The organism is Rickettsiales bacterium (assembly GCA_025210695.1).
GTDB lineage: Bacteria > Pseudomonadota > Alphaproteobacteria > Rickettsiales > CANDYO01 > CANDYO01.
Genome location: JAOARE010000008.1, coordinates 1 through 115,343 on the forward strand (window position 1 = coordinate 1; position 115,343 = coordinate 115,343).

Consider the following 115,343-nt stretch of genomic DNA (forward strand, 5'->3'; position numbering starts at 1 on the left):
ATGTTAGAATGGCCCAAAGCCTCAAAAAGAAAGGCTACAAAGTTCAAATACTTTGTACTGATGGTTACGAAAGTTATGGTTACTATAAATTAGCCAAACGGCACGTAGTTAGTAAAGCCGCAACATCATTAGTAGAGTCTAAAAACTCATTAATAAGGTTAAATCTTGCTAGATTCAATAGAAAGACGCGCAGATTTTCAAAAGCATTCGATATGATTTTTATTTCCTTGATTATTTTAATTTATAAATCTGAAGCATTAGGTATCCTTGTTTAGCATAGCCCGTTTCAAATAAAATTTGGCTTGTATCTTTTATGGACTTTGATATAGGATATTTTGATGAGGATGCTTGTAGAGTTGAACTTCTTGATAACCCCTTCAAGGCAAAACTGTTACCCATGTCCCAAGAATAAAATGTAACCTATGTCTCCAGAACGGACCCTAATGGTAGTGGTGCCGGATGTCGGATTCGAACTGACGACCGACCGCTTACAAGGCGGTTGCTCTACCACTGAGCTAATCCGGCTTCAGAGGAATATCCATATTATAAAACTTTCAGAAAGAATCAAGAGAAAAATCTATCAAAGTTGAAAATTATTCTATGGCTTCTTATATCTATAATAGTAAAATATTAATTAACTATAAGGATTAGGAGAAATATCATGAATCTTGATAAATTTACAGAAAGAGCAAAAACTATAATACTGGCAGCGCAAAACTATGCTTTAAGCGCTAATAACCAACAATTATCCAGCTTACATATTCTTAAAGCTCTGCTTGAAGATGAGGAAGGATTAAGCATAAGGCTACTACAAAACTGCAACGCAAACACAACATCAATAGCTAAAGAAACAAAGCAAGAATTAGATAAACTACCAAAAATTCAAACCTCTTCAGCTGCAGATCAATTATATCTAGCTACAGATAGCGCCAAGCTTCTTGAAGAAGCTAAATCTATTGCCAAAAAGATACAAGATCAATTTATTGCCACAGAAATATTGTTATTAGCAATTGCTAACCTTAAAGATATTCCAGCTGGAAATATCCTATATAATGCACAAGTCAATAAAAAGGATTTAGAAAGCTCCATCACCAAGTTAAGACAAGGACGTAATGTAAATAGTAGCAATGCCGAAGATAGTTACGAAGCATTGAAAAAATATGCCAAGGATATTACTGAACTTGCACGACAAGGGGATCTAGACCCAATAATTGGCAGAGACGAAGAAATTCGCCGTACTATTCAAGTATTATCACGAAGAATCAAAAACAACCCTGTATTAATTGGTGAGCCTGGGGTTGGTAAAACTGCAATTATAGAAGGGATTGCCCAAAGAATGGTGGAAGGAGATGTTCCTGAGAGCCTTAGAAATTGCAGATTAATCAGTCTAGACCTGGGAGCATTAATTGCTGGAGCAAAATTCAGAGGAGAGTTTGAAGAACGACTAAAATCGGTATTAACCGAAGTTGCTGCAGCAACAGGCGATATTATTTTATTTATTGATGAATTACATATGTTAGTTGGGGCTGGAGCATCTGAAGGCTCAATGGATGCTTCTAATTTATTAAAACCTGCGTTATCTAGAGGAGAATTGCATTGCGTTGGTGCCACTACTTTAGATGAGTATCGCAAACATATAGAAAAAGATGCCGCTTTGGCCAGACGTTTTCAATCAGTTTATATTTCTGAACCCACCGCTGAAGACACGATTGCTATTCTTCGAGGAGTTAAAGAAAAATATGAAGTGCATCACGGAATAAAGATTACTGATAGCGCCATTGTAGCAGCAGCAACTTTATCCGACAGATATATAACTGACAGATTCCTTCCAGATAAAGCTATTGATCTTATAGATGAAGCAGCTAGTAAACTCCGCATGGAAGTGGATAGCAAACCAGAATCTATTGATAAATTAGATCGAGAAATTATCATTTTAAAAATTGAAGCAGAAGCCTTGAAGAAAGAAAACAACAAAGCTTCTCAAGACCGCCTTGAAAAAATAAAAGAACAGTTAGCTTCTTTAGAAGAAAAGTCTCTGGATCTTACCAGTCAATGGAGTGCTGAGAAATTAAAAATAACTAATTCTCAAAAAGTTAAAGAACAATTAGAACAAGCTAAGCAAGAATTAGAAATTGCAAAAAGAGACGGAGATCTAGCCAAGGCTGGAGAACTAACTTATAGCTTAATTCCTGAATTAACTAGCAAACTTGAGGAGAGCGAATCAAGCAAACATAATAAAATTGTTAAGGAAGAGATAACCGAACAAGATATTGGACAAATAGTTGCCAGAACTACAGGTATTCCTATTAATAAAATTATGGGAAGCGAAATAGAAAAACTTCTTCATATGGAAAAAGATCTAGCCAAAATAGTTATAGGGCAAGAAGAAGCTCTAAATGCTGTGAGTGATGCTATAAGAAGAGCTAGAGCGGGAATTCAAGATAGCAACCGTCCACTTGGATCTTTCCTATTTCTAGGACCAACTGGTGTTGGAAAAACTGAACTTACCAAATCCTTAACTAAGTTTTTATTTGACGATTCTCATGCAATGCTCAGATTTGATATGTCTGAATATATGGAAAAACATGCTGTGGCAAGATTAATTGGCGCCCCTCCTGGCTATGTTGGATATGAAGAAGGAGGCACATTAACTGAAGCAGTAAGAAGACGTCCATATCAAGTGATATTATTCGATGAAATCGAGAAAGCTCATCCAGATGTCTTTAACATATTGCTTCAAGTTCTAGACGAGGGAAGATTAACTGATAGCCGCGGGGTAGTGGTTGATTTTAAAAACACCGTAATTATCCTCACTTCTAATTTAGGCTCTGAAAATTTAACTTTAGCCACAGAAGAAAATTTTAATGAAGCCAAACTGGAAGTAATGGAAGTTGTAAAAAAAGCTTTCAGACCTGAATTCTTAAATCGCCTTGATGAAATCATTGTTTTTCATAAATTGGCTCTTAAACATATTAGCAAAATTGTTGAAATTCAGATTAATAATTTAGAAAAAACATTAGCAAAGCATAATATTCACTTAGAGTTAAATGAAAAATCTAAAAACTGGCTAAGCAATAATGGATATGACCCCACTTATGGAGCAAGGCCTTTAAAACGCTTAATTCAAAGAGAAATTCAAAATCCATTAGCAAAACTGTTAATAGCAGGAGAGGTAAAAGATGGAGATAAAATATCAATTACTCTAGATGGAGATAAATTAAAGTTTTGTTGATATATCGTATAATACTTTTATTCATAACTTTATTTACCATTAATATAGCTTCTGCAGAAGAGCTAAAAACTATTTCTGCAGAAGGACTTATATCCCAAAATCCTTCCTTCGAACGCAAAGAAATAGTGAATTTTATTATTCATCAATTTGATGATAAAAAAGACCAAAAAATCAGCCAAAAAGAAATAGATAAATTATGGAATAATAAGCAAGCAAAAGAAGCCTTCATGGCCACCAGATTCCAAATAATAGATCAACAGCTTTATGCAGATAGTTTTGAACTGGTTCATCAACGCTTCAAGGCTTTAAGAAAATTCTTACAGCAACTTATTAGAAAATATAAAATTAACGATGTTGATTTTATTGTTTACACCTCGGATGAAATTAGAGGACCTCAAGAATTAAAGGAAATGACTTTAAGCTTTCCAGCCTTCATGATGTCAAAGGATTTAAGCGCTCCTTATGAAAGAGACAAGTTATTGATCCCAGATTCTTTTGTCATAACAGATAACTGGTATAACCTAACCAACCAAATTAAACAAACCAATTTAAATAGCCCTTGGGATCAAAAAATCAATAAAATATTCTGGAGGGGGGCAACCTCAGGAGCCGCTAAAACTCCATATACTATAGATAATTTTGATAAATTGCCTCGTTTAACTTTAGTTATGCTATCTAAGTCATATCCTGATTTAATAGATGCAAAATTTTCTTCTTATGACAGAGAAGTATTTACCAAAAACACTAAGAAAATAGAGTCCTTTATTAAAGACGATCTCCACCAACTTAATGAAGTTGATCATTTAGAATATAAATATTTAATCTCTATTGATGGCAATAACTGTGCTTGGAGGAGAGTGCCTTGGATTATGCTTTCTAATTCTGTTCTAATAAAACAAGAAACTAGTAAAATTCAATGGTTTTATCCTGCTATTAAACCTTATTTTCATTATGTTCCTGTTAAGGAAAACCTATCTAATATATTTTCCCAATTCCAATGGATGAAGCAGCATGATTTAGAATCAAAAATAATATCTCTTAATGCAACTAATTTTGTTGAAAATAATTTAATGCTAGAAGATATTGAGGCTCATATGGTATTAATTCTTAATGAATACCATAAATTACACATGGGAGAAAAAATTAAAGCAACTCTTCCACCATATAACCAAGAACCATCAATGAGTCATTTGCTTTATAGTTTATTTACAAGAATAAAGAATCAACTTATTTGGTGGATAGAATCTTTTTTTTAAAACTTATCTATAAAACACTAGACTTACATCTTTTAAAATAGCTATTATTAGTTCTAGTAATCAAAGCAAAAAACAAAGTCTTATTTGATGTATCGTATAATTTTTTTATTTATAACTCTATTTAGCTATAGCATATCCTCAGCAACAGAGCTAAAGGATATCTCTGCTAAAGAATTTATAGCCCAAAATCCTTCTTTAGAGCGCAAAGAAATAGTGGATTTTATTATTCATCAATTTGATGATAAGAAACCCCAAAAAATCACTCAAGAACAAATAGATATTTTATGGAATAATCTAGAGGCAAGAGAAAAATTTATTATTTCTAGGTTCCAAATAATAGATCAGAAACTTTATGCAGACAGCCATGATCCCGTTTATAAACACTTCAACTCATTAAAGAATTTTCTACAAAAACTTACTAAGAAATACAGAATAGAAGATGTTGACTTTATTGTTTATACAGTGGATGAAATTAAAGCACCAGATCATCTAAAAAAAGAAACTTTAAAATTTCCAGCCTTTATGATGTCAAAAGATTTGGATGACCCTTATGAAAAAGATAAACTGTTAATGCCAGACACTTTGGTCCTTATAGATTACTGGAATGAACTAATTTCTCAAATCCAGCAAGCCAACTTAAGTAATCCTTGGGATAAAAAAATTGAAAAAGTCTTTTGGAGAGGGGCAACAACAGGAGCTGCCAGTACTAAATATTCTATGGAAAATTTTGCTAAATTACCCCGTTTAACTCTGGTTATGTTATCAAAATCATATCCTAATCTAATAGATGCAAAATTTGCTTCTTATCATAGAAGAGTATTCACTAAAAATAGCAAGAAAATAATGACCTTAATCAAAGATGATCTTCAAACCGCAGAGGAAGTGGATCATTTAAAGTATAAATATTTAATCTCTATTGATGGCAACACTTGCGCTTGGAGAAGAGTTCCTTGGGTTTTGTTGTCTAATTCTCTTCTAGTAAAACAAGAAACTAATAAAATTGAATGGTTTTATTCTGCTATAAAACCTTATGTACATTACGTTCCTGTTGATGAAAGACTGATGGATATAATCCCTCAAATAAAATGGATAAAAGATCACGATAGAGAAGCTAAACAAATCTCAGAAAATGCAACCAATTTTATTAAGAATGACTTAATGCCAGAAGATATTGAAGCTCATATGGTATTAATTCTTAATGAATATCACAAATTACACCAAAATGAGAAAATTGTTGCAACTCTTCCTTCCCAAAATAAAGAACCATCAATGTTAGATTTATTTTATACTTTATTTATACGAACAAAAAATCAACTTATTTGGTGGTTAGAATCTTTTTTTTAAAACTTATCTATAAAACACTAGACTTACATCTTTTAAAGTAGCTATCATTAATTCTAGTAATTAAAAAAAACGAAGTCTTATTTGATGTATCGTATAATTTTCTTATTTCTAACTTTACTCACTATTAATATTGCTTCTGCAAAGGATCTAAAAGATATTTCTGCTAAAGAATTCATAGCCGAAAATCCTTCCCCTGAGCGCATAGCAATAATAGATTTTCTTATGCATCAATTTGATGATAAAAAAGACCAAAAAATCACTCAGGCTCAATTAGATTATATCTGGAGCAATGAAGAAAATCGTAATAAATTTATGATGTATAGATTCCAGATTATTGATCAAAAACTCTATGCTGATAGTTATGATCGCACAGTTGCAGATTTTCGAGCTTTTTCAAAATATTTTCAAAATTTAGTTAAAAATTATAAAATTCAAGATATAGACTTTATCCTTTATAGGATTGATAGAATTCCAACCAATCTAAATAATGATTCTGAAAAAGAAACAGCAATGTTTCCTGCTATTATTATGTCTAAAAATCTTAATTCCCCCTATGAAAAAGATAAAATACTAATACCAGACAATTTTATTGCTAATAAAGGATGGAAAAATCTTACTAAAAAGATAATTGAAGCAAATACTGATAGCCCCTGGGAAGACAAAATAGAAAAGATTTTCTGGAGAGGCTCCACAAGCAATGGTACATATAGCATAAATAACTTTAGTAAATTACCCCGCCTAACATTATCAATGCTTTCAAAACTCTATCCTGATTTAATAGATGCTAAATTTTCTAAAATCACCCAGCAATTTCCTAGAAGTTCTGATGGAAAGAAAATGAAACAAACCTTAAGAACCTTATGGAATGAATCACCTCAAGAAGTAAAAGAAGTTGATCATTTAAAATACAAATATCTAATATCTATCGATGGAAATACTTGTGCATGGTCTAGAGTTCCCTGGATTATGCTTTCAAACTCTGTGCTTTTAAAACAAGAAACAGATAATATGGAATGGTTCTATCCGGCCATGCTGCCATATATCCACTATGTTCCTGTAAATACAGAATTAACAAATATCTTTTCTCAGCTTGAATGGATGAAAACACATGATGAAGAGTTAAAACAAATCTCAAAGAATGCTACTAATTTTGCTGCAAATAATCTAATGTCTGAACATGTTGAAGCACATATGGCATTGGTCCTTAATAAATATCATGACTTTCATAAAAATGAGAAACTTTCTCCAAGCATACCAACATTTGATGACATGATGTCTTTATGGATACTAATTCGTGTATTAAAGCGTTTAGTCAAAGATAAATTTTTACTCTGGAAAGATACACTTGAATATGATTTAATGGGGCTTTCTTTAGGAGATAATTTATGGTAATGCGCCCAAGAAGATTAAGATATAACCCAATAATTCGTGATTTAGTTCGAGAAACAAACTTAACTATCAATGATTTGGTAGCCGCGGTATTTGTTGTTCATGGAGATAACAAAAAAAATCCAATAGAATCTATGCCTGGTTTTTTTCAATATAGTGTTGATAGATTAGAAGAGGAAATTCAAGAAATTTTATCTTTAGAAATTAAAGCGATAATGCTCTTTGGAATTCCTCAAAATAAAGACCCGCAAGGAAGTGATTCTTACAGCGATGATGGTATTGTTCAACAAGCTATTAGAAAAATAAAATCCATAGCCCCTAATTTATTAATCATGTCTGACATTTGTCTTTGTCAATTTACTCCTTTAGGACATTGTGGAATTGTTCATGAGAACAATGAAGATATATGCATAGAAAATGATCCAAGCCTTGAAATTATTGCAAAACAAGCAGTTAGCCATGCTAAAGCTGGCGCAGATGTTTTAGCCCCTTCTGGAATGTTAGATAAAGTGGTGGAAACTATGCGGGAAGCTCTAGATAAAGCAGGATTTGATAAAGTGCTTATCTTAAGCCATAGCATTAAATATAGATCTGCTATGTATGGCCCATTTGGAGGCGCAACTGATGGAGCCGCAAAAAAGGGAGATCGCAGAAGCTATCAAATGGATCCAGCCAATAGCGATGAAACCTTAAAAGAAGCAATGCTGGATATTGAAGAAGGCGTTGATATATTAATGATAAAACCAGCTCATACTTATTTGGATATAATTTATAAAGTAAAACAGGCCTATCCTTATATGCCTCTGGCAGCCTATCACCCAAGCGGTGAATATATGATGCTAAAAGCTGCAATAAATATTGGCGCTCTTGAAGAAGAGCGCAGCGTGATGGAAGTTATCACTTCAATTAAAAGGGCTGGCGCTAATTTTATCGTCACCTATTTTGCAAAAGATATAGCTAGGTGGCTAAAATAGTCACCCCTCATATTCTGTAAGATAACCTATCACTTCTCCAGCAACTACTGCTGCTCCCACAACAACCACTGCCTGAAAAACACCGCTAGCAGGAGCGTTTTCTTTTATAAAACATTTCATAGATTCTGTTGTTACTAACGGACTCCCTGCTTCTACTATTCCACTTGCTATGTCAGTAATTTTACCTGCAATAGTTGATATAATTTCTGTTTGCATAATTACCTCTTTTTTTAAGATATATCCTGTAATACAATAATAATCTCCAATTATATATAATCAATATGATAAGTACCTGAATCTCCACAAATGACATTCAAATCATCGATAATTCCATCCGGTTGTGCCTCTAAACATGTACTAATTTTATTAAAGTATGCTTGATAAGTATCAATATTATATCCAGAAAACTCCATCCATTCTGAAACAATATTCATTATCTCCAATACTGTGCCATGCTCAGCTACAAAATTCTTTTCATAATTTCTTACTGCATTAAGAGCAAGGTCAGCTTGATTATTATGTTCTAATATATACTTTATAGGATTGTCACTATATGCTTTCCATTCTTTTGCTATTTCAGCCCACATACAAGTGGAATCACCGTTGAGTTCACCCCATATACTTGGACCAGCTTTTATCAAACTTTTTGCTATTAAGGATTTCCCTGAATTGAAAGCAATAGAAAGAGCTGAATATCCTTTATTTGTCTGTAAATCTATATTTGCTCCGCCCTTAATTAAAGATTCTACAATTGTTATATTACCTCTTGCTGAAGCAAAAATAAGAGCTGAATATCCATCCTGATCCTGTAAATCTAGGTTTGCTCCGCCCTTAATTAAAGCTTCTACAACTGCTGCACGACCGTATGATGAAGCAAGAGTAAGAGCTGTATCCTCATCTTTATTCTGTAAATCTATATCCGCTCCACTCTTAATTAAAGATTCTACAACTGCTGCATGACCTTTAGATGAAGCAAGAGTAAGAGCCGTATCTCCATTCTCATTCTGCCAATCTATATTGGCTCCGTTCATAATCAAGGATTCTACAGCTATTGCATCACCTATAGACGAAGCAAACATGAGAGCTGAATATCCATAATTATTCAGCAAATCTAGTTTTGCTCCGCCCTTAATTAAAGAATCTACAACTGTTGTATGACCTTTTGATGAAGCAAACATGAGAGCTGAATATCCATAATTTGTCTGCAAATCTATATCCGCTCCACTCTTAATTAAATATTCTACAATTGCTGCACAACCGTATGAAGAAGCAAGAGTAAGAGCTGTATCTCCTCCATTTGTCTTTAAATCTATATCCGCTCCACTCTTAATTAAAAATTCTACAATTGCTGTATGACCGTGTGAAGAAGCAAGAGTAAGAGCTGAATATCCATATAGACCTAGCAAATCTATATCCGCTCCACTCTTAATTAAAAATTCTACAATTGCTGTATGACCATTTGATGAAGCAATAGTAAGCGCTGTTTTTCCATATAGACCCTGCAAATCTATATTTGCTCCGCCCTTAACTAAAGATTCTACAGCCGTTGCATCACCTATAGACGAAGCAAGAGTAAGAGCTGAATATCCATAATTATTCAGTAAATCTATATTTGCTCCGCCCTTAATTAAAGAATCTACAATTGTTGTATGACCTTTAGATGAAGCAAGAGTAAGAGCTGTATCCTCATCTTTATTCTGTAAATCTATATCCGCTCCGCCCTTAATTAAAGAATCTACAATTGTTGTATAATCATTTGATGAAGCAAGAGTAAGAGCCGTATTTCCATATTGATCCTGGAGGTTTATATTCGCTCCGACCTTAATTAATGATTCTACAATTGCTGTATGACCTTTAGATGAAGCAGCAGTAAGAGCTGTTCCATATAGACCCTGCCAATCTATATTGGCTCCACCTTTAATTAAAGATTCTACAATTGCTGTATGACCTTTAGATGAAGCAAGAATAAGCGCTGTTCTTCCATATAGACCCTGCAAATCTATATTTGCTCCGCCCTTAATTAAAGATTCTACAGCTATTGCATCACCTTCAAATGAAGCAAGAGTAAGAGCTGTGCTCCCATTATTTGTCTGCAAATCTACATTTGCTCCACCTTTAATTAAAGATTCTACAATTGCTGTATGACCTTTAGATGAAGCAAGAGTAAGAGCCGTATTTCCATTCTGATCCTGCCAATCTATATTGGCTCCGTTCATAATCAAGGATTCTACAGCTATTGCATCACCTTCAAATGAAGCAAGAGTAAGAGCTATATTTTTACATTCAGTCCGTTGGGATTGTGTATTTTCTATATGATCCATCTTTTTTACTCCTCTTTTTTTACTATTAAGCACTCTTAATTTATTAGTTTGTAATTTCTAGAAGTATACCATATAAGTTAATTTTTTACAACTACTTTAGCAAAAAATTATTAATTATTTAATATATAGTAGTTAATTGCTGGTTGTTAAATTGCTAATTTGTCAACAATCAATCCTAGATCTATTTTTAAGCTTGTTTAGGAGTTTTTTCTCAATGCCCAAATATCCTTATATGAGTTATCAATAGTTCTCTTGCCAAAAAGCGGTTAATTATGTATCTTATCTCAAGATATTTATTTGATGATTAAGATAATGCAGAGCGATTCATTTCAAGATATAATTCTTCAATTACAAAAATTCTGGGCAGACCAAGGCTGCTCTATATTACAGCCCTATGATAGTGAAGTTGGAGCTGGCACTCTTCACCCAATGACCTCACTTAGAGCACTGGGTCCTAAGCCTATGAAGATTGCTTATGTCCAAAATTCTAGAAGACCTAAAGATAGTCGTTATGGAGAAAATCCTAACCGTTTATCTCATTATTATCAGTTTCAAGCATTGCTAAAGCCTGCTCCAGATAATATTCAAGAGCTGTGCCTAAACAGCCTTGCTGCTATTGGAATTGACCATACCAAACATGATATAAGATTTGTTGAAGATGACTGGGAAAACCCAACAATTGGAGCTTGGGGACTTGGATGGGAAATGTGGTGTGACGGAATGGAAGTTATTCAATTCACCTATATGCAACAAGTTGGGGAAATTGAATGCGAATTAGTTTCTGCTGAATTAACTTATGGACTAGAGCGTTTAGCCATGTATGTGCAAGATGTTGAACATTTTACCAAAATTCGCTGGAACAATCCAAAGAACCCTGCAGATCAAATCTATTATGGCGATTTATTTCTCCAACAGGAAAAAGAATTATCTGCCTATTCTTTGGAACATGCAAATGTTGAGGTATTGCTCCGCACCTTCATGGATGCTGAGTCTGAATGTAAAAATTTACTAGAAAAGAATCTACCCTTAGCAGCATATCATCAAGCACTAACCGCTTGTCATCATTTTAACTTACTCGATGCAAGAGGAGCATTAAACGTAACCGAAAGGGCGTCATATATGGCAAAAGTTAGAAGCCTGACAAAAGAATGTTGTTTAAAATGGATGGAGAGTCAATAAAATATGTCAACAACCGAATTATTACTTGAGCTCTTCTCAGAAGAAATCCCTGCAAGAATGCAAATAAAAGCAGCTCAGCAAATACTACAAACTTTAGAAAAAGAAATAAAGGATTTAGGCTTAAGCTATAGCAATGCCAAATATTTTGTCACTCCGAGACGTGTGACACTTCATATTGATGGAGTCCCAAAAGAATTACCAGAGAGAGTTATTGAAAGAAAAGGCCCTAAACCAGATGCAAAAGCAGAAGCCATTGCAGGATTCTTAAAATCAGTTGGATTGCGACTAGAAGATTTATCAGTGAAAGATGGATTTTATTACGCAAAGAAAATAGAATCTGCAAAGCCTGCTGATTCTTCTCTACAAGCTGCAATTGAACAAATGCTAATATCTTTTACTTGGCCTAAATCTATGCGCATTGGCGAGGGTAGAAATAGATGGGTGCGCCCTTTACGCAATATCTTATGTTTATTCTCCGGGAAAGTTCTTCCTGTGGAATTTGCACATTTAACTGCAAATAATCATTGTTTTGCTCATAGATTTATGGCCGCAGATAAAACTTTTGAAGTTAATTCTTTTACAGAATATCAAAATATAATGAGAGAAAATTTTGTTGTTTTATCTAGCAATAAAAGACGCGAAATTATAATTTCTGAAGCTGAAAGACTGGCTAAAAATATATCTCTAAAAGTAGCTCTAGATGAAAATTTACTTAATGAAGTTGTTGGCCTAGTTGAATATCCTAATGTTTTACTTGGAAAAATGGAAAAGCAATTTACAGAACTTCCTAAAGAAGTTTTAGTGAGTGCAATGAAAACTCATCAGAGATATTTTTATCTTGAAGATAAAAACGGAAAAATTGCTCCTTATTTTATATTTGTAGCTAATGTGAAACATGAAAGCGATGATCTAATTATTAGAGGAAATGAAAAAGTTTTAAAAGCAAGGCTTGCTGATGCTCAGTTTTTCTGGGAACAAGACTTAAAACATCCGTCTAGTCAAAACTTAGCAAAACTTGCTAAAATGACTTTCCACAGCAAACTTGGCTCAATGTTTGACAAAACTAATAGAATTATAGAATTAGCAGAATTTATTGCTACTAGATTACAACTCTCTGATTTAGAGTCTGTAAAAAAAGTGGCCCTGCTTGCTAAAACTGATCTAGTTAGCGAAATGGTTGGAGAATTCCCTGAATTGCAAGGAATTATGGGGAAATATTATGCAAAAGCATCAGGTGAATCAGAAGAAATCAGCACTGCCATTGCTGAACATTATCGCCCTGTAGACACTAACGACATAGGAGATACTTCTTATTTAGCTGCGATTATTGCCATAGCAGATAAATTAGACACTATTACTGGAATGTGGTTGGTGGGAGAGAAGCCTACCAGCTCTAAAGACCCCTTTGCTCTGCGCAGAGCAGCTTTAGGAATTATAAAACTAATTCGTTATCATAAAATGAATCTATCATTATCTGAGCTAATAAATAAAACAATTGAGTTATATAAACTTAAATCAGATAATGCTCAGCAAACAGAAATTGTCTTATTTTTCCATGACCGCTTGAAATATTATTTAAAGGCTAAAAATTTCCGTCATGATTTGATAATGGCCTCCATAGGAGAAGATAGCGACAATATCTGCAGCGCTATAACCAAACTAACTAATTTACAACAATTCATAAATAGCCCCAAATCCCAAGAATTGATATTTGCTATCAAAAGAATATTAAATATAATATCTAATGCAAAAATAGATATTACTCTAGAGGTAAACGAAGATTTACTAGCAGCACCTGAGCTAAAATTATACAAAAGTTTTAAAGAAATAGGCAAGGTTAGCAAGGCTGAGGATTTGGTAAGCTTGGTTCCTGATATTGATCTATTCTTTGAAGAAGTTATGGTAAACGATCAGGACCTAAAGTTAAAACAAAACAGATTAAATTTGCTAAATAACATTGGACAATTAAGTTATAAAATTGCTGATTTTAGCAAAATAGATGGCTAAACAAACGAGAATAACATGGAAAAACTAGTATATAAATTTGGAATAAAAAGCAATGAAGGTAGCAGCAAAATGAAGGATTTGCTTGGTGGCAAAGGTGCCAATCTAGCAGAAATGTGCCATCTTGGGATTGCTGTTCCTCCTGGATTTACTATAACTACCGAAGTTTGCAAAGCTTATTATGCAGGAAATAAAATACTCCCTAAAAATCTAACAACCCAAGTAGAGTCGGCACTTAAAGAAATAGAAGGATTCCTGGGGCGCAATTTTGGCGATGCTAAAAACCCGCTATTGGTTTCTGTGCGTTCTGGAGCAAAATTATCAATGCCTGGAATGATGGATACTATTTTAAATTTAGGTTTAAATGACGAAACAGTTCTTGGTTTAGCATCTGCAAGCAATAATCCATCCTTTGCTTACGATAGTTATCGTAGATTCATTCAAATGTATTCAAATGTAGTGTTAAATTTGGATCCTTATTTATTTGAAGAAGTTATTGAGTGGAAGAAAAGAGATACTAAAGCAATAAATGACACAGATTTATCAACAGAAGATCTAATAGATATTATCGCTAACTTTAAAGAAATTGTTAAAAATGAAACTGGCAATGATTTCCCACAAGATGTGCAAGTTCAATTATGGTCTGCTATTAATGCAGTATTCGATTCTTGGATGTGCAACCGTGCCATAACTTATCGTAAACTTAACAATATTGATTCCAACTTAGGCACAGCTGTGAACATCCAATCAATGGTTTTTGGTAACACCGGGAATGAATCTGCCACAGGAGTATTATTCTCTCGCAACCCCACCAATGGAGACAATAATATTTACGGAGAATATTTAATTAACGCCCAGGGTGAAGATGTGGTTGCCGGCACTCGTACTCCACAAAACGTTAGCATCTTAGGAAAAGAACAAACCAAGTCAGATCTTCCATCAATGGAAGAAACAATGCCTAAATTATATCAAGATCTTCAAGCCACTTGCAAAAAATTAGAGAAACATTATAAAGATATGCAAGATGTTGAATTTACTATTGAGAATGGTAAATTATGGATTCTACAAACTAGATCTGGCAAGCGCACAGCCAAAGCTGATATTGTTATTGCTGTAGATTTAGTTAAAGAAGGAGTGATTAGCAAAGAAGATGCAATTGCAAGAATAGACATAAATAATATTGATAAACTGCTTCATCCTACAATAGATGAACAAGTAAAATATAATGTAATTGCCAAGGGGCTCCCAGCTTCCCCTGGTGCTGCAATGGGTAAAGTGGTGTTTTCTTCAGAAAAAGCAGAAGAATTAGCTCTCCAACATAAAGTTATTTTAGTTCGTGTGGAAACCAGCCCTGAAGATATCAACGGTATGCACGCTGCCCAAGGCATTCTAACTAGCCGTGGAGGGATGACCTCCCACGCAGCAGTGGTGGCAAGAGGCATGGGAAAACCTTGTGTTTGTGGCGCTAAAGATCTTAATATTGACTATAAAAATAATAGCTTTACTACAAATGGAGTAACCGTAAAAGAAGGAGATATAATCTCTTTAAATGGCAATGCTGGAGAAGTAATTCTGGGTGAAGTTACTATGACAAAACCTGAGTTATTTGAAGAATTTAATCAAATTATTACTTGGTCTAACCAAATACGAAATTTAAAAATTCGGACTAATGCTGAAACTAAAACAGACAGTGAAACAGCTAGAAATTTTGGCGCAGAAGGTATTGGTTTATGTAGAACTGAACATATGTTCTTTGAAGCTGACCGTATTAATTCTATGCGTGAAATGATTCTATCTACCGATCTTAAACAACGTCGTCAGGCTTTAAACAAATTACTGCCAATGCAAACAAAGGATTTTATTGATATCTTCAATGTAATGCATGGCCTTCCTGTTACTATTCGTTTTTTAGATCCTCCTTTGCATGAGTTTCTTCCACATAACGAACAAGACATGAAAGAATTAGCTAAAGCAATGAGTCTTTCATTTGAGCAAGTAAAAAGCCGCTCCAACCAATTAAAAGAACATAATCCTATGCTTGGGCATCGTGGATGTAGACTTGGCATAACCTATCCTGAAATCTATGAAATGCAGGCTAGAGCAGTATTTGAAGCTATGGTTGCTGTTAATAATGAAAATCTAGGAAGTGCTATCGCTGAAATAATGATACCTTTAATTTTTAACGTCGAAGAATTTAACATTATGAAAAAAATAGTGGATGATGTGGCGCAAGAAATAGAAAAAAAACACAATGTCTCTCTTAAATATGAAGTTGGAACAATGATTGAACTGCCAAAAGCAGCCCTAAAGGCCGGAAATATCGCAGCTTCTGCTGGATTTTTTAGTTTTGGTACTAATGATTTAACGCAAACAGCCTTAGGTATCTCGCGTGATGATGCTGCAATATTCTTAAATGAGTATAAAGAAAAAGGCGTTATAAAAACTGATCCATTTGCATCTATAGACCAAGATGGAGTGGGTGAATTATTAACTATTGCCATTGAACGTGGCAGAAGAACTAAACCAAATTTAAAAATTGGAATATGTGGAGAACATGGGGGAGACCCAGCATCAATCAAATTCTTCCATGATATAGGATTAGATTATGTTTCTTGTTCACCATTTAGGGTTCCAGTGGCAATTATTGCGGCTGCCAAAGCAAAATTAGGAAAATAATTATGAAAAAAATTTTAAAATTAACGCTTATAACGCTAATCTCAATTATATGTTTGTTTGCTATTTACAGAACTTTTATAAAAAATAATGACCTAACCGTATACGGTATAATTAAATACGCTGACGGCATAGGTAGGCAACCAATAGATTTAATGAATATGTTAAGTGAAGAGGATATTAGCATTAATTTCATAGGTCATACTGAATCTAAACAGGATATTGGTAAAGTAGCAAAAAATGTATTAAGAAATTATAACTTTAAGATAGGTCATATTTTTATTAATGAATTACCACTAAACCATTATAACAAAACAAAATATAAATTCCAAAAGTCTATCTATAGATTTCTTGCAAAAATAAATGGACTTAGTAGATCAGAGCAAATCTGGCTAGCTTATTCAATGTTTGAATCAGATTCAATTACTCTTTCATGGGTAGATGAACTAAATAAAAACTATGACGCAGTGGTTGTTCCCGATTCGAACTTAGTTGCTGTTTATGAAAATTCAGGAGTAAAAATTCCAATATTTGTGGTACCGCTAAGCGTAGATTTTGGTGATTCATTAGAACAGCCTATAAAAACAAAGGCTAACCCTATATTTACTTTTGCTAATTTTAGTAGTATTGAAAATAGGAAAAATACATTAAAAACAATCAAAGCGTTCCATCAAGCATTCAAAAAAAGAGAGGACGTGAAATTATTAATTAGCGCTAGAAAAGAAGAAAAAGAAGAATATGACCGCTCTATTAAATATATTATAGAAAATAACCTAAGCAATGTTGATCTTCATGTTTCAAATAAACATAAAGATTTATATAATCAATATTTTAATTTAGTTGATTGTTATATATCCCTTTCTAAAGGAGAAGGGTTTTCCGTGCAACCTCGTGAAGCTATGGCCAAAGGAATTCCTGTAATTGTTAGTAATGCTTTAGCTCAAAAAACTATTGCTGACTCTGGGTTCGTAAAATCTGTACCAGCAAATATAAAACGCCCAGCTTTTTATAATAGTAATAGCATTATGATAGGAAGGAATTTTGATGTAGATACAACTGATACTGCAAATGCAATGCTGGATGTTTATAATAATTATCAAAAATACCTAGACTTAGCCCCTAAATCACGCGAATGGGTTAAGCAATACAGCTATGATAATATAAAACCATTATTCATAAGTTTAGTTAATCCAAAGGAGATAATCCTTGGAGAAAAAAATGAAGTAACTAGTAAATATATTGAAACCAACTCTAAACTGCTGTATTTAAAGTATAAAAATATAATGAAAGAACGGGAGTAATAAAGATAAAATATTAAATGTATTCTGGTTTTACCTCAGCTCAAGAGCCAATATATTTAGAAGTAGAGCCAAGAATGACCTCTCTTAGAGGAAAGGGGGATGTTATCTCCTGGCAAGAAAGGGTTAGGCTTTGGCACAGGTAAATAAGCATTATCAGCAGTTATGGCAGCAAGTGGAGTTGAGGTTTTAGCAACAGACCTTGATTTTAACGACCAAAAGGCACAGTTATGGACTGGCACCCAGCATTCTTCGAAAGTTGAGCAATTAAATGAAAAAAGGATCTACCCTCAAAAAACCTTCTTAGAACTAGCAAAATACCAACCACTAGACATGAATAACATTCCAGAAGATTTAAAAAACCTTGATTTTACTTGTTCTTATTGCGCCTTTGAACACCTTATAAGTATTGAGAATGGTTTAAAATTTGTAGAAAATAGCTTAAAAACTTTAAAACCTGGCGGAGTGGCAGTATATACAGCAGAATATAATATATCTTCTAATGAAGATACTATAGACAATCAGGACACCGTATTATTTCGCAAACATGACATAGAAAAATTAGTCTCTCGTTTGCGTAATTTAGGATATGAAATTTCTGTTAATTATAACCCAGGAAGTGGAAAATTAGATCAACATATAACTATCCCCCTATAGCAAGGATAACCATTTAAACCCTGCAATTGGTGAATATACTACTACCTCTATTGGATTAATCATTTATAAACCCACTGATTTTATTGATCCTAATGAAGTTTACTATAAAAAACTATTAAAGAAAATGCTAGTTAAACTAAAAAAATGATAAATTAACTTAAGACTATGTTGAAACAAATTCATAATAATTATAGAATGTATATCTATAATTATAACTGCAATAGCTGTAAATAAATATAATGAAAAAAATTCTGACACTATTGTTGGTTATATTATCGTTTAGCAATTTAACATTTGCAACAGAACTAGAAACTATCAGCCCTAAAAGTTTTCTGGATAAAAACCCATCTTCCGAACGCAAAGCAATTGTAGACTTTATTGTAAATCAATTCTCACACAAATATGCATCTGGGATCTCTCCATTAGAAATAGAAAACCTTTGGACTGATATAATGAAGGAAAATATGCTTCTTATCGCCAGATTCCAGATTGTAAATCAGAAACTTTATGCCTCATCTACTGATCTAAATAATGACCGCTTTAAAGAATTAATATATTATTTTAATAAAATTATAAAGGATTATAAAATAGCAGATGTCGACTTTATCTTTTACTTAGGAGACAGCGCTTTATTTAAAGAAAACTTAAAAGAAAATTTATTGAGCATTCCTGGGTTTCTTTTTTCAAAAAATGTAACCTCTGACACTGAAAGAAATATGTTTTTATTTCCTGACTTATATATGATTGAAGATCAGTGGCAAAATATTATCTTTGAAATAGAAAAAGCAAATAATATATATCCTTGGAACAAGAAAGTTAGCAAGCTCTTCTGGAGAGGGGGAAGCACAGGAAACGAAGGGATTAGATATAATACAAATAATATTGATAAATTACCGCGCTTAAATTTGGTTATTTTATCAAAACTCTATCCAAACCTAATAAACGCTAAATTTAGTAATTATGCTCAATTTTCTAATGATCAATCAGGTGAAGATCTAAAAGATATATTAGAGATATTATTCAAGGAAGGTCCTGAGAGTGTCCCAGAGGAAGAACATTTAAAGTATAAATATCTTATCTCCATTGATGGTAATACTTGCGCTTGGAGGCGAGTGCCATGGATCATGCTTTCTAATTCTGTGTTGGTAAAGCAAGAAACCTCTAAAATTGAGTGGTTTTACTCAGCTATGAAACCCTATGTTCACTATATTCCTATCAATAAAAATTTAACTAATATATTCCCACAGCTTGAGTGGATGAAAAATAATGATACGGAATTAGTGAAAATTTCACAAAATGCAACTAACTTCGTGAAAAACAATCTAATGCCTGAACATATAGACAGTCATGCTGTATTGATATTAAATGAATATTCTAAACTACATAAAGGAGCAAAAATAATTGCAACGTTACCTTCTTCAGAAACAATCCTAGAAGAATTAAAAATTACAAAGAAAGAAGCTAAGAAGTCAAAAGGTTACTTTAAAGCTTGGAAAGACAAACTGAAAAAAATATGGCAATGATTTTATGTTAAGGAAATTACTATTCACAATATGCATTATTTTTCTTCTCTTCATAGGATATAGAACTTTCATAAAAAACAATGATGTAACAATTTATGGAGTTATCAATCAAGCGGATAGTATAGGCCGTCAGCCCCTAGACCTTATCAACATGCTTAGTGGTGAAGTTGATATGAACTTCATTGGTAAAATAATATCCACCCGTGACTTAAATGCCAATGCCAAATCTGTATTACGCAATTTTAATTTTAAAATTGGCCATATATTCTTCTATGAATATGTATTTAATGTCTGGGGAGAGGAAGACTATAAGTTTAATAGAACAAAATATAAATTATTATCTAAAATCAATGGACTTGATAAATCTGAGCAGATCTGGATTGCTTACTCTATGTTTGAGTCAGATAAGATTAGTTCCTTCTGGGTGGAAGAATTAAATAAAAACTATGATCTAGTAGTATTGCCGGATTCAAATTTAGTACCAATATATGAAAAGTCAGGTGTTAAAATTCCAATCTTTGTTGCCCCTCTTGCAGTAAACTATGGTGATGCTATAACCCAACCTTTAAAAAGCGAAGCACATCCTATTTTCACCTTTGCAGATTTCTCAGCAATGATAGACCGTAAAAACACGGTAAAATTACTCCAAGCCTTTAAACAAGCTTTCGGTAATAGAAAAGATGTGCGCCTGCTTCTAAGTTCACGCATGAGTGAAGACCTGCACCGCCAAAAAATTATTGATTATATAGTTAATAACCAAATGAATAATGTAGATTATGATATATCTATAAAAAATACAGATACTTATAATAAACTTTTTGATCAAGTGGATTGCTATATCTCTTTATCTAAAGGAGAAGGTTTTTCTGTTCAACCACGTGAAGCTATGGCTAGAGGAATTCCTGTTATTGTAAGTACTGCATTAGCTCAAAAAACAATAGCCGATTCAGGTTTTACAAAAGCAGTAAATGCCAATATAGAAAAACCTGCTTTTTATTATGATGGCCAAGCAATGATAGGACAGAATTTTGATGTGGACGTTAATGAAGCAGCAAATGCAATGTTGGATGTTTACAACAACTATCAAGAATATTTAAAATATTCAGCAGAAGCTAGGAAATGGGCTGAACAATATACTTATGATAATATAAGGGCATTATATTTAAATTTAGTTAAGCCTAAAAAGATATTCCTGGGCAAAGAAAACAAGGTAACCAAAGATTACTTGGAAACCAATTCTAAAGAGTTATATCATAAATATAACAACATGTTCTTAAAAAAATAGTTGTATTATAGGTCACAAGCTGCAATTATTTTAATTGTATATCTATATAGCTAATATATAATGAATTTATCAGAATATTATCTTCATAAAATGAAGTGTAATTTACTGGGGATTTAAAACTAATTACTAAAAAATTTGGAGTTAATATATTATGAAAAAACTACTTGCGATTATGTGCACCTTATTATTCCTTTCTGCCTGCCAAAGTTCAATGGATGATTCTGCTGGAGGAAGCTGGTTAGACGGAGATAGATCTTCTACCGTGGGTGACCAAACTGACTCAGTTAATGTTGTGTATTTTATGTTTGATAGTTCAGCACTAAGTGATGGAGCTAAGGCAAAATTAAGGGAACAAGCTGAAGAGTGGAAATCTTGTACTAATCAACCTGTTTTAGTTGTTGAAGGACATTGCGATAAAGTAGGTGACAGTGACTACAACTTAGCATTAGGTGAAAGAAGAGCTTATGCTGCTAAAAGAGAATTAGAAAAGAACGGCATTCCTTCTAACATGATTGAAACTATTTCTTATGGTAAAGAAAGACCAGCAGTTATGGATGACGATGCATTAAACCGTAGATCAGTTACCATTGCTATTAAAAACTAATAATTATATAACTTAAAAAACCCTGGTGCATCCAGGGTTTTTATTATCGATTAAATAAACTCATGCAAGAAACAAAGATTACACTTCCAGAAATAAAGCTAGTTGGCATCAAAAAAATTAGAACGATCAATGAAGCTGAATTTGATCCTAAAACAGCACAAATTCTTCCTACAATCCAAAAATATTTTCAAGAGAATTATCCAAACAAAATAAAACATCGTAAAAACCCTGGACGAACATTTGCTATTTATTTTGAATATGAGAATGATTATAAAGGAAAATATAGTTATTTTATTGGGGAAGAAGTGACTGAATTTACCGATAACAATAATTTAGAACAATATACGATCCCTGACCAAACCTATAATAGATTCACTACTGAATCTGGAGAAATGGCAAATGTAATTGTTAAAGCGTGGCAAGAAATTTGGCAAATGGATGACTCTAATAGAAACTATATAGCAGATTTTGAAATTTACGATCAAAGAGCGCAAGATCCTAAAAATGCAATTGTAGATATATACATTGGTGTAAAAAACTAACCCTATAATTTTTCTCTATAAAATCTATAGCATTACCGCTATTTTCTTGAAAAAAATATAATTTATATTATAAATGATGATAGATATATCAGAGGGAAATTTATGTTCAGCGTTAATCAAATTCGTAGTGTTTTCTTAGACTATTTTAGCAGAAATGGCCATAGCATTGTACCATCATCATCATTAGTTCCACATAATGACCCTACCCTGATGTTTACCAATTCTGGGATGGTTCCATTCAAAAATGTTTTTACTGGAGAAGAAAAACGTCCATATACTCGTGCAACAACATCCCAAAAATCAGTGCGTGCTGGTGGAAAACACAATGATTTAGATAATGTAGGATTCACCGCAAGGCATCATACTTTCTTTGAAATGCTAGGTAATTTTTCCTTTGGAGACTATTTTAAAGAAGAAGCTATCTATTTTGCTTGGCAATGCTTAACTAAGGAGTTTTTACTACCTAAAGATAAATTATATGTCACTGTGTATTATACAGATGAAGAGGCAACAAAATTATGGAAAAAAATCTCTGGCCTAAGTGATGATAGAATTATTAAAATCAGCACCAGTGATAATTTCTGGTCAATGGGCGACACTGGCCCTTGCGGTCCTTGTTCTGAAATTTTCTTTGACCATGGAGATAAAGTTCCAGGTGGATTGCCAGGAACACCTGAAGAAGATGGCGATAGATACATTGAAATTTGGAACATGGTGTTCATGCAATATGAGCAATTAGCAAATGGCACTAGAAAAAATTTACCTCAGCAAAGTATTGATACGGGCATGGGCTTAGAGAGAATTGCCGCAGTGATGCAAAATCTTCATAACAATTATGAAATTGATTTATTTGTTAGTTTAATTAATGCTACTTGCGATATTGTTAAAGTGAAACCTGAAGGAAAAAATCTTATTTCTTACAGGGTGATAGCTGATCATCTTCGTTCTTCTGCATTTTTACTTGCTGATGGAGTGATGCCTTCTAATGAAGGAAGGGGATATGTATTGCGTAGAATTATGCGCAGAGCAATGCGTCATATTCATCAATTAGGATATAAAGAACCATTAATGCATCAATTACTTCCATCTCTTATCATTGAAATGGGACAAGCTTATCCAGAATTAGTTCGTGCACAGAGCTTAATTCAAGACGTATTACTTCAAGAAGAAATTAGGTTCAAACAAACTTTAGATAAAGGATTGAAGCTTCTTGATGAAGAACTAATCCATTTATCAAAAAATCAGAATCTAAAAGGAGATGTGGCTTTTAAGCTTTATGATACTTATGGATTCCCTCTTGATTTAACTCAAGATATTTTAAAATCTAAAGAAATTAAAGTTGATGTAGATGGATTTAATAGCTGCATGCAAGAACAAAAGACAAGAGCAAGAGCAGCATGGGCAGGATCTGGTGAACAAGCAACTTCTGAAATTTGGTTTGATCTGCAGCAAAAACATGGAGCAACCGAATTCTTAGGTTATGAGGCTGTTCAAGCAGAAGCTATAGTGCTGGCAGTAATGGAAGATAAAAATGGCCAACAACTTGTTATCACCAATCAAACTCCATTTTATGGAGAGTCAGGTGGTCAAATGGGAGATAGAGGCGTTATCGTCAACTCTAAAAATGAAGAATTTAAAGTTACGGACACTAAAAAATTCTTAGGAAAAATTCATGCTCACTCTATTGAAAAAGGCACCTTCAAAGAAGGTGATAAAGTGACCTTAAAAATTGATACAGAATACCGCAACAATTTACGTAAACACCACTCTGCAACCCATTTACTTCATCTAGCCTTGCGCCAAGTTCTTGGTGACCATCTAACCCAGAAAGGATCCTTAGTTGCCTTTGATAGATTACGCTTTGACTTTAGTCATAACAAGGCAATGTCCTTAGATGAAATATCTCAAGTGGAATCCATTGTTAATAAAATGATTAGAGATAATAGTGAAGCTAATACTCAATTAATGTCTACTGAAGAGGCAATTAATTCTGGAGCTATGGCTTTATTTGGTGAGAAATATGACGACGAAGTGAGAGTGGTGTCTATGGGACCATCAATAGAACTATGTGGTGGAACTCACGTTAAGCGTACTGGTGACATTGGTCTTCTTAAAATAATTTCCGAAGGAGCTATTGCTGCAGGAATTCGTAGGGTGGAAGCAGTTTGTGGAGAATTTGCTTTAAATTATATGAACTCCCAAGAGCAAAAACTAAATGCATTATCAGGAATCTTAAAAACTCCAAAAGCTGAAATACCTGAAAAAGTGACTGCCTTACTTAAAGATAAAAAATCACTGGAAGATGAGTTAACCCAAGCAAAAAAGAAGTTATTACTGCTGGATCCTAATATGAAAACCAGCAAATTTGGAGCAATCACTTTAATTGAAAAATTCACTAATGGAGTGGATGCTAAAGATTTACGTAATTTTGTTGAACATATGACTCAAGAAAATGCTAATTCTATAATAGCAGCGGGTTCTCAATTAAATGGCAAAACTTCTCTAATAATTGGAGTCCATAAGGATTTAACTTCAAAATTTGATGCAGCTGAATTAACTCGCACAGTAAATGAGTTGGCAGGAGGAAAAGGTGGTGGGGGCAGGAAGGAACTTGCCCAAGCTGGAGGATTTGACTTTAATAAAGTTGAAGAGATTAGTAGATATATAAAAGAAGTTTTGAGCAAATAATTGTCTCTTTATAAAAAGAACCCATCCAGATATGCGATCTCTCCATTGACATTTACTTAGAAATATGTTAATAATTATTAATATATAATCTTATGAGTATAAAAAATGTTAGAGTCAGTATATTACATTCCAATAGATAATATATACAAAGGAGAAAAATCTCATGTATATAGAAATGTTGACCGTAAATGTCTGGACCAAAAGTTAAAGTCTTTTGATATTGATAGTGAACCTACCTACAAAAGATCAGAAACAGTTGTTGCATTTAATATTTATGATAAACTTGTTTACAAAACCAACACTATCGAAGCTCATCAAATATCAAGACTAGACATAAATGCGCCTACAGAAACGCTTATATATTACGAAGCATCTGAAGAAGCTTTAGAATCCTGTCAAACCCTGAAGAATCTTTAGACCATGCTCAGATATCTATCACTCTTACAGCTCTAATAGGAACTTTATTAGGAGTTATGGTATATTATAGACATATGCCTGCTACTGATAATAACAATGGGATTCTCTTAGAACCACCTGCTGCTAGTAATAACATTCTTCCCGATAATAACTATGAGACTCTCTTAGAACAAGATGATCTTAATATTGTTTTAACAGGGGTAGTAAGCCTTGTCCCCTCAGAGAATCATTTATACGGAGCAGCAGCAGCATAGATTAAAAACTTTCAAATAATTACTCTACTGACAGATTTATATGGTGCTTTGGATATTTAATTTTAGTAATATTAAATATATCAAATAAGCTTTGTACTTATTATTTTATATTAGATATAGATCTAAAAAGTCTTCTAGAACCTAATAATTACTATCCAGACTACAGTTTTCAGGTTACACTGCAATATTCGGAAACTTTTAAAGAGTTTATATGAGCGATCAAAATAACATCCATGTTGTAAGTAGAGCTATTATTCTTGACCAAGAACATATCTTATTATGCAAAACCATTAACCGCCCTAATAATTTTTACTTTCTTCCAGGTGGTCATATTGAACATGGTGAATCGGCTAAAGAAGCACTTCTTAGAGAATTGCTTGAAGAAACTGGAGATATCTTTAAGGTGGAAAATTTCTTAGGATGTTTTGAGCATATTTCCAACCCTGAAAATAAAGGTATTCATGATCACGAATATAATTTTATATTCAAAGCAGAATCTGATCATTTTCAATTTGGTAAATTTATAACCCAACTTGAAGAAAATATAGAATTACTATGGATACCACTAAATAAAATAAATGAAACAGACTTTCGACCTGAAACTTTGAAGAAAAATATTTTAAAGTTGATAGTCAAAAATGATACTATTAATACAAATATTCTATAACATCTATAAAAATAAAAAATTGATATGAACAATCAAAATAATATCCATGTGTTAAGTAGAGCAGTTATCATCGACCAAAATCATATTCTGCTTTGTAAAACCACTAACCTTTCTAAAAACTTCTATTTTCTTCCAGGAGGACATATTGAGCATGGAGAATCTGCCAAGGAAGCACTTCTTAGAGAATTACTTGAAGAAACTGGAGCTGAATGTGATATAAACAGATTCTTGGGATGCCTAGAATATAGCTTTGAACCTGGTCATAGTAGCATATGCCATAACCATGAATATAACTTAGTTTTTGAAGTTACATCAAATTATTTAAAAAGAAACATCAACATCCCTAAACTTGAGAATCACATAGAATTATTATGGATACCACTAAATAAAATAAATAAAATAGATTTTAGAGCTGAGCCTTTAAAAGAATTAATTCCCAGATGGCTTTCTGAAAAAAACAATGTTTTTGAAAGTGTTATGATTTAAAAAATCAGCAATAATAGTTAAATCCAGAAACTTTTAAGCAAATAGTTACCTGTTCTCCAAGATTCATACATTAGGCATAATATTTTTCTCTTGACATTTACTCGTAAAATTATTAACAATTATTAGTATTATTATGGAGTTGCTAAATGTCAGAATTAGTATGTTATGTAGCGATAGACGATGTATTTAAAAAAGGCGAAAAATCCCACGTCTATAAAAATATTAATGAGAAATGCTTATCTCAGGAATCAAAGCGCATAAGCGGAGATGGACCAAGTGATAAAAAATCAGGTCTAGTAGTAGGCTTTAACCATTATGATAAACTCGTCTATAAAATGCACATAGAAAAACTTGAACCTAGACAATATTCTGAATGCGATGGTCCGAATGCAACTAGAGGAATGTTTCATTATTATGAAACCTCTGAAGAAATTTTAAAGTCTTGTAAAAACAACGAACATGCAATCGTTGGTCCTATGACAACAAGTGCTCCAATCACTTCTGATAAGATAATGGCTGATCCAATCAATTCTGGTAAGATAATGGCTGATCCAATCAATTCTGAAACATTCGATACAGATGTATTACTTGGAGTTAAAACATCATCTGCTTCATCATTATCTGAAAAATTTATTGCGGTTAATGAATCTGCTTGTGTCTCAGAGGAGGGATTTATTTCCAGCGATATAATTTCCTATTATAATACATGGTATCTATTACCCTCATTTATTATTACTACTATTGGAGTGAGTATTGACATATATTACAATTCTCTCATCCCTGAAATTAATAATGAGATTCCACAAAATAATCTTGGCGGTTTAATAGAATTAGCACCAGCGGCATAGATTATGCGTATTTAATACTTATCTCTCTAATCTTGGAATATTTACGGAAGTAAGTTAAGAGTTTAAAACTTTCTTGCCAAAGAGATAAATAATTAGTACACAGATAGGTGTAGTCAGGTTATAATAAAGTTTTTAAATCTTGAAGGAATCATTTTGCGTAAATTTATTATATGGTGTTTTTGGATAGCTGTTAATTTTGGAATCATCGGCATTATTGCTGTTGGTTACTTATTTTATATTAACTCACAAGATCTACCAAGCTATGAGCAATTAGAAAAATATGAACCTCCCATTGTTACCAGATTTTATGCCACAGATGGTAAATTGTTAGAAGAATACGCAAAAGAGCATCGTATATTCCTGCCTATAAATTCCATTCCTCCAACACTCCGTCAGGCTTTCATCTCCGCTGAAGATCAGAATTTCTATAGTCATCCTGGTGTGGATTTCATGGGGATATTACGAGCAGCTATTAAAAATGCTATAGCAATGGCACAAGGGAGAAAAGAATTAGTAGGTGGATCCACCATTACCCAACAGGTGGTAAAAAACTTTCTATTAACAAATGAAAAATCAATCAATCGTAAGATAAAAGAAGCCATTTTAGCTTTTAGAATTTCTAAAGCTTTATCTAAAGACAAAATACTTGAGCTTTATTTAAATGAAATTTTCTTAGGATCCAGATCTTACGGCGTTGCATCTGCTGCTTTAAATTATTTCAATAAATCAGTCAATGAGCTAAGCATTGAAGAATCTGCATTATTAGCATCCTTGCCTCAGGCTCCAAGCCGCTATAACCCACGCACTCATATGGAAGAAGTGCTAGACAGGCGCAACTGGGTGATAAAAAGAATGTATGATGAAGATTATATTTCAGAGGATGAAGCCAGAGAGGCTCTCTCCAAACCAATAACATTGGCTAACCGTGATAGAGATGAAGTGGCAACGGCAGACTTTTTTGCTGAAACTGTGAGGCAAAAAATTGCCCAAATGTATGGAAAAGAATCTTTATATGAAGGTGGATTAATGGTACGTACTAGCCTTGATCCAAAGTTAGAAAAAATTGCTGAAAAAGCCTTACGTAATGGACTGATAAGATATGACCAAAAATATGGCTATAGAGGAGCAATAGCTAGGATAGATATTAAAGAAAATTGGGCTAAAAAACTAGCTTCAATAAATCCAGCAAAAATGGATATTAAGCCTTGGCGCTATGCAGTTATTTTAAAACTAACAGAAACTTCTGCTAAAGTTGGATTTGCTAACGGCAAAAAAGGATCTATCAATATAGCTCTAAGTAAATGGGCTTTAAAAGGCAGAAAGCTAACTTCAATGTTTAAACCAGGTGATGTAATAACTTTAGACGATAAAAATGCAATTCAGCAAATTCCAAGAATAAATGGCTCACTAGTTGCTATGGATCCTCACACCGGAAGAGTTCTAGCCTTAGTCGGTGGATATAGCTTTGATAACAGTAAATTTAATAGGGCAACCCAAGCTTTTCGTCAACCTGGATCTTCCTTTAAGCCTTTTGTTTATTTGGCAGCTTTAGAAGCTGGATTTACTCCTTCAAGTATATTTTTAGATACTCCTATTGAAATGGAACAAGGCCCAGGATTACCACTATGGAAACCTCAGAATTTTTATCATGATTTTTTAGGACCTTTAACGTTAAGAAGAGGACTGGAGCTATCTCGTAATACCATCACAGTTAGAATTGCTGAAGCTGTGGGCATTGGAAATATAGTGGAAATTGCAAAAAGATTTGGAATCAATAAAGATCCACAACCATATTACTCTATGGCATTAGGAGCACTAGAAACCACGGTATTGCAACTGACTAATGCCTATGCTGTTATCGCTAATGGTGGGCGCAAAGTTACCCCCACTTTGATTGACAAAATTCAAGACCGCCATGGAAAATTAATCTTTAGCAATGACAAAAGAATATGCGTTGATTGCAACGAAATAAATGGTACTATTCCTTTTATTCAAAATAATAATCCTTATGTTACAGATCCAAGGTCTGCATATCAATTAACTTCCATTTTAGAAGGCGTGGTTCTTCATACAAGAACTGGCTTACCTATAAGACAATTAGGGCGTACCATTGCTGGAAAAACGGGAACATCTAATGGCCCTAAAGATACATGGTTTATTGGCTTCACTCCTGATTTAGTAGTGGGAGTATTTGTTGGTTATGACAATGCAACCAAAATGGGAACTAAGGAATCTGGGGCAACAGCTGCACAGCCTATTTTTGTTGAATTCATGAAAGAAGCATTAGCAGACCAAGCAGATAAATCATTTAAAATACCTGATGGTATAAAATTAGTTAGAACTGATTATATGAGTGGAGAGCCTTCAATGAAATACGGAGGAACAATCTATGAAGCATTCAAACGAAAAAATTATCAAAGCCCTATAGAAATTCAAAAAGCTGTTGTTGATGATTCAAGTCTTGCAATAGAAGAACCACAAAAAAAGGATGATGACGATGAACCAGAAGTTTTCAGTTTAGATGAAATTCAAGATGATGGAATTTACTAATGGCTAGAAAAACCATCGCTCTATTTGGAAGCACTGGTTCTATTGGTGAGAACACAGTTGAAATACTTAAAAAAAAACCTGAAAATTTTGAGCTCAAAGTTTTAACCGCTCATAATAATGTAGAACTTCTAGCTAAACAAGCTTTAGAGCTCAACCCCCAATATGTTCATCTTGGAGACTCTAGCAAAATAGAACAACTAAAATCTTTACTAAAAAATACTAATATTGAGATTATAACTAACTCCATTGATGAAATAGCAAAAATTAAAGTTGATTTAACCGTAATGTCTATTGTTGGATCAGCTGCTATATTACCAACTATTAATGCAATAAAATCTGGTAATGATATAGCTTTAGCTAATAAGGAATGTTTAGTTTGCGCAGGACATATTATTATGAGCCTTGCTAAAAAGCATAATGTAAATATTATTCCTATTGATTCAGAACATAGTGGATTATTTCAAGTTTTTGACTCTAACAGAGCACATCTAATTAAAGACATCACTTTAACGGCTTCTGGAGGACCTTTTAGAGAGTATCCATTAGAGCAAATGAAATTAATTACTAAGACCCAAGCACTAAAACATCCAAACTGGATTATGGGAGCAAAAATTACCATCGATAGCGCAACTTTAGTGAATAAAGCCTTAGAGGTTATTGAAGCTTATCATCTTTTTCCTATAAAGCCTAAGCAAATAAAAATAATTGTTCATCCTGAATCGATCATTCATGCAATAGCAAATTATCAAGATGGATCAATGCTTGCTCAAATGAGCGCAGCTAATATGCAGATCCCAATCTCATATGCTTTGTTTTACCCAGAACGGGCAATACTTAATGAATTTAATAGTTTTGATCTAACCAAAATTGGGCATTTAAATTTTTATAAACCAGAACCAGAAAAATTTAAGTCTCTACAGCTCTTAGAGTCAGTACTTGCAAACATTGACACTAACGCATCTTTAATCTTTAATATTGCAAATGAAATTGCAGTTGATGCATTCTTAAAAGATAAAATAGGATTTCTTCAAATAACCCAAGTCACTGAATTTGCATTAGAAAAAATAGATTTTAAAACATTAAACACATTGGAAGAAATTTTAGAGTCTATGGAAATGGTAAAACAATTATCTGCAGAATACATAAAATCAATTCATTAAATAATAGTTCTTTACCCTATATCTCTTCTACTAGAAATAATATCATAAGCAATTGTTAAAACTCTCTCCGCCGATAAATCTGCACACTCACAGACAATACTAAAATTTTCATCAGCATCTTTAAACCACTTAGTAGCCTGACGGCGCCAACGACGATATCTAGCATTTGAAGGCGGAAGCTTTAAGTCACCTAAAGCCTGGATAATTACAGCTCTCCACATAGATACTTCACTTCTAAAATTATTTTCATCTAAATCATTTAAATATAATTGTTCAATTTCTATAGATTCTTGGTTAAACATCTTACTTATATATCAACTTAGTTAGCATATTAATATTATATATCGTATATCAATACGTTTGTCAAGTTCCTTTCGTACTATATTACGCTTTTATTTTAAAAACACCTGTGTTATCCTACGAATATGGAGTTAGACAAAGAAATTATTGACCATCAAAGAAACACCTTTAAAGAGTTTATGCAACAGCAAAACCTTACCCCATCCTCCTGGGCAAAGAAGGCTGGGGTAACTGAAGCAACAATCCGCCATTATTTAAGTGGAAGAAGCCAATCTCTAACTAGTCTTGTTCTAGAAAAATTAGCAAATAGCGCAGGAGTTTCTGTTAGCGAAATAATAGGAGGAAAGAAGTTTGTTTATAAAAATGTTGAACTGCAGGATATAACTCTCAATAGACCCCTAATGCTTCAAACTCTTATTGATGTTGAAGAGTTCATTAATAACTCTGATCTTACAATAGACGCGAAAGAAAAAGCTCACATCACTATGGCCTGGTATGACCTTGCACAAATACTAAAAAAAGAAAAAAGAGATGACTCCTCTGAATCTTACCTTGAAGAACTAATAAATAAAACAAATTAGAATCCATCTGCAATCATCCTCATCAAAGCAATCGGATTATCTGTAAACACTCCGTATGCATTAAGCTTATTTGCTTCTTCATATTATTACTCCTAAATCTTCAGATAAAACTTTCCTAATTGATCTATTCTTTTTATCTTTCCACTCTTTAGTAAGAACATCATAATTAAAATATCCAGCATTACTAACAGGAGAAGATAGCCAAATCTGCTGAGTTGGAGAATGTTGATTAATTACGTAATCTCCTTTGCTGGTATAAATATAGAGTACATCGCTTATAAGATCGAAATCTTCATCAAATTCAGCTTCCTCTAAGGCATCATAGATAAAGTTAATTTCTTCCCCAGCTAATTTAGTAAATTGTGAATATTCCATGACCATATGTTTTATATCTCCTAATAGCTATATTTATATTTAATCAATTTTTATTTTGCAAGATACATTATTAGGTTATATATAATATATAATAACTTATACTGATATAAAGTTGTAAGGAGAAATAGATAAATATTATGTATGTTGGAACTAGTAACGCTATGAAAGTGACAATTGTCCCATCTTACCAAGATGACTTATCATCAAACCATGATTTTTTTTGGGAATACCTAGTTTCTGTTGAAAACACTAGTAATTCTGTGGTACAACTAGTTGGTAGATATTGGCAAATTATTGGTGCCGATGGCACTACCCAAGAAGTTATAGGGGATACTATAGTTGGAGAACGCCCTATTTTAAAACCAGGTGAAGCCTTTGAATATAAAAGCTTAGCTAACTTAAAAACATCCTCTGGAATAATGAAGGGTCATTACAAAATGCTAGCTAATGGAAAAATACTTGATATTGAAATCCCTAGTTTCTCATTAGATAACCCTTATGAAATAATAAGCATTAATTAAACTGATAGATAGGTAAAACTTATGGATAAAAATAAAGCTCTTGATACTGCTCTAAGTCAAATTGAAAAAGCTTATGGAAAAGGATCAATATGGAAACTAGGGCAACGCCCAAAAGTTGAAATAGAAGCAATTTCAACTGGATCAATAGGACTAGATTTAGCTTTAGGAATAGGTGGCTTACCAAAAGGAAGAGTTATTGAAATATTTGGCCCTGAAAGCTCAGGTAAAACAACTTTAACATTACAAGTTATAGCTGAAGCTCAAAAGAAAGGCGGCACTTGCGCATTCGTTGATGCAGAGCATGCCTTAGACCCAATTTACGCTAAAAAACTAGGTGTAAACATAGATGAGCTGGTGTTATCACAACCAGACACAGGAGAACAAGCTCTAGAAATAGCTGACACTTTAGTGCGCTCTGGTGCCGTGGATGTATTGGTTGTAGATAGTGTGGCGGCATTAGTTCCAAAAGCTGAAATAGAAGGAGAAATGGGTGACTCTCATATGGGCCTTCAAGCAAGGTTAATGAGCCAAGCTCTACGTAAATTAACTGGGTCAATGTCTAAAACTAATTGTATGGTTATTTTCATTAATCAAATTAGAATGAAAATTGGAGTAATGTTCGGCAGTCCTGAAACCACTACAGGTGGAAATGCTTTAAAATTTTATGCATCAGTTAGAATGGATATCAGAAGAACTGGGTCTATAAAAGATAAAGATGAAGTTATTGGTAACCAAACCAAGGTAAAAGTAGTAAAGAACAAAGTCTCTCCCCCTTTTAAAATTGCTGAATTTGATATTATGTATGGAGAGGGAATTTCTAAAAGAGGTGAGTTAATTGACCTAGGAGTTAAAGCAGATATTGTTGAAAAGTCTGGTTCTTGGTATTCATATAACAATGAAAGAATGGGCCAAGGACGCGAGAATTGTAAGTTATTCTTAGAACAGAATCCTAGCATTGCTGATGAAATAGAACAAAAGCTACGCAAGCTAGCGGAGAATGCTGCTGATGGATTTATTGATGAGCTTACAACAATTGGTGAAGAAATAAAATAAGGCAATGATATGCCTAAATTAGTTCGTAATATATCCGCTCCATATGATGCAAAATTTTTGTTTGATTTAGTAGCGGATATAGAATCTTATCCTGAATTCCTTCCCTGGTGCGTGGCCGCTAGAATTAATGATCGTAAAAATAATATAATTTATGCAGAATTAGTCATTAAGTATAAACTATTTCGCAGCTCATATGTCTCTAAAGTTACCCTAATACCAAACAAAGAAATTGTGGTGGAACTAGCTGATGGGCCTTTTAAAAATTTACAGAATCATTGGAAATTTACTCCAAACGCAAACGGCGTGGACGCAGAGTTTATGCTGGATTTCACTCTAAAATCTAAAATATTGAATAACATAATAAGTAATGAGTTTGATTATTATTCTAATAAACTTATAGATGCCTTTTTAAAAAGAGCTGCTTTAATTCACAAAGAAACTTCCAATAGTTGATCATACACTCAAGACTATAATAGAATTATTCTATATTTGAATTCCGATTTAAGTTTAAATTAATGATCAAGATCCTATTACTAGTCAGCAGTATCCATGTTGGAGATTTAAACCAAGGCGACGCCATAGTTAAAGCATTATCTAACAAATCTAAAATCGAAACACTAAGCATAGATGCAAATCAATCTCAAGAGGATGCCAGGGAAGAATATTTAGCTAAATTAAAAACAATTCCTGAAAACGATAAATATATTACCATAGCTGTGGGCGAAAAGGGCATGGAACTTTTTAAATATCTTTCTGATACTAACTCTATTAACAATAAAAAGAGTTACAATTGCTTAGTTATCCATCAATATTTCAATATATTTCCAAAATTAAAACTAAATCACCTTATTATTCCAGAAGCTGTAGTAGACACCCCAGATAAAAAGAGAGTTATTAATAGTTTTCCTAAACATACTCTGGTTTTTGCTTCTCTAGGAAACAATCTTTCCAAAAAAGAATTAAAACTTGCCTATGATAATTGGAAAGATCCAAATAAACCTTCATTAGACAAAGACTATATTATTATTATGATGCCTGGAGATGCTCCAGACTCTTCTAATAAAATGCATTATTTTACTAAAGAATCAGCAAAAGAACTTTTTAACAATATTTATAAATTATGGGTAGACCAAGGAAAGAAACATAAGATTATTATTCAAAATGGTCCACGCACTGGGAAATACTCACCAGAAACCGCTAAAATAATTGCAAATCATGAATATAAATTAGGAGATGATCCATCCACTGCTATAGATGATGTGAGTAGATATTTTGTCCAATTATTTCAAGAAATGGATTATTCATTCTTTAATTTTGCTATTGAAATTAATGGAAAGAACCGTAGAGCTATTTCTTTTTATAATCCATTACTATATCTTGCTATGCAAAATAACAATATTTTTATTATACCTGGGGCCTCAGTATCTTCAATAGGGCAAGTACCTTTATATTTGCCATCAAACAGAGTAATCTTATTTAAACCATCCTCTATGAATGATTCTCATAATGCTATATTTAATCTAGCATTTAAACATAATTATTTATCATATTTTTCTTCTAATGGAGAGATCATTACTCCAAAAGTGATAACTAAGCGCAGTGATGATGATGTTTCTTTAGTGGCTAAAGAGATCTTAATTGGGGTTTATAATCATTAAGATTTAATACTTTGTTAATCTTATATTGTTATTTTATAGAGATTAAATAGCTTACTTTTTTGGAGATATATGCCTATATTCATGTCTAACTTAGATAAAGCAAAAGCTTTATTTGAAAAAGGAGATTACATAACAGCCTTATCTTTATTTAAACAAGAAACTTCTCAATATGAGTCCTTGTTCTACCTAGGAACAATGGCAGAAAAAGGCTTAGGATGTAGCAAAAATTTAAAAGAAGCTGCCAAATATTATCATAAAGCATATAACCAAGGTAAAATATTGCACGCAGGAATTGCCCTTGCTAAACTTGAGCAGAAACAAGGAAAAAATGTCTTAGAAATCTACACAGAAATTGCAAATATTGATGAAAAAATAGACCCTATATTAAAAGCTGATGCTAAATATAATCTAGCTCTAATCCAATCTAATCAATATATTGATGCTAAAAAATTATATGATGAATCTATTAGAATTTATAGGACACATGCTCCATATTCTGCAAAACTATCCCAAGCTCTATATAATAAAGGACAATTAGAATTAAAAAGGGCAGAAACACTAAAGGCCAAGTCTGTCACTTCAGACTCAAAATTAGCAAATGCATTTATACAAAAAGCTAAATATATTTTCCAAGAAGCTGCTGACCTTGGACATAGACCTAGCGCAGCATCTGTTTTAAATATAGAGGCTAACATATTATTTAAAGATGGCAAAGAAGCCGAAGCCTTAAATCAATGTGACCGGGCTTTATCTATTGATCCATCAAATAATGAAAGTAAATTTACTAAAGCTGCAATTATTTATAAAACAACCCAAGGAAATTCTTCAAATATTACTGATGTTCAAGATAAATATGACCAAGCATTAGTCATTCTTAGAGAAATACCTTGCCATGATCCAAAAGATAAATCTTATTTATTACGCAAAACTCTACAGGATAAATTAAATAACGAAATTTCTTTAAGCATATGTCAAAATGCAAAAGAAGCTTTAAATGAAGTTTCTGGAGAAATGTCTCTCTCTATTGATGAATTAGAACCGCAAATATCTTTATCACTGAATAAAGAAAACTCCTTTGCAAATCAAATATTATTTAGTGATGTAAAAAGGATTGGTAAACATATAGCTCAAGAAATTCTAGTAGAAAATCTGCCTTATTTAGAGGAGATTCGCACAAGTAAAACAGCCCCCTCCAGTATAGATTCTGATCCCAAAAATACTTTACATAAAAAAGTAAGGAACATTCTAGAAAATGTAAATACACAACCATATTTTGCTTCTAAAGAAGATCAACAACGAATAGCTAAAAGAAGAAATTTTAGAAATGCTGTTCAAAGCAGATTACAAGAATTCTATACACTTTGCCAAGCCGTTCAAAATGAAGAAGAAAACATTGCAACTATATTACAAGATGATAGTAGTTATAAAACTTGGACTCTTTATGCAAAAGACCAAATTGAACTCACCACACCTTATATTGAAAATATAGCCCAAAGCCCCCTTGTTTCTTTTTATCCATCTGCAGGAGGAATCATAGCTGCAGCAAGCCCCATCATGAAACCTATGATAAATAGAAGGTTACTTGATAAAATTTTTAGCAAATTTGGAGCAAAAGACGAATTTGACCAAAATAATTTACTAAAAAAATCAGCCCGTATTTTTTGTAAAAAAATGAACACAAACCAAAATATAGATGAATATTCATTTGCAATTGCCGATCAATTAGCAAAAAAATATGCTACACAACTTGATGAAATTCCTGAAGACTCCTTAGAGAATTTTGCATATGTTGCTGTTAAAAAAATGTTTAATCAAATACATAACCAAACAAAAAGAGAACAAATCTATCCTAAAATTATAAGTGATTATTTAAGTGATGATAACAAAGACACTGTCTCTTTTTTTGTGGACGCTGTAGCTAATAAAAAAAATAGAGATAAATTTACATCCAGCATGGAAGCCATTTCTAAATCTGGACAACGATATAAAATAGATAAAACTTTTGATAAAGCACCTTCCCTATCTCCTGATAAAAATGAACGAATCACCTCTTTAATGGAAAGACAAAACTCAGATCAAATAAACCATGATATTTATCAATCTCAAAAAGAGACTTATCTTAAAGAGCAACAACATAGTAAAAAAATGGTAAGAATCTATTCAATTGTAAGTGCTGTCACAATGGCTGGATTAATTGTTAGCTCTGTTTTCTTAGGCCCCTTAGGAATTCCTATAGCTGCCACCTGTATAGCTGGATTATTTGCTCTACAAAAAAACCTGGTCAAAAATATAAATGCCAAAGCAAACTTAGCTGCTTTGGAAACTTCTCCTTCTTCCATAGAATTATCTTCTTCTCCTATAGAATTAGAAAGAAATAAAGTAATTTCTTTAAGTAAACAAAAAAAAATAGAAGGTAAATTTGTTGAAAGATTTGCTAATAAATCTAGACCTAGCCTTACATCCTTAAGGAATAAAACACCAACAAAAAACATAGAGAGGACTAGAACGTAATATAACTCTATTCTTGACTACTTTTCATATAATGATAGCCTTTAAGAAGTTATAATTTATAGGATATGTTAATGTTTGATCTTGATCCGGTGTTACTTGCTCGAATCCAATTTGCATTCACTGTAAGCTTTCATATAATTTTTCCAGCTTTTACTATTGGATTAGCTAGCTTCCTTAGCGTATTAGAATGGCGCTGGTTAAAAACAAATGATAAAAGATTTTATGATCTCTATAAATTCTGGGTTAAAATTTTTGCAGTAGCTTTTGGAATGGGAGTGGTTTCAGGAGTGGTGATGTCCTACCAATTTGGCACTAATTGGTCTGTTTTTTCAGATCAAACAGCAAATGTATTAGGCCCGCTTCTTGGATTTGAAGTGTTAACAGCCTTTTTTCTTGAATCTTCCTTTCTTGGAATCATGCTATTTGGTTGGGGAAGAGTAAGCCCCAAAATGCATTTTGCTTCTACTTTAATTGTCGCTATTGGCACTTTAACATCAGCATTCTGGATTTTATCTGCTAATAGCTGGATGCAAACCCCTCAAGGGTTTATAATGGCAGAAGATGGTAGACTTATGCCAACAAATTGGCTGGAAATTATCTTCAACCCATCTTTTCCATATCGCTTCTTTCACATGGTAACAGCTGCATATTTGACTACAGCTTTTGTAGTGGGAGGAGTTGGAGCCTTATATATTCTAACCAAACGCCATGTACCGCAAGCGAAAGTTATGCTAGGCATGGCTGCCATTATGGCAATTATTGTTGCGCCTATTCAATTTTTCATAGGTGACGAACATGGAAAAAACACTATGCAACATCAGCCAGAAAAAGTTGCTGCAATGGAAGGAAATTGGGACAAAACTACCAATGTGCCTCTATATCTTTTTGGCTGGCCAGATCAAGAAGAGGAAGTTACTAAATATGGGATTACAATCCCTGGAGGCGCAAGTTTAATTCTGACCCATGATATAAATGGTGAAGTACCAAATCTTAAATCTTTTCCTCCAGAAAATCTTCCTCCCGTGGCATGGGTGTTTTGGTCTTTTAGAGTTATGGTAGGAATTGGTATATTAATGATATTTACAGGAATATTTAGCGCTATTGAATATTTCCGTGGCAAACTATTCCAAAACCCTTGGCTTCATAGATTGTGGGTTATGATGATTCCTTCCGGATTTATAGCTATACTTGCTGGTTGGTTTGTAACTGAAATAGGAAGACAACCCTTTACAGTATATGGGGTTATTAGAACAATGAAATCTGTTTCTCCTGCAATTATTGGCGATCAAGTGGCGTGGTCCTTATTATCTTTTGTTGTGATGTATACCTTTGTATTTGGAGCTGGCAGCTATTACATTGTGAAGTTAATAAAAAAAGGTATACCTAAAAATGCAAAACAAAATTTATCTAATAACCATGATTTAGCTTCGGTGATAAAAGCTAAAGGAGAATTATAATGTTTAATTTTTCCTCTTATATTGATCTTCCACTAATCTGGGGGGTAATTATTGCAACAGCAATTTTTCTCTATGTATTACTAGATGGCTTTGACCTGGGAGTTGGAATATTATTTCCATTCGCTCCATCAGATAAATGTCGTGATCGTATGATGAACTCAATTGCTCCTTTTTGGGATGGCAATGAAACATGGTTAGTTCTGGGAGGAGGAGGTTTATTTGCTGCCTTTCCTTTAGCCTATTCTATTCTTATGCCAGCATTTTATATGCCCATTATAATGATGCTACTTGGACTAATAATGCGTGGAGTAGCTTTTGAATTCCGCTTCAAATCAGAACCACATCAACGCTATCTATGGGATTATGCCTTCCATTACGGGTCCTTAGCGGCAGCTTTTTGCCAAGGTATGATTCTTGGAGCCTTTATACAAGGTGTTGAAGTTGATGGTAGGAATTTCTCTGGAGGTCCTTTTGATTGGGCAAGCGGTTTTAGCATTATGACCGGCATTGCAGTGGTGTTTGGTTATGCGCTTTTAGGATCCACTTGGCTTGTTATGAAATCTGAAGATATAACTCAAGAATGGTCGCGTAAAGTTGCTTCTTATGTTCTTAGTTTCGTTGGTATTTTTATGGTATTGGTAAGCATTGCGGTACCATTTATAGAAGAGCAGATCAAAGATTTTTGGTTTAGCACTCCAAATATTTATTATTTATTTCCTATTCCTTTAATAACCGCCGCTTTATTTATAATAATATGGCGTGATCTTCATGGCAAAAAACATGAATATCGTCCTTTCTTAGCAAGTATTGGAATTTTTCTGATGGGATATTTAGGACTTGGGTTAAGTATTTTTCCATGGATTATTCCATTTAGTTATAACATTTGGGATGCCGCAGCTTCTGGTCCAGGACTGTCACTAATGTTAGTTGGAGTTATTCCCCTATTGCCAGTAATTCTAGGCTATACAGGATATTGTTATTATATCTTTAGAGGAAAGTCTAGCCATGAACACATGTATTAAATTAGTAAATGAGAAGCTTAAGAACCACCCTAAGCTCAAGCAGTGGCTCTGGTTTATAACCCTATGGTGTGGAGGTCTATCTACAGTATTGGTGCTTTCTCAATTAGTAAAATTCATGATGCGAGGAGCTATATAGGTTAATTTACTATTTACCACGTCCAGAACTTTCTTGTGATTTACTTTCAGTAGCTCTTTCAGAAAATGATGATCCTTTAGCTTTAGCTCTCTCTAGAAACTTTGCTTTTAAATCTTTCTCTAAACTTCCTTTTCCATGAATTTTTTCATATCTCTTAGCTAACTCTCTAAATTCAACATCTCCAAAAGGATCTTCTCTTAACGTAGGAAGTATCAATGGATTTCCGTTATTTACCCTATCTCTAAGAAACTCTAAGTTCTCTTGTCTATGTGGAGGCATTTTCTCAAGAGGTTTTGTTCTTGAATGGTTATTTACTAGTCCTGCTTTTCTCCATCCATCAACCCTTTTTCTCATTACTTGATCATGATCAACCTCACCTTGATTCTCAAGTACCACTTCATCTCCGTAAAGAGCTGTAGGTAGCTTTAATTTTATAGGTTCTTTTTTTGACATAAAATTATCCTTCGTTTTATATAAAAAGCTTTCTTACTAAACCAAACAATTATAGTTAGATATAAAATAACTATTTACTACCACGTCCAGAATTTCCCCGTAATTCACGGCTTTCAGCGGCTCTTTCAGAAAATGATGAACCTTTAGATTTTTTTCCATATTTCTCTGGGAATTTTTCTTTTAAAGCCTCCTTAAGACTTTCTTTGCCATGGATTTTTTCATATCTAATAGTTAAAGCATTAGTCTCTATTTTTCTTGCTTCTTCAGGTGAAGATGGCGCCTTAAATGTAGGCACCATGTACATTTTTCCATCATTAACTTCATCTCTAAGAAATTGTAATACATCTCCAACAGCTGCTCTATTCTCATTCCTACAAGAAATCATTCTAGGTTTATCAGTAAGACCCGTATCGATTGGTTTTTGCTTCTTTGGCATATCTTCTCTCCTTATAATTAAACATCCCCAGCCATAAGTTAATTATAAGTTTACACCTCGCTGATCTTTTTATCAAATAAATAATAATAGCCCTATCAAGAAAACTATTATATAGTCTAACAATGCCTAAACTATTTAAATAAACTTGAGTATAATGAACGATTTTACTAAACCAGATGCAATTATTAGAATTGAAAATATTTCTAAGCAATTCAAAACAAATGATTACAAAACTGTTGATAACATAAGCTTAGATATATTAAGAGGCGAGTCATTCTCATTACTTGGCCCTTCTGGATGTGGTAAAACCACTCTAATGAGAATTATCGCTGGATTTGAAACTCCAGATAGCGGTAGAGTATTTATTGATGGGGTTGATATGACCGATACCCCTCCATATAAAAGACCTGTTAATATGATGTTTCAATCTTACGCATTATTTCCTCATATGAATATTTGGCAAAACGTTGCCTTTGGTTTGGAGCAAGAAAAATTACCTCGCAAAGAAATTGAAACAAGAGTTGATGAAGCTCTAGGAATGGTTGGAATGTCCAATTTCTCTCATCGTAAACCATGGCAGATTTCAGGTGGACAACAGCAAAGAGTAGCGTTAGCTAGAAGTATTGTAAAAAGACCTAAAGTATTGCTCCTTGACGAACCTTTAGGAGCACTAGATCGTCAAACCAGTGAAAAAACTCAAGTAGAACTAACTAATATTCAAAAAATCCTGGGGATCTCTTTCCTAGTTGTAACCCATGACCAAGATGAAGCTATGTCTATGTCTGATCGTATGGCAGTTATGAAAGAAGGAAAACTTCAGCAAATAGGGGCTCCTAGAGAAATATATGATTACCCCAACTCTAGGTTTGTGGCTAACTTTGTTGGATCAATTAATGTTTTTCATGGATATATAAGCGACAATACCAAAAAGAATCGCCTTGTTATTAATAGCGATCAAATATCTTCACCAATCTTAGTTAATTCTTATGAACAGCTAAATATAGGCACAGAAGTATGGGTGGCAGTTCGCCCAGAAGAAATGGAGATTTTTAGTGAACCAGAAGATGACTCACACAACCACGCAGAGGGAGAAATTGTTGACGTTGCCTTCTTTGGAAGCCAAATTGTTTACCATGTTGCTCTACCAAGCAATAAAATAATTCATGTGAGCGTGCCAACTTCAGCAAGGGCTAAAAACCCTTTGATAGATTATGGTAATATGGCTTATATCTCTTGGGATAAAACTGATGGAGTATTGCTAAAGTCATGAATATTGGAATTTTTGACCGCTACCGTACATTAATTATAGTTCCTCCCTTGTTGTGGGTAGGATTATTTATTGTTGTTGCATTGATATTACTTCTGGTAATTAGTTTTAGCGAACCTGAATTTGGAATTACACCTTATAAATCCTTTTTACAACTTAAAGATGGTAAATTGGAGATAAGCCCCTTTTTTGAAGGGTATAAAGTTTTATTCCAAGATTCTTTTTACCTAAAGGCTCTAGCTAACTCTATAAAACTTGCTCTAATTTCTACAATATTTACATTTCTGTTGGCATATCCAATGGCCTATGTAATGTATAGAGCCACCCCTAAACAGCGTCTATTATTACTAATTCTAACTATCGCTCCATTCTGGACTGCTTTATTGATAAGGATCTATGGATGGATAATAATTCTAAAACCTCAGGGATTATTAAATGATTTTCTACTGTGGATTAGAATAATTGATGAACCTTTAAATCTACTTAATACTCAAACAGCTGTTGTTATAGGAATTGTTTATACTTATCTTCCCTTTATGATACTCCCGATTTATTCTTCGTTATTAAAAATAAAAGAAAATATATTAGAGGCAGCTGCAGATCTAGGATCTAAACCATTATCCATTTTTTGGAAAATAACTTTTCCACTATCTATTCCAGGAGTGGTTGTGGGAATTGTATTAGTATTCATTCCTGCAGTTGGTGAATTTGTTATTCCAGATTTATTAGGTGGCGCTAAAGTTATTACAGTTGGAAAATTATTATGGACTGAATTTTTTATGAACCGTGACTGGCCAATGGCGGCAGCAATCACCATTTTAATGGTATTAATTGTGCTTATACCTATTAAAATACTTCATTATTTTTATGGAGATAAATGATGCGTTGTAACTTCACTAATCTAGCCACAGTTTTTGGATTCTTATTCCTCTATATTCCTATTATAATACTGATAGTGTTCTCCTTTAATAGTTCAAGCATTATCAACGTATGGCAAGAATTCTCTTTCACTTGGTATAGAAAATTATGGCAAGATGAAGAAATTATCGCCGCTTTTTTCACTAGTTTTAAAGTAGCATCCCTCTCAGCCACAGGAGCAGTTATAATTGGAACTTTAATAGGATTAGCCTTACAAAGAATTAGCGCTTTTAAAGGAAAATCAATCTTCTCAATATTACTGCCAATTCCGTTAGTGGTTCCAGAAGTAGTTGCTGGATTTGCTATTTCTTTAGTGTTTTTATCCTTAAATAAATTAATTGGAATTCCTCATAAATTTGGCTTAGAAACTGTAGTTATAGCACATATGGTTATTGGAGTAACTTATGTTGCCCTAATGGTTCAAGCAAAATTGGTTGAACTGGACCCATCTTTTGAAGAGGCAGCTCTTGATCTTGGAGCCCCTCCTATTAAAGTATTCTTTTTAGTTACTGTACCTTTAATTGTACCTGCATTAATTTCTGGCTGGCTACTATGCTTTACTATTTCTCTAGATGATCTAATTATTGCTAGCTTTACATCAGGAGCTGGAGTAACTACTCTCCCAATGTTAATTTATTCAAGAATACGCTTCGGGATAAGCCCCGTTATAAATGCATTAGCTACTATGATTATTTTAATGATGGTCCTATTTACAGTGCTTGCTTTATCAATTAACCTAACTAAAAAAATAAAATATAATAGGAAGTAACTAAAATAAACCTTCCCAACGTTTAATCTTATCACAATTGATATCGAATAAGTCTAATACGCGACAAACTGTGTGGTTTACTATGTCATCTATGTTTTGAGGGTTCTGATAAAATGCTGGCACTGGAGGATAGATTATTCCTCCATTTTCTGCGATCATCGTCATGTTACGCAAGTGCGCTAAATGAAGTGGAGTTTCACGGAGCATTAATACTAATTTTTTTCTTTCTTTTAAAATAACATCAGCAGATCTAGTAATTAAGTTATCACAATAAGAATGTGCAATGGCAGACATTGTTTTTATAGAGCAAGGCGCAATGATCATACCATCAGTTCTAAAAGAACCACTGGACATACAAGCACCTATATTTTCAATACTATATGAAAAATCAGCAAGAGATTTAATATCAGATACTTTATACTTAGTTTCGCTCTTGATGGTAATATTAGCTGATTTACTAATGATCAAGTGTACCTGAACATTTTTTGTTTCCTTTAATATTTCTAACAACCTAACACCAAAAATTACCCCAGAAGCACCAGTTATTGCTACTATCAACTTCATCTATTATATCCTATTTAATTTTATGTAAATAATAACATTATCAACGAATATATTCTAGGTTAATTTCGAGGCTATAATTTTGGAGTCTTATATAAATGATTGCTTGATTTCAGTAAACTTGCAATTTCACTATCAATATTACCACCAGATAAAATTACTAAAATTCTTTGTCTGGTATTCTGAGTTTTTAACCAATTAAAAGCAGAAGCCATTGCTACAGCCGCAGTGGGCTCACAAGGAATATCTAACAATTCATGTAACCAAACGGACCAATATAGAATATCTTCCTCACTGACTTCTATAAATCCGTTTAGTCTTTGTAAATAATTAAAAGTGCGCTGCGATACTTGCAAACTACGCAGACCATCAGCCATAGTTTGCGGGGATTCTTTAAAACCAACAATCTTACCTAACTTATAAGACCTTGCTGCATCATTAGCAATCTCAGGCTCAGCTCCATAAATTTTACAAACTCTATCAGCTGCCCTGCTCCCAAGATAAACTCCTGATAATAATGCTCCTCCTCCACAAGCTGCAAATATTGCATCAGGAGTATAATTCAAATCTTCTAAAGCTTCATAAGTTAAAGTGGAAGCCCCTTCAAGAACTAGATCATTATCTGAGGGGTGGAGAAAATAGCAACCAGATTCCTCTCCTGAAATTCTGGCATTCTTTTCAGCTTCCGCTCTAGTTTCAGTGATTATTAGATTTGATCCTAGAGCTTTAATCGCCTCTCTTTTAGAGAAAGACGCTGAATTATGCATATAAATCTCGGTTGGAATATTTACAACTTCTGAGCCAGCCCAAGCAAGAGCCTTAGCGTGATTCCCTGAACTATAAGCTGTTATTCTATTTAACTCTTTCTTCTGTTCGTTTAAAGATAAGAGGGTATTTAAAACTCCACGTATTTTAAAGGCACCTGTAACTTGAGCTCCTTCCGCCTTAAACATAATATCATGGCCTAACATTTTATTTAGTCTTTCGCTAATAACCAAGGGAGTTCGCTTAATAACGGGAGTTATTCTGTGATGAGCTCTAACTATTTGTTCTTTTGTAATCATTTTGATTTTTTCTCTTTTACCTTGGCTTTTGTCTGATTTTTTTTCTTTTTCTCTTTGACCTTGGTTTTTATTTGATTTTTTTTCTTTTTATCCTTCAGATTAACAGTAGTTTTTACTTTTTTCTGAGCATTATTTTTGTCGACCTTGTTTTTAACTTTAGTTTTAGAAGTATTTATTTGTTTCTTTGTTTTATTTTTTTGTTTTTCTTTTTTTATTTTATTTTTGGAAGAATCCTTTATACCTGATTTAGAAAAAGCATTATCCAACAAAGAAGTCATTAACGTATCTCTTTCCTTAGCAGTATTACCTCCCATCACTATACCAACTAAGTGTTTTCCTTCTTTTTGGGCAGTAGTGGCTATATTAAAACCAGAAGCATTAATAAAACCTGTCTTTAATCCCGTAGCGCCCTTATAGTTCTTAAGAACGTTGTTGTGGCTTTTATATGTTTTACCATTAAAAGTAAAACTAGTCACGGAAAACCACGAAAAGAACTGAGGAAAATCTTTTTTCAAGGCGATGGCCAATTTTGCTAAATCGCGAGCAGTAGATTTTTGTGCTTTATTGGGCCAACCAGATGCATTACGATAGGTAGTATTCTTCATCTTAAGCTTCTTAGCTTGTCTATTCATCATTTCAACAAACTTTGCTTCTGTTCCGGCAATTGCTTCAGCTAACACCACTGCAGTATCATTACTAGAATGAACAATAAGACCTAAAATAGCTTTCCTTACAGGAATGTATCCTCCTGGTTTTAAATTAAGATTGGTTCTCGGCATTGCTGCAGCTTTTTTTGATATCAATAACTTCTTATCAAGAGACAACCTACCTTCATCTATTTCTTTAAAAACCAAATAAAGAGTCATCATTTTTACTAATGATGCTGGATATCGAACTTCTTTATCATTACTAGAATACAATATTCTTCCATCGTGCATATCCGCTATAATACTAGCTTTTCTAGAATTTTTAGAGATTTTAGGTATAGGCGTTGCTGCTATAGAAAAATCTGCAAAGAAAAAACAAGTCAATACAATGATATTAATAAAGAGTTTTTTCATTCGTTATTTTTCTATATTTAGATAATAATCTGCAAGGCTTTAACAATAATATCTTTATCACCAATAATACTAACAACCTTATATTGGCTGGTTACCCCTTGACTGATAGAAATATTATTTCTTCCCATACTTAAGCGTTCTGATAATAATTTTATTACAACTTTATTAGCTTGTCCATTTTCTGGTAGCGATGTGACATAAATTTTTAAATTACCATCTAATATTTTACCAATCCTAGTTCTAGAAGCATTAGGAGTTACCTTAATATGTAATAAAACTCCTTGAGGAAAAAATTTTATAGGAAGGTCATTAGCAGATAACATCTTTCAAATTTTTATAATTAAGATTATTTGGAGGACTATATTGAACAAGAGTACAATTATCTATATCTAAAAAAGGAAGACCAAGAGCGTCTTGTATTGCCCAACAAATACCACCATGAGCCACAATTAACACCGGTCCTGGCAATTCAAGAGCTTGATTTATTCCCCTTATAACTCTTTCTTTAAATTTTATGAAAGATTCTGCCCCTTCAATATATTTCCCTTTTCTCCAATCATTCACCCAGAATTTTCCTTTACTAGGTTTTCCTTCCATAACTCCCCAAGAACTTTCTCTTAAATCATCAATTACCGTTATAGGTTTTAATATTTTCTGATTAAGAACCTGAGCCGTAGTTCTAGCTCTCATTAAAGGACTTGTAGCAATAGATGCATAAGAAATATCCTGCAAAGAATCCGCCATTTGATAAGCCTGTTTAAATCCGTTCTCATTTAAAGGAATATTTTTACCTCCCATAAAAACATTTCTTTTATTCCAATCTGTTTCTCCATGTCTAAGTAAATAAAAGGATTTAGAAAAAGAACTCATATTCTACACCACAAATAAATTAAAATTAATAAAATTGAACCTATGTATACTAGCTTATTTAAACAGTAAATCAATCAATTCATTTATATACTTATATTGCTTATTCAAAAGCAATGAGCTATTCTAGCTATCCTAAATTATGGAGTAATTTTATAATGCTTTCATGTGTTAATATTGGACTTGAGATAGATAACAAAGAGATTTTTTCTAATATAAGTTTCTCACTTCTGCCTAATTCTATTTATATTCTGAAAGGGGGAAATGGAGCTGGAAAAACCAGCCTATTAAAAATTATGGCTGGCTTATCTAGAAATTATAACGGAAATCTTTTATGGAACAACAGGCCAATAAATTATGAAGAATATTATAAGAAATGTATTGGTTATTTAGGCCATGAAGATGCTATTAAATTAGATTTATCGGTCATTGATAATTTAGCTCTATGGGCAGATTTAAAAGGCAATCATTTATTAGTTCCTCCAGCAATTGGCCAATTTAAATTAGGAGAAGTGATCAATACTAAATGCAAAGATTTATCTAAAGGATGGCAAAAAAGAGTTGCTCTGGCTAGAATGATTATAGGTAGTGGTAAATTATGGTTACTTGATGAGCCAGAAGCTAATCTTGACAAAGAAGGTCGTGAATTATTGTTAAAACTCCTGCAAGTTAAGATATCCTCTGGGGGAATGGCCATCATTGCTTCACATAATTTAGATTATTATAAAAAAATTCCAGTTATTAATATAAATGATTTTAAACATGATTAGTCAATTAATACATCTCTCCATATTTGAACTAAAAAAGAATCTTATTAAGAGCAAGTCATGGCTTAGTAATGCAATGTTCTTGCTCGTAAATATATCTATTTTCCCATTTACTATGAATTTAGACTCTACTAATGTTTTAGATCAATTTTTTCTTTCAGTAATAATGACTAGTATGCTGTTAGGAATAGTTTTAATCACTAGTCATATTTTTGATGAAGATGCAAAGGACGGAAGCTTAGACCAATATTTAGTATTTGGAGTCCCTTTTTATGTTGTTTTTTTAAGTAAAATGATAATGGCTAGCATTGAGTTTATTTTGATAATGACCATAATCTTACCAATTGCTGCTTTATTTTATTCAATCGACTTTAATATAATATGGAAAATTTGGTTGGCTATTGTTTTATCTATCCCTTTGCTATCTAGCATAAGTGTTTTTGGAGCTATGCTAACAATAAATCTGCATAAAAACAGTGCTGTAGCAATATTATTAACTTTTCCTTTACTCGTTTCAACTTTAATTATTTTAAGCCTTTCTGCTGGAAGGATTATAACAACGTCAAATTTTATAGAAGCTCTACCATATTTAGAAATGAATATAGGACTAACTTTATTACTCATCCCCCCACTTTGTTGGCTCTCTAAATATTTACGCTAAGACTTGGACTTCTTTTTAACACCTACTAACTTAACTTCTTTAGTTACCTCTTGCACTTCATAGCTTGTTTCTGTTGAAAAATAAGTTAAAAATACTGCTGCTAATACTATAGCTGCGATAATGGTGGTCCTACTAGATTTAATCTTCATAATAAATCATCTCCAATTGATAATATTTAGCCTTGAGTATATGCAAAATCTTCATAAGATCCAAGAACAAAGATAAAACATTAGTCTTTATCAAGAAATCATAATATATTGATATTCTATGTAAGTTTTTAAGATCTATTTTATGTCTCTAATCATCCAAGTACTCTTACCAAATTTGGATCCTTTGGATTATATTGTTCCAAATAATTTAGAACTCCGTTTAGGTGATTTAGTAATAGTGCCTTTTCGTAGCAAAAGAACATTAGGAATGGTGTGGAAAGCAAATCATATAAGTGATGTGCCATTAGAAAAACTTAAACCCGTTGAAAAAAAGCTACCTTTTAATATTCCTGATATCTACCTGGAGTTTATTCAATGGATAGCAGATTATTATTTATTCAGTTTAGGTCATGTTTTTAAAATGCTTCTTCCTTCTCAAATATCTACCTGGATGCTCAAGGAGAAGCCACATAAATCAGCTATAAACACCCCTCCATTAGAATATATTCAACCAGAATTTAACCCGGAACAGATTCAGGCTATTGAGCAAATTAATAAGTTTATTGAGGATAAAAAGTACAATATTATTCTAGATGGCGTTACCGGATCTGGTAAAACAGAAATTTACTTAACGGCTATTGATAAAGCTATAAAAAAAGCTAATGGTCAAGCACTTATTATGTTGCCAGAAATTGCTCTTACCTCCCAAATTACGAATAGAATAACTAAACGATTTGGATCACCTCCTTATATTTGGCATTCTAATATAACAGAAAAACAAAGACGAAATAGCTTTATGGCCATAATGGATGGAACAGCTAAAATTATAATAGGAGCTAGAAGCGCATTATTCTTACCATATAAAAACTTATCAATGGTTATTGTTGATGAAGAACATGAACAAAGTTATAAGCAAGAAGATGGCGTCACTTATCAAGCCAGAGACATGGCAATTATGCGAGCCAAACTAGGTAATATCCCTATAATCTTAGCATCTGCCTCTCCTTCACTTGAAACTATTCATAATGTTTCTCTAGGAAAGCTCAATTTAGTTACTTTAACAGGACGTTATAATGATAATTCTATGCCTAAAGTTCATGTCATCGACATGAAAAAAGAACGCAAAAAAAATTATTTCATCGCCCCCAGATTAGTCAAAGCCCTAAAAGAAAATTTTGCTAAAAATCAACAATCACTATTATTTTTAAATCGCAAAGGATATTCTCCAGCAATGATTTGTAGTGATTGTGGATATAGAATATGCTGCCATGCGTGTTCAACAGGAATGGTTTACCATAAATCTCAAAAGAAACTAAAATGCCATCAATGCGGGTATGTATCTGCTTTACCTAAAACTTGTTCTCATTGTTCTAAAGAAGAAAGTTTTGTAGCATGTGGTCCTGGAATTGAAAGACTAGCCGAAGAAGTTAGCGAATTAATACCAAACGCAAAAGTTACTACTCTAACACAAGATAACTGCAACAACTCTAAGCAAGCAGAAACTCTCCTTAATTCTATAACCAATAAAGAATATGATATTATCTTAGGAACTCAAATTATTGCCAAAGGACATCATTTTCCATCTCTTACTGTTGTAGGAATTATTGATGCAGACTCAGGAATGATGGGTGGGGATCTTAGAGCTGCTGAAAAAACCTATCAATTATTACAACAAGTTGGAGGTAGAGCCGGAAGAGAAATTTGCAATAGTCAAATTTTTATTCAAACGTATAATCCTGAACATCCTCTAATTTTAGCAATATCTAACTATAATAGAGTAAAATTTATTGAAGAAGAAATGAAAACTAGAGAGGCTATTAACATGCCACCTTTTGGTCGTTTAGCTTCTGTTATTTTATCTAGTAACCAAGAACAAAAATTAGCAGATTTTTCTAAGGAACTGGTTAAACTAGCCCCCATTAGCAAACAGATTTTAGTTTTAGGACCAGCTCCAGCTTTAATCTATAAACTTAGAGGAAAATTTCGTTATAGAATATTGATCAAAACTAAGCGTAATATTAATATCCAGAGATTCTTCACCGCCTGGTTAGAAGGAATTAAAATTCCTAATCATATCCATTTAAAAATAGATATAGACCCATATTATTTTCTATAAAAATTTCTAAATTGACAATCTTTAGTTAATAAGCTATTGTTATTAAGCAATTATGTATAATACTTTCAAAGTGATTTAATATGACAAAAACTCTCTTAAAACTATTTATAACTTCCATACTAGCCTTTAATTTTAGTGCTTCTGCTGAAATAGTTCTAAACTCAGCCATTCGAAATAATCCTCCATTTTATGTCATTAATAATAGTCAAATATCAGGAATAGAATATGAACTAACAAAGGTTATTTTTAATAAAGCTGGTATAACTGTAAAATACGATGCAGAAAATCCAGCATTCTGGAAAGAAATTCTAACCCAAATAGAATCAGGAGAAAAAGATTTTGTAGGAGGAGCCACAGATACTAAAGAAAGAGAAAACTGGGCTCTATTTAGTAAAACTTATAGACTAGATTCAGAATCTGTTGTTACTAATAATTCTAAGTCAAACTCTTTTACCAATGCTGCAGAATTTATTGAATTTATTAAAATGAACAAAAATCTCAAGATAGGGCTAGTAGATGGAGTTGTTTATAACTCTCAAGAAATAAATGACCTTATTAAAAACCCTGGTTCTACAATTCTAGTTATAAAAAGCTCACATGAACAGATAGTTGAATTACTAAACAATAATATGGTTGATTATATTGTAATTGACACATTGCTAGCTAATCAAGAGTTAGCTAAGATAGGTGCAAAAAATAATAACTTTAATGTTATAGATATCAACTCAACAATGCCTCTACACTTTATGTTTAGTAAAAAAACAGTAAATCAAGATATTGTTGATAAAGTTAACATAGCAATAGATGAGTCTGCCAAAGAAATTAAAAGCATTATGAAAAAACATCATGCATATTAAAAATATCCTTGATAGAACACACAAATAATCCCATATTATATGGTGTTATTTTAAGTTAGGATATTATTTATGAAAACAGAAACAGAAAACTTGATCTCCCAAATTACTAACACTATAGATCTTCTGCGGAGGTCTCTTTGACTATGAAAATGCATTTGTTAGACTGCAAGAATTAGAGGAATTAAGTAACGATCCTAATTTATGGAATAAACCCAAAAAGGCACAAAGACTTCTTCAAGAAAAAACTTATTTATCAGACAGTCTTAATCAATATAAAAACCTTCAACAAAAATTTTATGATCTAGTTGAATTAATCAATTTAGCAGAAGAAGAAAAAAACTCCTCCCTAATTGAAGAAATTGAAAATGAACTTATTACCCTTTCTGAAACCGTGAAAAACTTAGAAATAGAATGTCTCTTCTCAGGAGAAGCCGATAATAAAGAATGCTTTCTTGAAATACATGCAGGAGCTGGTGGAACAGAAAGTCATGACTGGGCACAAATGCTTCTTAGAATGTATTTAAGATGGTCTGAAAGACATAAATTTAAAATAGAATATGTTGATCAAGTTGCCGGAGAAGAAGCTGGAATAAAATCCGTAACAATAAAAATTTACGGAAAAAATGCTTATGGATATTGTAAATCAGAAAGTGGAGTTCATCGTCTAGTACGCCTTTCGCCATTTAACGCGGCAGGAAAAAGGCAAACTAGTTTTGCCAGTGTTTTTGCTTTTCCTGTATTGACTGATGATATTAATGTTGAAGTCAATGAAAAAGATTTAAGAATAGACACCTACCGTGCATCTGGTGCAGGCGGACAACATGTTAACACTACAGATAGCGCAGTAAGAATAACTCACATACCAAGCTCAATTGTTGTACAATGTCAAAGTGATCGATCACAACATAAAAATAAAGCAGAAGCAATGTCTATGCTAAAAGCACGTCTATATGAAGTAGAGTTACGCAGCAGACAAGAAAAAGTGGATCAACTAAACAAAGAAAAAACTGAAATCGGCTGGGGACATCAAATTAGATCTTATGTATTACATCCATACCAAATGGTAAAAGATCTGCGTACTGAATATGAAACAAGCAATACCGGAGCTGTATTAGATGGAAAGTTAGATGAATTCATGCTGGCTTACTTAAAATCAATGGCAACAAGAAAAATATAAAAATCCCTAGCAAAATCAACCTTTGCTAGGGAAAAAATTGTAGGACTACTTCTTAGCTGGAGCTTTAGAAGATGCTTCTGGAGCCTTTAAAGCAATGGTACTAATTTTCTTATCTATTCCTGCAATTACCTGGCTAGTTATATCTGATTTAGGATCAACATATATTAACAATTCAGCTGGAAATACTTGCGTGTATTGTCCTTCTTTAGCGACAACATTAACTACTTCCATCGCAACAGTATTAAATTCATTTAATGCAGCTTGTTGCATTTGCTCCATATCACTTGCTTCTTGTTGCATTTGAGTGCGTGAATCATTAAATTTATTATTAAATTCAGCTTCTTTTTTAGCAAATGCTTCTTTACTTAACACAGATTTTTGTTTATCTAATTCAGCTTTCTTAGTATCAAAATCTTTTTGTAATTTTGTCACTTTATCTTGAAATGTTTTTTGTAATTTCATTAACTGATCAGCTATTGACTTACCTGCTTTTGTTTCCATTCTAATCTTATCAGTATTAATAACTGCTATATGATTACTATTATCTGCAGCTACAGATATTCTACTGATTGCTAAAACTATTAATATTGAAACGACTATTTTTTTTAACATATTTTTCTCCTTAAAATGCAGTACTAAATGTGATATCGAATTTCTTTTCTCTATCGTAAGATTCTTTGCTCATCGGCACAGAATAATGAATTCTTATTGGCCCCATAGGACTAGTAAACCCTATCCCCATACCATATGAAGAACGTAAACTACTACTATCCCAGATTTCATCTTTTTTATCAACATCTACTTTATATAAATTACCAACATCTACAAAAGCAGCTCCAAATAATCCCATTTCCTTACCAAACCCTAAAGGAAACCTAACCTCAGATGTTCCACTATAATAACGATTTCCCCCTAGTGAATTCAAGTCATCTTTATCTCTGGGACCAACCCCTGCATAGTTAAAACCTCGAAGACTACCTCCTCCTCCTAAAAAGAACCTATCATTTATGCGCACATCTTGCCCTTCTAATCCATTAATTATACCACCTTCGGCTCCTAATATTAAGATTACATCATCATTAACAATAGGATGATAATATCTTGTTTTAGCAGTATGCCTTAAGAACTTTATATCTCCACCAACCCCGGCAAAGTCCTGACTTAAGCTTATAAAATATCCATCTGTAGGACTAGTATTAGAATCAAGTCTATTATAAAACAGAGATTGTCCTATCGAAGAAGTATTTTTTTTCCCTACCTGATCCTTGATTAAGTCTGAAGCATCATCTGGTACATTAGAAATTTTATTGTGAGAAAAGCGATAAAAAAATTGGTGACTTAAATATTCGGTCAAATTATACCCTATTCTAAACTTTACTCCTTCTGATTGATTATCATAACTTCTGTAGTGACTGCTATCTCTACCAACAGTACTGCTGAATATATCAAACCCTCCAGAAAGAGGCATATCAAATAGATACGGCTCTGTGAAAGACATATCAGCATTAAAACGATTCTCAGCTTTCATAAAGGCTAAATCTAATTGCTGTCCATTACCTAATAAGTTAGGCTCACTAAAGCCTATTCTTGCTAAAGGACCATCAGTGGTAGAATATCCCCCTGCAAAGTTCAAACTAGCCGTAGATTTTTCTTGCACCTTAAGATTCAGGTCCACTTTATCCGGTTCACTTGTGCGAGCAGTTTCTATGTTTGACTTCTCAAAAAAATCTAGATTATTAATGCGCTGCTCAGAACGAGTGATTTTGGTTGCATTATAAGGATCACCTTCTGCCAAACGAAACTCTCTACGAATAACTTTATCAGCAGTTCTAACGTTACCTTTTATATTAATCTTATCAATATAAACTCTTTTACTTTCACCAATAAAATAGGTAATATTAACCAATCTCTTATCCTGATCGAGCCACACTTGAGGATCGACGTCAACAAAAGCATAGCCTTGATCATTAATCCTCTTTATCAATAAATCAACAGATTTTTCTACTTTTTTTACATCATATGTATCTTTTTCTTTAGTAGTAATCTCTGATTTTAGTTCGTTTAAATTAATATCCTTATCTTTTAGCTCTGACTTAATATCAATTTTACCAAAATCATACCTCTCTCCTTCATCCACAGTAATAGTAATATAAAAACGCTCCTTTTTCTCGGAGACATTGGTTATAATTGAAATTATTTTAAAATCAGCATAACCTCTAGATTGATAGAATCTCGTGAGTAACTCTCTATCATATTCAAGCCTTGCCGGATTAAATAAATCACTGCTTGATAAGAAATAATACCAATGAGTTTCTTTACTAGACAATTCTGTTCTAAGTCTATAATCACTATACTCTTTATTACCAACAAATATAATTTTTTCTATTTTGGCTACCGGACCTTCTTCAATTTTATATACCAGATTTACTCTGTTATGCGGCAAAACGATAATCTGTGGAATAACTTTAGCTGAGAATCGGCCATTCTTATGATATAAATCTATAATACGATTCACATCTTCCTGAACCTTAGCTTTTGTATAAACTGCTCTAGGTTTAAGAATAATTTCAGCTTCAAGATCTTTACTTTTTAGTTTCGAATTTCCTTCAAAAACTATTAAATTTATCTTAGGATTCTCAATTACTTTTACTATAAGGTTATTTCCCTTTACAGATATCTCAACCTTTTTAAACATATTACTTGAATAAAGCTTCTTAATAGACTTATCTAAATCTTCACTATTAAAACTAATTCCAGGATGGATGTCTAAATAGGATTTTATGGTATCACCTTCAATCCTTTCATTACCTTGAATTATAATCTTATCAACTGTTTCACCATAGGCAAAAACAGACAAGAATAAAGAAACTATAAAAATAATATTCCTACAAAACATCATTATCCTACTTTAACAAAGAGCTTAAATCATTCAACGACACAAATATAGTTAACATTAGTAATAGAATTATTCCTATTTGGAAACCATAATTTTGTATTTTACCTGCAATTTTTTTACCAAAACTAGCTTCTACTAGATAGATTAATAAATGACCACCATCTAAAACAGGAATTGGAAATAAATTTATTAGACCCAAATTAATAGATAATAATGCCATAAACCATAACAAAGACTTAATTCCTGCTTCCATAGATTTAGCAGAATATTGCGCAATTTTAATAGGCCCTCCTAATTCTTTGCTACTTCTTGCTCCAGTAACTATCTGTCCCATGGCTTTAAGAGTCATCACTGAAAGATTATAACACTCTAATATAGCTAGTTTTGTTGCAGCAAATATATTCTGCTCTTCTATCTTAATATCAGTTGTAATAATACCTAATTTATAACTTATTACCTCATTATCTAAAGCATCCTTCTCTATTGTTTTCTGGGGAGTAACAGTTTTATAGATTTCTTGTCCACTTACTTTAATATAAACATCTTCACTTAAATTTAGAGCCATAATGTTCTTTATATCATCGAAGCTATTTACTCTATTTCCATTAATTTCTTCTATTACATCGCCAGGATAAATTCCAGCTTTGCTAGCTGGACTATTTTCAATAACCTCTGTAATCTTGGTAGTGACATTTGGATATCCATATATAAAAAAGAAAAAAGTAAAGACTATTGCTGAAAAAAGATAATTAGCCGCAGGACCTGCAGCAACAATAGCAGATTTCTCTTTTAAAGATTTACAAGAAAAAGCCATCTTTTTTTCTGAGCTCGAGAATCCCTTAATTAAATCTCCATCTTCTTGGCTAGCTGAGTTTTTATCACCAAACATTTTGATATATCCCCCCATAGGGATTAAACAAAACTTCCAACGTGTTCCATGTTTATCATTAAATCCAAGCAACTCTTTACCAAATCCTATCGAAAACACCTCCACCTTAACTCCAGCTCTTCTTGCCACCCAGAAATGTCCAAATTCATGAACAAAAACAATAATCGTTAGCACTAAAACAAAAGATAAAATATTAAATAATAATGTTGATATTAATTCCATGATAATTCCTATTTTTTACAACCAATCTCTTTAACAAATAAATTCATTTCAAACTTTTAAGAAAAGTTATTGAACAATTATAAAATTCTGATAATATACATTTTCTCTTAATGGGGCGTAGCCAAGCGGTAAGGCAACGGGTTTTGATCCCGTCATGCGGAGGTTCGATCCCTCCCGCCCCAGCCAGAGTTCAAGCCTTCACCACTTTATTTCCACCTTGTTTCTTTGCCATATATAAAGCTTTATCTGCTTTATTTATTAAATCTTCTAATGAATCATCAGGCGCAATACTTGCTACTCCAACACTCACCTTGCATTCTTTTTCTATAGATTTACAAATTCTATCTCCCACTATAAGAGAGCCTTCAATAGAGCTATCGTGCAGCATAATGATAAACTCATCGCCACCAAAACGGGCTAGCACATCATTATTTCGAATAGAATGTTTAAATATTTCCGCCACTTTCTTTAAATATTCATCCCCTTTTAAATGGCCTTGCGAATCATTAATCTTTTTAAAGTTATCTATATCAATCATTGCAATAGAAAAGTGAGCTCTAGATTTTATAGCCTCCTGACAACAAGTATAAAAATAATCCTTGTTATATAATCCAGTCAATGTATCAATATTTATATCACTTGAATTTTTGTTATTAAATTTATTAATAGCAACTTGAATTCTAATTTCTAATTCTCCTTTATTAAAAGGATATATAAGATAATCATCAACTCTTGATTTTAAAATCAGCTCTGCATCTTTTATAAAAGCTATAACTGGAACATTTCTATTTTGAGAATTTAGTATCTCTAAATCACTTTCTTGAAAAAGATCTAATAAAATAATTTCCTCACCTTCTTTTACTAGGCTATATTTAGATGAGAGATCAATTTCTAACTTGCTTAAAAGTTTAATCCTAGTCATAAGATCCAACTATCTTTATTTCCCATTCTAGCATCACTCCAGAATTTTCAAACACCCGTTTTCTAACAGTTTCTCCTAATTCTTCAATTTCTTTAGCCGTTGCATTACCAACATTAATAAAGAAATTACAATGCTTCTGGGAGACCATAGCATCTCCTATGCGAAGCCCCCTACATCCGGCCTGATCTATTAATTGCCAAGCCTTATGTCCTGAAGGGTTTTTAAAGCTACTACCACTAGTTTTAGTTCTAATAGGTTGGGACTCTTCTCTTTGTTGCTGAATGTTTTGAATTTTTCCTTTTATTGTAGCGTGATTTCCAGGGTTGACTTTTAACAAGGCTCTAATAAAAATTAAATTATTCTCCAAAGAACTTGATCTATATTTAAATCCACATTCTTCTTTAGTTAGAGTAATTAAATTACCCTTAGAATCTAATGCTTCTAATTTTATTAAATGATCAGCAATTTCTTGACCATAAGCTCCAGCATTCATAGCTAAAGCTCCGCCTATTACACCAGGGACCCCACTTAAAAACTCTAAACCCTCAAGATTGTTTTCCAAACAATATTGACTTACATTAACATCTAATGCTCCAGCACCAACAACAAGCTCATTACCTTCATGAGTTATATTTGTGAATTCTTTACCTAAACGAATTACGACTCCTCTAATACCTCCATCTCTTACTAAAAGATTGGATCCCACTCCCAAAACCATATAGGGTATATTAGGAGATTTTTCTTGTAAGAAATAAATTAAATCTTCAATATCTGCCGGCTTAAATAGAATATCAGCAGGTCCCCCAACTCTAAACCACGTAACATTTGATAGCTCAAATGCTTTACGATAACTTCCTCTAACTTTTGGCATGCCATCTATCATCAAAAAACCTTAATCTAAATCTTTTAACTCTAGTATAACAGGTACATGATCAGATGGAAGCTCCATACCACGCGCTTCCCTTAAAATATATCCCGATTTGATATACTTTTCCAATGGCTTTGTAACCCAAATATGGTCTAATCTACGACCTCTATCAGATTTTGCCCAATCACGATTACGATAACTCCACCAACTATATAATTTTTCAGAATCTGGAGTGAACCTACGAATAGCATCATGCCAATTTAATGATTGATACAAATTCTCCATTTTTTCTAATTCAATAGGAGTATGGCTAACTTCCTTGAGAAGTTGTTTATGAGACCATACGTCATTCTCACGTGGAGCAATATTTAAATCTCCAAGTATAATCAACTTATCTGCTGGATCTCTGTTTTCTTTAAACCACTTTGTAGTTTCATCCATAAATTTTAATTTATGAGCAAATTTTGGATTGCTATTAGGATCTGGAATATCCCCTCCCGCCGGTATATAAAAATTATGAATTTCTATTCCATTATATGGTCTCACAGCGATGTGCCGATGCTCTTTCTTTTCAATAACATTTAATGAAAAACTAGTTTGTAGTGGTTTTTTTGACAAGGTAGCCACTCCGTTATAGCCTTTACCCCCATATAATTCTATATGCTTAAAACCAAGGTCCTTAATATATTTAAAGGGAAATTCATTATTTGTTACCTTTGTTTCCTGCAAACATAAAATATCTGGCTTTTCTTGAATAACAAACTTCTCTATGTTATTCAAACGCATGCGAACAGAATTTACATTCCAAGTGGCTATTCTCATATAGTTACTAATTTTTGTATAGATTGATAATCAGGGAAATTCTTTATATCTCCCAAAACTGAAATTGTACTTAACTTTTTACTGCTAAAAATTCTTTTCGCCATATCATGAAGATCTTCTGTAGTAATTGAAGTATAACCTTGCCAAATTTCCTCCCTGGGAATATACCGTCCATGACAAGAATAATTACCCGCCATTATACTAACCCAATTATCTACTGTTTCTCTGCTCATATATAGTGAAGATTTCACCTGAGACAAGCATCTATCAATTTCTTCTTGGGTAATGGTATGAGTAAGCTTAATTATCTCCTCAGATAACAAACTTAAGGCTTCCTCTATTTTATCACTAGATGTACTAAGTGATGCTCCAAAAACTCCAGAATCTGAGAAATAATGACAAAAACTACCAACCGAATAAACCAAACCTCTTTTTTCTCTAATTTCTTGAAAAAGCCTTGAAGAAATACTACCGCCCCAAATATTAGCTAACATCTCTAGTTTATAATATTCATCTGAATGTATGCTTAAACCTTCATATCCAACCACTAAATGAAACTGCGATAACTTAGTGTCATGTTTAAAATTATATCCACCTGTGTATTTAGCGCCCTCTACTTCTATTAAATTACAGCCTGGAAATGGAGTAAATTTTTCTAAAACTAAATTCAACAATTCTTGGTGAGTTAAATTTCCTGATGCTGCAATAATAATCTTGGGAGCAATATAATGACTTCTAGTAAAATCAATAATTTGTTGTTTGGTAAAATTAAGGATGTTCTCTTTAGACCCTAAAATACTTCTTCCAACCGCTTGACCTGCAAAAGATGTTTCAGAAAAACTCTCAAAAACCACTTCCTCTGGCGTATCTTCAACTTGAGCTAATTCTTGCAATACAACATTTCTCTCTTTTTCTATCTCTTCTTCATTATATACAGAGTTAAACATAATATCAGAAAGAACGTCTATGGTAAGAGGTAAAAATTCTTTAAGAACCTTTGCTGAATACACTGTATTCTCTTTAGATGTATAGGCATTTAAATAACCTCCTATAGCATCAAATTCTTCAGCTATTTCCTTTGCGCTTCTTTTTGAAGTACCCTTAAAATTCATATGTTCTATAAAATGAGCAATACCATTTAGATTAATTGACTCATTTCTACTACCAACCTTGACCCATATTTCTATAGCCACAGAAGACACATTATTATTTTCTAAACTTAAAACTGTCAGCCCATCAGGCAAAATAGTTTTTTCATGTTGTTGATCTAAAGATTTTTTGCTATAAGTCAAAGTTTAATAATCCTAAGTTTTATGAGTAGCCATATAATATGCACACAATCGACAATCCTTTTCAACAAAATTCTGTTACTTACTGTCTAGAACTGCAAATTAAATTTGCTTATTTACAGTTTTTTCTACAATTTTTTGAAACATTAAGCGAAACTATTGTATATTTCGAAGATGATTACACTAAGAATATTGATAGCAAACCTGAAGATATATGGAGAATTCAAGTCTATTTAGATAAAAAACCTAATCTTAAAGTTATAGAAGCTAAAACCACAAAAATTGCTTTAGAACATAAAATACCTCCCCCCTGTCTAGAAGTTAAAAAAATTAATGATAAAGACTGGGTGAGTGAAGTACAAAAAACTTTTATACCTATTCAGTCTGGTTTATTCTTTATTCATCATTCAAATTATGATGAAGAAATACCAGAAGGACAAATTGCTATAGAAATTAATGCAGGTAGAGCATTCGGCACTGGAGAGCATGAAACCACGAGCAATTGCTTAAAAGCCTTATCTAATTTAAAAGAAAATAAATATATCAACTGTTTAGATATGGGATGCGGATCTGGAATATTAGCAATTGCAATGGCAAAATTATGGCCCTACCAAATTACAGCTGTGGACGTAGATGAACAAGCCATTAATGTAGCTCTAGAGAATTTTCATTTAAATGGCACTGGATTTATTACTGCAGAACAAAGCGATGGATATAAATCAAAATTCGTTAGCAGAAATGCCCCATATCAATTAATCACAGCAAATATACTTGCTAACCCTTTAATAGAAATGGCACATGATGCTTATGTTCACCTTCAAGAGGGAGGAATTCTAATCCTAGCAGGATTTCTAAATGACCAAATAAAAAACGTTCTAAAAGCCCATAAAAAACAAGGATTTAACTTAGTACAAACAATTTCTGATAAAAATTGGCCTATATTAATACTAAAGAAATGAGGAGAGTATTAATTAAATATTAATCTCTTGATAATACACTGACATAAATATTTTATAAAACAATTATGGTCTTGAATTATTATGGGTCTTACAAACAGAACTGTAGAAATAACAGCATGGGGCGTTTCCATGGCTACATATTCTAAGAATTATGCAGACCATCAAGATAAAATTATAGAATTAATTTCTCCAGACAATATTATGTCAATAAAACCTTTTTTTAAAGGTGATAAAGATAAATACCCTGCTGGGTTAATTATAGAAACAAAAGACTATGTTATGGTAAGTTATAGAGGAACTAAACTTTCTGAACCTAAAGAAGTTTTTCATGACTTGCAAATACATCAATCAAATATGAAACTTGCAGGAAAAGATTATCTAATGCATGCAGGATTCATAAAAGAATACAAAGCCTCTAAAGACAACCTCATAAAAACCTTTGCTCAAGTAGATTCTAGTAAACCAATAATATTTTCTGGACATAGTCTCGGTGGAGCTATGGCTAATATTGCTGCACTAGATTTTACCGCTAATAAGCCAATAGAAAATACTAAAGTAGATAATGTTGTAACTTTTGGAGCTCCCAGAGTATTTTCTCCTGCCACTGCAAAACTTTATAACAAATTAGAATTAGGAAAAAAAACCTTAAGAGTTGTACAGAGGGGAGACCCTATCCCTGAAATGGTTCCTTATCTAGCTTATAAGCATACCGGAAAAAAAATAGTCTTATTAGATTACAAAGCCCAACTTCACTCAAGTAATGCTTATCGAAATATTACAAGCAAATTAAAACAGCATACCATAGAAAATGCTAAAGAATATGATGGGTTTAGTCGTTATCTAATAAGAATTTTAACAAAAGCAAGAGACAGATTATTATCATCCACCGGAATGATTTCCCGTAAGGAATATCAAATGCGTGATAGAGTTATGAGGGAAAGAGAGTTCAAAGAATTTATGGGGATAAATTCTAAAGGAATCTAACCCCATTATCTTTAGAAGAAGAAAGTAAATTATTGCTTCTTTTCTACTGCACCTTGAGCTTTACGTTGCTCATATAAGCTAGCAAAGTCAACAGGCTCTATCATCAATGGTTGAAAACCACCATCCCTTGTGGCATCTGCTAAAACTCTTCTTGCAAATGGGAAAAGAATTGTTGGACAATGGATTAAAAGAATCATTTCTTTTTGCGCTGCTTCCACATTTTTTAAGGTAAATAAACCAGCATAAGAAAGTTCAGCTACAAACAAAGAGGTATCCCCTGATTTTGCAGTGGCTGTAATTTGTAATGTTACCTCATGAGTGTCTTCTTTCATAGCTTTAGCTTCTAGATTTAAAGCTATTTCTATCTGTGGGGCCTCTTTTGGAGCCACTAAAGTTGCTGGAGCTCCTGGGTTCTCAAATGATAAATCTTTAACATATTGTATGTTAATAGCCACAGATGGAGCTGTTGCTTCTGAAGGAGTTGTCTCTTTTTTTGTCATAATTATTTACCTTTTTTAGTTAAAATTAATGCGTTTATAAAATAGATGATGTAAAATCATAAATTACATTGTATAAATGTCAAGTAATCAAAAAATTATCGAGGATCTATTATGCTTTCAGCAGATATTATTGTATTGGGTTTCGTAACCGGCTTTATTTTATACAGACTATACACAACACTTGGCCGTAAAGATGATGATGGGAGCCATTACACTACAAAGAAAAACGATGTTTCAGGAATAATAGATATTTCTTCAATGGTAAAAACTGTTGATGAATCTTCTTCTGAACTTTCTCCTATTGAGACTAGCTTAAGCGCTGGTTTTGAAGATGTGGTAGCTGAAATTAAAAAAATTGAAAAAAAGTTTTCTCTAGAGAAGTTTCTAAATGGCGCACAAAAAGCTTTTGAAATGATATTAACAGCCTTTGCAGAAAACGATCGTCAAACTTTAGAAAAACTTTTAGATAAAAACACTTATAAACAGTTTATAAGTGAAATTGACAGAAGAATAAAAAATGAAATTACTTTAAATTTAACTTTAGTAGCTTTACCAAAAGTAGAAATAAAAAATATAAAACTAAGAAATAAAACATTATCTATAGAAGTATTCTATCATAGCCAACAAATCAACCTTCTTAAAAACAAGAAAGAAGAGATAATAGAAGGGGATGTTTCTCAAATTGATAATGTGGAAGATACATGGACTTTTAGTAAAGAGCTAAATTCTAATGAAGATTGGAAACTGGTTAAAGTGTAAATGCTATATAGAAGTTTTGTTCTATTATTGTGCCTATTCATTCTAACCAACTGTACTAGTAAAATTATATCAAACTAGAAAAATCTAACTTCTCAAAATTAGATAGGCGACAAACATGAAAAAGCTTTGAATACATTTGCTAAATCTTGCTCTGTGAGTAAAAAATAAATTAGTTGTATAGGATAAATGTCATTCAAGATAATAAAATTAATGAAATGGATGTTTTAATCGGCAAAAATATTAGGACTAGAAGAAAAAATTTGGCAATAAGTCAACGAACTTTAGCATTAAAGATTGGAGTTGCATTTCAAATAATTCAAAAATATGAGAACTCTGTAAGCAAGATACCTGAAAATAGGCTTTATGCAATTGCAGAAATTCTAAAGGTAACACCAGAGTATTTTTTAACCCCAATTTCGATTCACCTCTTTTAGAGATTGGAGACTGAAAACGCCCATAAACACTAGCAATTCTACCATTTGGGAGGTTTGTTTGGCTGTATAAATTGCAGCGACTAGAGGGAACACAACTGTTAGTAGTGGCGGAGAGAGGGGGATTCGAACCCCCGGTACGGTTCCCCGTACACACGCTTTCCAAGCGGGCGCCTTAAGCCACTCGGCCACCTCTCCGTTTGAGGATTTCAAATTTACACGTATTAGGGGGGATATGTCAAATGATTTAAGCTTACAACTTTAATATTGTAAGTCCATATAAAAGCATTGCATAAATTCTTTTACTTAAGTAACTTAAACTATATTATAATGCATTAGGATGTGTTCAACATGATTCTAGATATTCCTGAAGAAAAGCAAATCATTCTAAATGAAATTAGAGCCAAACATAACGTCTGTATTACAGGAGCTGCTGGCACAGGAAAATCTTTTCTTCTAAAGCTAATTAAGGATCATTTTCCCCATATTCATATCACAGCCAGCACTGGAGTTGCCGCAGTTAATGTTGGTGGAGTTACTATTCATTCATGGGCAGGAATTGGCAAAGGAGCCCTTCCCCCAGCAGAAATTGTTAAGTTTATCTATTCAGGCCCAGGCACAAAAATAAGACGCCAGATTAGAAAATCTAAATTACTAGCTATTGATGAAATATCTATGATATCTGCCTCGGTATTAAATTTGCTCGATCAAGTATTTCAAGAAGTAAGACAAAATGATTTGCCTTTTGGTGGAATACAAATGGTATTAATTGGAGATTTTTTTCAATTGCCTCCAGTTAGCCAAGATGGAAATGTGGACTTCTGTTTTCTGTCAGATGCTTGGCAGAATGGAGATTTTAAAATGTTTGAGCTCACAGAGGTATTTCGCCAATCAGATCTTCAATTTATTCAATTGCTTAATAACATTCGACATGCGGCATTAAATGAAGAAGATATTTTATTGCTTCAACATCGTCAGGCAGTAGACTTGGCAGATGATATTGCTCCAACAATGCTTGCCACCCATAATTATCAAGCTGATAAAATTAATATTGAAGAGTTAAATAAAATCACAGGTGAAGAAGAAGTCACCTTTAAAATGAGCGAAGAGGGAAAAGAAAAAGCTATTGAATTCTTAAAGAAAAACTGTTTGGCCCAAGCAGAACTAACTTTAAAGCGCGGTGCACAAGTTATGATGCTTAAAAACACACTGCAAAAACAAGGTGTTATTAATGGATCAATTGGAATCATAACTGGATTCACTAAAAATAAATTTCCAATAGTAAAATTTCATAATGGTGAAGTTTGTATTATCACCCCTGAAGAATGGAATACTGAAGTATTTAATGAAACCACCCAAAAAACTGAAATAACCGGATCAATAAAGCAAATTCCTTTAGCTCTTGCTTGGGCAATAACCATCCATAAATCACAGGGAATGACCTTAGATTCAGTGCTATGCGATCTTTCAAAAGTTTTTGCAGAAGGACAAGCTTATGTGGCGCTCTCCAGAGTAAAATCTTTAGATGGACTATATATCAGGGGATTCAAACCATCCCTACTCAGAGTTAATTCTCAAGTTAGAGAATTTTATAATGCATCATAATTTATTTTTCAACTCTTCCAATTCTAACCACCTCACCTCAAATTCTTCAATCTGCTCTCTTTTGCTAGTAATTTTATTAGTAAGATCATTAAAATAATCTAGATCTTTAGAGTATAAATCTGGATCACTAAGATCTTTCTCCAGTTCTTTTATTTCACTAATTAGCATTTCAACTTTCCCCGGAAGCAATTCAAGCTCTCTTTCATATTTATATGAAAGTTTATTGCTAGAATTTACCTTCTTCGGCTGATCTTTAATAACCTTAGCTTCTTTAACTACGTTTTTAGTGCTAGCAACATAATCATAATATCCGCCAGCATGATCATGAACTTGATTATTATCAATAATCAGGGTTCTATTGGCCAAGCGCTCTAAAAAATCACGATCATGGCTCACTATAAGCAGCGTTCCTTTATATTCACTAAGTATCTCCACTAACATATCAAGTGTGTCCATATCCAAATCATTAGTAGGTTCATCTAAAATCAAGAAATTACCTGGATTTATTAGCAATCTTGCTAATAATAATCTATTTTGTTCTCCACCAGAAAGAGTTGAAACTTTGCTCTTTGCTTGCTTGCCATCAAACAAGAAATCCTTTAAATAAGCCACCACATGCTTAGGTTTACTTCCTCCTAAAAATATGGTATCACCACCATTAGGACATAAAGTTTCCCATAAAGTTTTCTCAGGATCAATTTCACCGCGGGATTGATCTAAATAAGAACATTCCAAACTATGACCTAATTTAATACTTCCAGAGCTAGGCTTTAAATCTCCGGTGATTAATTTAATCAAGGTACTTTTACCAGCTCCATTACAGCCCATTACCCCTATCACTTCACCCTTCAATATACTTAAAGAAAATGGCTTAAATATTTTTCTCTCAGGAAATTCAAAACTCACATTTTCCATCTCAACTAATAACTTAGATCTATTATTTAAAGCAAGAGAGTCTAATTTTATACCATTATCAATTTTACCAAATCTAGATTTATCACTTTTTAATTTTGCCCGTAGCTCATATAAATTTTGTAACCGCTGTTGATTGCGTTTTCGCCTTGCCGTCACTCCCTGTTGAAGCCATATATTTTCTTTATCTAATTCTTTACCAAGCTTTATAAGTTCTCTCTCCTCCTGAGCGAAAGTCTCTTCACTCCAACGCTCAAAATCATTAAATCCTAGTTTATTGTAAAGCAGCTTTCCTCTATCAAGCCAAATGGTTTTATTAGAAATATTGCGCAAAAATGCTCTATCATGACTAACAACTATCAAACCACCAGAAAAATTATTCAAATATCCCTCTAGCCACTCAATCGAACCAATATCTAGATGATTGGTTGGTTCATCTAAAAATAATAAATCTGGCTCAATCACCAAAGTTCTGGCCAGATCTGCCCTTCTTAATTGTCCACCTGAAAGCTTGCTTAAATATTTTTCTCCATCAAGCTGTAATTTTTCTAAAATAATATCTGCTAGATATGATTTCTGCTCTAATTCTTCACCCTTCTTAAGAGAAATATTTTGCAGCACATATTGATAAATAGTTAGATCTTGTTCAATCACTGGCTGTTGCAATAAATAGCTTATTTTAATTCCTGGATGATAATATAACTCACCTTGATCAGGCTCTATTTCTCCTGCCATTAATTTTAATAAAGTAGATTTCCCGCTACCATTTTTTCCAATTAAACATACTCTATCTTTAGCAGATACTTGAGCAGAGATATTTGAAAATAATGGAGTTTGACCAAAACTTAGAGATAAATCTTTAAAATAAAAAAGCGGTAAAGACATGAGAGATTAATCTTAATTTATTACAAAAAACAAGTATAGCTAAATTTTCATATCTAGCAATAATCAAGATAATTTGCTATAAATTAAGAATTATAAATAATTTTTCCTGCTTACAAAAAATATGACCAATGTTCAGATTATAAAGCTAGGCAATGAACCTAACGTTTTAGAAGTTACAGCAAGACTAAGTCTAAAAGCTAAACATATCTGCATACGAATAACCCCCACTAACCAGGTTGAGTTAATTCTTCCCAAACGAGCAAGTTTTTCTCAGGCCCATAAATTCCTAATCGGAAAAGAGCTTTGGATAAGAAATAAACTTAGAAAAACTAAAACTCCCGTTCCTATAGCTGATAAACCTAAATCCATCTCAATCTTTGGCCAAGAACATGAGTTGATTTTAAATGATAATAACATCTCTAAGCCCATCGAAATTAGAGATAATAAAGTGATAATTTCTAATGTTGTTGCAAATGATAAAATAACTTCAATTCTAACCTTTCATTTAAAGAAAATAATGAAAATGGAAGTGGAAAAATATGCTTTTGTAAAAGCACAAGAACTAGACGTTAAATACAGCAGAATATCTATTAAAGACACTAGCAGCCGTTGGGGAAGCTGCTCCTCAAGTGGAGCCTTATCATTTTCTTGGCGCTTGATATTAGCCCCAAAAAATGTGATGGAATATGTGATAGTTCATGAATTATGCCATTTAATTGAAATGAACCACAGCCATAGATTCTGGCATCTAGTTGAAAAAACTTACCCCAATCACCATGAAGCCAGGTTATGGCTAAAGAAGAATGGTAAAACTCTTCATCAAATAATTTAGATTGACTATTGAAGAAAATCAATATATAAGTACCCACTGCTATTTAATAGAAAACTAAAACAAATTAACTAAATTGTATAGAAAAAATAAATATGATAAATTATGTAATAAAAACAATGAATACAGCCTTAGACACATTTAGCTTATTTGTAGTTTCAGCATTGCCAATAGAAATAACATATAATAAAACTTCTAAAAAAGAATCAGATCCATTATGGCATAATATAACTAATAATGATCCTCCCCCTCCTCCAGATGATGATGCTCAGGGGATAGAAGATCCTCCAGAAAGAGAAGAAGCATCTTCATTTTTTGAAGTCTTGAGAGATGCTCTAAACCCTTGTTTAGAGCAAGATCAAGATGCCCCTCCCGCTATAAATTTTGATTGTGTTAATGATGATGCCCAGCATCTTCAGCCTGTTCTACTAGGATCACTACTGTTTTCCCTGTAACTTCTACAAAGCCAGATGAAATATTAACGCGGCCCACTACTTTCATATGATTGCCCTGAAAAACGGTAACAATACCTGGAGCAAGACCAGAAATTAACGGAACATGGCCTGGTAAAACACCGAATTCTCCTTTAGCCCCTGGCATCACTGCCATATGGGCATCTTTAAATTCAAAAGAAGATGTAGGCGTAATTATCTCCACGTTAAGCGAGTTTGTATTATTACCCTCATGTTCCTTTCTAGTCATTTTCTTTAAATCCCTTCTACTGCATCAGCTGCCATTTTTCTTGCTTTAGCCACAGCTTCCTCTATTGAACCAACCATATAGAAAGCAGATTCTGGTAAATCATCATATTTACCTTCAACTAATCCCTTAAAACCTTCAATAGTGTCTTTTAGCGGAACTAACTTACCTGACATTCCTGTAAACACCTCAGCAACAAAGAATGGTTGTGACAAGAAACGCTGAATTTTACGGGCTCTAGCCACAGTAACTCTATCTTCTTCAGAAAGTTCATCCATCCCAAGAATTGCTATAATATCTTGTAACGATTTATAAGATTGTAAGATTCTTTGAACCTCACGGGCAACCTTATAATGTTCTTCGCCAACTATTTCTTCAGTCAACATTTGTGAAGTACTGTCTAATGGATCCACAGCAGGATAAATTCCAATCTCAGCTATTTGTCTATTTAATACAGTTGTTGCATCCAAATGCGAAAATGAAGTAGCTGGAGCTGGATCTGTTAAATCATCTGCTGGCACGTAAATTGCTTGCACTGAAGTGATTGAACCTTTATTGGTGGAAGTAATACGTTCTTGCATTGCCCCCATATCAGTAGCCAATGTTGGTTGATAACCCACAGCTGAAGGAATACGCCCTAAAAGGGTTGAAATTTCCGATCCTGCTTGAGTAAAACGGAACACATTATCAACAAAGAATAACACATCCAAATTATCACTGTCGCGAAAATGTTCTGCCATAGTTAATCCAGACAAAGCAACTCTAGCTCTAGCTCCTGGTGGCTCATTCATTTGCCCATAAACCAAAGCAACTTTAGATTTCTCTAAATCATCCACGTCAATAACTTTAGAATCTAACATCTCATGATAAAGATCATTACCCTCACGAGTACGTTCACCAACACCTGCAAATACTGAGAAACCACCATGTGCTTTAGCCACATTATTGATCAACTCCATGATTAAAACAGTTTTACCAACACCTGCACCACCGAATAAACCAATTTTTCCACCTTTAGCATAAGGCGCTAATAGATCAATAACTTTAATTCCTGTAACTAAAATTTCTGAAGCTGTAGCCTGATCAACAAAATCAGGTGCATCAGCGTGAATAGGCGCTTTCTTCTTAGTTTTCACTGCCCCTAATCCATCGATAGGTTCACCTATCACATTCATAATTCTGCCTAAAACTTCTTTTCCAACAGGAACAGAAATTTGCGCTCCCATGTCTTCAACTTCCACACCTCTTGAAAGTCCATCTGTAGAATCCATTGCAATTGCACGAACTGTTAAGTCACCAAGATGTTGGGCGACTTCTAAAATCAGTTCTCTTTTTCCAACTTTACATTTCAAAGCATTTAAAATTGGCGGAATTTCTTTTTCAAACCTAACATCCACAACTGCTGACATTACCTGGGTAACTTTACCAAAATTCTTTGTCATCTATTATTTCCTCACTTTTTCAACATTAATTTCTTTATATTCTGCTTCCCTAAACCACCTCAGCACTAGATACAATCTCTATCAATTCTTTAGTAATTGCAGCTTGACGAGAACGGTTATATAGCAAGGTTAGTTTATCAATCATATCATTAGCATTATTAGTTGCTGAATCCATTGCCGTCATTCTTGCTCCATGCTCACTAGCAATAGATTCTAATAAAATATAATATATCTGCACTGCCAGATTTAAAGGCAACATCTGCTCTAAAATCACATGCTGCTTAGGCTCATACTCATATAATTGCTCAAGCGGCGCATTATCATTAGAAGCTTCATCAACCAAAGGAATTAACTTGCGAACCATAACATTTTGCTTAATTGCATTTTGAAATTCAGCATAAACAAAACTACATATATCAAATTCATCTTCTTCAAATAATTTGGCTATTTTATGAGACAGCTCAACCGCCTGTTCATAATCAAGTTTCTTGTTACTAAAACTAGGTATAACTTCAATTACTTTTTCTTTATATGAAGACTTTATTTGATCATATGCTTTTTTCCCTAAGCATAATATTTTATATTTTTTTCCTTCAAGGTTAAGCTTTTGAATAATGGCTTTAGTTTTCTTTGCGATTGAAGCATTAAACCCTCCACAAAGCCCTTTATCTGAACTAACTAAAACCAATAAATGCATCTGATCTTTGCCATTTCCAGTTAGTAGCGGTATTGAATCACCACTTGCAAGAACCGAAGCCGCAATATTTCCCACCATATTAGACATTTTATCAGCATATGGCTTAGCTTGATCTTTCTGTTCTTGAGATTTAAGCAATTTAGATGCAGCAACCATTTTCATGGCTTTAGTTATTTTCTGAGTGGATTTTACTCCTGAAATTCTAAGCTTTAATTGCTTTAAATTGCTCATTTAAACCGCTGCCTTATTTGTCATTTCACCAATTAATTTATCTAAAACAGATTTCAGTTTCTTTTCCGTATCTTCGATAATTTTTTGTTCTTTTCTAATTGAATCAAGAATCTTCTTCTCTTTTCCTCTCAAGATTCTTAGTAAAGATTGTTCAAATTCTTTTAGTTGTTTAACTTCTAAATTATCAATATATCCATTAACACCGGCATAAAGCACAGCAACTTCTTCTTCCATTTGCAAAGTAGAATATTGATCTTGTTTCAATAATTCTGTAATTCTTTGCCCACGATCAATTAATTTCTTAGTGGAAGCATCAAGATCAGAACCAAATTGAGAGAAAGCTTGCAGCTCTCTAAATTGAGCTAAATCTAATTTAACCGTTCCAGCAACTTGCTTCATGGCCTTCACTTGCGCTGCAGATCCAACTCGACTCACTGATAAACCAACATTAATAGCAGGACGAATACCCTTATAAAATAATTCAGTTTCTAAAAATATCTGCCCATCAGTAATTGAAATTACGTTAGTTGGAATATATGCAGATACATCACCACCTTGAGTCTCAATAATTGGCAGAGCTGTTAAAGAACCTGCCCCCTTGTCATCTGAAAGTTTCGCCGCCCTCTCAAGAAGCCTCGAATGAAGATAGAATACATCACCAGGATATGCTTCACGTCCAGGTGGGCGTCTTAAAAGCAGAGAAACCTGACGATAAGCCACCGCATGTTTACTTAAATCATCATAAACAATTAACCCATGACTGCCATTATCACGGAAATATTCACCCATTGTGCAACCAGCATATGGCACTAAATATTGCATAGGTGCAGGATCAGAAGCATTAGCACAGACAACAATAGTATATTCTAAGGCACCTTCTTCTTGCAGTCTTTTTACAACTTTGGCAACGGTAGATTTCTTTTGGCCAATTGCCACATATACACAATATAGCTTCTTGCTTTCATCATCTAATTTATTGATCTGTTTTTGGTTAATAATAGCATCAATGGCAATAGCTGTTTTACCGGTCTGACGATCACCAATAATTAATTCTCTTTGTCCACGACCAATTGGAATCAACCCATCTATGGATTTAATTCCAGTTTGCACTGGTTCACTTACAGATTTTCTTTCAATAATTCCAGGCGCTTTAATATCTAAACTTTTATAGGTTATATCTCCTTTTAAAGGACCAAGACCATCTATAGGGTTACCCAAAGTATCAACTACTCTCCCCAATAATCCCCTTCCTGTTGGCACTTGCATAATTTTTTTGGTACGTTTTACAGTATCACCTTCTTTAATTTTACTATCACTACCAAAAATCATCACCCCAACATTATCAGCTTCCAAATTAATGGCCATCCCCATGGTTTTATTACTAAATTCCACCATCTCTCCAGCTTGAACTTGATCAAGCCCATAAACTCTGGCAACACCGTCACCTACTTTAATCACTTCACCAACTTCACTATATTCTACAGTTTTTCCTAACTGAGAAATTTGATCTTTGATAATTTTTGAAACTTCGGATGTATTTATATCCATATTAGTTGCCACTCCCTATAATAAAGCCATTTTTTTAGTTACTGAGTCAGTAAGATTCGTAAATTTTGTTCTTAAAGATGCATCAAACATCTTATTATCTGTTTTAACTATAATTCCAGCAAGAATTTTCTCATCTGTTTTAAAGGATAAGTCAAGCTTAGATGAAAAAACATCTTCCAATTGTTTATTTATTGTTTTTTGCTCAGCTAAAGATACTTCTTCATTGAGCGTAACCTCAACAATTTTAGTTCCCAATGATTCATGCATAAGTACTTCAAAATGATCAGCAATTAGTGGAAATAGCTTCAATCTTTTATTTGCAAGCAATACATAGATAAAATTGATCATTTCCGATGAAAAACCCAGTTTATCAGCAACTACAGACAATAACTTCTGTTGCTCTTGTTTAGAATATACTGGAGCTGCAATATTTTTAATAATTGAAGAATCACCAACAAAACATGATTTTAACTTAGTAAATTCTTTAGCTAAACTTGAAATTTTTCCCTTCTCAGAAGCAATCTCAAAAAACGCTGTTGAGTATAATCTCACCGCATTTGTAAAATATTTTTCCACGTGCTATTCCCAAAGAATTTTCAATCAACAATAATCTATCATGCTTAACTATTAGAGGCAATAGTTGTTTGTTAGTTGGTAGTTTGAATAGAGTAAGATTTTTATACCATCTTTTGATTCAAGCAAATTGTTCTTTTAAAATTCGTTCTTCTAAGCTATGATTCTCATCAAATAATAGCCTAATAGCTAAATCTCGACGTTCTTTTACAACAACAGAAGTTACATTGCTAACTTCAAAGAAATCAGCCACCGCATTAACTGGTCTAAACTCAGACTCTAATATCGTAAAAGTAACTATGGCGGTATGTGGTAATAAAGCACCTCCCCATTTCTTTGGTCTAAAGGGGCTAATCGGGGTAAGAGCCAATATATCAGAACCAATCGGCAAAATAGGCCCATTAACCGAAGCATTATAAGCGCTGCTTCCAGCAGGGCTTGCAAGCAGCACACCATCGCTAATAAGTTCTGCTAATCTAACTTCATCATTCACTGAAATTTTTATTACAGCTGCTTGACTAGATTTTCTGAATAAAGAAACTTCATTAATTGCACAGTAAGTCTTGCTAGATCCATCCACAAGCCTAGCTTCCATCTCAAGAGGATGAGTTATTGTTTCCATGGCCCTCTCAAGCCTCTTCATTAAATTATCCACTTCAAAATGATTTAATAAAAAGCCTACAGTTCCACAATTCATTCCATAAACGGGAACATTTAAATGAAAATAATTATGCAAACAATGGAGCATAAATCCATCTCCACCTAATACTATTATAAGATCAATATCAGTTGTTTTAGGAGTTAATTTTAGAAAGTTATATTTGCTATTGATTTGCTTCAAACGCTCTTGAGCAATTTTGGTGTCATCAGCAATGATAGCTATTTTTTTATACTTCATATAGATAACTATAATTTTCAATACATTATCATTATATGATTTAGAAAATTAAGAATCAAGTTATAGCTATAACTTTGCTAGAACAACTTCTTTACCGGCGTATATAGTTTCTGCAAAGCTTCTAAATAATTTAGAGAGATTTATTTTTTCTAAGTTAGCCTTTCCTGCCACTAACTCAACAATGATAGGCTTATCATTAAAATAATTTATAGCTTGCTGTTCTTGGCTTCTTGCAAATGGTTGATTGGATACAATCGCCATCACTAATGCTCCTCCCTGTTGTTTTGTAGCAAACTCAGTAATTTCATTACCATAAACATCCCACATTTTTTTGTAAGTATCTACGGTATTGGGTCTAACTAACTCTCCTGTAGGGCTAAGCTTCTTCCCTGCATTAATCACCGGCTTAATTTCTATATTGGATAATTTATCTTTATATTCTTTAATCACCTCTTCCATCATATCAGTCTCAGTGGGCCAAGTGATTCCTTTACTTGTAAAATATTCGATTGACTCTTTCCTAGCTCTTCTAACTTCCAGGCTTATTTCTTCATCGCTTATTTTTTTATCAGAACATGAAATTCTATCATTCTCCATTTCAGCTAGTTTGCTAAAAATTTCAGCAAATTTTGTATTTACCTCTATCTTAGATTCTTCGAAGTCCCTGTTTTGAACTTCAGCAATTCTAGAGGCCAGAAGATTAACCGCCATCGGTTCATAATCGCCCCATAACTCACGCTCTCCACCCAACGGATAAATTGTTTTGGTGTGATAATTATCATTATTTATATCTACCACAATATTCATTCTTTCTCGGAAAGCAGTTTCACTTGCTCCTAGCAGCAATTTATTAGCTGTATTATTACCAGTGATAATTTCATTCGTATATGAGGTTAGTAATGGCAATAGTTGTAATCTTAAGTCTGGATCTATAAATTTATCGCTAATTTGCTGCCTTTCCATTCCTTGTAATCTAGGAAAACAAGTTTGTAATGTATCACTAAATGCAATTAGAGTTTCTTCAGCAGTTGGATAATTCTCTATCCTACAATTAGCTAGATCAAGGGCTGCTAATAAATCATGTTGCTGAATATCATTAAAGTCATATAAACCAAGTATCGTATTAATATGAGACATTTTTTAATCCTGCTTCTTAAACTTTAGCCCAAACTCTCTTTTTGGCAACATAGAACAAACCTGTGAACACTGCTAAAAATAGCAATACTTTAATTCCCATAGACTTGCGTCTTTCCATTTTTGGATCAGCAGTCCATTGTAAAAAATTAACTATGTCTTTAGACATTTGATCAATACTAGCTTCTGTACCATCAGTATATTGCACCATGCCTTCCATAAGCGGTGGAGCCATAGCAATCTGCCCTCCTGGGAAGTAAGGATTATAATGCATTCCTTCTGATAACTTCATGCCACTTGGCGGAGTTTGATTAAATCCTGTCAATAAAGAATAGGCATAATTTGCTCCATCTTCACGAGCACGAATTATTAAAGATAAATCCGGAGGAAATGCACCATTATTAGTGGCTCTAGCTTCTTGCTCATTGGCGTAAACAAGAGGGAAATAATCATATAATTTTCCAGGACGCTCATACATCTCACCCATATCATTAGGGCCATCTTTAATGCTATATTGTTTGGCAATTTCTTTAGCTTGAACTTCAGAAAATCCAATTTCTGTTAGATTACGAAAAGCCACTAACTTTAAAGAATGACAAGCCGAACAAACTTCCTTATATACCTGAAAGCCTCTTTGTGCAGAAGTACGATCAAATGTGCCAAGCATTCCGTCAAAGCTCCACTTCACTCTCTTAGGAGTCATTCCATCGCTAGCTGCTATAACCGCTCCACTGGCAACTATAATTAAACTTAACAACAACAATACACGCTTCATAAACTTACCCCTTCTTTTTTACTTCTGATTCATCAATAGACGCAGGCAGCTCTTCTACCGATTCATATTTGCTAGTAAGCGGAATCACTAAAAAGAAATGGGTAAAATAATAGAATGTTGCTATTGTTCCTATAACAGTAAATATTCCTTCAGCGGGTTGGCTTCCAACATAACCTAACAATAAAGAATCAGCTATAAAGATCCAGAAGAAAAACCTAGATAAAGGACGGTAAGCCAAACTTTTCACTTTTGATTTATCAAGCCAAGGCAAAGCTAACAACACTAAAATGGAAGAAATCATTGCAACAACACCAGCTAATTTATTTGGAATGGAACGCAATATTGCATAGAAAGGCAAGAAATACCATTCTGGAACAATATGAGGAGGAGTCACCATTGGATTTGCTGGAATCAAATTATCTGGATGATTTAAGAAATCTGCATCAAAAAATATAAAATAAGCAAATATAATAAAGTAAACTCCAAAACCAACAAAATCTTTTATAGTGTAATAAGGATGGAAAGGAACTGTGTCTTTCTTGGTTTTAACATCAACACCTGTGGGATTATTTGAACCATGTTGATGCAAAGCAACTAAATGCAAAGCAACTAATCCAACTATCACAAAAGGCAATAAATAATGCAGAGCAAAGAAACGATTTAAGGTTGGATTATCAACAGAAAAACCACCCCATAACCAATTGGTTATGGCTTCACCCATTAAAGGAATTGCTGAGAATAAATTGGTGATCACAGTTGCTCCCCAGAAGCTCATCTGCCCCCAAGGCAACACATATCCCATAAAGGCAGTGGCCATAGTAACTAAGAAAATTATCACCCCTAAAAACCATAATATCTCTCTAGGTGATTTATATGAACCATAATATACACCTCGCATAATATGAATATAAATAGCCACAAAAAACATAGATGCACCAACAGCGTGAATATTACGAAGCAGCCAACCATAATTCACATCACGCATTATATGTTCAACACTATCAAAAGCCATAGTTGTTTCAGGAGTATAATGCATTGCCAAAATAATCCCTGTGACAATTTGAATCACAAGAGCAATACCAGCTATAGACCCTAAGCTCCATAAATAACTCAAATTCTTAGGCGCTCTATATTCACCCAAATGTTTTATAAAGGTAAAAACGGGAAGACGATAATCTATCCATTCAATAATTCCACTTTTCTTTTTATTGCTCATTAACTTATCCTCTAGCCAATAATAATTTTATTATCATCAACAAATCTATAGCTTGGTATAAATAAATTTTTAGGCGCCGGCCCTTTTCTAATTCTCCCCGATGAATCATAATCTGACCCATGACAAGGGCAGAAATATCCATCATATTCACCTTTGTTCTCAATAGGAACACAACCCAAATGTGTGCAAACCGCTATCATGACCAACCATTGGTCATGCCCTTCTTTCACTCTTTCTTGGTCTGTTTCAGGATCTATTAAATCTGCCATAGGAACAGCCCTCGCTTCTTCAATTTGCTCTTTGGTACGGTGAGTAATAAAAACAGGTTTTCCTCTCCACATCACTTTTATGGTCTGCCCCTCTTTTATAGGGCTTAAATCCACTTCTATAGAAGCTTGAGCCAGAACATCTTCAGAAGGATTAAGCGAATCAACCAAAGGTAACACACAAGCCGCGGCCCCCACGGCTGCCACTGCAGATGCGGTTAAAACAACAAAGTCTCTCCTATCCCTTTTGGAATCTGAAAGCTTACAGGAATCTTCTTCAGACATTATTATCCTCTAATTTAATGAAAAATATCTTTATTATTTAAGCACTCTATCATTATCAAATCAATAGCTGAAATAATAATTTCCTTGAAATTTATACGATTTATAAAGTTTTGTCCAGAACTCGCAAAAGCAACACTTCATAAATTTTATTAAAAATTATTTTAAGTTGTTGATATACTTATTAACCCCCTGAACTAAAGCTTGGGTGAATAATTTCTTATGTTTTGTAGAACCAAGAAGTTTTTCTTCTTCTTTATTAGACAAAAACCCTACCTCAATTAACACCGCGGGAGTATCAACACCTTTAAGAATCTTTAGCTCTGCCACCCTATGGGATTTTTTTAAAGTTTCAACAGATGATTTATTTAAAGACATCATTATTGCTTTGGCCAAATTTATCGAAGCATTCTGAGTGTCTTGATAAACCATATTGATTAAAACATTGGCGATTTTTTTGTTTTGGTTTAACAGCTGACTATTCTTTAAAACATCTCCTTTTGCTTTTTTTGCAGATAAATTTGCCGTCTCTTTATCAAGCCCTTCTTTTGATAAAGTGTAAACAGAAGCCCCATGCAATGTAGTATCTTCATTAAAGTCTGCATGGAGAGACAGAAACAGATCTGCCTTCATTTTTCTAGCTTTTGTCCTACGTTCTTCTGAAGAAAGATAGGCATCAGAATCCCTAGTCATTATCACTTTATATTGTGGATATTTCTTAAGCTCCTTATATAGCTCTTTAGCATAGGCCAAAACTAGATCTTTCTCTAAAATATTCAGGCTAGACCCTTTGGTCCCTTGATCCACTCCCCCATGCCCTGGATCAATCATAATTACAGTTTTTTTAAGCTGCTCCTCTTTTTTTCTTGCCCTATTTTTCTTATCTTTATTAACAACAATTTTGTTATTACTCATCTCTATAGTTACAAACAACCTTCCATCTTGAACCACAGCGTAAGATTTCTCAAATTTAGTATTTTCTGATAACTCTAAAATCATTCTTAAAGTATTTGCTTCTCTATTAGATTTTAAAATTGCTTTGAGGAATCTTCCATCTAGTCTGTGAGATATACTTTCCACAACAAATTCAGTGTTAGTAAAATCAATAGTTACTTTATCTTCACCTGGAACCACTTGGTAACTGATCTGCTGATCTAACTCTAACGTGACTCTATATTTATTATCGCCAATCATAGAGTGATTAATATGAACTAACTTCACTTGGGCAAAAGAACTAACTCCAAGAAACAACACATTAAAAACAAAAAAAATTCTAACAAGTAACATCTTATACTTTTGTTCCACCCACAGTAATTTTTTCTATCAACAAGCTTGGTTGCCCTATTCCAACTGGAACTGACTGTCCATTTTTACCACACATTCCGGCCCCTCGATCCAAACTTAAATCATTTCCTATAGCCTCAATTTTTTTCATAACATCTGGGCCATTACCGATTAAACTAGCGCCTTTTATAGGCCTAGTAACCTTGCCGTCTTCAATTAAAAAAGCATTAGCTGACTCAAAAACAAATTTCCCTGAAGTGATATCAACCTGACCGCCATTAAACTTTGGAAAATAAATACCATTTTTTACCGAAGCAATCATATCTTCTTGAGCGGTATCTCCCGACAACATAAAAGTATTTGTCATTCTTGGCATTGGCTGATGAGCATAATTCTCTCGTCTACCGTTACCTGTTGGCTTCATATTCATTAACCTAGCATTCATTCTGTCTTGCATATAGCTAACTAAAACGCCATCTTCAATCAAAATATTTCTTTGCGTAGATGTGCCTTCGTCATCAAAATTCAAACTACCTCTTCGGTTAGAAATAGTACCATCATCTATAACCGTCACACCTTTTGATGCCACTCGCTTGCCCATAGATTCAGAAAAAGCAGAAGTCTTCATGCGATTAAAATCACCTTCTAACCCATGCCCAACAGCTTCATGAAGCAACACTCCAGGATCACCTGGCCCTAACACAACCTTAAACTCTCCAGCTGGAGCAGGCTCTGCCTGCAAATTAGTCATTGCCATATCAAGTGCACGATCAGCCATTGCTTGCCAATTTTCTGGGATGAACAAATCATGGTAAGCTTTCCTGGCACCAGCACTATCCCCACCTGCCTCTAATTTTCCATCTTTTGCTAACACAACAGAAATTGAAAGATGCGTTATTGGCCTAATATCAGAATATTCTTCGCTCAAGGTTTTAAGTATTGAAATTATAGATCTTCCACCGCCAATTCTAACTGTAACTTGTTTCACAAAAGGGTTTTTACTGCGAACATATTCATCTATATTTTTAGCTATATTAATTTTTTCTTGAAAATCCACTTCTTTAATTGGGTCAAGAGCTTGATATAAACTATGTTTTTTATTACCAGCGTCTATTGCCATATGCACAGGTTGGGCAAATCTTTTAATAGACCTAACCACTTCTCCTGCTTTTTTTAGGGCCTCTTCTGAAAGATCTGTCGAATGAGCAAAAGATGCTACATCTCCTAAAACTCCTCTCATGCCAAACCCCTTAGAAATATTGAAGCTGGCATTATTCACTTTCTGATCATCATAAACCAACATCTCTGACTGAGATTCTTGCAGGTATAATTCTCCATCATCAAAGCCATCCAAAATTTGAGTAACTAAATTTTGACAAACATCTTTTGTCCAATTATTTTTGCTAAAAAAGCAAGCATCATTGATGTTAAGAAGCATTTATTATCTCTAAATATTTTGAAACCGAATATACTATAATTTACAACTCCATAAATTGCTAGTCAAATCCGCATTGGATTAACAATTATAAATCATTATTTGTTAGAGAACACAGAACCGTGCTTTAATTAGTTATAGATTCTTGTTTGATTAATTATTGTGTTTTCTCTATTCATAGAGTATAAATTATGATAATAATTTTATATATCTTTTAAATTTAAGGTTGTGTTCATTGTTATGTTTCGTGTCTTAGGGTGTTTGTTATGTCTGTTTCCATCGCTTTGTCTAGCCTTGCCAGAGAATTGGCACATGGGCTTCCAAGAAGCCGCCTCTGTAGCAATGGAAAAATTTGTAAACTTCCATGATTTATTGCTAATAATTATTACTGGTGTAGTAGTTTTTGTTTTTATTTTATTAGCTTACACCTGCATCAGATTCTACCATAAAAACAATCCTGTTCCTAGAAAGTTCACTCATAATGTTGGTATAGAAATTCTATGGACCATAGTTCCTTGTATTCTTTTAATTATTATTGCCATTCCTTCATTTAGATTGCTTTATTATGTAGACACCATTGGTAAAATGGATATGACTATTAAGGTAGTGGGAAGACAGTGGTTCTGGCAGTATGAATATCCTGATGAAAACATCGCTTTTGATAGTTATATGATCCCTGATGATCAATTAAAACCAGGTCAAGTTCGTTTATTAGACGTGGATAACCCTATAGTTCTTCCTGTTGATACAGATATAAGAATAGTGGTTACAGCAGGTGATGTAATTCACAGTTTTGCTATGCCATCTCTTGGTCTTAAAATAGATGCAGTGCCTGGAAGAATTAATGAAACTTGGGTTAGGATAACTAAGCCAGGACAATATTATGGTCAATGTTCTGAATTATGTGGAGTTGGCCATGGCTTCATGCCCATTTCTTTAAAAGCAGTAAGCAAAGAAGAATATGAAGCTTGGGTAAAAGATGCAAAAGAAAAATTTGCTAGCTAAAATAAAAAAATTAATGGAAGAAACAATATGAGTAATGAACATCCAACAGGAATTAAGCGCTGGTTATTTTCAACTAACCATAAAGATATAGGCACTTTATACCTAATTTTTTCTATTATCGCTGGATTAATTGGTGGTGGATTCTCTGAGATTCTGCGTCTTGAACTAGCTGAGCCTGGCAATCAATTCTTAAATGGAGACCATCAATTTTATAATGTATTACTTACAGCCCATGCTATAATTATGGTATTCTTTATGATTATGCCTGCCACTGTTGGGGCTTTTGGTAATTGGTTTGTTCCGCTTATGATTGGCGCACCAGACATGGCCTTTCCAAGATTAAATAATATTAGTTTTTGGCTTCTTGTTCCTTCCTTCATATTAATTGTTTCTTCTGCCTTCGTTGGAGATGGAGCTGGAACCGGTTGGACCGTCTACCCTCCTTTAAGTAATATGACTTTCCACCCTGGAGCTGCAGTGGACTTAGCCATTTTATCTCTTCATTTAGCCGGAATTTCTTCAATCCTTGGATCTATCAATATAATTGCAACTGTTTTAAATATGCGCGCGCCTGGTATGACCTTACATAAAATGCCATTATTCGTTTGGTCAATTTTAGTTACTGCATTCCTGTTAATTCTTGCTTTGCCAGTGCTTGGTGGCGCAATCACCATGCTACTTACCGACCGTAACTTTGGCACCAACTTCTTTGACCCATCTGGTGGTGGAGACCCTGTATTATTCCAACATTTATTCTGGTTCTTTGGTCACCCAGAAGTATATATTATTATTTTACCTGGTTTTGGTATAATAAGCCAGATCATTTCAACCTTCTCTAAAAAGCCTGTTTTTGGTTACTTAGGAATGGTTTATGCTATGGTAGGAATTGGATTCATTGGCTTTGTAGTATGGGCTCATCACATGTATACCGTTGGCTTAAGTGTTGATGCCTTGGCTTACTTTAGTGCTGCAACAATGATTATTGCCGTACCCACCGCTATTAAAATTTTCAGCTGGATTGCCACCATGTGGGGTGGATCCATTGAATTTAGGGTTCCAATGCTATTCTCAGTGGGGTTCATTTTCCTCTTTACTGTTGGTGGTGTTACCGGTGTTGTACTATCAAACTCATCCATAGACAGAGTATTCCAAGATACTTACTATGTGGTAGCACATTTCCATTATGTGATGTCTCTTGGTGCTTTATTTGCATTATTCGCTGGATTTTATTATTGGTTTGGAAAAATTTCTGGCCGTCAATATCCAGAATGGATGGGTATTGTTCACTTCATTACCACTTTCATTGGCGTTAACCTAGCCTTTTTCCCTCAGCATTTCTTAGGCCTTGCTGGAATGCCAAGAAGAATTCCAGATTACCCAGACATATTCGCAGGCTGGAACATGGTTTCCACAATAGGTGCAAGCATAGCTATGCTTAGCAGCATATTCTTTATTTTTATAATATTCTACACTTTAAAATATGGTAAAAAATGTCCTAACAATCCATGGGGCGAAGGTGCAACCACTTTAGAATGGACCCTGTCCTCTCCACCACCATTCCATAGCCATGAAACTCCACCTGTAATAAAAGAAACCCACTAAGTAATTAAATGCCTTTATGGACAGCAACTCCCCTTTTGATGCAAACGACGTTAAACAGGCGATGATCTTAAGTGAGTTATCATATCAGAAATTGCAAAATAATAATAATATCCGTATTTTTTCTAAAAAAGATGGAACTCCAATAGGGATAGTCAAAAAAGAAAAAGACAAATTATTTATATGTTTTAGAGGAACCACCTCCTATGAAGAAGCAATAAATGACTTAAATATTAAACCCGCATCTATTACTAGCAGTGATGAAGACCCTATTCATGTTCATAAAGGATTCCATGATCTATACAAAGATTGTGAAAAGTCTATGAATAAGGCAATTACTGGGCTAAGCACGAATAGCGAAATCAAAGAAATGATTTTCACAGGCCATAGCGCAGGAGCCGCTCTGTCTCAAGTGGCATCTTTAAATCATAAACTGCAAAATCCTGATACAAACGTTAAAAATATAACTTTTGGTGGCCCTCGGGTGTTCTTTAAAAATGGAGCGCAAAAATACAATAAACATCTAGGATCTAATACTTTACTAGTTCAACAAAAAAGAGATCCCGTTGTTCATTTGCCTCCGCCCCCTCTTTTTAGCCATGCTGGATATCATAGAATAAAGATGTCAGTTACAGATAAATCATTAGATACTCATCAACCACCCGCATATCTAAACATCTGTGATAACATCACTGATAGAGCCTTACAAGCAACTCATGCCAAAGCCATAGAAATAGAACGCCGTATGCATCTTTCTCTAGAGAAAAAAAGATTAGGAAAAGCAATCAGAAAGGATCGCTCAGAAAGAATAAAAAAAGCTTTGCAAGAAGCATCTAAATTAAATATAAAAGACTCTCTATCTATAATTCTAGATGGCAGTAAAAGAAACTTATATAGAAAAGTACAAAAGAATATAAATAGTAAATCGAGAAGTCGATAAGTCAATTTTTCACAACAAGGATTTTAAATCCCCTATTTTTACAACTTGTTCAATTCGAGTATCTAAATTTTTTAATTTCACGGAAGAGCTCTTCAATTCTTCTTCTCCAATGAATATAGCAAATTGACAGTTGTTTTTAACTGCATTTTTTAAGGCTTTATCAAATTTTATAGAGCCATCAAACTGCACAGCAATATCGTTATTTCTTAAATCATTGACTATTTTTAGCGCTTGTTTTTGAGCCATTTTATCTTGAAGAATCACAGCGCAAGGGCGAGAAACTTCTTCAGGCAAATCACATAATAAAGCTAATCGTTCTATTCCGGCTGCAAAGCCTATTCCTTCTGTCTCATCTCCACCTAGTAATTTAATTAAACCATTATATCTCCCGCCACCAAGAACAGTGCCTTGAGCTCCAAGTTCTGTAGTCGTAAATTCAAATGCAGTATGGTTATAATAATCAAGGCCACGAACAAGTTTTGAATTAACCCTAAATTCAATCCCAAGCAGAACTAAATATTCCTGCAATTTAGCAAAGAAATCTTCTGCCTCAGCTGTAAAATGGTCATTAATTTTAGGTGCTTTAGCTATAAGTTTTTTATCTCCTTCATCTTTAGAATCTAAAATCCTTAGAGGGTTTTTATAGAGTCTAATTTTGCTATCATGAGACAAATCATTTTCAAATTCTTTTAAATATTCTACCAAAACATTCTGATAGTTCTTGCGAGTTTGAGCGCAACCTAAAGAATTTAACTCTAAGCTAGTATGTTTCAATACATCAATTTTATCCAGTAAAGATGCTGCCATAGCAATCATTTCTGCATCAACCTCAGGGCTTGCTGCCCCTAAAAATTCATAATTTAACTGATGAAATTGTCTTTGTCTTCCCTTTTGGGGGCGCTCATAACGAAATAATGGACCATGAGTAAATAATTTTAATGGCAATAACTGTTTAAATCCATTAGAAATATAGGCCCTACAAACACTTGCGGTAAATTCAGGACGCAAAGTGATTTCCTCTCCTCCTTTATCAAGAAAACTATACATTTCTTTGCCAACAACGTCTGAAGATTCACCTAAGCTACGTTTAAACACATTGCTAAATTCAAAAATTGGCGTTGAAATGCCTTGATATCCGTAGAGACTTGCTGTTCTTTTGGCGCTATCTATAATGTATTCATGCTTGGCATAATCTTCACCAAAAAGGTCTTTTGTTCCACGAACGGGCTGTAATTTTTCCATAGAGATTCTCTATTATTGCTTTACTCTTATTGTATAATAAGTAAAGTAAAAAGCAATGCCTGTTCCAATCCAAATCATTGCATATACCCCCACTTCCTTCATTGCAGCAATCAACAGAACAGAACATAGAAACACTCCCATTGTACTGACAAAATAAACCCAAGGACATTTAAACGGACGCTTAACTTTTGGATATTTATGACGAAGTACAACTAAAGCCAGTCCCACAACTATGAAAGAAAACAACGTTCCCACACTTGACAAAGTGCCCACAACATCCAAAGGAACAAAACCAGCAATAAAAGAGGCAATCACCCCAAAGGTTATAGTGGCCATATGAGGAGTGCGATATTTTTTATGAACTTTAGCTAAAAAAGAAGGAAGCAATCCATCTCTTGCAGTGGCCAATATGATTCTTGATAAAGCAAAAAGATGTACCAAGATCACAGCTAACATACCAACAATCACGCCAGCTGAAATTACTGATGCCATAATGCTATGCCCCTTGATACTTAAAGCGCTAGAAAGTGGGCTGCTAATATCAATTAAGTCAAATGGTACCATTCCAACTAATAAAGCTGACACAAACATATATAAAATCATACATACTGACAAAGATCCTAATATAGCAATCATTAAATCTCGCTTAGGACGCTTACATTCCTCAGCTGTGGATGCAATTGCATCAAAGCCATTATAGGCAAAAAACACAAAAGCAGCTCCTGTCATAACACCAGAAACACCAAATGGCATAAAAGGGCTGCTTAATAATATATCAGGCTGAAATGGATGATTATGTTCAAACCAATTAGTTGCATCAAAATGGGGAATTGCCACATATACAAATAAAGCAATAGCAATAACTTTAGTTGCCACTAATATTAAGGTAATAGAAACACTTTCTTTAGTACCTCTAACCAATATCGCCGCAATGAATAAACAAATAATACTAGCTGGTAAATTTATTATTCCTCCCTGGGCAGGAGATTGAGCTAAATAAAGAGGGAAATCTATACCTCCCTCGCTTAACATACTAACCATATATCCAGACCAACTAACAGCCACTGTTGCTGCTGATGTTACAAAATAAAGAGTCATCATCCAGGAAACCATCCAAGCAACAATCTCTCCAAAAGCAACAAAAGCGTATGAATATGCACCACCTGAACTTGGAATCATCGAAGCAATTTCAGTATATACCAAGGCTATAAAAATTGCCGTAACTCCAGCAATTGCATAAGATGCTATCACCGCCGGACCAGACATTTGGCTAGCGGCAACTCCAGTCATACTAAATATTCCAGTACCAATAATGGCTCCAAAAGCTAGCAAAAGCAGATGCCAAACGCTCAAAGTTTTAGTCAAGCCGCTCTTTCTACCTGTATTCTCTAATGCTTCTTTTATAGTTTTTAGCTTGAATATATTCATATTTTGTCTCTTTAAATAAACAGAAAGGAATTGACAAACAGGATAGAGCAAAAGAGAATTTTGTCAATGTGGATGAATTTTTTAATTATTTAACACAAGCAAAGCTCAATTGGAATCTAATCTTTCTTGCTGACAACAAAGATGATAATTAGCATTAACAAAAATTCTAAATATGGATCAATAACCCTAAAAGGTGAAACTATTGATGGTTTAGAATACTTTAAAACGTATGAACCAGCAGGAAGTAACGCTAAGTAAAAAGTTGTAATATACGAATCACTATCCCAAGTAATATTTTATTACTAGCTGTATAGCCGGTGCAATACAAGCCCCTAGCTTAGACCTGTAAAAATTTCACTCTTCTTTAATTAGGCTCAAGGCTGCTTGCATAGCTGGTTCGGTAATATTAATACCAGCCAGCATGCGGGCTATTTCTTTAGTTTTCTCCTCAAAACTTAAATCATTGATATTCGTTTGAGCAATAGTTCCTGTAGATTTAGCTGCCAATAAATGTTGGCTTGCTTTTGAAGCCACCTGTGGTTGGTGAGAAATGGCTATAATTTGATTACTTTCTGCTAGTTTTTTCATTCTATTGCCAATGGTTTGAGCAACTGCACCGCCAGTTCCTGAATCTATTTCATCAAATATTATGGTGGTTTTTAGGTTAATTTCAGCTAGAGCAACTTTGAAAGCCAGCATTATTCTTGATAATTCACCACCAGAGGCAATCTCATTTATCCCCGCAAAAGAAAATCCCTTATTGGTTTTTATTAAGAAACTAGCTTGATCTATGCCTTTTATGTGAATAGGTCTTAATTCATCTGAGTTAATTTCTATTTTAAACTCAACCTGTTCTAATTTTAGCTGCTGTAATTCTTTTAAAATCCTGCTTTCTAATTTTTTGGCGGCCTGTTTTCTCTTCTGCGACAATGCCTCTGCCTTTATAAAATATTCTTTTAATAAAGCGTCTTTTTTTGCGGTTTTTTCTTTTATAAATTGTTCAATATTAGCTAATTTGCTTAGTTTATCTTGTTCTTCTTTGCCAATATTCAATAACTGATCAGATGTGCAGCGATATTTTCTAGATAATTCTTTTATTTTAGAAAGTCTCTCTTCAATATCTTCTATACTATCATTAGAATCAAAATCCCTTAACTTAGATTCTGCCATAGCTTGCAGTTCATCTAAATGAAATATTGTTGATTCTATTTTTTCATCTAATTCTGCACTATATTCTAATTTACTTAAATTTCTTTGCGATCTAACTAATTTTTGAATAATTCCATCATCCCGACCAAAAGCAGAGATTAAATCTTCTATTGCAGAGATTATTTTTATTCTATCATTGAATAATTTCTTTTTGCCTATCAACTCTAATTCTTCACCTTCTTGAAGATTAAGAGCCTCTATCTCCTTAAATGAATGTTCTATGAATTCTTTATTTTTTTCTAATTCATGTTTTTCCTTTAAAGACTCTTCAATATCAGCATTTAACTTTGTAATCTGTTGATAAAATGAGGAAACCTCTTCTAGCAAAATATTTTCATTAGCAAATTGATCAATTATATTAAGGCAATTACTCTGAGAAAAAGCCTCTAATTGTTTATGCTGTGAGTGAAACTCCACTAATTCTTCACTAACTTTCTTCAAATATTTTAAAGTGACCGGAACGTCATTAATAAATGCTTTGCCTTTATTAGATGAATTTAATACTCGTCTGAGAATAACCTCATTATCCTCTATCTCTATATCATTTTCATTTAATATTTGAATTAAATTTTGATTATCTTGATTTAATCTAAATTGAGCAATTACAGATACGTCTAAAGGATCTGTAATATCTAATTTTTCTCCCAATACAAATCGTAAAGCTTTAATAAGCATAGATTTACCAGAACCTGTCTCTCCTGTAATAGCAGTAAAATTGCCATTAAAAGAAATCTCCTGTTTTTTAAAAAGTAGAAAATTATTTATCCTGAGAAACTGAAGCATTTTCTTCCATTAAAAATTCGTAATTATACTCATACCACTTACTATCTGGATAGTTATCTCCTAAAACCGCAGCATATCTTTTAGCTTGCACTTTAACACCTAAACTATAATAACACATAGACAATCTATATAAAGCCTCTTCAATGTGAGTGGTAGTTTGATATTGATCAACCACAACTTTAAAACGATTAATCGCCGCAATAACATCCCCCTTTTGTAAATAGAAGCGTCCTATTTCCATCTCTTTACCAGCTAAATGATCCAGCACCAGATTAATCTTAAACCTCGCATCCCTAGAATATTCACTATCTGGAAATCTATTTATAAGATCTGTTAATGCATCTTTCGCCTTTTCGGTTATTTGCTGATCTAATTTGATAGTCACAATCTGATCATAATAACATATAGCCTTTAAATAATAAGCATATTCTATACTTTTCTCTCCTGGATATAAACTTATATAGTCATTTAAGCCTGCAATTGCATATTCAAATTTACTTAACTTGTAATAAGCATAGCATTCCATTAACTGAGCCTCTCCTGCTATTGTGGAGTAAGGATATTCCTGACCTATTCTTTCAAAATATTTGATAGATTCAGCATATGATCCTTTCTTTAAATAAACCATTCCATCACTATATAACTGTTCAGGTGTTAAATTTGCTAATTTATCCTCTTTTGTCTTAGCGCACCCCAAAACCAAACAACATAGTAATATAGCTATAATTTTATTAAAAATTTTCATATAAAATCTCTTTTAATTATTCCAAATTGGCTCTTTTATAGCTTTAACAAACTCAGCATGAGCCTCTAATTCTTCCTTAGAAGCATTATAATTACGCGCTTCTCTAAACTCCTTTTTAATAATCACTCCCTTAGCTTTATTCTCCACATCATTTTCTGTTTTAATCAATAGGTGTTTTTCTAAAAGATGAAGATAAACTTCATAAAGGAGCTCCACATCTATTATTGCTCCATGCTTATCTCTCTTTGATAGAGAAATTTTAAACCTTTTACATAAGGCATCTAGATTCGCTGGAGATCCTGGGAATTTTCTTCTTGCCAAGCTTAAAGTATCCACCACTTCATTTAAGTTGATCAATGGATGTCCTAATTTTTTTAATTCATAATTTAAGAAACCAACATCAAATTTTGCATTATGAATCACCAAAGTAGAGTCCTTGATAAACTCAACAAATTCAGCCGCAATTTCAGAAAAAACTTTTTTATCTAATAAAAACTCTGTAGAAATTCCATGAACTTTAAAAGCTCCTTCAGGAACATCTCTCTTAGGGTTTATATATGTATGAAATATATTTCCTGTTTTAACTCCATCAACAACTTCCATTGCACAAATTTCTATCAATTTATGTCCTTCTTCTGGCTTTAAGCCTGTTGTCTCTGTATCAAGAATTATTTCTCTTTTCATAAAGCTTCCTGCTCTTTAAGTAAAATTTCTTCTATCTGCTTTCTTGTGTAATCTTCTGATACCTCAGTATAAACAATATAATCAGTTAATAAAGCCTTAAGATTGATAGGCATCTGCTGTTTTATTATAAAATTAAATCTATCACTATCTATGTTTTTTCTAGATAAAGCTCTTTCTCTTTGTACTCTCTCGCTACAATATGTGGTTATAACTTTATTGCAATATTTTTTATAGTTTTTTTCAAAAAGAAGCGGTATTTCTAATACTATAATTTTATCTAATTCTTTGCTTTTTATAAAATCGTTAGCTTCTCTTTCCACCAAAGGATGTAAAATCTTTTCTAAAGAATCTAAAGCTTCTTTGTCATTAAAGACTGTTTTAGATAATAATTTCTTATCAACTTTATTGTCTAGTATTGCTAAAGATAATTTAGAACAATTCTTTATAAGATTTATAACTTCTTGTGATTCCAATAACTTAGCAACCTCAAAATCAGAATCAAATACGGCCATATTTTTCTCTTTAAATATATCCGCAACAAAGCTTTTTCCAGTTGCTATTGATCCAGTTAAACCTATCACTATCATATTTATAAGGAATTCCTTTGATTATAAATTGTTATAATATTAGCAGCCACTTCCTCAACTGATTTTCTGGTTACATCAATAATTGGCCAATTATTCTGTTTATATATTTTTTTGACCTCTGCCAATTCTTGATAAACTAAATCATGATCTACATAACCATGATTACTAATATCATTTATATTAACTAATCTATTTTTTCTAATGTCCACCAATCTTTCTGGGTTAATTAATAATCCCACTACCAATGTCTTTTCCATTTTTTTTAGTGAATCTGGAAGGTTTTGTCCAAGTACATATGGTATATTTGCTGTTTTATACCCTCTATATGCCAAATAAACTGAAGTTGGAGATTTTGAAGTTCTTGATGGACCAATTAAGATAATATCAGCAGACTCAAGATCCATGCTAATTTGACCATCATCATGAGCCAAAGAGAAATTAATTGCATTCATTCTTTTAAAATATTCTTCATCAAGAGCATGCTGTCTTCCTGAGTGATTGATAGCTTTTATTTTTAAATATCCAGATAAAGATTTAACAACTTCAGATAAAACAGGTATAGCTAATATATGTAGTTTAGAGCAAATTTCACTTAAATATTCTTTTAACTCATCGTTAGCCATAGTAAACATTACAATTCCATGATCTTTTTCTAATGCCTTAGCAAGTCTGTCTATTTGCCCTTTTGTTCTAACCAAAGACCATAAATGTTCTTCCACTCTTACCCCATCAAAATGAGCCAAGGAAGATCTAGCAACACTTAAAACTGTTTCACCTGTAGAATCTGATACTAAATATATATGAACTGTTTTTTTCATTGTTTTGTCTCTTGTGAATAAATAACTGTATAACTCACTGTAAATCCCTTTGTATAATTATGTTACAAAGTTGCTAACAATTTTCACTACATATTACTACAAACAGATTACACATGTTAATAATTTATTTTTAATCTATGTGGATATTGTGAATGTTTTTTTTATTATATCATTGGAAGCCTTTTAAAATATACTTTTTTAGCATAATATTTGAAATATCAATATCTGTGGATAACTCTGTTGATTTATTTTTATCCACATTATACAGTATCCTACTAACAACTACTATTCTTAAAAAAAGAAAATATATATTATATGTCTAAATCTATCTTGGAAACTTTTAACAGAAATAATAAAACTACAGATATCCCCATTTGGTTAATGAGACAAGCAGGAAGATATTTGCCTGAGTATAGAAAAGTTAGATCTGAAACAAAGGGGTTCTTAGATTTATGTTATAATTCAGATTTAGCTTGTGAAGTTACACTTCAGCCAATTAGAAGATTTAAGCTTGATGCAGCAATAATATTTTCAGATATTTTAGTTGTTCCAGACGCTATGGGGGTGAAAGTAGACTTTAAAGAAAATCATGGCCCTATTTTAGAAAAAATTCAAACTAAAGAATCTTTAGAATTAGCCTTAAATAAACAGGATAACAATAAATTATCCCCTGTTTATCAGGCAATAAAAAAAACTAAAGAGCAATTGCCTAAAGATATAGCTTTAATAGGTTTTTCTGGAGCAGTTTGGACTATAGCTTCATATATGGTGGAAGGAAAATTGTCTAGAGATTTATCGGTAATAAAACCTATTTATTATAATGATAAAAAATTCTTTGAAATGTTAATAGATCATTTAGTAGAAAATATCTCACAACATTTAATTAACCAGGTAAAGGCGGGAGTTGAGGTATTACAAATTTTTGATAGTTGGGCTGGAATGTTAATTGGTGAAGATTACGAAAATTTAATTATAAAACCAACTCAAAGAATCATTGAAAAGGTTAAAGCAGTCTATCCTGAGATACCAATTATTTGTTTCCCTAGAATGAGTGGTTTACAATATGAAAAATTTTGTCAAGAAGTGGATTGTCAGGCTATTGGAATTGATCAATATATGTCATTAGATTGGATAAGAAAGCATAATAATGGAAAAATTATCCAAGGAAATTTAGATCCTCTGGTTTTGTTAAGTCAATCAAAGGATTTTATAAAAAGAAGAGTCGATCAAATTTTAAGCTCTATGAAAGGAGAAAAATTTATTTTTAACCTAGGGCATGGAGTTATTCCCAATATCCCTCCAGAAAACGTAGAATTTTTAGTAAACCATGTTAAAGGTAGTGCAAGATGACAAAAAAAATAGCGGTAGTGGTCTTAAATTTAGGTGGTCCTGATAAATTATCTTCTGTTAAAGAATTTCTTTTTAATTTATTTTATGATCCGGCAATTATTAGGTTAGCTAACCCATTTAGATGGTTGCTAGCAAAATTAATTTCTTCAAGAAGAGAAAAAACAGCGAAAGAGATTTATTCTCAAATGGGAGGAAAATCCACGATTCTTTCTGCCACTAACAAACAAGCTAAATCTCTTGAAATAGAATTAAATAAAAAACTTAAGGATGAGTTTAAGGTATTCGTTTCTATGCGTTATTGGCACCCATTTGCCAGTGAAATTGCAAAAAAAATAAAAGTTTATGCTCCAGATGAAATACTTCTTCTTCCTCTTTATCCTCAGTTTTCAACCACCACCACAAAGTCTTCTTTAGATGAGTTTTCTAATCTAATGAAGAACTTTAATTTAAAAACCACTTGTTGTTATTTTAAGGATCCTAATTTTATAAAATCTCATGCAGAATTAATTAGTAAAAATCTTCCTAAGGAAAAATATAGAATTTTATTTTCAGCTCATGGTCTTCCTGAAAAAATTATAAAACAAGGAGACCCTTATCAATACCAAGTTGAAGAAACTGTAAAAGCTGTAGTAAAAGAATTAGCTCCAAAAACAGATTATGTTGTATGCTATCAAAGTAAAGTTGGCCCATTAAAATGGATAGGCCCTTCCACGGAAGATGAGCTTAAAAAAGCTGCCGAAGAAAATATAGCTGTAGTGGTGGTGCCAATAGCTTTTGTTTCTGAACATTCTGAAACCTTAGTTGAGCTTGATATTGAATATAAAGAATTATTTGAAGAAAAATGTAAGAAGCCTTATATTCGTATCCCTGCTCTTAATGATAGCGATCTATTTATAAAATCTTTATTTGACCAAACCAAATTAATGCTAGATGGTAAAGCTAAATCTTCAAAGAATAATTTAAAAATATATAGCCAAACAAAATGCAAGGGATCTTTCAAAGACTGTCTTTGCAAATAAGCATATTTTTCTATAAAGGTTGACATGTCCTAATATTAACTAAATACTATAAGTTTGTTTTTGCACTTAGAAATAAATCTATAGTAGAGGTTGATGGTGGATATATTTTCAATGGTATATAAAGAATATGCTTTAGCTATGAAGAATTTTCCTTGGTTAGTTACATTAACTGAGGTAATTCTTCTCATTTTATTTGCTTGGGCAGTAAATAGAATTTTTGAAAAAATTATTTTAAAAATTGCAAAAAGAAACATTCCCACTGAGGCCATTCAAAAAAAATCCTTAAATATACATGAAATCATCCTTCATTTTATTAAAATTGTTCCCTTAGCCATTATTATATGGGGGGCAAAGGTCATACCTGGCCTTCCTGATGTGCTTGAGAAGATCATTGATAATGTAGCTAGATCTTTGGTACTGCTAATAATAGCAATCACCCTTAGCTCTATCCTTGACGTGTTGAATGTAATATATCGTAATAAATTTGGAAGGAAAGCTCATTCTATAAAAGGATATATTCAGTTGGTTAAACTTATTATATCCATAATTACAACAATTCTAATTATTGCTGAATTGATAAATCGTTCCCCTGTTATATTACTTTCTGGTTTGGGAGCAATGGCTGCTGTTTTAATGTTAGTTTTTCAGGATACTTTACTTTCATTTGTTGCAAGTATTCAAATTTCTTCGGGTGATCTGATAAGAGTTGGAGACTGGGTAGAAATGCCTAGTTTAAATGCAGATGGAGAAGTTATAGACATAGCTTTGCACACGGTAAAAGTTCAAAATTGGGATAATACTATAACCATACTTCCTACTCGTAAATTTATTACAGATCCATTTAAAAATTGGAGAGCAATGGAAGAATCAGGTGGAAGAAGAATAAAGAGAGTTCTTAATTTAAATCAGAATACTGTTCGTTGTCTTTCTAAAGATGAGATACAGAATTTGAAAAAAATAAACTTTCTTAAAGAATATTTTAGCCAAAAACAACCTAAAGGCTCTTTAGGAATTCTTAACGTTGCAGCTTTTTGTGAATATACAAAAAAATATCTTAAATCTAATACTGGTATACATCAAGATATGACCATTTTAGTCCGTCAGGTTTCTACCCAGGGACAAGGACTGCCTATTGAAATTTATTGTTTTACTAATAACACTGGTTGGGTTGCTCATGAAGATATACAAGCAGAAATATTCAATCATTTATTTACAGTGCTGCCTGAATTTGGTTTAGAAGTATTTCAAAAACCAAGTGGAGCAGATTTTCGTAATTTTATAAACCCACAGCCAAAATCTAGTTAATATTGATAGGAATCTTCATATATGAAAAAGAAATCGTCAGCACAAAAAGCTAAGAAAGGAAATAAGGCAGAAGATCTCACAGAAAATTTATTGATTGAAATAGAAGATAATTTTTCCAATTCTAATACATATCACTACGCTTAAGAAGTCCTCCACTGGGGGCACCCATATCAGCAAAGCATTCAGGAAAAAGCGAGGGGTGCTAAGAATCTATTTCTTTTAAAGAATTTTCTAGATCTAACCTTATTATATTAGCTATTTTCTCATTCATAGCTTCATATTTAACTAAAATATAATCTTCAGTATTGGAGGCCCGAATTAAAAAGAATCCTCCATCATAATCTTTGCGTAATCCTTTAGGGCTATATATTTGTGGATCTAGATTGGGATTTTTTGGTAGCTTAAACTCTTTTCTAATTTGCGCCAAGGGCAGCTCAATAATTGGATTGTCTTGCAAATATTCAATGAGTCTAAAAGCTGCATATAATGCATCATCTATTATCCAAAACCTTGAATCATTAAAAACGAAATGCCCTGTTAATTCTCCAGCAAAAATGGCATTTTCTTCTATTATCCTTGTTTTCATAAGCGAATGACCGCTTGGCGCAAGAATAACTTCAAAGCCCTGCTCTTCTAAACTATTTATCAATATTTGGCTGGCTTTAACATCAATAAGAATTTTTTTGTTTTTTTCATTTTTCAAAGATAAAGCCAATAGATAAATTAATTGATCACCGCTTAAAACCTCACCATCACCTTTTATAAAAACCAATCTGTCTCCATCTCCGTCAAAGGCAAAACCGAAGTTACAGGATTTATCTGCAATAATTTCTTTAATTTGGTATAAGTTTTTTTCAATACAAGGATCAGGAGGAAGATGAACAAAATTTCCATCTAGTTTAGAGTTTAAAACAAAATGCTCTCCAGGAATTTTTAAAAATCTCCCTATAGCGGAATTATTACATTCCCAAGCTATTTTAAAAGAGTTATCCATTTTTACGTTTTTAAGTAATGCCTCTTTATATTCATTGTCTAAATTGACTAAACGATGCGAACCAGTGCCTTCAATCATAGGATTATTAATTATATTTTTTAAATTCTCTCCATAAAAGGGCTTAGCATCTAACATAAATTTAAAGCCATTATATTCTAATGGATTATGCGATCCGGTAATCATCACCGCCCCTTTTGTTTTTAAATATAAATGAGCAAAATATAATAATGGTGAAGAAGATATTCCTTCTAGTTCAAGCACTTCACAGCCTGAATCCATCAGTCCTTTAATAAATCCATCCACCAATTCCTTTGAAGAAGGGCGATTATCTTTCCCCACAATAATAGTTTCAGGGCTAAATAATTTACCAAGTTTATAAGCAGTCTCAGAATTTAATTCTTTACCCACTAATCCTCTTATGTCATATTCATTAAAAATAGTTTGAGTAACTTGCAATGAAAATCCTTTCTTTTGATACTAGCAATAATTTAGCTTCGGTTGCCATAATGGACGATAATAAGTTATTAGCTTATAATACGACTATGGAGAGTTCTCAACAAGCAGAAAAATTATTTTCGCTTATAGAAGAGGTTTTAAAAAAAGCTAATTTAGAACTATCTGATATAGATCTAATCAGCGTAACTAATGGACCAGGTTCTTTCACCGGAGTTAGAATTGGTTTAGCAGCTGCTTTAGGAATAAAGATGGGAATTAAAGCTCAGGTGATTTCGCTTTCCAACTTTCAAGTATTGGCTTATAAGGCTTTAAAAGAGCGCTCTGAGGGAGAAATAGAAGTGGTTTTAGATGCCAGGAGAGATCAGGTTTATTATCAAAAATTTGACGCTCAATTGCATCATTTAACAGAACCTAAATTACTTGCAAAAGATTCGCTTAAAACTGCCCCTATGGATAAACCTAATGCAAAAAATTTAGCTGAAGCCACAGAATTCTTCTGGAAGAACAAATTATATAGCGATTTAGATCCGCTATATATCAGAGAACCAGATGCAGTTGTTAAACCCGCTTAGAACTTAGAAATCTCCTAGTTAACTTAAATTTTCCTCTCCAACCCTCCTCCTCTCTTCCCATGCGTCGCCTAAGAGTAATCAGCCGCCGGTCATCCCCTCGTCATTCAGAGCTAAACTGCAAGTTTAGCGTGGAATCCAGGAATCAAAGAACTATATTAGAGCCTTGGGGCTAATTCATCTTTCTTTTAAATATTCCCAGTGGAACCTAAGGCAAAACCAGATCCAACTAGATTCTCGTCAAACTGTTGTTTGACAAGAATGACGCAATTTATCGTCTAAGGGTAATCTTTACCCATTAGCTAAGAGCAATTAGTCGTCACCCCTCTTTCCAATGTAATTAGCCATCGGCCTTTCTCCTCTCGTCGTTCAGAGCTATGAGGTGTTAACCTCCCTCCCACCTTCCGTCATTCAGAGCTATGAGGTGTTAACCTCCCCCCACCTTTCGTCATTCAGAGCTATGAGGTGTTAACCGAATAGCGTGGAATCCAGTATAAATAAAACATTAGACCTTTTGTCTAATTCATTACTATCTTCTCATGCCTTTATCTACTTTTCTTTTTTGTCCTCTAACCGTGGATACAGCGGTACTTTGTATTGAGCTAAGTTTTTCTCTCATTTTGCTAGCCATTGATTTAGCCTTTTGAACTGCTCTGGTTTTCCTTTCTCTCATTTTGCTAGCCATTGATTTAGCCTTTTGAGCTGCTCTGCTTCTCAAGCTATCTTTTCCTAAGGTTTTACCTATGTTTTTAGCCATATTTCTAAGATTGTCATGTTGATCGTGCTTTTTTCCTATTATTTTTATTGGAGGAGCCACCTTATCAATTGCTTTTTGATATTCCCGCAGCACTTTATTTGCTTCCTTTAAGTCTTTTTCATTTGGTCCTCTAGCTTCTTTCACCATCAGATCTATTTTCTCTTCGTCCTTTGGGTCCTTTGAGTCTTTTAGGGCTTTAATTTTTTGATCCGCTATAGCGGGGTATTGAGATATTTCTTCTCCTCTATATATTTCTTTTCCTTGCATTAATTGAGCAGCTTTATATATGTTGTTCTCTTCAAGAAAATTATTTATTTCAGTAATTTTTTCGTTAGATAATTTTGCTGGATCTGCTAGAGAAATAGCAGCAGTTTTTGGTATTTGCTCTGTAAGAGTTTTTTCTTTTTCCTTATGAAAATTAGTTATAAAGAGGAGTGCTTTTGAATCGAGATTTATTTTTTTGTCAATAATAAAATTTCTCATTCCATCTGTTAGCTCTTTGGAGCTATCTAATCTAGAGTTTTGAGATTTATATCCCAAGAATTTAGCTAGTTTGATAGCTGCATTTATCGCATTTTGCTTCTTTGTGACTAACTCCTCGCGTGCTGTAACAAGTTCTTCTTTTTTTTCTTGCAGTAATTTTTGTTGCATTAGCGATGTAGACATTTTCTGTAGTCTCGCTTGCTCTTCTAGAGCAAATTCAATTTTCTGAAGATTCGATCGATATCCTTTACAAGCATTTTCAAATTCTTCTTTTTTAGTAGCTTCAGTTCCTTTCATAAACGACTCTCTTAATTAAAAATTTCATAATAGAAAAAATAATATTACAAATTAATAAACAAAAGGTTAACATTTTATGCTTTAGTCGCTATAAGGAGTAATTAGGTGCCGTTCATCCCCCTTCGTCATTCAGAGCTAAACTGCAAGTTTAGCGTGGAATCCAGGAATCAAAGAGCTATTTTCTTTTAAATGTTCCCAGTGGAACCTAAGGCAAAACCAGACCCAACTGGATTCTCGTCAAACTGTTGTTTGACAAGAATGACGCAATTAGGCGTCCATCTCCCTCCCACCTTCCGTCATTCAGAGCTATGAGGTGTTAACCGAATAGCGTGGAATCCATCCTTAAACTTTATGCTAGTAAATTTTAAGAATCCAGATAAAATACAGCTAATTAACTAATCAATTATTGTTTTATGGCTGAAGAGAGAATCGCTAAAATCATTGCCAGAGCTGGAATTTGCTCCAGACGAGAAGCTGAAAGACTTATCACCGAAGGTAGAGTAACTTATAAAGGAGAAGTAATTGAAACTCCTGCGCTTAAATTCACCAGTATGAAGGGCATTAAAGTTGATGGATATTCTTTAGAAAAGCCCCAAAGTAAATTATGGTTATACCATAAGCCATTTGGGCTAATAGTTTCCCATCAAGATGATCAAGGAAGGGAAACAATCTTTGATAATCTCCCCATCAATGAAAGAGTCATTTCTGTGGGGAGGTTAGATAAAAACACCTCAGGTCTTCTGCTTTTAACCAATGATGGAGAATTGGCCAGAAAGCTAGAGCTTCCAGAAAATAATTTCAAACGTGTATATATGGTTAGGGTTTTTGGTCAGCTTAATTTCCCTCTAATAAAAAAAGAATTATCAAAACCAATCACCATAGATGGCGTAACTTATCGCCCAGTAAAAATTGAATTAGAGCATAAAGGCCCGCAAAACCACTGGCTTCGCTTAACCATAACAGAAGGAAAAAACCGAGAAATTCGTAATATTCTCAATCATTTTGATCTTAGGATTAATAAACTTATCCGTATCCAATACGGCCCCTTCGAATTGCTAGATCTAAAATTAGAACATGTTTATGAAGTGACCGATTGGAAAAAAGTCCTGAAAAATAGGTTAAGCAGAACCGACTTCTCTTAAAAAACAAAATTTAGTATTTGTTATTCGCTAAAAGTTGAGGCGCTAATAAAACTCCTTTTTATAAATATTAATATAAGCTATTATTAAATAATGGAAAGTGGCGATACGCAAGAACTAAACCAGTCAATATTTGATTGTACGATGTTTAAAGATAAGAAGTTTTGTGAAAGATACATAGGAGGGCAATTATGATCTTTACAGATATATATCGTGGTGCTGAAAAGGCTCTAGCATTCACAATGATAGGGATGGTTATAAACTTTAATTATCCTATTAGTAAGTCCATTTTAAAAACCGCAACTATAATTGCAGGAGTAAATTGTTTTCTTGATTATAAATCTGATAATTACGAGTCCATTGCTGCTTGCTCAATTATAGCTCCAATTTACTTAATCCATAATACTTTCTTTGGCGAATCGAGTGCTGATTACTGTGAATAGGTCTAAATTATAAATATATCGCTTAAATGAATTTTAAGTGATAAATCAAGCACTGCATCAAATGCCAAAACTTCCCCTAATAAACAACTGCTCACTTTATCTGAATCATAACAAGGAATTTCTTGGGATTCTTTGAAGCATTTTTGCTCCTCACCTTTATGGTATAAATCACCATCTCTTAAGGAATAACCAATCATAGCACCACTAATAATTAGCTTAGTAAAAGCTATAGAACGAACTGCATATTTATAATCAACAACAAACTTATGGTGGTATTCTTGATTCTGAAATAGAGTTGAAGCAAAAAGAACAGACATAGAAATAAAATTACCAACCAATGGTGGAGAAGATATTATAGCCCCCATATTGCTTAGCCTAAATACACTATTCATAGTTATTTTATAGAACCAGTTAGCTTTCTAATAATCAAATCCAGTTCTTCTAATCCATCACAAAATAATGATACTTTGGCTCCATCGTTATGGCAATCAACCTTAACTTTTATCTGCCCTCCAAGAGAAGCATTAAGCGCCTTCTCAATGGCTAATAAATCGTAATCATCTCCCATATGTTGTATATATTTTTTACCAGAAGGCTTGGGAATTCTTGAGTTCTGTTTTGTCGATTTAATTAGCTGCTCAGTTTCTCTAACGTTAAGGTCATTTTTTATAATTTGATCGGCAATTTCTTCAGCATTTGGAACATTCATTAGTAACTTAGCATGTCCCACATTTATTGAGCCATCTTTAAGATGCTTCTTCACCCCATCTGGTAAGCTAAGTAGCCTGATTAAATTGCCTATATGGCTTCTGCTTTTACTAACCACAGTGCCCAATTTTTCTTGGCTATAACCATATTCCTTTATTAGTTTGCTATAACTTTCGGCCTCTTCTAATGCAGATAAATCTTCACGCTGAACATTCTCTATCAAAGCCAACTCTAAAGACTTTAGCTCATCTGCATTCTTAATAATTGCTGGAATATAAGCTAATCCCAGGGCCTTAGAAGCTCTCCATCTTCTCTCTCCGGCAATAAGTTTATATTTACCAAAATCTACAGGCCTAATTAGAATTGGCTGTAATACTCCATTTTGAGCGATTGAATTTTGCAGCTCTTCAAGCTCTTCTAATTTAAAATCAGTTCTTGGCTGACTAGAATTAGGAAAAATATCTGATATTAACACTTCACTTAATCTTTCATTTTCTTTGTCTGTATCTCCTATAAGAGCTGAAAGTCCTCTGCCTAAACCTCTTGATCTCATGATTTTTCCTCTTTTTCTAGAATTTCTTTAACTAACTCTATATATGCTAAAGACCCTGCGCATCTTACATCATAAATAATTGCTGGCTTTCCATGCGATGGAGCCTCAGAAACTCGAACATTTCTAGGAATGATTGTGTTAAACACCGCGTCACCTAAATATCCCCTAACATCATCTTCTACTTGGGTGGTTAAATTATAACGCCTGTCATACATAGTTAGTAATACACCTTCTATGGACAGCCTTGGATTGAGCTTTTTCTGAACTAAATTGATAGTTTTTAATAGATGGCTTAACCCTTCTAGGGCAAAAAATTCGCATTGTAACGGTATTAAAACTGACTTTGCTATTACTAATGCATTCACCGTTAAAAGACCTAGAGATGGCGGGCAATCAATAAAAATGTAATCATATTGATCAATAACCGGGGCTAATCTATCTTTTAAAACAAACTCTCTGCCCTTTTCTTCCACCAACTCCACTTCAGCCCCTGAAAGGTCAACGGTAGCCACTACAACATCTATATTGTTAATTTCGCTAGATTTTATAACTTTCTTTGCTGGAGTTTTTTCCACTAACAAATCATAGACTGTTAAGTCTCTTTTGTCTCTATCAAATCCCATTCCTGTGCTAGCATTTCCCTGTGGATCAAGATCAACTAGCAAAACTTTATGGTCAATTGCAGCCATAGCTGTAGCTAAATTTACTGCAGTGGTTGTTTTTCCAACCCCACCTTTTTGATTGACAATTGCAATAATTTTAACATTTTTTATCATTATGTCTTAACTCTAAAACGCCCCCATCTTCGGAGGTTTGGCTTTTATGTATTATATACTGAAAACTCCATTTTTCTGAAGCCTTTTTTATTTCATCTCGAATATTTTTTCCCTTCAGCAGGATATACCTTGTGTTTTTCTTAGCTATTCCTTCAGTTAAAGAAAGAACATTGTCTAAACTTGCAAGCCCTCTAGCTGTTATCACATCACATTTATCCACCTTCATTTCTTTAACATTTTTGTTATGAATGTTCACTTTGTTTTCTGAGATAGACCTTGCTACAGCTAGAAAATCAGCTTTTTTCTTTACTTTCTCAACAAGATTCACTTCCTTAATTCCAGCAAAAGAAAGCATTAACCCCGGGAAGCCAGCCCCAGAACCTATATCGTAAACAATCTCTGATTCTTTTATGTAATTTGTAAGCTGCAACGAATCCAAGATATGTCTATCTACAAGCTCCTGCTTGTTTCTAATTGACACTAGATTTATTTTTTCATTCCAAGCTAGAAGCAATTCTATATATTTCTCAATTGCTCCACGTGGAGCATTTTTATAATCCATACTCTTTCCTTAAATAAACAACCAAAGACACAACCGCTGCTGGAGTCACCCCAGCTACTCTACTAGCCGCCCCTATGCTAAAAGGCTTGCTGGCATTGAGCTTTTCTTTTGCTTCATTAGAAAGACTCTCAATCAAGTTGTAATTTATATCAGCTGGAATTTGCATGGATTCATGCTCTTTAAAAAGCTTGATGTCTTCGCTTTGTCTTACTAAATAAAATTGATATTTGGCTTCAGTAACAAGCCTAGGCCTAATATATTCTGGGATAAAGTCTAATTCTGGCCAAACTTTAAGAACATCTCTAAAGCCAATATTTGGATAAGCCAAAAGCCTAAAGGCTGATTTGTGCACTCCATCTTGAGCAATATTAATTCCATAGGAAGATAGCTTACTTGGAGTAACAGTTAATTGCTGAAGCTTATTTCTTCCTTCGTTCAACAAAGATAAATTTTTCTTAAATATCTCTACTTGATCAGAAGACAAAAGACCTCTTGATATAGCCATATGTGAAAGTCGCAAATCGGCATTGTCTGCCCTTAAGGACAGTCTATATTCAGACCTAGAAGTGAGCACCCTATAGGGCTCTGACGCACCAAAAGTTATTAGATCGTCAATCATGACGCCAATGTATCCTTGAGATCTGTCAAGAATAAAACTTTCTGATGACCCGGCGTTTAACCCTGCAACCAATCCCTGGCCCGCCGCCTCTTCATAGCCGGTTGTACCATTAATTTGTCCCGCCAAAAACAAACCTTTAATCTTTTTGGTTTCCAGGGTTGGCTTTATCTCGCTTGGATGAACATGATCATATTCTATAGCATAGCCATATTTTAATACCCTAACATTCTCAAGTCCCAAAATTGTACGAAGAAACTCTAACTGAGCCTCTTCCGGCAAAGAAGTGGAAATTCCGCTAGGATAGATAACATTACTATCTAGACCTTCTGGCTCAAGAAAAATCTGATGCGATTTCTTGTGAGCAAAACGAGTAATCTTGTCTTCAATTGAAGGGCAATAGCGCGGACCATTCCCTTCAAACTCCCCCTGAAACATAGGAGAATTATGAGCATTGTCCATGATAATTTGATGGCTCTTCTCATTAGTATGGGTGATATAACAATCAATTTGTGGCAGTTCTATTTTATCAGTAAAACTTGAAAAAGGCTTAGGAGGATTATCGCCCGGCTGCTTCTCTAAAACCGCCCAATTAATGCTACTAGCATCAAGCCTAGCAGGAGTGCCAGTCTTCAATCGACCAAGCTTAAAACCTATTCTTTTTAAAGTATTTGCTAAACCAATGGACGGGTTTTCGCCTGCTCTACCTGCTGGAATTTTTGTAGAGCCAACTCGAATCAAGCCATTTAAGAAAGTTCCTGTTGTTAGAATAACTTTAGAAGAAAAAATCTTCTCTCCATCTGCTAAAATAACAGCTTTAACCTCTTCGTTTTCAACAACAAGATCCTCAACTGAAGCATATTTAATTTCAAGATTCTTAGTTGCCGAAAGAATAGACTGCACAGCTTTACGGTATAAAACTCGATCAGCCTGGGCCCTCGGGCCATGCACTGCCGCACCTTTGCTGGCGTTTAAAATCTTAGAATGAATGCTTGCCTTATCAATGGCTCTAGCCATTACTCCACCAAGGGCATCCACTTCCTTAACAATTATTCCCTTGGCAACTCCTCCAATGGAAGGATTACAGGACATTTCACCAAGATTATCTTGCTTTAATGTGATGAGTAAAGTATTAGCACCAGACCTAGCAGCGCTAGAAGCAGCCTCAACACCTGCATGTCCACCGCCAATAATAATCACGTCATAGGAACTTGTCATAAGAGCTTAAAACTTTAAAGAATAATCAATGGAATATAAGCTATTAGGGGCAAAATGTCAAGTTCATTAACTTAAGCTTAACAATGGTATGGATTGTTAATTTTACGATACTGTATGTTCCCTTTTTATTGTTTGTTTGTCCTGGATTCTGGTTTTAGGTTTGCTGGGCCCTCGGCCCTTCGGGCCAAGGGTGACGGAAGAAGGAGGTGTGCCAAGGGTGACGGAAGAGGGGGCACAATGGCGACGAAGAAGGGCAAGGATGACGGAAGAAGGTAGGTGAATTAAGGGAAGGTAGTGGCTAAGGATAAGAGATAAAGATGGAAAATAGATATGATGGTTATGAAAGCTTAAACTGAGCAATAAAAAGAAGATGAATTAGATCAAAGAGTCTCTAATAGAGTTTTTTCTGGATTCTTGAAAACCTAACGGTTTTCGAGAGTTGTGATGCTATATTTAAAATAGCTGGAGTTATCTTTGATTATGTTTTTGTTATTTTTATAGCCTCCATTTATAAATGAGCTAATTTCTAGCGTATATGATTATGATGGAGGTTATTTTCCTATACAAAACTTGATGAATATTTCATCTAATATGGTTTCAACGTCAATATTTCCAACTATTTGTCCTAAAGCTCTGGCAGCCAGGCGCAAATCTTCACAGGCAAGTTCTAATTGATTGTCCAGTGTAAAGCAATTTAGGCTCTCTAAACAATCATTTAAGTAACGGCGATGACGTTCTCTGGTGATTATTGGATCAGAAGAGGGAGAGAATTTATTAGAAATTTCTGAAGATAATTTCTCTAAAAATAAATCTAGTCCTAAATTTTCTTTAACTGATATTTCAATAGCATCTTCATGCTTTACAACAGAATCTTGATCTATTTTATTAATAACTATGATGGTGTTTTTATCCATTATTGCAGATATTTCTGGGGCTAGACTTTTTTTATCATTGGCTGCCATTATAACAATTTTTATATCTGCATTTTCAGCTTTCATATGAGCCCTATCAATGCCTTCTCTTTCTATTATATCTTCACTTTCTCTAATTCCTGCAGTGTCTGCTATGGTTACAGGATATCCCGCTAAGTCTAAATGAACTTCTATGATATCTCTGGTGGTCCCAGCGATGCTTGAAACAATAGCCACATCTCTTTTTGCTAAATAATTGAGTAAACTAGATTTACCAACATTAGGTGCGCCTAAAATGGCCACATGAATTCCTCGACGAAGAATTTCGCCTCGATTATTGTCATTTAAATGAGACTCTAGATTTTTTTTTAAAAGAGTTACCTCGTTATTAACCTGGTCTATTACTTCATTTGGAATATCATCTTCTGGAAAGTCAAGAAAAGCTTCGATTAGAGCCAAGACATGAATTAGCTTGAGTTTCCAATCTTCATATAAATTTGCTAAATTTCCTTGCATTTGCCTCATGGCCTGCTGCTGCTGGATTATAGTTTCTGATTCAATTAAATCTGCCAGACCTTCTGCAGCGGTTAAATCCATTTTGCCATTCAAGAAAGCGCGCTTTGAAAACTCGCCAGGATTAGCTAAGCGAAAATTTGTAAAACCAGCTAAAATTTTTACGAGAAGATTGATGATTGCTTTACTACCGTGAATATGTAATTCAACCACATCTTCACCTGTAAAGCTATTTGGGGAAGAAAAAGTTAATATTACCGCTTTATCAATGAGCTGATTAGTGATAGGATTAATTATGTTCCTCAAAGTTGCCTGTCGTGCTTTGGGAGGATCTTTTTTTGTTAGTTGGTTTATACAGCTAAAGGCATTAGGGCCTGAGATACGGATGATGGCAACCCCTGATTTTCCAGGAGGTGTGGCAAGAGCAAAGATTGTTTTTTTGTCATTAAGCATATGGTTATTATAAATATATAAACATTAAAGAGCATACAATATGGAAAAATATGACTTCACAATGCAGCATCTTTATGGTGAGAATCATCACCATATTACAAAAATTATAAACATTCTTCAAGCTTGTAAACTTGAAGAAACGTTTATACGCAAGTTTTATGCAACAATTCCTATGCTAAATCTCAAAGAAAGTGACTATAGATTATATGCAGATCTTGTGAGAAATGCTTTCAATTTTCTTCAGAGACATGACACTTCGAAAGCAAAAGTAAAGCTATATCAAAGCTCTGGTGAAGACGCTGATGACGATTATACAATTATTGAAATATTAAGTCGTGATATGCCTTTCATATTTGATTCAGCCATGTGTTTGCTTAACAGACTAGATATATCTGTAGATAGAGCGGCTCATCCTACTATCTTTGTTAGTAGAGATGGAGATGGAAAATTATTATCAATTGATGAGGCATTAGCTAAAGATGGTGAAGAAGAGATTATAATTCAGATTCTAACCTCTCATGCATTAACTGAAGATATTGCTGTAAAAGTGGAAACAGAACTTAATTCTATTCTTTCTTTGGTTGAAGCTGCAGTTTACGATTGGAGAAAAACCTTAGACAAGTTACAGATGCATATAGATGCATTTGATAAAGCTCCTTATCTTGAAGAAGAGAAGTTGCATTATGAGCAAAAAGAATTCCTTGAAAAGGTGCGAGATAAGTATTTTGTTTTCTTAGGAGCTGTGGAATATAGTTTTAATCATAAAAAAACAAAAGTTGAAGATTCTGCTTTAGGGATTTTAAGGCTTGCTCCAGATCAATTTGATGAAGATATAGATGAGGTGGTTTTTGATTCTGGCTTTTTTGAAGATAAAAATCTTATTTCTATTAGTAAATTAAACAAAGCTTCTGTTGTGCATCGTGATGCTATTCTTGACTGTTTATGTATAAAAACTTTAGATAAAAAAGGAAATATAAAAAACGCCTCTATCTTTATAGGTTTATTTACTTCTATTTTATATTATCAAAGCGCCACGTTAATTCCCATTATCAGCGATAAATTACGTTTTGTTCTAAAAAAGGCAAATTTTAGTCCACATAGCTATGCAGGAAAAGAGTTAGTTTCTATTATTGAAGCCTTGCCTAGAGATGAATTATTTGAAATTTCATCTGAGGAGTTATATCCCCTGGTAATGGAGATATATGCCTTATTATTTGCCGCTGAATTAAGAGTGTTTTTACGCAAAAGAGGGGGGCATTTAAGCTGTTTACTGTTTTTGCCAACGGAATTGGCAAACTCTGAAAATGTGAAGAAGCTTAAAGCTAATTTGACTTTTGAATATGGTCCTATAATTAGCCATTCTTTTGCTCAAATTAATTCCTCTAGGTTATGTTACTATTCTTTTATAATAGATTCTAAAGATGCTAATATTAACACCGCAGATCTTACTCAAATAGAAAAAGATCTTCGCTCTGTAATAAGGCCTTGGGATAGTTCTTTAAAAAAGTTGTTATTGAAAGAATATCCTAAACATAAAGCTCTAGATGTTTTTGCAAAATTCCAATTAGCATTCCCTGTTTCTTACCAAGAAAAGACAAATTATAGCAAAACCATTATTGAGGATATTGAAAATATATCTTCTGTTGTAGAGAGCAAAAAAATAATTTTTAAGATTAGCCCAAGTATTGAAGGAAAAGTTAATTTAGCTCAATTAAAAATTTATCACCTAGAGGGATTAAATCTCTCTGAAATTATGCCAATGTTACAGAACATGGGGCTAAATGTTGTGGCAGAACAAATTCATATAGTTGAACCTTTTGGTAATCAAGGGGAAGTATGGCTTCATCAATTTGTTTTAAAAGTTGATAAAGAAATAACCCAAATGATAGAAAATGCTCAAGAAAACATAGAAGAAGCATTTTATGCTATATGGTATGAAAAATGCCAGAATGACCCATATAATCAGTTGATCCTTAAAGCTAATTTAACCTATAGGCAGGTTACTATGCTTATGGCTCTCTCTGAATATTTATGCCAAATTAAAATTGGTTATAGTCATGAATATATAGGGCAGGTTCTTAATAAACATTCTAAAATTTCTAAGCTTCTAGTATCGCTGTTTTATAGTATGTTTAATGTTAAGTTAACTGGAGAAGAGCGCCTCAAACAATCTGAATCAATACGTTCAAACATAGAAAAAGAACTAACTCTTATTCATGATAATGTTGAAGATCAAATTTTAAGAAGATTTATCAATGTTTTAAATAATACCTTAAGAACTAATTACTTTTTGCGTGATGAAAATGGTAAAGAAAAAGATTATATGTCTTTCAAAATTGATTCCGCTAAGATTATTAATATTCCTCCGCCAAGTCCATATAGAGAAATATTTGTTTATTCAGCTAGCTTTGAGGCTATACACCTTAGAGGGGGAAAGGTTGCAAGAGGTGGCTTAAGATGGTCTGATCGCAGTGAGGATTATCGCACCGAGGTTTTAGGACTAATGAAAACTCAAGTAGTTAAGAATGCTGTAATTGTTCCTACTGGATCAAAAGGTGGTTTTGTTTTAAAGAACACAGCTGGACTAAGCAGAGACGAGTTTATGGCCAAAGGAAAAGAATGTTACAAGAACTTTCTTAGAGGGATGCTGGATATCACTGATAATATAATTGATGGGAAAGTTCATCATCCTAAACATATTGTTAGATATGATAAAGATGATGCATATCTAGTGGTGGCTGCAGATAAAGGAACGGCAACTTTCTCAGATATTGCTAATTCAATATCAGATGAATATAAGTTCTGGTTAGGTGATGCTTTTGCCTCTGGGGGATCAAAAGGATATGATCATAAAAAAATGGCTATTACTGCAAGAGGAGCATGGATTTCTGTTGCCAGACATTTCCGTGAAATTGGCGTTGATGTAGATAAAGATGATTTCACAGTTGTTGGAATTGGTGATATGTCAGGTGATGTATTTGGTAATGGTATGTTGCTTTCTAAACATATAAGGCTGGTTGCTGCATTTAACCATATGCATATATTTGTGGATCCTAATCCTGATAGTGCCAAAAGCTTTGTTGAAAGAGAGAGATTGTTTAATTTACCAAGGTCAACTTGGGAAGACTATAGCACGAAAGCCTTATCTAAAGGAGGTAGAATTTATAGCCGTAGTGAAAAATCTCTTGCGCTTACTCCAGAAATTAAAGAAAGATTTAATCTTAAATGTGATAGCATCTCTCCAAATAATTTAATCAAAGTTTTGTTGACAGCTGAAGTGGGTTTACTTTGGAATGGGGGAATTGGAACTTATGCTAAAGCCAAATTCGAAACTCATGAACAAGTTGGTGACAAAGCAAATGACAATCTCAGATGTAATGCTGAAGACCTGCGCTGTAAAATTATTGGGGAAGGAGGAAATTTAGGCCTGACCCAGCATGCAAGAATTGAATATGCACGAAAAGGTGGGCGCATTAATACTGATGCTATAGATAATTCTGCAGGTGTGGATTGTTCAGATCATGAGGTTAATCTTAAGATTGCCTTAAAAGAGCTTATGAACAAAGGTCTAATGACTGAAAATAAAAGAGTGGCTCTGCTTGAATCTATGACTGATGATATTGCAAGGTTATGCTTGAAAGATAATCGTACCCAAACCAGGGCTCTAACAATTGCCTCTCAACAGGGAGTTGATATTTTGGGGGCGCAAGAACATTTTATTAACATTTTAGAAGAGCAAAAAATTCTCGATCGTGAATTAGAATGTCTTCCAACAAGACAGCAATTTACTCAATTATATGCTAGTAAACAAGGTTTAACGCGACCTGAATTATCCGTGTTGTTAGCTTATAGTAAGAATGCTATTTATGATAATTTAATTAATACTAATTTAGCTGAAGATCCTTATTTCACAGATGATTTATTATTATATTTCCCAGAAAAAATGAGGAAAAAATATTCAGAAATATTAATATCACATCCTTTACGCAAAGAAATTATTACCACTAGCATTACTAATAGCATGGTTAATAGGGTTGATACTTTCTATTTGCATTTAGCCGTGGAGTCAACAGGGCATAATTTTTCTGACATCGCTAGAGCATATACCGTTACTAGGGATGTGTTTGGAATTCGAGAATTATGGAAAGAGATAAATAAACTTGATGGAATAGTGAAAGTTAAGGACCAAGTGGAGCTTTCTATAATTATCAAAAAATTTGTGATGAGAGCTACTAGCTGGTTACTTAGAAATTATTACCATAAGATTAATATAGCCTCTGTTGTTCAAGAATATCAGGAGCAGGTGAAGAAGCTAAAGAAAACTATAGAACCTTCTTTGGTGCGTAACTTTAAGCAAAGTTTTGATGATGACTTAGAAAATTTCAAATCAATGAATGTGCCTGCAGAACTAGCTCATAAAATTGCGCTTTTAGGGCCGTTATCTTCAGCTTATAATATTGCTGAGATCTCTAACAGAAAGAAAGTTCCTGTTGATAAAGTTTGTAAAATTTATTTTGAATTAGGATATCGTTTTAATGTTGATTGGTTGCGTCATGTTTCTAGAAAACTGGTTGGAGAAAATAATTGGCAGAAATTGGCTATTCAAGGATTTAAAGATGAATTATACGACACCCATCGCAAGATTGTTGCTTCAGCTGTTGAAAGTGCCGAGAAACATGATCATAAATTAGATTATTGGTATAAAATAAATAACAAACAGATTAAGTTATTCGATCGTTTTATTGCTGATGTTAAATCTCAAGCTGATGTTGAATATGCAATGGTGGAATTAAGTTTGAAGAAATTGAGTAATCTTTTGGTAAAATAAGAAATCGGAAGGAGGTTTGAAATAAATCCTCCTTCCTTTTTTGTATAATCAACTTCCAAGATCATCACAATATTCATAGTCTGCGCTTGATAATGAGCTTCCTAATAACTCCAGAATCAAAGCTTCCCTTTGAGGTTCGTTATCCTGTAATTGGGGTTTTATTTTATCCAAATATTGATCAATGCCTAAAGCAAAGGGATCAACTTCAAAATGAACTCCTGAGAGAATAACTTTGCCCTGGCCATAATTAGTTTTAATAATTGAAGCTAGGTTATTTTCTTTATAGCGAGCTATAATTTCAATATTGGAGTAATCTTCTGGTTTTTCAAAATATCCTCCGCCATTATAATAAATTTTTAAAGACTCTAACCCTGTAATGTTAGTTTCTATCTCTGCGGATCTGGCGCCACTATTTGTTAAATAACTATATTTAGCTAATATTGGACCAATTGATTTACCAGGGAAGAATTTTAACTCTCTCTCTCCTAAAACTTCAAATATTCCTGATTTATCAAATTCAACATAGTCTGAAGAATAATAAGCTCCTGCACAGATTCCTAGATAAGTTCCACCATTTTCTACATAGTTTTTTATAACGCTATTTCCTGCTCCATTAAGTTTAGCAACATATGGAAGATCAGCTCCACCAGGCATTACAAGAAGGGAAGCATTATAAGCCCAGTCTCCCTGAATTAAATCAGAGGCTTCTAAAGTTTTAATTTGGTTGTTAGAGAAAAAATTACTAAAAGAGAATATGGTATGCTTTACCATGTTTCTACTAGCTCCTAAATCATTATATATATAAATAGTGGATTTATTGTTCATAATATATTCTCCAAAAGTTTAATTAATTCTTGAAAGAGATACTGGCTCTTTATACTATCAAATTGTTATTTTTACAAAGAGAAAAATTATGGAGCATAGAACAAAATTTGAAGTTAGAGATAATGAGATAGACATTCAAGGAGTGGTAAATAACGCTAATTATTTTATTTATATGCAGCATAGCCGCCATAAATATCTAACTGAAGTGTTGAATATTGATTACATTGAAATGGCTAAACAAAACATACATCTATTCTTGGTGGGTGCTAATGTTGAATTTAAAAAGTCTTTACTTCCTGATGACAAGTTTTATGTTACTTGTAAATTATCTCCCAAGGGTAAGATTCGATTCCTCTTTGAGCAAGAAATTAGATTAGTTTCAAATGATGTTTTAATCGCCAGGGCTGAAAATATTGGGGTATGCATGGACGGAAACACGAATAAACCTTTTATTCCAGAGATAATTCAAAAAACTCTTAAAAAATCTTAGCATTCTATCGTCATTTTAATATTTAGTGTTTTCGAAATATTGTAGTAAATAAATTAAAACTGGTCCAAATTCATATTTTATTAAAAATATTGATGAAAAGTTGAGCAAACTTAGGTAGTATTGTAACTATTAGATGTGTTTAACTAAAGGGAGGTTGATATGGCTGGTGGCGGTAGACTAAAACTTGATCCATTATTTGTTGGTTTAACAAGGCCCACTTTGATTTTCGGGGTAAGCCAAATGTTTTTTATTTTTAATGCAATGGGTTGCATGGGGTATTATGTTATGGCCAATGACTTTAAGGCCCTTGGGTTGTTAGCAGTGAATCATCTAGTTGGTTATATAGTTTGTGCGAAAGAACCGCTATTTATTGAGTTATTTCTACTAAAAACTCAAAAATGCAATGTTTGCAGAAATAAATTTTATCATGGTGCCAATTCCTATGATATGTATTAAGTTTTTATAATTACACCAGGACCACGATGATACAAATTTCTAAATATCAAACAAAAAAACAAGCTCATGCAGACAAAGAGGTGAATACCTCTATGTTCATTCCTTATGCTTGTCATTATAACAGCAAAGCTATTTTAACGAAAAATAAAGAATTAATGCAGGTTATAAAAGTTGGAGGATTTTCCTTTGAAACAGCTGATGATGAAGATGTTGATATTAAGAAAAGCATTCTAAATCTATTG

General features: G+C 33.4%; 107 protein-coding genes, 3 tRNA genes and 2 pseudogenes (1 of these 112 running past the window's edge). 61 read left to right on the plus strand and 51 right to left on the minus strand.

Annotated elements, in window-relative coordinates; genetic code table 11:
- On the plus strand, nt 1-275 hold a 275-nt coding region (locus N4A31_00320), incomplete at its 5' end, for an IS1 family transposase (protein MCT4634679.1).
- 175 nt (nt 276-450) lie between these two features.
- Here the strand turns inward: N4A31_00320 and N4A31_00325 are convergent.
- Nucleotides 451-525: transfer RNA gene (locus N4A31_00325), tRNA-Thr, on the minus strand.
- A gap of 136 nt (nt 526-661) precedes the next feature.
- On the opposite strand from N4A31_00325, the gene clpB reads away from it, so the two are divergent.
- The 5 genes from clpB to hemB all read left to right on the plus strand — a co-directional run bounded on the left by clpB (nt 662) and on the right by hemB (nt 8,195).
- Complete coding sequence (clpB, locus tag N4A31_00330; GenBank protein ID MCT4634680.1) at nt 662-3,232, plus strand: ATP-dependent chaperone ClpB; 2,571 nt, start codon at nt 662-664, stop codon at nt 3,230-3,232.
- Nucleotides 3,226-4,488 (plus strand): glycosyltransferase family 90 protein, encoded by a 1,263-nt coding sequence (locus N4A31_00335; GenBank protein ID MCT4634681.1) that lies wholly within the window; start codon nt 3,226-3,228, stop codon nt 4,486-4,488. The genes clpB and N4A31_00335 overlap by 7 nt, the downstream gene beginning before the upstream one ends.
- Nucleotides 4,489-4,575: 87 nt before the next feature.
- A complete protein-coding gene (locus N4A31_00340) occupies nt 4,576-5,832 on the plus strand; it encodes a glycosyltransferase family 90 protein (GenBank protein ID MCT4634682.1) in 1,257 nt (418 codons plus the stop codon).
- Between the two features lie 84 nt (nt 5,833-5,916).
- A complete protein-coding gene (locus N4A31_00345) occupies nt 5,917-7,224 on the plus strand; it encodes a glycosyl transferase family 90 (GenBank protein MCT4634683.1) in 1,308 nt (435 codons plus the stop codon).
- Nucleotides 7,218-8,195: a porphobilinogen synthase gene (hemB, locus tag N4A31_00350; protein ID MCT4634684.1), complete on the plus strand. Its 978-nt coding sequence runs from the start codon at nt 7,218-7,220 to the stop codon at nt 8,193-8,195. The genes N4A31_00345 and hemB overlap by 7 nt, the downstream gene beginning before the upstream one ends.
- Here the strand turns inward: hemB and N4A31_00355 are convergent, their stop codons facing one another.
- Complete coding sequence (locus N4A31_00355) at nt 8,196-8,411, minus strand: hypothetical protein (protein MCT4634685.1); 216 nt, start codon at nt 8,409-8,411, stop codon at nt 8,196-8,198.
- Nucleotides 8,412-8,461: 50 nt separating this feature from the next.
- The gene (locus N4A31_00360; protein MCT4634686.1) at nt 8,462-10,516 is read right to left on the minus strand and encodes an ankyrin repeat domain-containing protein; all 2,055 of its coding nucleotides are present in this window, start codon (nt 10,514-10,516) and stop codon (nt 8,462-8,464) included.
- Nucleotides 10,517-10,828: 312 nt separating this feature from the next.
- Between N4A31_00360 and N4A31_00365 the strand changes: the two genes are divergently transcribed.
- The 17 genes from N4A31_00365 (at nt 10,829) to dxr (ending at nt 31,351) form a co-directional block, all read left to right on the plus strand.
- Nucleotides 10,829-11,695, plus strand: coding sequence for a glycine--tRNA ligase subunit alpha (locus N4A31_00365; GenBank protein ID MCT4634687.1), 867 nt, complete (start codon nt 10,829-10,831; stop codon nt 11,693-11,695).
- A gap of 3 nt (nt 11,696-11,698) precedes the next feature.
- Entirely contained in the window at nt 11,699-13,702 is a 2,004-nt protein-coding gene (glyS, locus tag N4A31_00370) for a glycine--tRNA ligase subunit beta (GenBank protein MCT4634688.1), read from the plus strand.
- 15 nt (nt 13,703-13,717) lie between these two features.
- Complete coding sequence (gene ppdK, locus N4A31_00375; protein ID MCT4634689.1) at nt 13,718-16,375, plus strand: pyruvate, phosphate dikinase; 2,658 nt, start codon at nt 13,718-13,720, stop codon at nt 16,373-16,375.
- A 2-nt stretch (nt 16,376-16,377) separates the two neighbouring features.
- Nucleotides 16,378-17,673 (plus strand): glycosyltransferase, encoded by a 1,296-nt coding sequence (locus N4A31_00380; GenBank protein MCT4634690.1) that lies wholly within the window; start codon nt 16,378-16,380, stop codon nt 17,671-17,673.
- Nucleotides 17,674-17,835: 162 nt separating this feature from the next.
- Nucleotides 17,836-18,327 (plus strand): hypothetical protein, encoded by a 492-nt coding sequence (locus tag N4A31_00385; protein MCT4634691.1) that lies wholly within the window; start codon nt 17,836-17,838, stop codon nt 18,325-18,327.
- Between the two features lie 239 nt (nt 18,328-18,566).
- Entirely contained in the window at nt 18,567-19,850 is a 1,284-nt protein-coding gene (locus tag N4A31_00390; GenBank protein MCT4634692.1) for a glycosyl transferase family 90, read from the plus strand.
- A 4-nt stretch (nt 19,851-19,854) separates the two neighbouring features.
- The gene (locus N4A31_00395) at nt 19,855-21,135 is read left to right on the plus strand and encodes a glycosyltransferase (protein ID MCT4634693.1); all 1,281 of its coding nucleotides are present in this window, start codon (nt 19,855-19,857) and stop codon (nt 21,133-21,135) included.
- A 151-nt stretch (nt 21,136-21,286) separates the two neighbouring features.
- On the plus strand, nt 21,287-21,739 hold the full coding sequence (locus N4A31_00400) for an OmpA family protein (protein ID MCT4634694.1): 453 nt from the start codon (nt 21,287-21,289) through the stop codon (nt 21,737-21,739).
- A 62-nt stretch (nt 21,740-21,801) separates the two neighbouring features.
- Nucleotides 21,802-22,281 carry a GyrI-like domain-containing protein gene (locus N4A31_00405; protein MCT4634695.1) on the plus strand — a complete coding sequence of 160 codons (480 nt, stop codon included), beginning with the start codon at nt 21,802-21,804 and terminating at the stop codon, nt 22,279-22,281.
- A 102-nt stretch (nt 22,282-22,383) separates the two neighbouring features.
- A complete protein-coding gene (gene alaS / locus N4A31_00410; protein ID MCT4634696.1) occupies nt 22,384-24,969 on the plus strand; it encodes an alanine--tRNA ligase in 2,586 nt (861 codons plus the stop codon).
- 105 nt (nt 24,970-25,074) lie between these two features.
- Nucleotides 25,075-25,386 carry a hypothetical protein gene (locus tag N4A31_00415; protein MCT4634697.1) on the plus strand — a complete coding sequence of 104 codons (312 nt, stop codon included), beginning with the start codon at nt 25,075-25,077 and terminating at the stop codon, nt 25,384-25,386.
- A gap of 56 nt (nt 25,387-25,442) precedes the next feature.
- Nucleotides 25,443-25,640 (plus strand): hypothetical protein, encoded by a 198-nt coding sequence (locus N4A31_00420; GenBank protein MCT4634698.1) that lies wholly within the window; start codon nt 25,443-25,445, stop codon nt 25,638-25,640.
- A 211-nt stretch (nt 25,641-25,851) separates the two neighbouring features.
- Nucleotides 25,852-26,307, plus strand: coding sequence for an NUDIX domain-containing protein (locus N4A31_00425; protein ID MCT4634699.1), 456 nt, complete (start codon nt 25,852-25,854; stop codon nt 26,305-26,307).
- 24 nt (nt 26,308-26,331) lie between these two features.
- A complete protein-coding gene (locus N4A31_00430) occupies nt 26,332-26,793 on the plus strand; it encodes an NUDIX domain-containing protein (protein ID MCT4634700.1) in 462 nt (153 codons plus the stop codon).
- Nucleotides 26,794-26,939: 146 nt separating this feature from the next.
- A complete protein-coding gene (locus tag N4A31_00435; protein ID MCT4634701.1) occupies nt 26,940-27,641 on the plus strand; it encodes a hypothetical protein in 702 nt (233 codons plus the stop codon).
- A 153-nt stretch (nt 27,642-27,794) separates the two neighbouring features.
- Complete coding sequence (locus tag N4A31_00440; GenBank protein ID MCT4634702.1) at nt 27,795-30,191, plus strand: penicillin-binding protein 1A; 2,397 nt, start codon at nt 27,795-27,797, stop codon at nt 30,189-30,191.
- Entirely contained in the window at nt 30,191-31,351 is a 1,161-nt protein-coding gene (gene dxr, locus N4A31_00445) for a 1-deoxy-D-xylulose-5-phosphate reductoisomerase (GenBank protein MCT4634703.1), read from the plus strand. The genes N4A31_00440 and dxr overlap by 1 nt, the downstream gene beginning before the upstream one ends.
- 11 nt (nt 31,352-31,362) lie before the next feature.
- Here the strand turns inward: dxr and N4A31_00450 are convergent, their stop codons facing one another.
- Nucleotides 31,363-31,653, minus strand: a complete 291-nt coding sequence (locus N4A31_00450; protein MCT4634704.1) for a hypothetical protein — start codon at nt 31,651-31,653, stop codon at nt 31,363-31,365.
- A 123-nt stretch (nt 31,654-31,776) separates the two neighbouring features.
- On the opposite strand from N4A31_00450, the gene N4A31_00455 reads away from it, so the two are divergent.
- Entirely contained in the window at nt 31,777-32,232 is a 456-nt protein-coding gene (locus tag N4A31_00455) for a helix-turn-helix transcriptional regulator (GenBank protein MCT4634705.1), read from the plus strand.
- A 78-nt stretch (nt 32,233-32,310) separates the two neighbouring features.
- On the opposite strand, the gene N4A31_00460 is transcribed toward N4A31_00455, so the two are convergent.
- Nucleotides 32,311-32,613: a frataxin family protein gene (locus N4A31_00460; GenBank protein ID MCT4634706.1), complete on the minus strand. Its 303-nt coding sequence runs from the start codon at nt 32,611-32,613 to the stop codon at nt 32,311-32,313.
- A gap of 155 nt (nt 32,614-32,768) precedes the next feature.
- Here N4A31_00460 and apaG point away from each other — a divergent pair, with 155 nt between their 5' ends.
- From apaG to N4A31_00500, 8 genes are all read left to right on the plus strand, one after another.
- On the plus strand, nt 32,769-33,128 hold the full coding sequence (gene apaG / locus N4A31_00465; GenBank protein ID MCT4634707.1) for a Co2+/Mg2+ efflux protein ApaG: 360 nt from the start codon (nt 32,769-32,771) through the stop codon (nt 33,126-33,128).
- A 21-nt stretch (nt 33,129-33,149) separates the two neighbouring features.
- A complete protein-coding gene (recA, locus tag N4A31_00470; GenBank protein ID MCT4634708.1) occupies nt 33,150-34,181 on the plus strand; it encodes a recombinase RecA in 1,032 nt (343 codons plus the stop codon).
- Nucleotides 34,182-34,190: 9 nt separating this feature from the next.
- A complete protein-coding gene (locus tag N4A31_00475) occupies nt 34,191-34,634 on the plus strand; it encodes a type II toxin-antitoxin system RatA family toxin (protein MCT4634709.1) in 444 nt (147 codons plus the stop codon).
- Between the two features lie 62 nt (nt 34,635-34,696).
- Entirely contained in the window at nt 34,697-35,839 is a 1,143-nt protein-coding gene (locus tag N4A31_00480; protein ID MCT4634710.1) for a hypothetical protein, read from the plus strand.
- Between the two features lie 69 nt (nt 35,840-35,908).
- Nucleotides 35,909-38,350 (plus strand): hypothetical protein, encoded by a 2,442-nt coding sequence (locus tag N4A31_00485; protein ID MCT4634711.1) that lies wholly within the window; start codon nt 35,909-35,911, stop codon nt 38,348-38,350.
- A 71-nt stretch (nt 38,351-38,421) separates the two neighbouring features.
- Nucleotides 38,422-39,807 carry a cytochrome ubiquinol oxidase subunit I gene (locus N4A31_00490; GenBank protein ID MCT4634712.1) on the plus strand — a complete coding sequence of 462 codons (1,386 nt, stop codon included), beginning with the start codon at nt 38,422-38,424 and terminating at the stop codon, nt 39,805-39,807.
- Nucleotides 39,807-40,829 (plus strand): cytochrome d ubiquinol oxidase subunit II, encoded by a 1,023-nt coding sequence (cydB, locus tag N4A31_00495; GenBank protein MCT4634713.1) that lies wholly within the window; start codon nt 39,807-39,809, stop codon nt 40,827-40,829. Before N4A31_00490 ends, cydB begins: the two co-directional genes overlap by 1 nt.
- The gene (locus N4A31_00500) at nt 40,813-40,965 is read left to right on the plus strand and encodes a hypothetical protein (GenBank protein ID MCT4634714.1); all 153 of its coding nucleotides are present in this window, start codon (nt 40,813-40,815) and stop codon (nt 40,963-40,965) included. The genes cydB and N4A31_00500 overlap by 17 nt, the downstream gene beginning before the upstream one ends.
- A gap of 9 nt (nt 40,966-40,974) precedes the next feature.
- Here the strand turns inward: N4A31_00500 and N4A31_00505 are convergent, their stop codons facing one another.
- Both N4A31_00505 and N4A31_00510 read right to left on the minus strand, forming a co-directional pair.
- Nucleotides 40,975-41,418 (minus strand): hypothetical protein, encoded by a 444-nt coding sequence (locus N4A31_00505; GenBank protein MCT4634715.1) that lies wholly within the window; start codon nt 41,416-41,418, stop codon nt 40,975-40,977.
- A gap of 70 nt (nt 41,419-41,488) precedes the next feature.
- Nucleotides 41,489-41,854: a hypothetical protein gene (locus N4A31_00510; protein ID MCT4634716.1), complete on the minus strand. Its 366-nt coding sequence runs from the start codon at nt 41,852-41,854 to the stop codon at nt 41,489-41,491.
- Nucleotides 41,855-42,008: 154 nt separating this feature from the next.
- On the opposite strand from N4A31_00510, the gene N4A31_00515 reads away from it, so the two are divergent.
- The 3 genes from N4A31_00515 to N4A31_00525 are packed head-to-tail and all read left to right on the plus strand — an operon-like array spanning nt 42,009 to nt 44,808.
- The gene (locus tag N4A31_00515; protein ID MCT4634717.1) at nt 42,009-43,124 is read left to right on the plus strand and encodes an ABC transporter ATP-binding protein; all 1,116 of its coding nucleotides are present in this window, start codon (nt 42,009-42,011) and stop codon (nt 43,122-43,124) included.
- The gene (locus N4A31_00520) at nt 43,121-44,002 is read left to right on the plus strand and encodes an ABC transporter permease (GenBank protein ID MCT4634718.1); all 882 of its coding nucleotides are present in this window, start codon (nt 43,121-43,123) and stop codon (nt 44,000-44,002) included. The genes N4A31_00515 and N4A31_00520 overlap by 4 nt, the downstream gene beginning before the upstream one ends.
- Nucleotides 43,999-44,808, plus strand: coding sequence for an ABC transporter permease subunit (locus tag N4A31_00525; protein ID MCT4634719.1), 810 nt, complete (start codon nt 43,999-44,001; stop codon nt 44,806-44,808). Before N4A31_00520 ends, N4A31_00525 begins: the two co-directional genes overlap by 4 nt.
- On the opposite strand, the gene N4A31_00530 is transcribed toward N4A31_00525, so the two are convergent.
- From N4A31_00530 to N4A31_00550, 5 genes are all read right to left on the minus strand, one after another.
- The gene (locus N4A31_00530) at nt 44,809-45,372 is read right to left on the minus strand and encodes a UbiX family flavin prenyltransferase (GenBank protein MCT4634720.1); all 564 of its coding nucleotides are present in this window, start codon (nt 45,370-45,372) and stop codon (nt 44,809-44,811) included.
- 71 nt (nt 45,373-45,443) lie between these two features.
- Entirely contained in the window at nt 45,444-46,433 is a 990-nt protein-coding gene (locus tag N4A31_00535; protein ID MCT4634721.1) for a serine/threonine dehydratase, read from the minus strand.
- A complete protein-coding gene (locus N4A31_00540) occupies nt 46,430-47,494 on the minus strand; it encodes a D-alanyl-D-alanine carboxypeptidase (protein ID MCT4634722.1) in 1,065 nt (354 codons plus the stop codon). Before N4A31_00540 ends, N4A31_00535 begins: the two co-directional genes overlap by 4 nt.
- A 17-nt stretch (nt 47,495-47,511) precedes the next feature.
- Nucleotides 47,512-47,817: a DUF167 family protein gene (locus tag N4A31_00545; GenBank protein ID MCT4634723.1), complete on the minus strand. Its 306-nt coding sequence runs from the start codon at nt 47,815-47,817 to the stop codon at nt 47,512-47,514.
- Nucleotides 47,804-48,364, minus strand: a complete 561-nt coding sequence (locus N4A31_00550; protein MCT4634724.1) for a histidine phosphatase family protein — start codon at nt 48,362-48,364, stop codon at nt 47,804-47,806. Before N4A31_00550 ends, N4A31_00545 begins: the two co-directional genes overlap by 14 nt.
- A 155-nt stretch (nt 48,365-48,519) precedes the next feature.
- Between N4A31_00550 and ccmA the strand changes: the two genes are divergently transcribed.
- Nucleotides 48,520-49,131 carry a heme ABC exporter ATP-binding protein CcmA gene (ccmA, locus tag N4A31_00555; protein MCT4634725.1) on the plus strand — a complete coding sequence of 204 codons (612 nt, stop codon included), beginning with the start codon at nt 48,520-48,522 and terminating at the stop codon, nt 49,129-49,131.
- Nucleotides 49,124-49,789 (plus strand): heme exporter protein CcmB, encoded by a 666-nt coding sequence (locus tag N4A31_00560; GenBank protein ID MCT4634726.1) that lies wholly within the window; start codon nt 49,124-49,126, stop codon nt 49,787-49,789. Before ccmA ends, N4A31_00560 begins: the two co-directional genes overlap by 8 nt.
- Here N4A31_00560 and N4A31_00565 read toward each other — a convergent pair.
- Nucleotides 49,786-49,938 carry a hypothetical protein gene (locus N4A31_00565; GenBank protein ID MCT4634727.1) on the minus strand — a complete coding sequence of 51 codons (153 nt, stop codon included), beginning with the start codon at nt 49,936-49,938 and terminating at the stop codon, nt 49,786-49,788. The genes N4A31_00560 and N4A31_00565 overlap by 4 nt on opposite strands.
- A gap of 142 nt (nt 49,939-50,080) precedes the next feature.
- Between N4A31_00565 and priA the strand changes: the two genes are divergently transcribed.
- From priA to prfB, 3 genes are all read left to right on the plus strand, one after another.
- Nucleotides 50,081-52,054 (plus strand): primosomal protein N', encoded by a 1,974-nt coding sequence (gene priA, locus N4A31_00570; GenBank protein ID MCT4634728.1) that lies wholly within the window; start codon nt 50,081-50,083, stop codon nt 52,052-52,054.
- Nucleotides 52,055-52,134: 80 nt separating this feature from the next.
- Nucleotides 52,135-52,911, plus strand: coding sequence for a transporter substrate-binding domain-containing protein (locus tag N4A31_00575; GenBank protein MCT4634729.1), 777 nt, complete (start codon nt 52,135-52,137; stop codon nt 52,909-52,911).
- 69 nt (nt 52,912-52,980) lie between these two features.
- Nucleotides 52,981-54,088, plus strand: a protein-coding gene (gene prfB / locus N4A31_00580; GenBank protein ID MCT4634730.1) for a peptide chain release factor 2 whose coding sequence is annotated in 2 segments (ribosomal slippage) — nt 52,981-53,049 and nt 53,051-54,088 — 1,107 coding nt in all. Because the reading frame shifts where the segments join, the coding sequence is not laid out codon by codon here.
- Nucleotides 54,089-54,133: 45 nt separating this feature from the next.
- Here the strand turns inward: prfB and N4A31_00585 are convergent.
- Genes N4A31_00585 through rseP form a run of 3 tightly spaced genes read right to left on the minus strand, consistent with a single transcriptional unit; the run spans nt 54,134 to nt 58,095 of the window.
- On the minus strand, nt 54,134-54,700 hold the full coding sequence (locus tag N4A31_00585) for an OmpH family outer membrane protein (GenBank protein ID MCT4634731.1): 567 nt from the start codon (nt 54,698-54,700) through the stop codon (nt 54,134-54,136).
- 10 nt (nt 54,701-54,710) lie between these two features.
- Entirely contained in the window at nt 54,711-56,984 is a 2,274-nt protein-coding gene (gene bamA, locus N4A31_00590) for an outer membrane protein assembly factor BamA (protein ID MCT4634732.1), read from the minus strand.
- Nucleotides 56,985-56,991: 7 nt separating this feature from the next.
- Entirely contained in the window at nt 56,992-58,095 is a 1,104-nt protein-coding gene (rseP, locus tag N4A31_00595; GenBank protein ID MCT4634733.1) for an RIP metalloprotease RseP, read from the minus strand.
- A 111-nt stretch (nt 58,096-58,206) separates the two neighbouring features.
- Here rseP and N4A31_00600 point away from each other — a divergent pair.
- Nucleotides 58,207-58,281: transfer RNA gene (locus tag N4A31_00600), tRNA-Gln, on the plus strand.
- 4 nt (nt 58,282-58,285) lie between these two features.
- Here N4A31_00600 and N4A31_00605 read toward each other — a convergent pair.
- From N4A31_00605 to N4A31_00620, 4 genes are read right to left on the minus strand one after another with little or no spacing between them, the layout of a single operon-like run.
- A complete protein-coding gene (locus N4A31_00605; protein ID MCT4634734.1) occupies nt 58,286-59,017 on the minus strand; it encodes a diguanylate cyclase in 732 nt (243 codons plus the stop codon).
- Nucleotides 59,010-59,903 carry a UDP-N-acetylmuramate dehydrogenase gene (gene murB / locus N4A31_00610; protein MCT4634735.1) on the minus strand — a complete coding sequence of 298 codons (894 nt, stop codon included), beginning with the start codon at nt 59,901-59,903 and terminating at the stop codon, nt 59,010-59,012. The genes N4A31_00605 and murB overlap by 8 nt, the downstream gene beginning before the upstream one ends.
- A 6-nt stretch (nt 59,904-59,909) precedes the next feature.
- Nucleotides 59,910-60,707 (minus strand): exodeoxyribonuclease III, encoded by a 798-nt coding sequence (gene xth, locus N4A31_00615; protein ID MCT4634736.1) that lies wholly within the window; start codon nt 60,705-60,707, stop codon nt 59,910-59,912.
- Nucleotides 60,704-61,999: an insulinase family protein gene (locus N4A31_00620; GenBank protein MCT4634737.1), complete on the minus strand. Its 1,296-nt coding sequence runs from the start codon at nt 61,997-61,999 to the stop codon at nt 60,704-60,706. Before N4A31_00620 ends, xth begins: the two co-directional genes overlap by 4 nt.
- A gap of 38 nt (nt 62,000-62,037) precedes the next feature.
- Here N4A31_00620 and N4A31_00625 point away from each other — a divergent pair, with 38 nt between their 5' ends.
- Complete coding sequence (locus N4A31_00625) at nt 62,038-62,955, plus strand: 50S ribosomal protein L11 methyltransferase (protein ID MCT4634738.1); 918 nt, start codon at nt 62,038-62,040, stop codon at nt 62,953-62,955.
- A gap of 81 nt (nt 62,956-63,036) precedes the next feature.
- Complete coding sequence (locus N4A31_00630; GenBank protein MCT4634739.1) at nt 63,037-63,939, plus strand: lipase family protein; 903 nt, start codon at nt 63,037-63,039, stop codon at nt 63,937-63,939.
- A gap of 29 nt (nt 63,940-63,968) precedes the next feature.
- Here N4A31_00630 and secB read toward each other — a convergent pair whose 3' ends face one another.
- A complete protein-coding gene (gene secB / locus N4A31_00635) occupies nt 63,969-64,439 on the minus strand; it encodes a protein-export chaperone SecB (protein MCT4634740.1) in 471 nt (156 codons plus the stop codon).
- Between the two features lie 111 nt (nt 64,440-64,550).
- Here secB and N4A31_00640 point away from each other — a divergent pair, with 111 nt between their 5' ends.
- Nucleotides 64,551-65,198, plus strand: coding sequence for a Tim44/TimA family putative adaptor protein (locus N4A31_00640; GenBank protein ID MCT4634741.1), 648 nt, complete (start codon nt 64,551-64,553; stop codon nt 65,196-65,198).
- 539 nt (nt 65,199-65,737) lie between these two features.
- Here the strand turns inward: N4A31_00640 and N4A31_00645 are convergent.
- Nucleotides 65,738-65,827: transfer RNA gene (locus tag N4A31_00645), tRNA-Ser, on the minus strand.
- A gap of 153 nt (nt 65,828-65,980) precedes the next feature.
- Here N4A31_00645 and N4A31_00650 point away from each other — a divergent pair.
- Entirely contained in the window at nt 65,981-67,234 is a 1,254-nt protein-coding gene (locus tag N4A31_00650) for a PIF1 family DEAD/DEAH box helicase (GenBank protein MCT4634742.1), read from the plus strand.
- On the opposite strand, the gene N4A31_00655 is transcribed toward N4A31_00650, so the two are convergent.
- On the minus strand, nt 67,229-69,031 hold the full coding sequence (locus tag N4A31_00655) for an ATP-binding cassette domain-containing protein (protein ID MCT4634743.1): 1,803 nt from the start codon (nt 69,029-69,031) through the stop codon (nt 67,229-67,231). The genes N4A31_00650 and N4A31_00655 overlap by 6 nt on opposite strands.
- Nucleotides 69,032-69,152: 121 nt before the next feature.
- On the opposite strand from N4A31_00655, the gene N4A31_00660 reads away from it, so the two are divergent.
- Together N4A31_00660 and N4A31_00665 are read left to right on the plus strand one after the other, a co-directional pair.
- Complete coding sequence (locus tag N4A31_00660; protein MCT4634744.1) at nt 69,153-69,863, plus strand: M48 family metallopeptidase; 711 nt, start codon at nt 69,153-69,155, stop codon at nt 69,861-69,863.
- Nucleotides 69,864-69,955: 92 nt separating this feature from the next.
- On the plus strand, nt 69,956-70,315 hold the full coding sequence (locus tag N4A31_00665; protein ID MCT4634745.1) for a hypothetical protein: 360 nt from the start codon (nt 69,956-69,958) through the stop codon (nt 70,313-70,315).
- On the opposite strand, the gene N4A31_00670 is transcribed toward N4A31_00665, so the two are convergent.
- The 12 genes from N4A31_00670 to tldD form a co-directional block, all read right to left on the minus strand.
- Complete coding sequence (locus N4A31_00670; GenBank protein ID MCT4634746.1) at nt 70,254-70,562, minus strand: F0F1 ATP synthase subunit epsilon; 309 nt, start codon at nt 70,560-70,562, stop codon at nt 70,254-70,256. The two genes, N4A31_00665 and N4A31_00670, sit on opposite strands and share 62 nt — an antisense overlap.
- Nucleotides 70,563-70,567: 5 nt before the next feature.
- Nucleotides 70,568-72,001 (minus strand): F0F1 ATP synthase subunit beta, encoded by a 1,434-nt coding sequence (gene atpD / locus N4A31_00675; protein ID MCT4634747.1) that lies wholly within the window; start codon nt 71,999-72,001, stop codon nt 70,568-70,570.
- 49 nt (nt 72,002-72,050) lie between these two features.
- The gene (locus tag N4A31_00680) at nt 72,051-72,929 is read right to left on the minus strand and encodes a F0F1 ATP synthase subunit gamma (GenBank protein ID MCT4634748.1); all 879 of its coding nucleotides are present in this window, start codon (nt 72,927-72,929) and stop codon (nt 72,051-72,053) included.
- Nucleotides 72,930-74,477, minus strand: coding sequence for a F0F1 ATP synthase subunit alpha (atpA, locus tag N4A31_00685; protein ID MCT4634749.1), 1,548 nt, complete (start codon nt 74,475-74,477; stop codon nt 72,930-72,932).
- 15 nt (nt 74,478-74,492) lie between these two features.
- On the minus strand, nt 74,493-75,053 hold the full coding sequence (gene atpH, locus N4A31_00690; protein MCT4634750.1) for an ATP synthase F1 subunit delta: 561 nt from the start codon (nt 75,051-75,053) through the stop codon (nt 74,493-74,495).
- A 118-nt stretch (nt 75,054-75,171) separates the two neighbouring features.
- Nucleotides 75,172-75,948, minus strand: coding sequence for an NAD kinase (locus N4A31_00695; GenBank protein ID MCT4634751.1), 777 nt, complete (start codon nt 75,946-75,948; stop codon nt 75,172-75,174).
- Between the two features lie 66 nt (nt 75,949-76,014).
- A complete protein-coding gene (locus tag N4A31_00700) occupies nt 76,015-77,085 on the minus strand; it encodes a hypothetical protein (GenBank protein MCT4634752.1) in 1,071 nt (356 codons plus the stop codon).
- A gap of 16 nt (nt 77,086-77,101) precedes the next feature.
- A complete protein-coding gene (locus tag N4A31_00705; GenBank protein MCT4634753.1) occupies nt 77,102-77,857 on the minus strand; it encodes a cytochrome c1 in 756 nt (251 codons plus the stop codon).
- A gap of 4 nt (nt 77,858-77,861) precedes the next feature.
- The gene (locus tag N4A31_00710) at nt 77,862-79,073 is read right to left on the minus strand and encodes a cytochrome b N-terminal domain-containing protein (protein MCT4634754.1); all 1,212 of its coding nucleotides are present in this window, start codon (nt 79,071-79,073) and stop codon (nt 77,862-77,864) included.
- Between the two features lie 11 nt (nt 79,074-79,084).
- Complete coding sequence (gene petA / locus N4A31_00715) at nt 79,085-79,624, minus strand: ubiquinol-cytochrome c reductase iron-sulfur subunit (GenBank protein ID MCT4634755.1); 540 nt, start codon at nt 79,622-79,624, stop codon at nt 79,085-79,087.
- A 156-nt stretch (nt 79,625-79,780) separates the two neighbouring features.
- Nucleotides 79,781-80,908, minus strand: coding sequence for an N-acetylmuramoyl-L-alanine amidase (locus N4A31_00720; GenBank protein ID MCT4634756.1), 1,128 nt, complete (start codon nt 80,906-80,908; stop codon nt 79,781-79,783).
- 1 nt (nt 80,909) lies between these two features.
- Nucleotides 80,910-82,343: a metalloprotease TldD gene (gene tldD / locus N4A31_00725; GenBank protein ID MCT4634757.1), complete on the minus strand. Its 1,434-nt coding sequence runs from the start codon at nt 82,341-82,343 to the stop codon at nt 80,910-80,912.
- 303 nt (nt 82,344-82,646) lie between these two features.
- Here tldD and coxB point away from each other — a divergent pair.
- From coxB to N4A31_00740, 3 genes and pseudogenes are all read left to right on the plus strand, one after another.
- A pseudogene (gene coxB / locus N4A31_00730) lies at nt 82,647-83,345 on the plus strand (cytochrome c oxidase subunit II).
- Nucleotides 83,346-83,372: 27 nt separating this feature from the next.
- Nucleotides 83,373-84,947, plus strand: coding sequence for a cytochrome c oxidase subunit I (gene ctaD / locus N4A31_00735; GenBank protein ID MCT4634758.1), 1,575 nt, complete (start codon nt 83,373-83,375; stop codon nt 84,945-84,947).
- 16 nt (nt 84,948-84,963) lie between these two features.
- Nucleotides 84,964-85,884: a lipase family protein gene (locus tag N4A31_00740; GenBank protein ID MCT4634759.1), complete on the plus strand. Its 921-nt coding sequence runs from the start codon at nt 84,964-84,966 to the stop codon at nt 85,882-85,884.
- 9 nt (nt 85,885-85,893) lie between these two features.
- On the opposite strand, the gene hisS is transcribed toward N4A31_00740, so the two are convergent.
- The 7 genes from hisS to N4A31_00775 form a co-directional block, all read right to left on the minus strand.
- Entirely contained in the window at nt 85,894-87,126 is a 1,233-nt protein-coding gene (hisS, locus tag N4A31_00745) for a histidine--tRNA ligase (GenBank protein ID MCT4634760.1), read from the minus strand.
- A gap of 12 nt (nt 87,127-87,138) precedes the next feature.
- Nucleotides 87,139-88,554 carry an amino acid permease gene (locus N4A31_00750; protein ID MCT4634761.1) on the minus strand — a complete coding sequence of 472 codons (1,416 nt, stop codon included), beginning with the start codon at nt 88,552-88,554 and terminating at the stop codon, nt 87,139-87,141.
- Nucleotides 88,555-88,908: 354 nt separating this feature from the next.
- Nucleotides 88,909-90,546, minus strand: coding sequence for a DNA repair protein RecN (locus tag N4A31_00755; GenBank protein MCT4634762.1), 1,638 nt, complete (start codon nt 90,544-90,546; stop codon nt 88,909-88,911).
- A complete protein-coding gene (locus N4A31_00760; protein ID MCT4634763.1) occupies nt 90,521-91,291 on the minus strand; it encodes an outer membrane protein assembly factor BamD in 771 nt (256 codons plus the stop codon). The genes N4A31_00755 and N4A31_00760 overlap by 26 nt, the downstream gene beginning before the upstream one ends.
- A gap of 12 nt (nt 91,292-91,303) precedes the next feature.
- On the minus strand, nt 91,304-91,975 hold the full coding sequence (gene dnaQ / locus N4A31_00765; GenBank protein ID MCT4634764.1) for a DNA polymerase III subunit epsilon: 672 nt from the start codon (nt 91,973-91,975) through the stop codon (nt 91,304-91,306).
- Nucleotides 91,972-92,562: a dephospho-CoA kinase gene (coaE, locus tag N4A31_00770; protein MCT4634765.1), complete on the minus strand. Its 591-nt coding sequence runs from the start codon at nt 92,560-92,562 to the stop codon at nt 91,972-91,974. The genes dnaQ and coaE overlap by 4 nt, the downstream gene beginning before the upstream one ends.
- A gap of 2 nt (nt 92,563-92,564) precedes the next feature.
- A complete protein-coding gene (locus N4A31_00775) occupies nt 92,565-93,380 on the minus strand; it encodes a kinase/pyrophosphorylase (protein ID MCT4634766.1) in 816 nt (271 codons plus the stop codon).
- Nucleotides 93,381-93,695: 315 nt separating this feature from the next.
- Between N4A31_00775 and hemE the strand changes: the two are divergent.
- The 4 genes and pseudogenes from hemE (at nt 93,696) to N4A31_00795 (ending at nt 97,198) form a co-directional block, all read left to right on the plus strand.
- Nucleotides 93,696-94,773: pseudogene (gene hemE / locus N4A31_00780) on the plus strand (uroporphyrinogen decarboxylase).
- Nucleotides 94,727-95,749: a ferrochelatase gene (gene hemH, locus N4A31_00785; protein MCT4634767.1), complete on the plus strand. Its 1,023-nt coding sequence runs from the start codon at nt 94,727-94,729 to the stop codon at nt 95,747-95,749. The pseudogene hemE and the gene hemH overlap by 47 nt, the downstream one beginning before the upstream one ends.
- A 93-nt stretch (nt 95,750-95,842) precedes the next feature.
- A complete protein-coding gene (locus tag N4A31_00790) occupies nt 95,843-97,054 on the plus strand; it encodes a mechanosensitive ion channel family protein (GenBank protein ID MCT4634768.1) in 1,212 nt (403 codons plus the stop codon).
- Between the two features lie 21 nt (nt 97,055-97,075).
- A complete protein-coding gene (locus N4A31_00795; GenBank protein MCT4634769.1) occupies nt 97,076-97,198 on the plus strand; it encodes a hypothetical protein in 123 nt (40 codons plus the stop codon).
- A 58-nt stretch (nt 97,199-97,256) separates the two neighbouring features.
- On the opposite strand, the gene N4A31_00800 is transcribed toward N4A31_00795, so the two are convergent.
- Entirely contained in the window at nt 97,257-98,504 is a 1,248-nt protein-coding gene (locus tag N4A31_00800) for a hypothetical protein (GenBank protein MCT4634770.1), read from the minus strand.
- On the opposite strand from N4A31_00800, the gene tsaB reads away from it, so the two are divergent.
- Nucleotides 98,504-99,076: a tRNA (adenosine(37)-N6)-threonylcarbamoyltransferase complex dimerization subunit type 1 TsaB gene (tsaB, locus tag N4A31_00805; GenBank protein MCT4634771.1), complete on the plus strand. Its 573-nt coding sequence runs from the start codon at nt 98,504-98,506 to the stop codon at nt 99,074-99,076. The two genes, N4A31_00800 and tsaB, sit on opposite strands and share 1 nt — an antisense overlap.
- 526 nt (nt 99,077-99,602) lie before the next feature.
- Here tsaB and N4A31_00810 read toward each other — a convergent pair.
- On the minus strand, nt 99,603-100,610 hold the full coding sequence (locus tag N4A31_00810) for a hypothetical protein (protein ID MCT4634772.1): 1,008 nt from the start codon (nt 100,608-100,610) through the stop codon (nt 99,603-99,605).
- Nucleotides 100,611-101,023: 413 nt separating this feature from the next.
- On the opposite strand from N4A31_00810, the gene N4A31_00815 reads away from it, so the two are divergent.
- Nucleotides 101,024-101,752: an rRNA pseudouridine synthase gene (locus N4A31_00815; protein ID MCT4634773.1), complete on the plus strand. Its 729-nt coding sequence runs from the start codon at nt 101,024-101,026 to the stop codon at nt 101,750-101,752.
- Between the two features lie 188 nt (nt 101,753-101,940).
- The gene (locus tag N4A31_00820; GenBank protein MCT4634774.1) at nt 101,941-102,192 is read left to right on the plus strand and encodes a hypothetical protein; all 252 of its coding nucleotides are present in this window, start codon (nt 101,941-101,943) and stop codon (nt 102,190-102,192) included.
- Nucleotides 102,193-102,194: 2 nt separating this feature from the next.
- Here the strand turns inward: N4A31_00820 and N4A31_00825 are convergent, their stop codons facing one another.
- The 6 genes from N4A31_00825 to mnmE form a co-directional block, all read right to left on the minus strand.
- Entirely contained in the window at nt 102,195-102,584 is a 390-nt protein-coding gene (locus tag N4A31_00825) for a hypothetical protein (GenBank protein MCT4634775.1), read from the minus strand.
- Between the two features lie 2 nt (nt 102,585-102,586).
- Nucleotides 102,587-103,453, minus strand: coding sequence for a ParB/RepB/Spo0J family partition protein (locus N4A31_00830; GenBank protein ID MCT4634776.1), 867 nt, complete (start codon nt 103,451-103,453; stop codon nt 102,587-102,589).
- Nucleotides 103,450-104,229 carry an AAA family ATPase gene (locus tag N4A31_00835; protein MCT4634777.1) on the minus strand — a complete coding sequence of 260 codons (780 nt, stop codon included), beginning with the start codon at nt 104,227-104,229 and terminating at the stop codon, nt 103,450-103,452. The genes N4A31_00830 and N4A31_00835 overlap by 4 nt, the downstream gene beginning before the upstream one ends.
- Nucleotides 104,213-104,791, minus strand: coding sequence for a 16S rRNA (guanine(527)-N(7))-methyltransferase RsmG (gene rsmG / locus N4A31_00840; protein ID MCT4634778.1), 579 nt, complete (start codon nt 104,789-104,791; stop codon nt 104,213-104,215). The genes N4A31_00835 and rsmG overlap by 17 nt, the downstream gene beginning before the upstream one ends.
- Complete coding sequence (gene mnmG / locus N4A31_00845) at nt 104,781-106,625, minus strand: tRNA uridine-5-carboxymethylaminomethyl(34) synthesis enzyme MnmG (GenBank protein ID MCT4634779.1); 1,845 nt, start codon at nt 106,623-106,625, stop codon at nt 104,781-104,783. Before mnmG ends, rsmG begins: the two co-directional genes overlap by 11 nt.
- Nucleotides 106,626-107,176: 551 nt before the next feature.
- Nucleotides 107,177-108,502: a tRNA uridine-5-carboxymethylaminomethyl(34) synthesis GTPase MnmE gene (gene mnmE, locus N4A31_00850; protein ID MCT4634780.1), complete on the minus strand. Its 1,326-nt coding sequence runs from the start codon at nt 108,500-108,502 to the stop codon at nt 107,177-107,179.
- A 40-nt stretch (nt 108,503-108,542) separates the two neighbouring features.
- Between mnmE and N4A31_00855 the strand changes: the two genes are divergently transcribed.
- On the plus strand, nt 108,543-113,330 hold the full coding sequence (locus N4A31_00855) for an NAD-glutamate dehydrogenase (protein ID MCT4634781.1): 4,788 nt from the start codon (nt 108,543-108,545) through the stop codon (nt 113,328-113,330).
- Nucleotides 113,331-113,378: 48 nt separating this feature from the next.
- On the opposite strand, the gene N4A31_00860 is transcribed toward N4A31_00855, so the two are convergent.
- Nucleotides 113,379-114,155, minus strand: coding sequence for a BPL-N domain-containing protein (locus N4A31_00860; GenBank protein ID MCT4634782.1), 777 nt, complete (start codon nt 114,153-114,155; stop codon nt 113,379-113,381).
- Between the two features lie 88 nt (nt 114,156-114,243).
- Here N4A31_00860 and N4A31_00865 point away from each other — a divergent pair, with 88 nt between their 5' ends.
- The 3 genes from N4A31_00865 to N4A31_00875 all read left to right on the plus strand — a co-directional run.
- Entirely contained in the window at nt 114,244-114,645 is a 402-nt protein-coding gene (locus N4A31_00865) for an acyl-CoA thioesterase (GenBank protein ID MCT4634783.1), read from the plus strand.
- A gap of 159 nt (nt 114,646-114,804) precedes the next feature.
- Nucleotides 114,805-115,101 carry a VirB3 family type IV secretion system protein gene (locus tag N4A31_00870; protein ID MCT4634784.1) on the plus strand — a complete coding sequence of 99 codons (297 nt, stop codon included), beginning with the start codon at nt 114,805-114,807 and terminating at the stop codon, nt 115,099-115,101.
- A 26-nt stretch (nt 115,102-115,127) separates the two neighbouring features.
- Nucleotides 115,128-115,343 carry the start of a VirB4 family type IV secretion/conjugal transfer ATPase gene (locus N4A31_00875; GenBank protein ID MCT4634785.1) on the plus strand. Its footprint extends 2,208 nt past the window's final position, so only the first 216 of its 2,424 coding nucleotides appear in the window; its start codon is at nt 115,128-115,130; the stop codon falls past the right edge of the window.

What these genes read in the sequence shown, in the direction of transcription:
- N4A31_00710 (MCT4634754.1), bottom strand. Translation starts at nt 79,073, where the DNA reads ATGAGCAATAAAAAGAAAAGTGGAATTATTGAATGGATAGATTATCGT.
- N4A31_00480 (MCT4634710.1), top strand. Translation starts at nt 34,697, where the DNA reads ATGATCAAGATCCTATTACTAGTCAGCAGTATCCATGTTGGAGATTTA.
- N4A31_00575 (MCT4634729.1), top strand. Translation starts at nt 52,135, where the DNA reads ATGACAAAAACTCTCTTAAAACTATTTATAACTTCCATACTAGCCTTT.
- apaG (MCT4634707.1), top strand. Translation starts at nt 32,769, where the DNA reads ATGAAAGTGACAATTGTCCCATCTTACCAAGATGACTTATCATCAAAC.
- xth (MCT4634736.1), bottom strand. Translation starts at nt 60,707, where the DNA reads ATGAGAATAGCCACTTGGAATGTAAATTCTGTTCGCATGCGTTTGAAT.
- N4A31_00630 (MCT4634739.1), top strand. Translation starts at nt 63,037, where the DNA reads ATGGGTCTTACAAACAGAACTGTAGAAATAACAGCATGGGGCGTTTCC.
- N4A31_00360 (MCT4634686.1), bottom strand. Translation starts at nt 10,516, where the DNA reads ATGGATCATATAGAAAATACACAATCCCAACGGACTGAATGTAAAAAT.
- N4A31_00530 (MCT4634720.1), bottom strand. Translation starts at nt 45,372, where the DNA reads ATGAAGTTGATAGTAGCAATAACTGGTGCTTCTGGGGTAATTTTTGGT.
- N4A31_00760 (MCT4634763.1), bottom strand. Translation starts at nt 91,291, where the DNA reads ATGAAAATTTTTAATAAAATTATAGCTATATTACTATGTTGTTTGGTT.
- N4A31_00355 (MCT4634685.1), bottom strand. Translation starts at nt 8,411, where the DNA reads ATGCAAACAGAAATTATATCAACTATTGCAGGTAAAATTACTGACATA.
- N4A31_00865 (MCT4634783.1), top strand. Translation starts at nt 114,244, where the DNA reads ATGGAGCATAGAACAAAATTTGAAGTTAGAGATAATGAGATAGACATT.
- N4A31_00700 (MCT4634752.1), bottom strand. Translation starts at nt 77,085, where the DNA reads ATGTCTCATATTAATACGATACTTGGTTTATATGACTTTAATGATATT.
- N4A31_00775 (MCT4634766.1), bottom strand. Translation starts at nt 93,380, where the DNA reads ATGAAAAAAACAGTTCATATATATTTAGTATCAGATTCTACAGGTGAA.
- priA (MCT4634728.1), top strand. Translation starts at nt 50,081, where the DNA reads ATGTCTCTAATCATCCAAGTACTCTTACCAAATTTGGATCCTTTGGAT.
- mnmG (MCT4634779.1), bottom strand. Translation starts at nt 106,625, where the DNA reads ATGACAAGTTCCTATGACGTGATTATTATTGGCGGTGGACATGCAGGT.
- N4A31_00385 (MCT4634691.1), top strand. Translation starts at nt 17,836, where the DNA reads ATGGCAGCAAGTGGAGTTGAGGTTTTAGCAACAGACCTTGATTTTAAC.
- N4A31_00585 (MCT4634731.1), bottom strand. Translation starts at nt 54,700, where the DNA reads ATGTTAAAAAAAATAGTCGTTTCAATATTAATAGTTTTAGCAATCAGT.
- N4A31_00520 (MCT4634718.1), top strand. Translation starts at nt 43,121, where the DNA reads ATGAATATTGGAATTTTTGACCGCTACCGTACATTAATTATAGTTCCT.
- glyS (MCT4634688.1), top strand. Translation starts at nt 11,699, where the DNA reads ATGTCAACAACCGAATTATTACTTGAGCTCTTCTCAGAAGAAATCCCT.
- N4A31_00395 (MCT4634693.1), top strand. Translation starts at nt 19,855, where the DNA reads ATGTTAAGGAAATTACTATTCACAATATGCATTATTTTTCTTCTCTTC.
- N4A31_00420 (MCT4634698.1), top strand. Translation starts at nt 25,443, where the DNA reads ATGGTATATTATAGACATATGCCTGCTACTGATAATAACAATGGGATT.
- N4A31_00400 (MCT4634694.1), top strand. Translation starts at nt 21,287, where the DNA reads ATGAAAAAACTACTTGCGATTATGTGCACCTTATTATTCCTTTCTGCC.
- N4A31_00740 (MCT4634759.1), top strand. Translation starts at nt 84,964, where the DNA reads ATGGACAGCAACTCCCCTTTTGATGCAAACGACGTTAAACAGGCGATG.
- cydB (MCT4634713.1), top strand. Translation starts at nt 39,807, where the DNA reads ATGTTTAATTTTTCCTCTTATATTGATCTTCCACTAATCTGGGGGGTA.
- N4A31_00810 (MCT4634772.1), bottom strand. Translation starts at nt 100,610, where the DNA reads ATGAAAGGAACTGAAGCTACTAAAAAAGAAGAATTTGAAAATGCTTGT.
- secB (MCT4634740.1), bottom strand. Translation starts at nt 64,439, where the DNA reads ATGACAAAAAAAGAGACAACTCCTTCAGAAGCAACAGCTCCATCTGTG.
- N4A31_00860 (MCT4634782.1), bottom strand. Translation starts at nt 114,155, where the DNA reads ATGAACAATAAATCCACTATTTATATATATAATGATTTAGGAGCTAGT.
- N4A31_00695 (MCT4634751.1), bottom strand. Translation starts at nt 75,948, where the DNA reads ATGAAGTATAAAAAAATAGCTATCATTGCTGATGACACCAAAATTGCT.
- N4A31_00755 (MCT4634762.1), bottom strand. Translation starts at nt 90,546, where the DNA reads ATGCTTCAGTTTCTCAGGATAAATAATTTTCTACTTTTTAAAAAACAG.
- clpB (MCT4634680.1), top strand. Translation starts at nt 662, where the DNA reads ATGAATCTTGATAAATTTACAGAAAGAGCAAAAACTATAATACTGGCA.
- hemB (MCT4634684.1), top strand. Translation starts at nt 7,218, where the DNA reads ATGGTAATGCGCCCAAGAAGATTAAGATATAACCCAATAATTCGTGAT.
- N4A31_00790 (MCT4634768.1), top strand. Translation starts at nt 95,843, where the DNA reads ATGGTGGATATATTTTCAATGGTATATAAAGAATATGCTTTAGCTATG.
- N4A31_00855 (MCT4634781.1), top strand. Translation starts at nt 108,543, where the DNA reads ATGGAAAAATATGACTTCACAATGCAGCATCTTTATGGTGAGAATCAT.
- N4A31_00405 (MCT4634695.1), top strand. Translation starts at nt 21,802, where the DNA reads ATGCAAGAAACAAAGATTACACTTCCAGAAATAAAGCTAGTTGGCATC.
- ppdK (MCT4634689.1), top strand. Translation starts at nt 13,718, where the DNA reads ATGGAAAAACTAGTATATAAATTTGGAATAAAAAGCAATGAAGGTAGC.
- N4A31_00430 (MCT4634700.1), top strand. Translation starts at nt 26,332, where the DNA reads ATGAACAATCAAAATAATATCCATGTGTTAAGTAGAGCAGTTATCATC.
- alaS (MCT4634696.1), top strand. Translation starts at nt 22,384, where the DNA reads ATGTTCAGCGTTAATCAAATTCGTAGTGTTTTCTTAGACTATTTTAGC.
- N4A31_00870 (MCT4634784.1), top strand. Translation starts at nt 114,805, where the DNA reads ATGGCTGGTGGCGGTAGACTAAAACTTGATCCATTATTTGTTGGTTTA.
- N4A31_00560 (MCT4634726.1), top strand. Translation starts at nt 49,124, where the DNA reads ATGATTAGTCAATTAATACATCTCTCCATATTTGAACTAAAAAAGAAT.
- N4A31_00460 (MCT4634706.1), bottom strand. Translation starts at nt 32,613, where the DNA reads ATGGTCATGGAATATTCACAATTTACTAAATTAGCTGGGGAAGAAATT.
- N4A31_00340 (MCT4634682.1), top strand. Translation starts at nt 4,576, where the DNA reads ATGTATCGTATAATTTTTTTATTTATAACTCTATTTAGCTATAGCATA.
- recA (MCT4634708.1), top strand. Translation starts at nt 33,150, where the DNA reads ATGGATAAAAATAAAGCTCTTGATACTGCTCTAAGTCAAATTGAAAAA.
- tldD (MCT4634757.1), bottom strand. Translation starts at nt 82,343, where the DNA reads ATGCTTCTTAACATCAATGATGCTTGCTTTTTTAGCAAAAATAATTGG.
- N4A31_00435 (MCT4634701.1), top strand. Translation starts at nt 26,940, where the DNA reads ATGTCAGAATTAGTATGTTATGTAGCGATAGACGATGTATTTAAAAAA.
- atpD (MCT4634747.1), bottom strand. Translation starts at nt 72,001, where the DNA reads ATGACAAAGAATTTTGGTAAAGTTACCCAGGTAATGTCAGCAGTTGTG.
- N4A31_00795 (MCT4634769.1), top strand. Translation starts at nt 97,076, where the DNA reads ATGAAAAAGAAATCGTCAGCACAAAAAGCTAAGAAAGGAAATAAGGCA.
- tsaB (MCT4634771.1), top strand. Translation starts at nt 98,504, where the DNA reads ATGAAAATCCTTTCTTTTGATACTAGCAATAATTTAGCTTCGGTTGCC.
- N4A31_00525 (MCT4634719.1), top strand. Translation starts at nt 43,999, where the DNA reads ATGATGCGTTGTAACTTCACTAATCTAGCCACAGTTTTTGGATTCTTA.
- N4A31_00680 (MCT4634748.1), bottom strand. Translation starts at nt 72,929, where the DNA reads ATGAGCAATTTAAAGCAATTAAAGCTTAGAATTTCAGGAGTAAAATCC.
- mnmE (MCT4634780.1), bottom strand. Translation starts at nt 108,502, where the DNA reads ATGCTTAATGACAAAAAAACAATCTTTGCTCTTGCCACACCTCCTGGA.
- N4A31_00450 (MCT4634704.1), bottom strand. Translation starts at nt 31,653, where the DNA reads ATGTTTAACCAAGAATCTATAGAAATTGAACAATTATATTTAAATGAT.
- N4A31_00820 (MCT4634774.1), top strand. Translation starts at nt 101,941, where the DNA reads ATGATCTTTACAGATATATATCGTGGTGCTGAAAAGGCTCTAGCATTC.
- coaE (MCT4634765.1), bottom strand. Translation starts at nt 92,562, where the DNA reads ATGATAGTGATAGGTTTAACTGGATCAATAGCAACTGGAAAAAGCTTT.
- N4A31_00425 (MCT4634699.1), top strand. Translation starts at nt 25,852, where the DNA reads ATGAGCGATCAAAATAACATCCATGTTGTAAGTAGAGCTATTATTCTT.
- N4A31_00625 (MCT4634738.1), top strand. Translation starts at nt 62,038, where the DNA reads ATGCACACAATCGACAATCCTTTTCAACAAAATTCTGTTACTTACTGT.
- ctaD (MCT4634758.1), top strand. Translation starts at nt 83,373, where the DNA reads ATGAGTAATGAACATCCAACAGGAATTAAGCGCTGGTTATTTTCAACT.
- N4A31_00640 (MCT4634741.1), top strand. Translation starts at nt 64,551, where the DNA reads ATGCTTTCAGCAGATATTATTGTATTGGGTTTCGTAACCGGCTTTATT.
- petA (MCT4634755.1), bottom strand. Translation starts at nt 79,624, where the DNA reads ATGTCTGAAGAAGATTCCTGTAAGCTTTCAGATTCCAAAAGGGATAGG.
- rseP (MCT4634733.1), bottom strand. Translation starts at nt 58,095, where the DNA reads ATGGAATTAATATCAACATTATTATTTAATATTTTATCTTTTGTTTTA.
- N4A31_00655 (MCT4634743.1), bottom strand. Translation starts at nt 69,031, where the DNA reads ATGTCTTTACCGCTTTTTTATTTTAAAGATTTATCTCTAAGTTTTGGT.
- N4A31_00505 (MCT4634715.1), bottom strand. Translation starts at nt 41,418, where the DNA reads ATGTCAAAAAAAGAACCTATAAAATTAAAGCTACCTACAGCTCTTTAC.
- N4A31_00835 (MCT4634777.1), bottom strand. Translation starts at nt 104,229, where the DNA reads ATGATAAAAAATGTTAAAATTATTGCAATTGTCAATCAAAAAGGTGGG.
- N4A31_00665 (MCT4634745.1), top strand. Translation starts at nt 69,956, where the DNA reads ATGATAAATTATGTAATAAAAACAATGAATACAGCCTTAGACACATTT.
- N4A31_00670 (MCT4634746.1), bottom strand. Translation starts at nt 70,562, where the DNA reads ATGACTAGAAAGGAACATGAGGGTAATAATACAAACTCGCTTAACGTG.
- N4A31_00650 (MCT4634742.1), top strand. Translation starts at nt 65,981, where the DNA reads ATGATTCTAGATATTCCTGAAGAAAAGCAAATCATTCTAAATGAAATT.
- atpA (MCT4634749.1), bottom strand. Translation starts at nt 74,477, where the DNA reads ATGGATATAAATACATCCGAAGTTTCAAAAATTATCAAAGATCAAATT.
- N4A31_00750 (MCT4634761.1), bottom strand. Translation starts at nt 88,554, where the DNA reads ATGAATATATTCAAGCTAAAAACTATAAAAGAAGCATTAGAGAATACA.
- N4A31_00705 (MCT4634753.1), bottom strand. Translation starts at nt 77,857, where the DNA reads ATGAAGCGTGTATTGTTGTTGTTAAGTTTAATTATAGTTGCCAGTGGA.
- dxr (MCT4634703.1), top strand. Translation starts at nt 30,191, where the DNA reads ATGGCTAGAAAAACCATCGCTCTATTTGGAAGCACTGGTTCTATTGGT.
- N4A31_00535 (MCT4634721.1), bottom strand. Translation starts at nt 46,433, where the DNA reads ATGATTACAAAAGAACAAATAGTTAGAGCTCATCACAGAATAACTCCC.
- N4A31_00830 (MCT4634776.1), bottom strand. Translation starts at nt 103,453, where the DNA reads ATGAGATCAAGAGGTTTAGGCAGAGGACTTTCAGCTCTTATAGGAGAT.
- hisS (MCT4634760.1), bottom strand. Translation starts at nt 87,126, where the DNA reads ATGGAAAAATTACAGCCCGTTCGTGGAACAAAAGACCTTTTTGGTGAA.
- N4A31_00720 (MCT4634756.1), bottom strand. Translation starts at nt 80,908, where the DNA reads ATGTTACTTGTTAGAATTTTTTTTGTTTTTAATGTGTTGTTTCTTGGA.
- N4A31_00345 (MCT4634683.1), top strand. Translation starts at nt 5,917, where the DNA reads ATGTATCGTATAATTTTCTTATTTCTAACTTTACTCACTATTAATATT.
- N4A31_00365 (MCT4634687.1), top strand. Translation starts at nt 10,829, where the DNA reads ATGCAGAGCGATTCATTTCAAGATATAATTCTTCAATTACAAAAATTC.
- ccmA (MCT4634725.1), top strand. Translation starts at nt 48,520, where the DNA reads ATGCTTTCATGTGTTAATATTGGACTTGAGATAGATAACAAAGAGATT.
- N4A31_00545 (MCT4634723.1), bottom strand. Translation starts at nt 47,817, where the DNA reads ATGTTATCTGCTAATGACCTTCCTATAAAATTTTTTCCTCAAGGAGTT.
- hemH (MCT4634767.1), top strand. Translation starts at nt 94,727, where the DNA reads ATGACAAAAAAAATAGCGGTAGTGGTCTTAAATTTAGGTGGTCCTGAT.
- N4A31_00660 (MCT4634744.1), top strand. Translation starts at nt 69,153, where the DNA reads ATGACCAATGTTCAGATTATAAAGCTAGGCAATGAACCTAACGTTTTA.
- bamA (MCT4634732.1), bottom strand. Translation starts at nt 56,984, where the DNA reads ATGTTTTGTAGGAATATTATTTTTATAGTTTCTTTATTCTTGTCTGTT.
- N4A31_00510 (MCT4634716.1), bottom strand. Translation starts at nt 41,854, where the DNA reads ATGCCAAAGAAGCAAAAACCAATCGATACGGGTCTTACTGATAAACCT.
- N4A31_00485 (MCT4634711.1), top strand. Translation starts at nt 35,909, where the DNA reads ATGCCTATATTCATGTCTAACTTAGATAAAGCAAAAGCTTTATTTGAA.
- N4A31_00475 (MCT4634709.1), top strand. Translation starts at nt 34,191, where the DNA reads ATGCCTAAATTAGTTCGTAATATATCCGCTCCATATGATGCAAAATTT.
- N4A31_00605 (MCT4634734.1), bottom strand. Translation starts at nt 59,017, where the DNA reads ATGACTAGGATTAAACTTTTAAGCAAGTTAGAAATTGATCTCTCATCT.
- rsmG (MCT4634778.1), bottom strand. Translation starts at nt 104,791, where the DNA reads ATGGATTATAAAAATGCTCCACGTGGAGCAATTGAGAAATATATAGAA.
- N4A31_00550 (MCT4634724.1), bottom strand. Translation starts at nt 48,364, where the DNA reads ATGAGTTCTTTTTCTAAATCCTTTTATTTACTTAGACATGGAGAAACA.
- N4A31_00500 (MCT4634714.1), top strand. Translation starts at nt 40,813, where the DNA reads ATGAACACATGTATTAAATTAGTAAATGAGAAGCTTAAGAACCACCCT.
- N4A31_00380 (MCT4634690.1), top strand. Translation starts at nt 16,378, where the DNA reads ATGAAAAAAATTTTAAAATTAACGCTTATAACGCTAATCTCAATTATA.
- N4A31_00490 (MCT4634712.1), top strand. Translation starts at nt 38,422, where the DNA reads ATGTTTGATCTTGATCCGGTGTTACTTGCTCGAATCCAATTTGCATTC.
- N4A31_00390 (MCT4634692.1), top strand. Translation starts at nt 18,567, where the DNA reads ATGAAAAAAATTCTGACACTATTGTTGGTTATATTATCGTTTAGCAAT.
- N4A31_00815 (MCT4634773.1), top strand. Translation starts at nt 101,024, where the DNA reads ATGGCTGAAGAGAGAATCGCTAAAATCATTGCCAGAGCTGGAATTTGC.
- N4A31_00565 (MCT4634727.1), bottom strand. Translation starts at nt 49,938, where the DNA reads ATGAAGATTAAATCTAGTAGGACCACCATTATCGCAGCTATAGTATTA.
- N4A31_00515 (MCT4634717.1), top strand. Translation starts at nt 42,009, where the DNA reads ATGAACGATTTTACTAAACCAGATGCAATTATTAGAATTGAAAATATT.
- N4A31_00540 (MCT4634722.1), bottom strand. Translation starts at nt 47,494, where the DNA reads ATGAAAAAACTCTTTATTAATATCATTGTATTGACTTGTTTTTTCTTT.
- N4A31_00825 (MCT4634775.1), bottom strand. Translation starts at nt 102,584, where the DNA reads ATGAATAGTGTATTTAGGCTAAGCAATATGGGGGCTATAATATCTTCT.
- dnaQ (MCT4634764.1), bottom strand. Translation starts at nt 91,975, where the DNA reads ATGAAAAGAGAAATAATTCTTGATACAGAGACAACAGGCTTAAAGCCA.
- N4A31_00455 (MCT4634705.1), top strand. Translation starts at nt 31,777, where the DNA reads ATGGAGTTAGACAAAGAAATTATTGACCATCAAAGAAACACCTTTAAA.
- N4A31_00415 (MCT4634697.1), top strand. Translation starts at nt 25,075, where the DNA reads ATGTTAGAGTCAGTATATTACATTCCAATAGATAATATATACAAAGGA.